Annotated in this window: 94 protein-coding genes, 2 pseudogenes and 1 riboswitch (1 of these 97 cut by a window edge); of the genes and pseudogenes, 44 read left to right on the top strand and 52 right to left on the bottom strand. The window is 73.4% G+C overall.

Going from position 1 to position 113311, the window contains the following annotated elements; translation table 11 throughout:
• The 5 genes in view from KB893_RS13605 to pelA are tightly spaced (at most 55 nt apart) and all read left to right on the top strand, a layout consistent with a single transcriptional unit that may run on beyond the window.
• Positions 1-185, top strand: partial view of a 2-keto-4-pentenoate hydratase gene (locus tag KB893_RS13605; protein ID WP_211925194.1) — the end only. 616 nt of this gene lie to the left of the window's left edge; the window shows 185 of its 801 coding nt (coding positions 617-801); its start codon lies beyond the left edge, outside the window; its stop codon occupies positions 183-185.
• The gene (locus KB893_RS13600) at positions 182-1165 is read left to right on the top strand and encodes a TRAP transporter substrate-binding protein (RefSeq protein WP_211925193.1); all 984 of its coding nucleotides are present in this window, start codon (positions 182-184) and stop codon (positions 1163-1165) included. Before KB893_RS13605 ends, KB893_RS13600 begins: the two co-directional genes overlap by 4 nt.
• A gap of 1 nt (position 1166) precedes the next feature.
• Complete coding sequence (locus KB893_RS13595) at positions 1167-1661, top strand: TRAP transporter small permease (RefSeq protein WP_211925192.1); 495 nt, start codon at positions 1167-1169, stop codon at positions 1659-1661.
• Positions 1661-2941: a TRAP transporter large permease gene (locus KB893_RS13590; protein ID WP_211925191.1), complete on the top strand. Its 1281-nt coding sequence runs from the start codon at positions 1661-1663 to the stop codon at positions 2939-2941. The genes KB893_RS13595 and KB893_RS13590 overlap by 1 nt, the downstream gene beginning before the upstream one ends.
• A 55-nt stretch (positions 2942-2996) precedes the next feature.
• Positions 2997-4124 carry a pectate lyase gene (gene pelA, locus KB893_RS13585; protein ID WP_211925190.1) on the top strand — a complete coding sequence of 376 codons (1128 nt, stop codon included), beginning with the start codon at positions 2997-2999 and terminating at the stop codon, positions 4122-4124.
• A gap of 10 nt (positions 4125-4134) precedes the next feature.
• Here pelA and KB893_RS13580 read toward each other — a convergent pair whose 3' ends face one another.
• Positions 4135-5628 (bottom strand): mannitol dehydrogenase family protein, encoded by a 1494-nt coding sequence (locus tag KB893_RS13580; protein WP_338026958.1) that lies wholly within the window; start codon positions 5626-5628, stop codon positions 4135-4137.
• Positions 5625-7169, bottom strand: coding sequence for a UxaA family hydrolase (locus KB893_RS13575; RefSeq protein WP_211925189.1), 1545 nt, complete (start codon positions 7167-7169; stop codon positions 5625-5627). The genes KB893_RS13580 and KB893_RS13575 overlap by 4 nt, the downstream gene beginning before the upstream one ends.
• A gap of 197 nt (positions 7170-7366) precedes the next feature.
• Here KB893_RS13575 and KB893_RS13570 point away from each other — a divergent pair, with 197 nt between their 5' ends.
• The 4 genes from KB893_RS13570 to kduD all read left to right on the top strand — a co-directional run bounded on the left by KB893_RS13570 (position 7367) and on the right by kduD (position 11715).
• On the top strand, positions 7367-8443 hold the full coding sequence (locus KB893_RS13570) for a LacI family DNA-binding transcriptional regulator (protein WP_213173795.1): 1077 nt from the start codon (positions 7367-7369) through the stop codon (positions 8441-8443).
• Positions 8444-8630: 187 nt separating this feature from the next.
• Positions 8631-10043 carry a glucuronate isomerase gene (gene uxaC / locus KB893_RS13565; RefSeq protein ID WP_211925187.1) on the top strand — a complete coding sequence of 471 codons (1413 nt, stop codon included), beginning with the start codon at positions 8631-8633 and terminating at the stop codon, positions 10041-10043.
• A gap of 50 nt (positions 10044-10093) precedes the next feature.
• Positions 10094-10942, top strand: a complete 849-nt coding sequence (kduI, locus tag KB893_RS13560; protein WP_211925186.1) for a 5-dehydro-4-deoxy-D-glucuronate isomerase — start codon at positions 10094-10096, stop codon at positions 10940-10942.
• 5 nt (positions 10943-10947) lie between these two features.
• Entirely contained in the window at positions 10948-11715 is a 768-nt protein-coding gene (gene kduD, locus KB893_RS13555; protein WP_211925185.1) for a 2-dehydro-3-deoxy-D-gluconate 5-dehydrogenase KduD, read from the top strand.
• Positions 11716-11762: 47 nt separating this feature from the next.
• Here kduD and KB893_RS13550 read toward each other — a convergent pair whose 3' ends face one another.
• Positions 11763-12737 (bottom strand): TerC family protein, encoded by a 975-nt coding sequence (locus KB893_RS13550; protein ID WP_211925184.1) that lies wholly within the window; start codon positions 12735-12737, stop codon positions 11763-11765.
• A gap of 410 nt (positions 12738-13147) precedes the next feature.
• Between KB893_RS13550 and KB893_RS13545 the strand changes: the two genes are divergently transcribed.
• Positions 13148-14326: a class I SAM-dependent rRNA methyltransferase gene (locus KB893_RS13545; protein WP_211925183.1), complete on the top strand. Its 1179-nt coding sequence runs from the start codon at positions 13148-13150 to the stop codon at positions 14324-14326.
• Between the two features lie 4 nt (positions 14327-14330).
• Here the strand turns inward: KB893_RS13545 and KB893_RS13540 are convergent, their stop codons facing one another.
• From KB893_RS13540 to KB893_RS13490, 11 genes are all read right to left on the bottom strand, one after another.
• Positions 14331-15659: a diguanylate cyclase gene (locus KB893_RS13540; protein ID WP_211925182.1), complete on the bottom strand. Its 1329-nt coding sequence runs from the start codon at positions 15657-15659 to the stop codon at positions 14331-14333.
• Between the two features lie 149 nt (positions 15660-15808).
• Positions 15809-16783, bottom strand: coding sequence for an MlaA family lipoprotein (locus tag KB893_RS13535; RefSeq protein WP_211925181.1), 975 nt, complete (start codon positions 16781-16783; stop codon positions 15809-15811).
• A gap of 22 nt (positions 16784-16805) precedes the next feature.
• Complete coding sequence (locus KB893_RS13530; protein WP_211925180.1) at positions 16806-17096, bottom strand: STAS domain-containing protein; 291 nt, start codon at positions 17094-17096, stop codon at positions 16806-16808.
• Positions 17080-17754: an MlaC/ttg2D family ABC transporter substrate-binding protein gene (locus KB893_RS13525; protein ID WP_211925179.1), complete on the bottom strand. Its 675-nt coding sequence runs from the start codon at positions 17752-17754 to the stop codon at positions 17080-17082. Before KB893_RS13525 ends, KB893_RS13530 begins: the two co-directional genes overlap by 17 nt.
• Positions 17751-18284: an outer membrane lipid asymmetry maintenance protein MlaD gene (gene mlaD, locus KB893_RS13520; protein ID WP_211925178.1), complete on the bottom strand. Its 534-nt coding sequence runs from the start codon at positions 18282-18284 to the stop codon at positions 17751-17753. Before mlaD ends, KB893_RS13525 begins: the two co-directional genes overlap by 4 nt.
• A 22-nt stretch (positions 18285-18306) precedes the next feature.
• A complete protein-coding gene (locus tag KB893_RS13515; RefSeq protein WP_211925177.1) occupies positions 18307-19050 on the bottom strand; it encodes an MlaE family lipid ABC transporter permease subunit in 744 nt (247 codons plus the stop codon).
• Positions 19047-19853 carry an ABC transporter ATP-binding protein gene (locus KB893_RS13510; protein WP_211925176.1) on the bottom strand — a complete coding sequence of 269 codons (807 nt, stop codon included), beginning with the start codon at positions 19851-19853 and terminating at the stop codon, positions 19047-19049. Before KB893_RS13510 ends, KB893_RS13515 begins: the two co-directional genes overlap by 4 nt.
• A 113-nt stretch (positions 19854-19966) precedes the next feature.
• Positions 19967-20365 carry a hypothetical protein gene (locus KB893_RS13505; RefSeq protein ID WP_211925175.1) on the bottom strand — a complete coding sequence of 133 codons (399 nt, stop codon included), beginning with the start codon at positions 20363-20365 and terminating at the stop codon, positions 19967-19969.
• A 98-nt stretch (positions 20366-20463) separates the two neighbouring features.
• Positions 20464-21603: a hybrid sensor histidine kinase/response regulator gene (locus KB893_RS13500; protein WP_213173794.1), complete on the bottom strand. Its 1140-nt coding sequence runs from the start codon at positions 21601-21603 to the stop codon at positions 20464-20466.
• Positions 21604-21730: 127 nt separating this feature from the next.
• A complete protein-coding gene (locus tag KB893_RS13495; RefSeq protein ID WP_211925173.1) occupies positions 21731-22198 on the bottom strand; it encodes a hypothetical protein in 468 nt (155 codons plus the stop codon).
• Between the two features lie 58 nt (positions 22199-22256).
• Positions 22257-22415, bottom strand: a complete 159-nt coding sequence (locus KB893_RS13490) for a DUF1328 domain-containing protein (RefSeq protein ID WP_211925172.1) — start codon at positions 22413-22415, stop codon at positions 22257-22259.
• A 235-nt stretch (positions 22416-22650) separates the two neighbouring features.
• Between KB893_RS13490 and KB893_RS13485 the strand changes: the two genes are divergently transcribed.
• The gene (locus tag KB893_RS13485; protein WP_211925171.1) at positions 22651-23748 is read left to right on the top strand and encodes a DNA topoisomerase IB; all 1098 of its coding nucleotides are present in this window, start codon (positions 22651-22653) and stop codon (positions 23746-23748) included.
• 10 nt (positions 23749-23758) lie between these two features.
• On the opposite strand, the gene KB893_RS13480 is transcribed toward KB893_RS13485, so the two are convergent.
• Both KB893_RS13480 and KB893_RS13475 read right to left on the bottom strand, forming a co-directional pair.
• Complete coding sequence (locus tag KB893_RS13480; RefSeq protein ID WP_211925170.1) at positions 23759-24664, bottom strand: class I SAM-dependent methyltransferase; 906 nt, start codon at positions 24662-24664, stop codon at positions 23759-23761.
• A gap of 28 nt (positions 24665-24692) precedes the next feature.
• Positions 24693-25559: a class I SAM-dependent methyltransferase gene (locus tag KB893_RS13475; protein WP_211925169.1), complete on the bottom strand. Its 867-nt coding sequence runs from the start codon at positions 25557-25559 to the stop codon at positions 24693-24695.
• A 121-nt stretch (positions 25560-25680) separates the two neighbouring features.
• On the opposite strand from KB893_RS13475, the gene KB893_RS13470 reads away from it, so the two are divergent.
• A complete protein-coding gene (locus KB893_RS13470) occupies positions 25681-26400 on the top strand; it encodes a GntR family transcriptional regulator (protein ID WP_211925168.1) in 720 nt (239 codons plus the stop codon).
• A 6-nt stretch (positions 26401-26406) separates the two neighbouring features.
• Here the strand turns inward: KB893_RS13470 and aceK are convergent, their stop codons facing one another.
• Together aceK and KB893_RS13460 are read right to left on the bottom strand one after the other, a co-directional pair.
• Positions 26407-28146 (bottom strand): bifunctional isocitrate dehydrogenase kinase/phosphatase, encoded by a 1740-nt coding sequence (gene aceK, locus KB893_RS13465; RefSeq protein WP_211925167.1) that lies wholly within the window; start codon positions 28144-28146, stop codon positions 26407-26409.
• 417 nt (positions 28147-28563) lie between these two features.
• Positions 28564-29439: pseudogene (locus KB893_RS13460) on the bottom strand (LysR substrate-binding domain-containing protein); the annotation flags it as partial.
• Between the two features lie 99 nt (positions 29440-29538).
• Between KB893_RS13460 and KB893_RS13455 the strand changes: the two are divergent.
• Positions 29539-29745, top strand: a complete 207-nt coding sequence (locus KB893_RS13455) for a hypothetical protein (protein WP_211925165.1) — start codon at positions 29539-29541, stop codon at positions 29743-29745.
• 64 nt (positions 29746-29809) lie between these two features.
• Here the strand turns inward: KB893_RS13455 and icd are convergent, their stop codons facing one another.
• The gene (icd, locus tag KB893_RS13450) at positions 29810-31069 is read right to left on the bottom strand and encodes an NADP-dependent isocitrate dehydrogenase (protein ID WP_211925164.1); all 1260 of its coding nucleotides are present in this window, start codon (positions 31067-31069) and stop codon (positions 29810-29812) included.
• Positions 31070-31273: 204 nt separating this feature from the next.
• Between icd and KB893_RS13445 the strand changes: the two genes are divergently transcribed.
• The 5 genes from KB893_RS13445 (at position 31274) to KB893_RS13425 (ending at position 37967) form a co-directional block, all read left to right on the top strand.
• A complete protein-coding gene (locus KB893_RS13445; RefSeq protein WP_246505661.1) occupies positions 31274-34585 on the top strand; it encodes a DEAD/DEAH box helicase in 3312 nt (1103 codons plus the stop codon).
• A gap of 156 nt (positions 34586-34741) precedes the next feature.
• Positions 34742-35017, top strand: coding sequence for a hypothetical protein (locus KB893_RS13440; protein ID WP_211925110.1), 276 nt, complete (start codon positions 34742-34744; stop codon positions 35015-35017).
• A gap of 139 nt (positions 35018-35156) precedes the next feature.
• The gene (locus KB893_RS13435; RefSeq protein WP_211925109.1) at positions 35157-35564 is read left to right on the top strand and encodes a hypothetical protein; all 408 of its coding nucleotides are present in this window, start codon (positions 35157-35159) and stop codon (positions 35562-35564) included.
• 193 nt (positions 35565-35757) lie between these two features.
• Entirely contained in the window at positions 35758-36429 is a 672-nt protein-coding gene (locus KB893_RS13430) for a carbonic anhydrase (protein ID WP_211925108.1), read from the top strand.
• Between the two features lie 11 nt (positions 36430-36440).
• A complete protein-coding gene (locus tag KB893_RS13425; RefSeq protein ID WP_211925107.1) occupies positions 36441-37967 on the top strand; it encodes a SulP family inorganic anion transporter in 1527 nt (508 codons plus the stop codon).
• A 93-nt stretch (positions 37968-38060) separates the two neighbouring features.
• Here KB893_RS13425 and KB893_RS18590 read toward each other — a convergent pair whose 3' ends face one another.
• From KB893_RS18590 to KB893_RS13415, 3 genes are all read right to left on the bottom strand, one after another.
• Positions 38061-38186, bottom strand: a complete 126-nt coding sequence (locus KB893_RS18590; protein WP_263858596.1) for a hypothetical protein — start codon at positions 38184-38186, stop codon at positions 38061-38063.
• A 99-nt stretch (positions 38187-38285) separates the two neighbouring features.
• A complete protein-coding gene (locus tag KB893_RS13420; RefSeq protein WP_211925106.1) occupies positions 38286-39602 on the bottom strand; it encodes an amidohydrolase in 1317 nt (438 codons plus the stop codon).
• Between the two features lie 58 nt (positions 39603-39660).
• On the bottom strand, positions 39661-40551 hold the full coding sequence (locus KB893_RS13415) for an AraC family transcriptional regulator (RefSeq protein WP_211925105.1): 891 nt from the start codon (positions 40549-40551) through the stop codon (positions 39661-39663).
• A gap of 167 nt (positions 40552-40718) precedes the next feature.
• Here KB893_RS13415 and KB893_RS13410 point away from each other — a divergent pair, with 167 nt between their 5' ends.
• The 5 genes from KB893_RS13410 to KB893_RS13390 all read left to right on the top strand — a co-directional run bounded on the left by KB893_RS13410 (position 40719) and on the right by KB893_RS13390 (position 45722).
• Complete coding sequence (locus KB893_RS13410; protein WP_246505660.1) at positions 40719-41267, top strand: type 1 glutamine amidotransferase domain-containing protein; 549 nt, start codon at positions 40719-40721, stop codon at positions 41265-41267.
• 28 nt (positions 41268-41295) lie between these two features.
• Complete coding sequence (locus tag KB893_RS13405) at positions 41296-42723, top strand: NAD-dependent succinate-semialdehyde dehydrogenase (RefSeq protein WP_211925104.1); 1428 nt, start codon at positions 41296-41298, stop codon at positions 42721-42723.
• A 31-nt stretch (positions 42724-42754) separates the two neighbouring features.
• On the top strand, positions 42755-43258 hold the full coding sequence (locus tag KB893_RS13400) for a hypothetical protein (protein WP_211925103.1): 504 nt from the start codon (positions 42755-42757) through the stop codon (positions 43256-43258).
• Positions 43255-44598, top strand: coding sequence for a class-II fumarase/aspartase family protein (locus KB893_RS13395; RefSeq protein WP_211925102.1), 1344 nt, complete (start codon positions 43255-43257; stop codon positions 44596-44598). The genes KB893_RS13400 and KB893_RS13395 overlap by 4 nt, the downstream gene beginning before the upstream one ends.
• A 368-nt stretch (positions 44599-44966) precedes the next feature.
• Positions 44967-45722 carry an SDR family NAD(P)-dependent oxidoreductase gene (locus KB893_RS13390; protein WP_246505659.1) on the top strand — a complete coding sequence of 252 codons (756 nt, stop codon included), beginning with the start codon at positions 44967-44969 and terminating at the stop codon, positions 45720-45722.
• Between the two features lie 36 nt (positions 45723-45758).
• Here the strand turns inward: KB893_RS13390 and hglS are convergent, their stop codons facing one another.
• The 4 genes from hglS to KB893_RS13370 all read right to left on the bottom strand — a co-directional run bounded on the left by hglS (position 45759) and on the right by KB893_RS13370 (position 49907).
• A complete protein-coding gene (gene hglS, locus KB893_RS13385) occupies positions 45759-47129 on the bottom strand; it encodes a 2-oxoadipate dioxygenase/decarboxylase HglS (RefSeq protein WP_211925100.1) in 1371 nt (456 codons plus the stop codon).
• Positions 47130-47222: 93 nt separating this feature from the next.
• Entirely contained in the window at positions 47223-48047 is an 825-nt protein-coding gene (queF, locus tag KB893_RS13380; protein WP_211925099.1) for an NADPH-dependent 7-cyano-7-deazaguanine reductase QueF, read from the bottom strand.
• Positions 48048-48072: 25 nt separating this feature from the next.
• Positions 48073-49452 (bottom strand): FAD-containing oxidoreductase, encoded by a 1380-nt coding sequence (locus tag KB893_RS13375; RefSeq protein ID WP_211925098.1) that lies wholly within the window; start codon positions 49450-49452, stop codon positions 48073-48075.
• Positions 49449-49907: a DUF4126 family protein gene (locus KB893_RS13370; protein WP_211925097.1), complete on the bottom strand. Its 459-nt coding sequence runs from the start codon at positions 49905-49907 to the stop codon at positions 49449-49451. Before KB893_RS13370 ends, KB893_RS13375 begins: the two co-directional genes overlap by 4 nt.
• A gap of 232 nt (positions 49908-50139) precedes the next feature.
• Between KB893_RS13370 and KB893_RS13365 the strand changes: the two genes are divergently transcribed.
• Positions 50140-50835 (top strand): dienelactone hydrolase family protein, encoded by a 696-nt coding sequence (locus tag KB893_RS13365; RefSeq protein ID WP_211925096.1) that lies wholly within the window; start codon positions 50140-50142, stop codon positions 50833-50835.
• 64 nt (positions 50836-50899) lie between these two features.
• Here KB893_RS13365 and KB893_RS13360 read toward each other — a convergent pair whose 3' ends face one another.
• Entirely contained in the window at positions 50900-51301 is a 402-nt protein-coding gene (locus KB893_RS13360; protein WP_211925095.1) for a DoxX family protein, read from the bottom strand.
• A gap of 28 nt (positions 51302-51329) precedes the next feature.
• The gene (locus tag KB893_RS13355) at positions 51330-52040 is read right to left on the bottom strand and encodes a pirin family protein (RefSeq protein ID WP_211925094.1); all 711 of its coding nucleotides are present in this window, start codon (positions 52038-52040) and stop codon (positions 51330-51332) included.
• A gap of 148 nt (positions 52041-52188) precedes the next feature.
• On the opposite strand from KB893_RS13355, the gene KB893_RS13350 reads away from it, so the two are divergent.
• The gene (locus tag KB893_RS13350) at positions 52189-53097 is read left to right on the top strand and encodes a LysR substrate-binding domain-containing protein (protein ID WP_211925115.1); all 909 of its coding nucleotides are present in this window, start codon (positions 52189-52191) and stop codon (positions 53095-53097) included.
• Here KB893_RS13350 and KB893_RS13345 read toward each other — a convergent pair.
• The 3 genes from KB893_RS13345 to KB893_RS13335 are packed head-to-tail and all read right to left on the bottom strand — an operon-like array spanning position 53081 to position 55613.
• Positions 53081-54025, bottom strand: a complete 945-nt coding sequence (locus tag KB893_RS13345; protein ID WP_211925093.1) for a rhodanese-like domain-containing protein — start codon at positions 54023-54025, stop codon at positions 53081-53083. The two genes, KB893_RS13350 and KB893_RS13345, sit on opposite strands and share 17 nt — an antisense overlap.
• 44 nt (positions 54026-54069) lie before the next feature.
• Positions 54070-54693, bottom strand: coding sequence for a response regulator (locus KB893_RS13340; protein WP_211925092.1), 624 nt, complete (start codon positions 54691-54693; stop codon positions 54070-54072).
• Positions 54690-55613, bottom strand: a complete 924-nt coding sequence (locus tag KB893_RS13335) for a sensor histidine kinase (protein ID WP_211925091.1) — start codon at positions 55611-55613, stop codon at positions 54690-54692. The genes KB893_RS13340 and KB893_RS13335 overlap by 4 nt, the downstream gene beginning before the upstream one ends.
• A 459-nt stretch (positions 55614-56072) precedes the next feature.
• On the opposite strand from KB893_RS13335, the gene KB893_RS13330 reads away from it, so the two are divergent.
• Positions 56073-56390, top strand: coding sequence for a helix-turn-helix transcriptional regulator (locus KB893_RS13330; protein ID WP_211925090.1), 318 nt, complete (start codon positions 56073-56075; stop codon positions 56388-56390).
• 84 nt (positions 56391-56474) lie between these two features.
• On the opposite strand, the gene KB893_RS13325 is transcribed toward KB893_RS13330, so the two are convergent.
• A complete protein-coding gene (locus tag KB893_RS13325) occupies positions 56475-57371 on the bottom strand; it encodes a LysR family transcriptional regulator (protein ID WP_211925089.1) in 897 nt (298 codons plus the stop codon).
• Positions 57372-57526: 155 nt separating this feature from the next.
• Between KB893_RS13325 and KB893_RS13320 the strand changes: the two genes are divergently transcribed.
• The 5 genes from KB893_RS13320 (at position 57527) to KB893_RS13300 (ending at position 63030) form a co-directional block, all read left to right on the top strand.
• Positions 57527-58180: a hydrolase gene (locus KB893_RS13320; RefSeq protein ID WP_211925088.1), complete on the top strand. Its 654-nt coding sequence runs from the start codon at positions 57527-57529 to the stop codon at positions 58178-58180.
• 196 nt (positions 58181-58376) lie between these two features.
• Complete coding sequence (locus KB893_RS13315) at positions 58377-58934, top strand: helix-turn-helix transcriptional regulator (protein ID WP_211925087.1); 558 nt, start codon at positions 58377-58379, stop codon at positions 58932-58934.
• Positions 58935-58948: 14 nt separating this feature from the next.
• A complete protein-coding gene (locus KB893_RS13310; protein ID WP_211925086.1) occupies positions 58949-59452 on the top strand; it encodes a DoxX family protein in 504 nt (167 codons plus the stop codon).
• 91 nt (positions 59453-59543) lie between these two features.
• Positions 59544-61391 carry an amidohydrolase gene (locus KB893_RS13305; RefSeq protein WP_211925114.1) on the top strand — a complete coding sequence of 616 codons (1848 nt, stop codon included), beginning with the start codon at positions 59544-59546 and terminating at the stop codon, positions 61389-61391.
• A 10-nt stretch (positions 61392-61401) separates the two neighbouring features.
• On the top strand, positions 61402-63030 hold the full coding sequence (locus KB893_RS13300; RefSeq protein WP_211925085.1) for an MFS transporter: 1629 nt from the start codon (positions 61402-61404) through the stop codon (positions 63028-63030).
• A gap of 10 nt (positions 63031-63040) precedes the next feature.
• Here KB893_RS13300 and KB893_RS13295 read toward each other — a convergent pair whose 3' ends face one another.
• From KB893_RS13295 to metE, 9 genes are all read right to left on the bottom strand, one after another.
• A complete protein-coding gene (locus KB893_RS13295; protein ID WP_211925084.1) occupies positions 63041-65941 on the bottom strand; it encodes a diguanylate cyclase in 2901 nt (966 codons plus the stop codon).
• Between the two features lie 170 nt (positions 65942-66111).
• Positions 66112-67110, bottom strand: coding sequence for a ribonucleotide-diphosphate reductase subunit beta (locus KB893_RS13290; protein ID WP_211925113.1), 999 nt, complete (start codon positions 67108-67110; stop codon positions 66112-66114).
• 213 nt (positions 67111-67323) lie between these two features.
• Positions 67324-69669, bottom strand: coding sequence for a ribonucleoside-diphosphate reductase subunit alpha (locus KB893_RS13285; protein ID WP_211925112.1), 2346 nt, complete (start codon positions 69667-69669; stop codon positions 67324-67326).
• Positions 69670-70236: 567 nt separating this feature from the next.
• Entirely contained in the window at positions 70237-71271 is a 1035-nt protein-coding gene (locus KB893_RS13280) for a hypothetical protein (protein WP_211925083.1), read from the bottom strand.
• 538 nt (positions 71272-71809) lie between these two features.
• Positions 71810-72751, bottom strand: coding sequence for an alpha/beta hydrolase (locus KB893_RS13275; RefSeq protein ID WP_211925082.1), 942 nt, complete (start codon positions 72749-72751; stop codon positions 71810-71812).
• 62 nt (positions 72752-72813) lie between these two features.
• Positions 72814-74973, bottom strand: coding sequence for a TonB-dependent receptor (locus tag KB893_RS13270; RefSeq protein ID WP_211925081.1), 2160 nt, complete (start codon positions 74971-74973; stop codon positions 72814-72816).
• A 76-nt stretch (positions 74974-75049) separates the two neighbouring features.
• The gene (locus KB893_RS13265) at positions 75050-76279 is read right to left on the bottom strand and encodes a sialidase family protein (protein ID WP_211925080.1); all 1230 of its coding nucleotides are present in this window, start codon (positions 76277-76279) and stop codon (positions 75050-75052) included.
• Positions 76280-76283: 4 nt separating this feature from the next.
• A complete protein-coding gene (locus KB893_RS13260; protein ID WP_211925079.1) occupies positions 76284-78395 on the bottom strand; it encodes a TonB-dependent copper receptor in 2112 nt (703 codons plus the stop codon).
• A 111-nt stretch (positions 78396-78506) separates the two neighbouring features.
• On the bottom strand, positions 78507-80789 hold the full coding sequence (gene metE / locus KB893_RS13255; RefSeq protein ID WP_211925078.1) for a 5-methyltetrahydropteroyltriglutamate--homocysteine S-methyltransferase: 2283 nt from the start codon (positions 80787-80789) through the stop codon (positions 78507-78509).
• 135 nt (positions 80790-80924) lie between these two features.
• Positions 80925-81169, bottom strand: a riboswitch (cobalamin riboswitch).
• 62 nt (positions 81170-81231) lie between these two features.
• Here metE and KB893_RS13250 point away from each other — a divergent pair.
• Complete coding sequence (locus KB893_RS13250; RefSeq protein WP_211925077.1) at positions 81232-82038, top strand: fructosamine kinase family protein; 807 nt, start codon at positions 81232-81234, stop codon at positions 82036-82038.
• Positions 82039-82171: 133 nt separating this feature from the next.
• Here KB893_RS13250 and zapE read toward each other — a convergent pair whose 3' ends face one another.
• From zapE to KB893_RS13215, 7 genes are all read right to left on the bottom strand, one after another.
• Positions 82172-83257: a cell division protein ZapE gene (gene zapE, locus KB893_RS13245; protein ID WP_211925076.1), complete on the bottom strand. Its 1086-nt coding sequence runs from the start codon at positions 83255-83257 to the stop codon at positions 82172-82174.
• A 31-nt stretch (positions 83258-83288) separates the two neighbouring features.
• Positions 83289-83966: an alpha/beta hydrolase gene (locus KB893_RS13240; RefSeq protein ID WP_211925075.1), complete on the bottom strand. Its 678-nt coding sequence runs from the start codon at positions 83964-83966 to the stop codon at positions 83289-83291.
• A 49-nt stretch (positions 83967-84015) separates the two neighbouring features.
• Positions 84016-85797 (bottom strand): ExeM/NucH family extracellular endonuclease, encoded by a 1782-nt coding sequence (locus KB893_RS13235; protein WP_211925074.1) that lies wholly within the window; start codon positions 85795-85797, stop codon positions 84016-84018.
• 98 nt (positions 85798-85895) lie between these two features.
• Positions 85896-86372 (bottom strand): c-type cytochrome, encoded by a 477-nt coding sequence (locus KB893_RS13230; protein ID WP_246505666.1) that lies wholly within the window; start codon positions 86370-86372, stop codon positions 85896-85898.
• 173 nt (positions 86373-86545) lie between these two features.
• Positions 86546-88015, bottom strand: coding sequence for an OprO/OprP family phosphate-selective porin (locus tag KB893_RS13225; RefSeq protein ID WP_211925072.1), 1470 nt, complete (start codon positions 88013-88015; stop codon positions 86546-86548).
• A 42-nt stretch (positions 88016-88057) separates the two neighbouring features.
• The gene (locus tag KB893_RS13220; RefSeq protein ID WP_211925071.1) at positions 88058-89038 is read right to left on the bottom strand and encodes an alpha/beta hydrolase; all 981 of its coding nucleotides are present in this window, start codon (positions 89036-89038) and stop codon (positions 88058-88060) included.
• A gap of 55 nt (positions 89039-89093) precedes the next feature.
• Positions 89094-90449, bottom strand: coding sequence for a dicarboxylate/amino acid:cation symporter (locus KB893_RS13215; RefSeq protein ID WP_211925070.1), 1356 nt, complete (start codon positions 90447-90449; stop codon positions 89094-89096).
• 195 nt (positions 90450-90644) lie between these two features.
• Between KB893_RS13215 and KB893_RS13210 the strand changes: the two genes are divergently transcribed.
• From KB893_RS13210 to KB893_RS13170, 9 genes and pseudogenes are all read left to right on the top strand, one after another.
• On the top strand, positions 90645-93281 hold the full coding sequence (locus tag KB893_RS13210) for a PAS-domain containing protein (RefSeq protein WP_211925069.1): 2637 nt from the start codon (positions 90645-90647) through the stop codon (positions 93279-93281).
• Positions 93282-93385: 104 nt separating this feature from the next.
• Positions 93386-95530, top strand: a complete 2145-nt coding sequence (dinG, locus tag KB893_RS13205; protein ID WP_338026956.1) for an ATP-dependent DNA helicase DinG — start codon at positions 93386-93388, stop codon at positions 95528-95530.
• Between the two features lie 127 nt (positions 95531-95657).
• A complete protein-coding gene (locus KB893_RS13200; protein WP_211925067.1) occupies positions 95658-96530 on the top strand; it encodes an NAD-dependent protein deacetylase in 873 nt (290 codons plus the stop codon).
• A 97-nt stretch (positions 96531-96627) separates the two neighbouring features.
• A complete protein-coding gene (locus KB893_RS13195; RefSeq protein WP_211925066.1) occupies positions 96628-97560 on the top strand; it encodes an NADP-dependent oxidoreductase in 933 nt (310 codons plus the stop codon).
• An 823-nt stretch (positions 97561-98383) separates the two neighbouring features.
• Complete coding sequence (locus KB893_RS13190; RefSeq protein ID WP_211925065.1) at positions 98384-99853, top strand: DUF3375 domain-containing protein; 1470 nt, start codon at positions 98384-98386, stop codon at positions 99851-99853.
• Positions 99840-100541 carry a DUF4194 domain-containing protein gene (locus KB893_RS13185; protein WP_211925064.1) on the top strand — a complete coding sequence of 234 codons (702 nt, stop codon included), beginning with the start codon at positions 99840-99842 and terminating at the stop codon, positions 100539-100541. Before KB893_RS13190 ends, KB893_RS13185 begins: the two co-directional genes overlap by 14 nt.
• Positions 100538-103938: pseudogene (locus KB893_RS13180) on the top strand (ATP-binding protein); the annotation flags it as partial. The gene KB893_RS13185 and the pseudogene KB893_RS13180, both read left to right, overlap by 4 nt.
• Positions 103939-104084: 146 nt before the next feature.
• On the top strand, positions 104085-104804 hold the full coding sequence (locus KB893_RS13175) for a polysaccharide biosynthesis/export family protein (protein ID WP_211925062.1): 720 nt from the start codon (positions 104085-104087) through the stop codon (positions 104802-104804).
• Between the two features lie 138 nt (positions 104805-104942).
• Positions 104943-105383 carry an HhH-GDP family DNA glycosylase gene (locus KB893_RS13170; RefSeq protein ID WP_211925061.1) on the top strand — a complete coding sequence of 147 codons (441 nt, stop codon included), beginning with the start codon at positions 104943-104945 and terminating at the stop codon, positions 105381-105383.
• 24 nt (positions 105384-105407) lie between these two features.
• Here the strand turns inward: KB893_RS13170 and KB893_RS13165 are convergent, their stop codons facing one another.
• The 3 genes from KB893_RS13165 to KB893_RS13155 all read right to left on the bottom strand — a co-directional run bounded on the left by KB893_RS13165 (position 105408) and on the right by KB893_RS13155 (position 108595).
• Positions 105408-106580, bottom strand: coding sequence for a vWA domain-containing protein (locus KB893_RS13165; RefSeq protein ID WP_211925060.1), 1173 nt, complete (start codon positions 106578-106580; stop codon positions 105408-105410).
• 149 nt (positions 106581-106729) lie between these two features.
• Positions 106730-107572 (bottom strand): AAA family ATPase, encoded by an 843-nt coding sequence (locus tag KB893_RS13160; protein WP_211925059.1) that lies wholly within the window; start codon positions 107570-107572, stop codon positions 106730-106732.
• A gap of 30 nt (positions 107573-107602) precedes the next feature.
• Positions 107603-108595, bottom strand: coding sequence for an NAD(P)/FAD-dependent oxidoreductase (locus KB893_RS13155; RefSeq protein WP_211925058.1), 993 nt, complete (start codon positions 108593-108595; stop codon positions 107603-107605).
• A gap of 102 nt (positions 108596-108697) precedes the next feature.
• Here KB893_RS13155 and KB893_RS13150 point away from each other — a divergent pair, with 102 nt between their 5' ends.
• The gene (locus KB893_RS13150; protein WP_211925057.1) at positions 108698-109948 is read left to right on the top strand and encodes a lytic murein transglycosylase; all 1251 of its coding nucleotides are present in this window, start codon (positions 108698-108700) and stop codon (positions 109946-109948) included.
• Positions 109949-110850: 902 nt separating this feature from the next.
• Positions 110851-111141 carry a hypothetical protein gene (locus KB893_RS13145; RefSeq protein ID WP_211927910.1) on the top strand — a complete coding sequence of 97 codons (291 nt, stop codon included), beginning with the start codon at positions 110851-110853 and terminating at the stop codon, positions 111139-111141.
• Positions 111142-111158: 17 nt separating this feature from the next.
• On the opposite strand, the gene KB893_RS13140 is transcribed toward KB893_RS13145, so the two are convergent.
• Positions 111159-111647, bottom strand: a complete 489-nt coding sequence (locus KB893_RS13140; protein ID WP_211927911.1) for a hypothetical protein — start codon at positions 111645-111647, stop codon at positions 111159-111161.
• A gap of 23 nt (positions 111648-111670) precedes the next feature.
• On the opposite strand from KB893_RS13140, the gene KB893_RS13135 reads away from it, so the two are divergent.
• On the top strand, positions 111671-112771 hold the full coding sequence (locus KB893_RS13135; RefSeq protein ID WP_213173791.1) for a PQQ-dependent sugar dehydrogenase: 1101 nt from the start codon (positions 111671-111673) through the stop codon (positions 112769-112771).
• Positions 112772-113311 lie beyond the last annotated feature (540 nt).

Genomic DNA, 113311 nt, shown 5'->3' with positions numbered 1-113311 from the left:
CCTTCGCGCTCAACCGCTGCGCGCGCCGCGGCCGGCCGCTGCGCGCCGGCGACCTGGTCACCACCGGCGCGGCCACCGGCATCCATCCGATCGCGGTCGGCCAGCACGCCGAGGTGCGCTGCGGCGAGCTCGCGCCTATCCGCTGCCATGCGGTGGCGGCGGCGGCCGAGGACGCGGCGCGGTGATCTCGCGCCGCGGAGTCCTCGCCGCGGGCGCGGCGCTGGCCGCGCTGGGCTGGCGCGGCGCGACCGCGGCGCCGGCCCCGCTGACCCTGACCGCCGCCGACGTGCACGTCGCCGACTATCCGACGGTGCGCGCGGTCGAATGGATGGGCGGGGAGCTGGCGCGCGCGACCGACGGGCGCATCGGCCTGCGCATGTACCACGCCGGGCAGATCGGGCGCGAGGGCGACACCGTCAACCTCGCCCGCTTCGGCGCGCTCGACCTGGTCCGCGTGAACGTCGCCGCCCTCAACAACGCCTTCCCGCTCACCCGCGTGCTGGCCCTGCCCTACGTGTTCGAGTCAGCCGACCACCTGCACCGCGGGCTCGACGGGCCGATCGGGCGCGAGATCCTGGATGCCTTCGCCGCGCGCGGGCTGGTCGGCCTGGCCTACTACGACTCCGGCGCGCGCTGCTTCTACAACACCCAGCGCCCGATCGTGGTGCCGGAGGACCTCGACGGGCTGAAGATCCGTACGCCGCCCTCGGACATCTTCATGGACGTGGTCGGCGGCCTCGGCGCCAACGCCACGCCCCTGCCCTACGGCGACGTGTTCTCGGCGCTCGGCACCCGGCTCATCGACGGCGCCGAGAACAACTGGCAGACCTTCCACACCAGTCGCCAGTTCGAGGTCGCGCGCTACTGGTCGCAGTCGGAGCATTCGTACGCGCCGGAGGTGCTGTTGATGTCGAAGCAGCGCTTCGACGCGCTGCCGCCCGCCGACCGCGACCTCGTGCTCGACGCCGCCGCGCGCTCGGTGCCCTACATGCGCGGCCTGTGGGACGCGAGCGAAGCCGCGTCGCGGCAGGCGGTGCTGGACGCCGGCATCGCCTTCAACGAGGTCGACCGCGACGCGTTCCGGCGTGCCGCCGAACCGATCGTGGCGCCCTACCTCCGGGATGCCGCGCTGCGGCGCCTGTACCACGCACTGCGGGAGGCCTGAGATGACGGGCGGACTTCATCGGGCGCTCGCGCGCCTGGCGCAGGCGGCCACGGCCGTCGCCGGCATCGGCCTGGTGGGCATGGCGCTGGTGCAGGCCTGGCAGGTGTTCGCGCGCTACGTGCTCAACGACTCGCCGGGCTGGACCGAGCCGGTGACCCTGCTGCTGATGTCGACCACGATGATGTTCGGCGCGGCGGTGTGCGTGCGCGCCAACTCGCACTTCGGCTTCTTCCTGCTGGTGCAGCTCGCGCCGCCGCCGCTGGCGCGCGCCCTGCGCGCGCTGGCGAGCGTGGTGGTGATCGCGATCGGCGCCGCGCTCGCGGCATGGGGACTGCAGCTGCTGCTGGCCGACTGGGACGCGCCGATGGCGGGCGCACCGCTGCCGCAGGGACTGATGTTCCTGCCGATCTGCATCGGCGGCGCGCTGGTCGCGCTGTTCGGGCTCGAGCGCCTTGTGCAGCCGGTGCCGCCCGCATACGAAACGGAGGCGGAGTGATGGACGTGGTGGTGCTGTTCGGCGTGTTCGCGGTGCTGCTGCTGCTCGGCGTGCCGGTCGGCTTCTCCCTGGCGAGCGCAGCGCTCGCCACGCTCGCCTGGATCGGCCTGCCGCCGATCGTGTTCGTGCAGCAGACCGCCTCCGGCGCGGCGACGATCTCGCTGATCGCGATCCCGCTGTTCATCTTCACCGGCGAGATCATGCTGCGCGGCGGCATCTCCGACCGCATCATCGCCCTGGCCAGCTCCCTGGTCGGGCACCTGCGCGGGGGCCTGGGCCAGGTCAACGTGGTCGCCTCGCTGCTGTTCGGCGGCGTGTCCGGCTCGGCCATTGCCGACGTCTCGGCCATCGGCGGCACCATGATCCCGCAGATGACCAAGCGCGGCTTCGCGCCGGACTACGCGGTCAACGTCTCGATCTCGGCGGCGCTGGCGGCGCTGCTGGTGCCGCCCTCGCACAACCTGATCCTGTACTCGGCCGCGGCCGGCGGCGGCATCTCGATCGCCTCGCTGTTCACCGCCGGCATCATCCCCGCGCTGATGGTGACGCTGGCGATGGGCATCACCGGCTGGGTCATCGCCCGACGCCGCGGCTTCGCGGTGGAGGCCTTCCCCGGCTTGCACGCGGTGTTGCGGCGGCTGGTGGCGGCCCTGCCCGGCCTGCTGCTGGTCGCGCTGATCCTGGGCGGCATCCGCGCAGGCATCTTCACCGCGGTGGAGAGCGCGGCGGTCGCGGTGGTCTACGCGCTGCTGGTCACCGCCCTGGCCTATCGCCAGCTCCAGCTCCGCGCCTTCCTGGCGACCTGCGCCGGCGCGGTACGCTCCACCGGCGCGATCCTGTTCGTGATCGCCGCGGCGGCGTCATTCGGCTGGCTGATGGCCTACCTGCAGCTGCCGGCGGCCGCGGTCGAGGCGCTGCAGTCGGTGGCCGACAGCCGCATCGCGATCCTGCTCCTGATCGTGCTGGTGCTGCTGGTGCTCGGCACCTTCATGGACATGGCGCCGCTGATCATCATCACCACGCCGATCTTCCTGCCGGTCGCCAAGGCCTTCGGCATCGATCCGATCCACTTCGGCATCGTGCTGATCCTCACCGCCGGCATCGGCCTGATCACGCCGCCGGTGGGCTCGGTGCTGTTCGTCGGCGCGGCGATCGGCCGCATCAGCGTGACCCAGGCGCTGCGCGGGATCTGGCCGTTCTACCTAGCGGCGATCGCGGTGCTGGCGCTGGTGATCTTCGTGCCCGGGCTGTCGCTGTGGCTGCCGGCGCTGTTCAAATGACATCGCCGTAGGCCGCGCGCGGCCGCGGCCCGTTCCGCGCCGGGAGTCTCCAGCAGTGCCGCGTCCGCGTCCGTCCGTCCACGCCCTTGCCCTCGTCCTCGCCGTGGCGGCGGCGCAGGCGGCGCCGCCGATCCCGCTCGACGGCTTCGCCGACGGCATCCACCACTGGCAGAACCTGCACGGCCGGGACTACCCGCGGCATCCGCCCGACGCGGTGCGCGCCATCGCCGACAACATCCTGCTGTACCAGCGGCGCGACGGCGGCTGGATCGAGAACCGCGACCCGCTGCGCGTCCTCGGTACCGACGAGATGGCGGCGCTCGAGGCGGAGAACGAGGCCAGCGGCGGCAGCTTCGACAATCGCAACGTCTACACCCAGGTCGAGTACCTCGCCGCAGCCTGGGCCCGCAGCGGCGATGCGCGCCATCGCGACGGCGCGCGGCGCGGCCTCGACTTCATCCTCGCCCACCAGCTCGACGGCTGCGGCGGCTGGCCGCACACGGTGCCGGCGCGCGCGAGCTACCACCCGCACCTCACCATCGCCGATGCGGTGACGCCCGGCGTGCTGGGCACGCTGCGACGGCTCGTCGCTGCCGATGCGGACGCCGGACTCCTCGATGCCGCCACCCGCAGCCGGGTGCAGCGCGCGATCGCCCGCGGCGACGCCTGCCTGCTGCGCCTACAGGTGATGCAGGACGGCGTCCGCACCGGCTGGGCCGGCCAGTACGACGCCTCCACGCTCGTGCCGGCGCAGGGCCGCGCCTTCGAGCTGCCGGCGCTGGTGTCGGACGAGAGCGTGGCCGTGCTGCGCTACCTGATGTCGATCCGGGATCCCTCGCCCGAGGTCGTCGCCGCGGTCGAGGCCGGCATCGCCTGGCTCGAACGCTCGGCGCTGCATGGCCTGCGGCTGGAGACGGTGCCCGCGCCCGAGGTGCGCTACGCCTTCCACATCTCGCGGACCGACCGGCGCCTGGTCGCGGACGCCACCGCGCCGCCGCTGTGGGCGCGCTTCTACGATCTCGCCGACAACACCCCGCTGCTGGCCACGCGCGAGGGCCGGCGCGTCGCCCGCTACGCGGACATCCCGCGCGAGCGCCGCACCGGCTACGACTGGTACGGCAGCTGGCCGCAGGCCTTCCTCGACGAGGAGGTGCCGGCATGGCGCCGGCGCCTCGCGCGCTGAGCCCGGCGCTTCAGACCGGCTGGAACTGACGCAGTACCTGGCCGACGCAGCCGGGCACGCGCAGGCAGTCGTAGGCCTGCGCCAGCGCCTCGCGGAACGCTGGCGACTCGCGCAGCGCGGGCGGGAACACGTCGTGCAGCGCGAGGAAGCGCGGCACGTCCGCGGCTGCGCTGCCGTCGCAGGCGCGGCCGAGTTCGAACAGCCGCTCGGCCAGCGGATCGGTCACGCGCTCGCCGGCCCCGGCGCGCTGGCGCACGAAGTGCATCCACGCCGCGACCGGCAGGCACAGGCGGTCGATCCCGCGTCCGGCGGCCAGCGCGTCGGCGATGGTGCCGAACAGGCGGAACGGCAGCTTCTGCGAGCCGTCCCAGGCGATCTGCGCCAGTGCGTGGCGGATGCTGGGATTGCGGAAGCGTGCGAGCACGGCATCGACGTAGGCGTCCAGGTCCAGCCCCTGCGGCGCGCGCAGCGACGGCAGGATGTCCTCGCGCATCAGCACGCGCACGAAGCCCGCGAGCGCGGCGTCGTCCATGGCCTCGCCCACGCTCGCATGCCCGGCGAGCAGGCCGAGGTAGGCGAGCGTCGAGTGCGCGCCGTTGAGCAGGCGCAGCTTGGCCTGCACGTAGGCCGGCACGTCGTCGGTGAGGGTCGCGCCGACCGCCGCCAGATCCGGCATCGGCCCGCAGGCGCGATCTTCGATCACCCATTGGGTGAAGGCCTCGCGCTGCACCGGCCAGGCATCGCGCAGGCCGGTGGCCGCGGCCACGCGCGCGCGCAGCGCGTCGTCGGTGGCGGGCACGATGCTGTCGACCATCGTGCGCGGGAACGCGCCCTCGCTCTCGATCCAGGCGGCGAGGCCGCGGTCGTTGGCCGCGGCCAGGGCGCGCACCGCGGCGCCGAGGCGATGGCCGTTGTCGACGAGGTTGTCGCAGCTCAGCACCGTGAACGGCGCGAGTCCGGCGGCGCGGCGCCGGCGCAGGCCCTCGACCAGGTAGCCGATCGCGCTGCGCGGGATGTGCGGATGCGCGCGATCGTGGGCGACGTCCGGGTGCGTCGCGTCGAGCGCGCCGTCCGCGTCCAGGCAGTAGCCCTTCTCGGTGATGGTCAGGGTGACCAGGTGGGTCCCCGCCGCGGCCAGCCGCGCGAGCACGCGCTCGGGATCCTCGGGCGCCACCAGCACCTCGCGGATCGAGCCGATCACGCGGAAGCCGATCTCGGCATCGAGCGTGGCGGCGGTGTACAGGCCGTCCTGCGGCATCAGCGCATCGCGCACGCCGGTGCTGTGCAGCGACACCGCACAGATGCCCCAGCGCGGATCGGACGCCAGCACGCTGTCGGCGAACTCGGCCTGGTGCGCGCGATGGAAAGCGCCGGGGCCGAGATGGACGATGCCGATCGCGACCGCGTCGGGGTCGTAGCCCGGCCGCCGGGTGGCCGCGCTGGCCTGGGCGAGGCTCGCGCGGGCCAGCGCGGGGCGGTCGGTCGCATCCGGGACTGCGTTCACAGCGTCACTCCATTCTTCCAGAGGGCGATCTCGCGCTCGCCGTTGCGCTCGTTGTTGGCCTGGCGGCCGGAGGCGGTGGCCAGCACCAGGTCCATGAGGTCGTCGGCGACGGCCTCCATCGGCCTGCCGCCGAGCACCGCGCCGGCGTCGAAGTCGATCCAGGTCGGCTTGGCCGCGGCCAGCTTGGAATTGGAGGCCAGCTTCAGCGTCGGCACCGGGAAGCCCAGCGGCGTGCCGCGCCCGGTGGTGAACAGGATGAGCGTGGCGCCGGCGGCAGTGAGCGCGGTGCAGGAAACGGCGTCGTTGCCCGGCGCCTCGAGCAGGGCCAGTCCCTTCGCGCCGGTCCGCTCGCCGTAGCGCAGCACCTGGGTCACCGTCGCGTGGCCGCCCTTCTGCACTGCGCCCAGCGACTTCTCCTCCAGCGTGGTGATGCCGCCGGCGATGTTGCCGGGCGAGGGGTTCTCGCTGACCGGCTGGCCATAGTCGAGGAAGTAGCGCTTGAAGTCGTTGACCACCGCGACCATGCCGTCGAACACCTCGCGGCTGGCGGCACGCTCCATCAGCAGGTGCTCGGCGCCGAAGATCTCCGGGATCTCTGTCAGCACCGGGGTACCGCCGGCGTCGGCGACGCGATCGGCCATGCGCCCGACCAGCGGGTTGGCGGTGATGCCGCTGAAGGCGTCGGAGCCGCCGCACTTGAGCCCGAGGACGAGGTCCGACAGCGGGCAGCGTTCGCGGCGGTCGTGCTGCAGGGTCTCGACCAGCTCGGCCACCGCCTGCAGGCCGTCGGCGATCTCGTCGGCGCTCTGCTGCGCATTGAAGGAGCGGATCCGCGCCGGGTCCATCGGCCCGAGCGACTCGATCAGGCGCTTGAGCTGCAGCGATTCGCAGCCGAGCCCGATCAGCAGCACGCCGCCGGCGTTGGGATGGCGCGCGAGCGCGGCGAGCATGCGCCCGGTGCGGTCGAGGTCATCGCCGAGCTGCGAGCAGCCGAAGGGATGCACGATCGGCACCACGCCGTCGATGCGCCCGGCGAACTCGCGCGACGCGGCCTCGGCGACGCGCTGCGCGATGCGGCTGACGCAGCCGACCGTGCACAGCACCCAGACCTCGTTGCGGGTGCCGACGCGGCCATCGGCACGGCGGTAGCCGTCGAAGCCGGGCTCCGCCGCCGCCTGCGCCGCTGCCGCGGCGGACACGGACGCGGGCGCGGGCGCCCATGTGTAGTCGAGTTCGCCCGACAGCGCCGTGGCCAGGTTGTGGCTGTGCACGTGGCGGCCGGGTTCGATCGCCGCGGTCGCGGTGCCGATCGGGAAGCCGTACTTGTGCACCGGTGCGCCGGCGGCGATGGCGCGCAGGGCGAACTTGTGCCCGCGCGGGATGCCGTCCGCGAGCGTCACCGCGCCGCCGCCGACCTCGATGCGTTCGCCGGCCTGCAGGTCCACGACCGCCACCGCGACCTCGTCGCGCGACGCGACCTGCAGCGCGCGTGGCGCTGTGCCGGAGGCGGAAGCCGTGGCGGAGTCGGCAGTGCTGGACATTGGGCAGGCGGCGCCCCGGCGCGCTAGTCTGGTAACCGGTGTCATTAGAACGAGGGACCGCCGCCGTGTCGAGCCGCAGCGCAGCGAAAACATCGTCCCGGCGGCGCGGTGCGGCGGGAGACGGCGCGGATGTCCCGACGCGGGACAACGCATGCTTAAATGCCGCTCCCGGCGCGTCGCGCCACGCGAGCGCGCCGATGACCGCATCCCGCAGCAAGAGCGCCGCCAGGACCGCGCCGGCGGACGGCGTCGAGGCCGGCCTGCCGCTGCCGGGCAGCGTCGTGACCATCAACGACATCGCGCGCCTCGCGGGCGTGTCGAAGAAGACCGTGTCGCGGGTGATCAACGCCTCGCCGCTGGTGCGCCCCGACACCCGCGACCGCGTCACCGCGCTGATGCGCCAGGTCGGCTACGTGCCCGATCCGCAGGCCCGCGGCCTCGCGTTCCGGCGCTCGTTCCTGATCGGCATGGTCTACGACAACCCCAACGCGCAGTACATCGTGCACGTGCAGAACGGCGCGCTCGACACCCTGCGCGACTCCGGCTTCGAGCTCGTCGTGCATCCCTGCGACAGCCGCAGCGGCGAGTTCATCGAGGGCGTGCGCCAGTTCGTGCAGCGGCAGAAGCTGCACGGGGTGATCCTGCTGCCGCCGGTGTCGGAGAACCCCGACCTCGCCGAGGCCCTGCGCGCGCTCGGCGTGCGCTACGTGCGGGTGGCGTCGGTGCCGCTCGACGACGCGCCGCACATGGTCGTGTCCAACGACCGCGAGGCCGCCGGGGAGGTGGCGCAATACCTGGACTCGCTCGGCCACCGCAACGTCGCGCTGATCGCCGGCCCGTCGACCTACCGCTCCGCGCACGAGCGCGGCGGCGGCTTCACCGAGGCGCTCGAGAAGCGCGGGATCGTGCTGCCGCCGACGCACGTGGCCGAGGGCGGCTACACCTTCGAATCCGGCGTCGCCTGCGCCGAACGCCTGCTGGCGCTGCGGCCGCGCCCGACCGCGATCTTCGCCTGCAACGACGAGATGGCCGCCGGCGCCTACAAGGCCGCCTACCGGCTCGGCCTCAAGGTGCCCGAGGACGTGTCCATCGTCGGTTTCGACGACAGCCCGCTGGCATCGCGGCTGTGGCCGCCGCTGACCACGGTGCGCCTGCCGATCCGCGACATGGGCCGGCAGGCGGCCGCTCAGCTGATGGCCACGGCGCCGGCCCCGGCGGGGACGCTCACGCCCTACCTCGCCGTGCGCGATTCCTGCCAGCCGCCGGCACGCTGAGCCCGCCGGCGCAGCCGCACCGCAGGCGCGGAGCGCGGTGCGAAACTTGCGCGCTGCAGCAGTCGGAGCGGCCCGCCGCGCTTCCCCAGCGCCTCGCGGGCGCGCTGCAGTGCAGCGATGACACCGGTTACCAAAGCGGGTGTCCACCGCTATCATTGGGTGCGTCCATCCTCTCGATGCCGCGCCCATGTCCAAGCCGCTGGTCCTCCACGACGACCGCCTGTTTCCCGCCGATCCGACCACCCGCGCGATCGCGAAGCGGCTGTATGCGCATGTGCGTGCGCTGCCGATCATCAGCCCGCACGGGCACACCGATCCCTCGTGGTTCGCACGCAACGAGGCGTTCTCCAATCCGACCGAGCTGCTGCTCGCACCCGACCACTACCTCTACCGCATGCTCTACAGCCAGGGCATCGCGCTGGAAGACCTGGGCGTGCCCTCGCTGGCGGGGCCGTCGCAGGCCGACCCGCGTGCGGCCTGGCGCCTGTTCGCGGCGAACCAGCACCTGTTCCGCGGCACCCCGTCCTCGGGCTGGCTGGCCTGGGTGTTCTCGAAGGTGTTCGGGCTCGAGGTGCAGCTCGACGCCGACACCGCCGACCACTACTACGACACCATCGACGCCGCGCTGCGCACCCCGGAGTTCCGCCCGCGCGCGCTGTTCGAGCGCTACAACATCGAGCTGATCGCGACCACCGAGTCGCCGATCGACTCGCTCGCGCACCACGAGGCGATCCGCGACAGCGACTGGTCCGGCCGCGTGATCAGCGCCTATCGCCCGGACGCGGTGATCGATCCCGAGCACGAGCAGTTCCAGAGCGCCCTGGCACGCTTCGCCGAGATCACCGGCGAGGACACCCACTCCTGGAGCGGCTATCTCGCCGCGCACCGCAAACGCCGCGCCGACTTCGCCGCGGTCGGCACCACCTCCAGCGACCACGGCCATCCGACCGCGCGCACCGCCGACCTGGCGCCGGCCGAGGCCGAGACGCTGTTCGCGCGCGTGGTCGCCGGCAAGGCCGGTGCGGAGGACGCGGAGCTGTTCCGCGCGCAGATGCTGACCGAGATGGCGCGCATGAGCCTGGACGACGGCTTCGTGCTGCAGATCCACCCGGGCGCCTTCCGCAACCACAACACCACCCTGTTCTCGAGCTACGGCCGCGACAAGGGCGCCGACATCCCGAGCGGCACCGAGTACGTGCGCGCGCTGCAGCCGCTGCTCGGCCGCTACGGCAACGACCCGCGCCTCTCGATCATCGTGTTCACCCTCGACGAGACCAGCTATAGCCGTGAGCTTGCGCCGCTGGCCGGGCACTACCCGGCGCTCAAGCTCGGCCCGGCCTGGTGGTTCCACGATTCGCCGGAAGGCCTGATGCGCTTCCGCGAGCAGACCACCGAGACCGCGGGCTTCTACAACACCGTCGGCTTCAACGACGACACCCGCGCCTTCCTGTCGATCCCGGCCCGTCACGACACCGCGCGCCGGATCGACTGCGCCTGGCTCGCGCGCCTGGTCGCCGAGCACCGCCTGGACGAGGACGCCGCCGCCGAGGTGGCGGTGGATCTCGCCTACAACCTGCCCAAGCGCGCCTACAAGCTCTGATCGCGCCGGCCGGTCCCACACGCCCCCTGAAGCTTTCGCAAGGAGTCGCCATGTACTGCAAGACCTACCACGCCACCCACCCGGACATGATGGCGGGCGTCAGCAACGAGCAGCTGCGCGACCGTTACCTGATCGGCGACCTGTTCCAGGCCGACGCCATCCGCCTCAACTACACCCACTACGAGCGCTTCGTGATCGGCGGTGCCGCGCCGGTGTCGAAGCCGGTGGCGCTGCCGGTGCAGAGCGAGCCGGACTCGGCCAAGGGCCATCCGTTCCTGGAGCGCCGTGAGCTCGGCGCGGTGAACGTCGGCGGCGGCGCGGGCCGCATCGTCGTCGACGGCACCGCCTACGACCTCGCGCCGAAGGACGGCCTCTACATCCCGATGGGCTGCAAGGAGGTGAGCTTCGAGTCGGTCGACGGCGCCGACCCGGCGCGCTTCTACCTCGCCTCGACGCCGGCACACGCGCGCTTCGAGGTCAAGAAGATCTCGATCGCCGACGCGGTGCCGCTGGAGCGTGGCGCGCTGGAGACCTCCAACGAGCGCACGATCTACCAGTACATCGTGCCGCAGACCTGCAAGTCCTCGCAGCTGCTGCTGGGCCTGACCATCCTCAAGCCGGGCAGCGTCTGGAACACCATGCCGCCGCACCTGCACGACCGTCGCAGCGAGGTCTATTTCTACTTCGACCTCGGCGCCGACCAGCGCGTGATGCACTTCATGGGCCAGCCCGAGGACATGCGCCACATCGTGATGCAGGACCGCGAAGCGGTGGTGTCGCCGCCGTGGTCGATCCACATGGGCGCCGGCACCTCCAACTACACCTTCATCTGGGCGATGGGCGGCGAGAACCTCGACTACACCGACATGCACGTCCTCGACATCTGCCAACTGAAGTGAGCGCCATGACGACGTCGAATCCGTTCTCGCTGGACGGCCGCGTGGCGATGGTCACCGGCGCCAACACCGGCCTCGGCCAGGGCATCGCGGTGGCGCTGGCGCAGGCCGGCGCCGACGTCATCGCGGTCGGCCGCAGCGCGCCGAGCGAGACGCAGGCCGCGGTCGCCGCTGCCGGGCGGCGCTGCCACTGGGTCGAGGCCGCGCTCGACGAGGCGACCCACGTCGCCGACATCGTCGAGCGCGGCAATGCCGCCCTCGACGCGCCGGTCGACATCCTGGTCAACAACGCCGGCACCATCCGCCGTGCCGACGCGCTGGACTTCACCGAAGCCGACTGGGACGCGGTGATGGGCGTCAACCTCAAGACCGTGTTCTTCCTCTCGCAGGCGGTGGCGCGGACCTGGGTCGCGGCCGGGCGTGGCGGCAAGATCGTCAACATCGCCTCGCTGCTGTCGTTCCAGGGTGGCATCCGCGTGCCCTCCTACACCGCGAGCAAGTCCGGCCTGCTCGGCATCACCCGCCTGCTGGCCAACGAGTGGGCGGGCAAGGGCATCAACGTCAACGCGATCGCCCCGGGCTACTACGCCACCAACAACACCCAGGCGCTGCGCGACGATCCCGAGCGCAGCCGCGACATCCTCGCCCGCATCCCCGCCGGGCGCTGGGGCGAACCCTCCGACCTGGGCGGCGCGGCGGTGTTCCTGGCGTCGCGGGCCGCCGACTACGTCAACGGTGCGGTGCTGCCGGTGGACGGGGGCTGGCTGGCGCGCTGAGGGCGAGCCTGGAACGCAGAACCGGGTTCGTTCCGTCCCGGTTCCGCTCAGCCGACCCCGGGCGGCTGCGCCGGCGGTTCCTTCTTCGGCATCAGCACGCTGGCCAGCATCGCGCCGCCGACCAGCAGCGCGACCACGCCCAGCGCGATGCCGATCGGGATCTTGTAGACGTCGACGATCAGCATCTTGGTGCCGATGAACACCAGCACCAGGGCCAGGCCGTAGCCGAGCAGGTGGAACTTCTCGGCCATGCCGGCGAGCAGGAAATACAGCGCGCGCAGGCCGAGCACGGCGAAGACGTTCGAGGTCAGCACGATGAAGGGATCGGTGGTGATCGCGAAGATCGCCGGGATCGAATCCACGGCGAAGATCACGTCGGTCACCGCGATCAGGATCATCACCACGAACAGCGGCGTGTAGCGGCGGATGCCACCCTCGCGCACCACCAGCGCATTGCCGTGGAAGCGGTCGGTGAGCTTGAGGTGCCTGCGCATCAACTTCAGCGCCGGGTTGTCGTCCAGCGAGGGCGGGTCGCCCGCCGAGAACAGCATCTTCGCGCCGGTCAGGACCAGGAACACGCCGAAGACGTAGAGGATCCAGTGGAACTGCGCGATCAGGGCGGCGCCGATGAAGATCAGGATCGCGCGCAGCACGATCGCGCCGATGATGCCGATGATGAGCGCGCGCTGCTGCTGCTCGGCCGGGACCGCGAAGTAGCCGAACACCATCAGGAACACGAAGATGTTGTCGACCGCCAGCGCCTTCTCCACCAGGTAGCCGGTGAGGAACTCCATCGAGATCCGCTGCGCGTCGGCCGGCGGCAGTGTCGTGCCGAGGTACCACCACAGTCCGAGGTTGAACAGCATCGCCAGCGCGATCCAGGCGATGCTCCACAGCAGCGCCTCGCGCGTGGACACCTTGTGGGCGCCGTTGCGCTGCAGGACGAGGAGGTCGACGGCGAGGGCGACGAGGATGAGGACGACGAAGACCGTCCACATCAGGGGAGTTCCGATCGTAGTCATGCGGGTCAGGGGTCCTGGATAAGCGAAACGCCCCGGCGTGGGCCGAGGCGTTTCCGTATTCCGGACGCACCTTCGCCGTCACCGGCGAAGGTCTTGCCCGCGATGCCCACGGCGACCGCCATGGATCCCGCCTGCCGGACCGGGGCCGTTCGCGACGACCCGTACTGACGACCGCGGCAGCGTTGGAGCTACTCCCCTTCAGGGACGGCCACTGTGGCGGGGCGGGTCGGAGGGTGTCAATGGGGGCTGTGGTGAAGCGGGAGCCGGGAACCGGGAATCGGGACCTCGAGGATCGCGCTCTCTCCAAAGAGTGCGTTCCGGGGCATCGCGCAAGCTCAGGTCCCAATTCCCCAGTCCCGATTCCCGGCATTTTCCATCCCCCTCCCCCCGCCACCCCGTAAAATGCCCCGATGACTGCCCCCGTCCCGCCGCTGCCCACCGTCCGCCTCAAGATCGAGCGCCGTTCCAACCATCCGTGGATCTTCCAGAAGATGGTGGAGAAGCCCGCCGAGAAGCCGCGGCCGGGGAGCGTGGTCGACATCGTCGACCGCGCGGGCGCCTGGGTCGGACGCGGGTTCTACAACGGCCATTCCCGGATCGCCCTGCGGGTGCTGACCGAGCGCCGCGACGAGGCGATCGACGCCGACTGGTTCGCGCGCAGGATCGCCGACGCGGTGCGCCTGCGCCGCGAGCTGCTGCGTCTGGACGAGGTCGCCGACGGCTGGCGCGTGGTGCACTCCGAAGGCGACGGCATCTCGGGGCTGGTGGTCGACCGCTACGGCGACCTGCTGGTGGTCGAGTTCTTCTCCGCCGGCGCCTTCCGCCACCGCGAGTGGATCTACGCCGCGCTGCGCGCCGAGTTCCCGGGCTGCCGCTTCTACAGCTTCGCCGAGGACCACGTGCAGAAGCAGGAGAGCTTCGACTTCCGCGCCCCGGAGGCGCCGGAGCCGGCGCTGATCACCGAGCACGGCGTCCGCTTCCGCGCCAGCCCGGGCAGCGGGCACAAGACCGGGTTCTTCGCCGACCAGCGCGACAACCGCGAGTTCCTGACCCGCTTCACCCGCGACGCGCGCGTGCTCGACCTGTGCTGCAACTCCGGAGGCTTCGCGATCTACGCGAAGGCGCGCGGCGGCGCGGCCGAGGTCACCGGCATCGATCTCGACGAGGAGATCCTCGCCATCGCCAGGAAGAACGCGCAGCTCAACGACGCGAAGGTGCGCTTCGTCCAGTCCGACATCTTTCCGTGGCTGCGCGAGGCGGCCACGCGCGGCGAGGCCTGGGACGTGGTCGTGCTCGACCCGGCGAAGATGACCCGCGACCGCGAGCAGGTGATCCCGGCGCTTAAGAAGTACCTCGACATGAACAAGCTCGCCCTGTCGGTGGTGAAACCGGGTGGCGTGTTCGCGACCTTCTCCTGCACCGGGCTGGTGAGCGAGGAGCAGTTCCTTGACATGCTGCGCCGCGCCGCGTTCTACGCCGGCCGCACGGTGCAGGTCCTGCGGGTGGCCGGGGCCGGCGGCGACCATCCGTTCATGGCCCACGTGCAGGAGTCGCGCTACCTCAAGGCGGTGTTCTGCCGGGTCGACTGAGGCCTCAGGCCGCGGCCTCGTCGCTCGCGCCCGCCGCGACTACGCGGTTGCGTCCGGCCGCCTTCGCCAGGTAGAGGCGGCGGTCGGCCTCCAGCAACATCTCGTTGAGCGTGCCGCGCGTGGCGGTGACCACGCCGACGCTGATGGTGACCGCGACCTCGTGCTCCTCGAAGCGCAGCGCCAGCGCCTCGATGCGCGCGCGCAGGGCGTCGAAGAAGATCTCCGCCAGTTCGCCCTCGAGGCCCGGCGCGAGCACGCAGAATTCCTCGCCGCCGAAGCGCGCCGCGACATCGCCGGCGCGCGCGTGCCCGTCCACCGCCTCGGCCACCGCGCGGATCACCATGTCGCCGCAGTCGTGGCCGTAGCCGTCGTTGACGCGCTTGAAGAAGTCGATGTCGAGCATCGCCAGCGCCACCGGCTCGCCGCGCTGGCGCGCCTCCTGGATCAGCGCGCCGCCCCGCTCGAACAGGTGGCGGCGGTTGGCCAGGCCGGTGAGGAAGTCGCGCGTGGCCAGGTCCTGCAGGGAGCCGATCAGCTCGAGGCTGTCGACGTTCTGCGAGATGCGGCAGAAGAACTCCTCGCGCGAGAACGGCTTGTGCAGGAAGTCGTTGGCGCCGCTCTTGAGGAACTCGGCGACCAGCGAGCTGTGGTTGCTGCCGGAGACGCCGATGACCGCGACGCTGTCGCGCGCGCGCCGCGTGCGCAGCCGGCGCAGGAACTCGATGCCGCTCATGCCGGGCATCTCGTAGTCGGCGATGACCAGCCGGATCGACGGGTCGCGGGCGAGCGCGGCGAGCGCCTCGGCGCCGCTGGCGGCCGCGCGCACGTGGAAGCCGTAGAGCCCGAGCAGCGCGCCGGCGAGCTGCCGCGCCGAAGGCGAATCGTCGACCACCAGTGCGGTGATCCGGCGATTGCGCTCCAGGCGCTGCACCAGCCAGACGAGGTAGTCGACCGCGCCGGGCGTGTCCTTGAGCACGTAGTCGACGATCGAGCGGCCCAGCAGGCGCTGGCGCACGGCCTCGTCGAACACGCCGGTGACGATCACCGTCGGCAGCCCCTGGCCGACGAAGGTCTCCACCACCGCGCTCTGGTCGCCGTCGGCCAGCACCAGGCCGGTCAGCACCAGGAAGAACGGACCCTGCTCGGCCAAGGCCCGGCGCGCCTGGGCCAGCGAACCCGCGGTCACCACCTCGACGCCGAGCCGTTCGCGCAGGGCAGTCGCCAGCACCTCGCTGAACATGCGCGAGTTCTCGACCAGCAGGACGCGGGCATCCGCCGGCCGTGCCGACGGTGCCCCGGGCCGCAGCGGAATCGGCGGGAAGCCCGGCGTCATGCCGCTCTCCGGGACGGCACCCGGAGCCGGAGGACGATGCGGTGGCGAGGCGTCGAACGCACGCGGCGTCCTGCAGGAAGGTCGTTCCCCGGACTATCGGCCGCGGCGGCCGTTTCTTGAGCACATTCCCAAGGGCCGGCGGCGCCGGCTCAGGGGAAGGGCTGGTCCCCGCCCGGTGCCGGCTCCTCGGCCGGCAGCGGCGCACCGTCGTAGCCTTCCTCGCCGGGCAGCGGCTCGTCGAGGTAGTCGGGCAGCGAGGGCTCGGCCTGCTGGCGCGGGTGCACGTGGTCGCGCAGGCCGGGGATGTGCTGGATCACGCGGCCCGGCACCGAGCTCGAGCGGTCGCGGATCATGTAGTTGCGCCGCTGCAGCCAGCCGTCGCGGACGATGATGTAGTCGTCCTCGACGCCCTGGGTGAGTTCGTCGACCGCGAACAGCTGGGTGCGCAGGTCGACCAGGGACAGACCGATGAGCGCGTAGCGGGCCTGGTCGTCGTCGACGAAGCGGTAGGGCGACAGGGTGCCGTCGCCGGCGCTGCCGAAGGCGTCGCGGACCGTGCGGGGCCCCAGGAAGGGGAGCTCCAGGTAGCGCGAGCGATCCCAGCCCCAGACCGCCAGCGTCTGCCCCAGGTCCTCGTCGTAGAGCGGCAGGTCCATTGCGCTGGCGGGGTCGAACAGGCCGCCGATGCCCAGCGTCGCGTTGATCAGGAAGCGCCCGGCGGCGATGCCGGCGTCGGCGGGATGTCCCTGCAGCAGCAGGTGCAGCGCGGTCAGCGGCTGGAACAGGTTGGTGAAGAAGTTGCGCACCCCGGTCCGCACCGGCTGCGGGACGACCGCGACGTAGGCGTGCGCGAGCGGCTCGGCGACGGTGCGGTCGACCACCTTGTTGAAGCGGTGCATGCGCCGGTTGAACGGTTCCCAGGGGTCGACCCGGAAGCGGTCGTCGATGACCGCCTGCTCCGCATCCAGCAGGGCGGCCTCCGTGGGCGCGGTCGGCGGTTCGGCGGACGCCGCGGCGGTGCCCAGGGCCGTCGCCGGGTCGGGCGGCGACTGCGCGGCAGCCGTTCCGGCGCAGGCGGCAAGCATCAGGCCGAGGAGGAAGGCCGTCGGACGGGAAGTGGACATGGTGGAGGTCCGGGGGAGGGCGTCAGCGCAGGTCCGGCGCCAGACGGTAGGCGGAACGCAGCTCGTCGAAGCCGGCGGGGGCGTGCAGGATAGCCGCCGGGGCGCCGGCGGTCTTGGCGGCACGTGCGCAGGCCTCGGCCACCAGCGCGAGGCCGACGGTATCGAGCGCGACGACGCCGGCCAGGTCGATGCTGGCGAAGCCCCCCGCCGGCAGCGCGGGCCACAGCGAGGGCACGGTACGGCGGTCGATGCGGCCGCTCAGGTGCAGCGAACCGCCTTCCAGCCGCGCCGCCGCGTCACTCGACGGCGGCATCGGCATCGGCCTGCAGGGCGCCCGCGCGCAGCTCCTGGGTGAGCTGGTCGAGGGACTTGGTCCTGAGCGCGGCGTCGAACTGGGAACGGAAGGTCTGCACGAAGCTGACGCCCTCGACGATCACGTCGAACACCTTCCAGCTCCCGTCGGACCGGCGCATCAGGTAGTCGACCGGGATCGGCGAGCCCGCCCTGCGGGTGATCTGGCTGGTGACCCGCACCACCGCGCCGTCGCGCAGCGGCTGCTCGCCGGTGACGGCAACGTCGGTGCCGCCCTCGACCTCCAGCAGCGAGTTGCCGTAGCGGCGCATGAGGTTGCCCGCCAGCGCGTCGGCGAAGGCGGCGACCTCGGCATCGGACGCACTGCGGCCGTTGCGGCCCAGCACCAGCCGCGCGGCGTAGACCTTGTCGAAGATCTGGTCGAACTCGCCCTTGATGAAGGCCTGCAGGGCGGCCGGATCGGCGCGGAACGCGTCGCGTCGCGAGGTCAGGGTCTGCAGCACGCGGCGGCTGTTGGCCTCGACCAGCTGCGACGGGCTCGACGCCGTCTGGCCGGCGGCGGCCGGCGCCTGCGCCACGGCGTCGAAGGCCGGGACGGCACATGCCACGGCGAGCAGGGCGCCCAGCAGCGCGCGGCGGGGAAGGGTGGTGTGGATCATGGTGCGTCTCCTTGGATCCCGTCGGTCGCGGACGGGCTGCCGGCTGCGCCGGACGGTTCTTCCTGATCGCCGCCGCTGCCGAAGATGTACTTGGCGATCAGTTCCTCGAGCACGACGGCGCTCTGGGTGTAGATGATCTCGCCGCCATCGCCCAGCGGCTCGGGGTCGCCGCCCGGCCCGAGGCCGACGTAGCGCTCGCCGAGCAGGCCGGCGGTGAGGATCTTGGCGTCGGTATCGGCGGGCAATTCTGCGCCGAAGGCCGGGTCCAGCGAGAGGGTGACCAGCGCATCGAAGCGTTCCGGGTCGAGGTCGATGCGCTCGACCTGGCCGATCGCCACGCCGCCGATCTTCACCGGCGCCCGCACCCGCAGCTCACCGACGTTGGAGAAGCGGGCGGTGACGCGGAAGCCGCCGCCACCGCCGCCGACCTTGCCGTTGGTGGAGGCGAAGGCCAGCACCAGCAGCGTGGCCAGGGCCAGGAGCAGGAAGGCGCCGACGGCGAGTTCGAGGCGGTTGTTGGATGGAGTCATGTCCGGATCGCGAGGATGCGCGTCAGCTGTTGAACAGCAGCGCGCTGAGGATGAAGTTGAAGACCAGCACCAGCAGCGAGGCGTTCACCACCGCCCGCGTGGTCGCCACCGAGGTGCCCTCGATGGTCGGTTCGGCGTGGTAGCCGACGTGCGCCGCCACCAGCGCCGCCGTGCCGCCGAACACCGCGGCCTTGAGGAAGGCGACCACGAAGTCGGTGCGGAAGTCGACGCTGCCCGACAGCGCCGACCAGAAGTAGCCGGCGTCGACGCCCAGGACCTGCACCGCCTCCAGGTAGCCGGCGGCGATCGCGAAGGCGCAGAAGAAGCCGGTCAGCAGCGGCACGGTGAGCACCGCCGCCCAGAAGCGCGGCGCGACCACCCGCGAGACGGGGTCAATCGCCATCAGGTCCAGCGCCTGGATCTGGTCGGTCGCGCGCATCAGCCCCAGCTCGGCGGCGATGGAGGAACCCGCGCGCCCGACGAAAAGCAGCGCCGTCAGCACCGGCCCGAGCTCCCGGTAGAGCGACAGCCCGAGCAGGGTGCCGAGCGAGTTGCTCGCGCCGAAGGTCGACAGCGTCCGGAATCCCTGCAGGGTCATGACCAGGCCGACGAAGGCGCCGCCGACGGCGATGATCGGCAACGAGCGCGCGCCGATCGCGTAGATCTGCCGCGCCAGCTCGCGCAGGAAGTCGCGTCCCGGCACGCTGGCGCGCAGCACCGAGAACGCGAACAGCCCGGTCGCCCCGATCGAGCGCAGCGTGCTCATGCCGCGGCCTCCGCATGCCGGCCGGCGCCGATCTCGAAGGGAATCGGACCGTCCGGATGACCGCCCAGGAACTGGCGTACCAGCGGATCCGCGCTGCGCTCGAGCTCGGCCGGGGTGCCGCTGAACACGACGCCGGCGTTGGCCACCACCAGCACCCGGTCGGCGATCGGCAGGGTCTCGTGCACGTGGTGGGTCACGATGACGCTGCTCAGGCCCAGGGTGTCGGTGAGGCGCCGGATCAGGCTGACGATGACGCCCGCCGCGATCGGGTCGAGGCCGGTCAGCGGCTCGTCGTAGAGCATCAGCGGCGGATCGAGCGCGAGCGCCCGGGCCAGCGCGACGCGCCGCGCCATGCCGCCGGACAGCTCGCGCGGGTACAGGTCGGCAGCGGCGCGCAGGCCGACCGCGTTGAGCTTGAAATCGACCACCCGCGCCAGCAGCGGCGGCGGCAGGTCGGCATGGGTACGCAGGGGCAGGGCGACGTTCTCGGCGACGGTGAGGTCGGTCAGCAGACCGTTGCCCTGCAGCAGTACACCGATTCCGCGCCGCAACTCGAGCAGTTCCCGGCGGCGCCCGTACGGCACCGCCCGGCCCAGCACCTCGACCGACCCGGCGGTCGGACGCAGCTCGCCGGTGACCGCCGAGAGCAGGGTCGACTTGCCGACGCCGCTGGGCCCGAGGATCGCGGTGACGGTGCCCGGGTCGACCCGCATGTCCACCCCGCGCAGGATGGTGCGCGCGCCCCGCGCGAGCGAGACGCCGTCGAGTCGCACGATAGGCTGGGAGTCAGCGGATTGGGCCATGCCGGTGCCGGATACGAACGCGCCCCGCGGACTGCGGGGGCGCCATTGTCGCATGCGCCGTATGACTTACAAACGCGCGTGTATGTTTAGCGGAGCGTGCCGCCGCGAAGCGCTCAGCGCGCGAGCAGCTTGCGACCCTTCTTCTCGACCCGCGTGGCGACCTTGCCCGCCTGGTCGGCGAGATCGCTGCTCTTGTCGACCAGCGACTTCACCGCTTCGGCGGTCAGCCGCTTGACGTCCTTGTTGAGGCTGGCGATCGAGCTGCTGCTCTTGCCGAGGTAGCCGGCGCGCCTGAGCGCATACACCGCGCCGGCGGCGGCCGCGGCACCGATCGCGATCATGGCGGCGGTCTGGGCCGTCTTGCGCGCGGGCGTCTTCTTGCTGGTGGCGCGCTTGGCCGGCGCCGTGGTCACCGCGCTGACCTCGCTGCGCGCCGTGGCCCGTCCGGGCCGTGCGGCGCGGCGCGCGGCGGTCTTGCGGGCGGTGGTGTTGCCGGTGTCGTTCTCGGCCATGCCGGCGTCTCCTGTCGAAGGGTGGGGAGGGGGCGCGACAGTGATACCGACGCGTCGATGAAACGCGCGTGTTGGCGGTGCAACGACGGGAACGGCGCTCAGGTGCCGGGTGCGGCGAGCGGCAGTTCGAAGGCGAACATCGAGCCGCCCCCGGCGCGCGACTCGTACCAGAGCTCGCCACCCATGTGCGCGATGTCCTGCTTGGCCAGCGCCAGGCCCAGGCCGCTCGAGGGTTCGTTGCCGGTCGGCTGGGTCGCCAGGCGGACGTAGCGGCGGAACAGGTTCTTCTGTTCATCCGCACTCACGCCGGGGCCGCGGTCCAGCACCGCGACCCGGACCGTGCCGGGGGAACCGCGGCCGACGACGATGCGGATCTCGCCGTCGGGCGGCGAGAACTTGATCGCGTTGGAGATCAGGTTGTCGAGCACCTGCAGGAGGGCGTCGGCATCGCCGAGCGCGCGCGCCTCGGTCTGGATCTCGACCTCGAGCCGCAGCAGCTTGGCCTGCACCTGGACGTCGGCGCGTCCGGCGCAGCGCTCGATGACCGCGCGCAGGTCGACCGGCTCGCTCTGGAAGCTGCGCAGCAGCTCGCCCTCGGCACGGCGTTCCAGATAGCGCCGGATGAAGGCGAGCGCGTCCTCGGTCGAGGTCATGATGATGCGCACCAGCTTCTCGGGGCTGGGCGGGCCCTCGCCGCCGCGCTGCAGGAGCTGTGCGCTGAAGTGGATCGACGACAGCGGGTTCTTGAGGTCGTGGGCGACGATCGCGGCGAGTTCCTCGCGCTCGTGCGCGACGCGGCGGAGGTGGTCGCGCACCAGCTTGAGCTCGAGGTGGTTGCGCACCCGCGCAAGCAGTTCCTCGGCCACGAAGGGCTTGGTGAGGTAGTCGACGGCGCCGGCTTCGAAGGCGCGGATCAGATGCTCGCGTTCGCTGGCGGCGGTCAGAAAGATGGCCGGCACATGGGCGGTCGCCGGCGCTTCCTTCAGCGCACGCAGCACCGCGAAACCGTCCATCCCCGGCATCATCATGTCCAGCAGCACCAGGTCCGGCGGCGTCTGTGCGGCCAGCTCGAGCGCACGCTCGCCACTGCCAGCCAGGAGCGTCGCGTGGCCGGCCTGGCGCAGCACCGTGGAGATCAGGCGGAGGTTGGGCTCCTGGTCGTCGACGACCAGCACGCTGGGTGCGCGGCCGGCGAGCATGGCAAGGGAACGCGTATCGCGGGCTGCTGGATCCTGCATCGCATCATTCTGGCGGCGCGGCGACGCCAGGGGAAGCCGAGGATGCCGACACGAGAAGGCCGCGGACGGACCGCGGCCTTCTCGGCTGCGCGGGGCCGCGGGAAGCGGCCCCGTGCGGCGGGAACGATCACATCCGCTCGGCGTCGGCGTTCTCGTCCATCTGCTCGGCGTTGGCCTCGGCCTCGGCGCGGGCGGCCTCGGCATCGGCCTTGGCCTTCTCCAGGGCGGCGTCGGCCTCGGCGATGGCGGCCTCGCGCTCCGGGCCCTCCGGCATGGTCTGCGCCTTCTCCACGGCGACCTTGTGCTGGGCCTCGGCCTCGGCGACGGCGACCTCGTACTGGGCCTGCGCCTGCGCATCGGCGACGTCGGCGCGTTCGCCGTCGAGGCCGTTCATGTCGCGGTCGCCCATGTCGTCGCGCAGGTCCTCGCGCTCCTCGGCCACGTTCTCGGCCGCGTCCTGGCGCGCCTCTGCGACGTTCTCCTGCGCTTCCTGCTGGGCCTCGGCGACGTCGGCCTGAGTGCTCTGCTGGTCGCACGCCGAAAGCGCGAAGGTGGCGGCGACGGCGAGGCTCAGCAGCAGTTTGTTATTGGTCATGTGTTTGCTCCTGGTGTGACGTGTATGACTTCGGGTGGTTTGTCGGAGTGATCGGGATCTAGACCCTGCGGCCGCGGATCAGCGAGATCACGAACAGCACGAGGAAGATCACGAACAGCACCTTCGCGATCGTGCCGGCGATGCCGGCCACGCCGAAGAAGCCGAAGGCGCCGGCGATGAGCGCGATGATCAGGAAGATGATGGCGTAGCTCAGCATGTTGAACTCCTGTCTCGATTCGGGTGGAAATCGATGGCGACCGACGGGGGGCCGGCAGTCGACGGGGACGGAGCCTGCCAATGGGCTGGTGCAAGGCGCATGATGAACTTGCTGAACGAACGCGGCATGTTCGCTGGCGGAAAGCGTCCGTTCAGCGGGCGGCGCGGGCGGTGACCGCGCAGACCGGCGTCGAACACACGTCGCCTTCGCGAGCCGCTCGCCAGCGTTGCGCCGCATGAGCAGCCCGGCATCCGCGCCATCCGGCGACAGTCACGACCTCCAGGCGGCGCAGATCGCCGAGCAGCTCACCGAGGCGGGACTGGTACACGTGAGCGATGAGCAGCCCGGCTTCCGCAGGCGCAGGGCCGGCAAGGGCTTCAGCTACATCGACACCCGGGGACAGCCGATCCGGGACGATCGGATCCTCACCCGCATCCGCGCCCTGGCGATCCCGCCGGCCTACACCGACGTCTGGATCTGCGCGCGCCCCAACGGCCACCTGCAGGCCACCGGCCGCGATGCCCGCGGACGCAAGCAGTACCGCTACCACGCGCGCTGGCACGAGGTGCGCGAGGAGGACAAGTACGGACGCATGATCGCCTTCGGCGAGGCGCTGCCGCGCCTGCGCAGACGGCTCAAGCGCGATCTCGCCCTGCCGGGCCTGCCGCGCGACAAGGTCCTCGCCGTCGTCGTCACCCTGCTCGGCGAGACGCTGGCCCGGATCGGCAACATCGAGTACGCCCGCGACAATCGCTCCTACGGCCTGACCACCCTGCGCGACCGCCATCTCCAGTTCGTGCGCGCCGGCCGCGCCTGGTTGCGCTTCCGCGGCAAGAGCGGGCTGGAGCACGAGATCGCGATCGACGACACGCGGCTCGCGCGGATCGTGCAGCGCTGCCAGCAGCTGCCCGGGCAGCACCTGTTCCAGTACCTGGACGAGGACGGGGCGCGGCAGCCGGTCGACTCCGGCATGGTCAACGACTACCTGCGCGATGCCATGGGCGGCGATTTCAGCGCCAAGGACTTCCGCACCTGGGGCGGCACCCTGCGCGCGCTGGCGGTGCTGGCGCAGACGCCGCTGCCCGAGGCCGGCGGCGAGCGCGCGGTGACATCGACGCTCGCCGCGGCGATCAAGCAGGTCGCCTGCGAACTGCGCAACACGCCGGCAGTCTGCCGCAAGAGCTACATCCACCCCGCGGTCCTGGATGGCTGGCGCGAGGCGGTCATCGGCGACTTCCCCCGCGGCAGCCGCCAGCAGGAGCGTTTCCTGCTGGGTTACCTGCGTCGGCGCCAGCGGGCGCAGGCGCGCCGCCTGCGGCAGCGCGCCCGCTGACGGGCGCTGCTCAGGCCTGCGGCTTGACGAAGCGCAGGGTCATGCGGTCGCTTTCGCCGATCGCCTGGAACGGGGCCGGATCGGCACCCTCGGGCAGGTTCGAGGTTGGCGGCAGGGTCCACACCCCGTTCGGGTGGTCGCGGGTATCGGCCGGATTCGCGTTGATCTCGCTCTTCCCGTCGAGCCGGAACCCCGCCTGTTCGGCCAGCGCGACGACCTGCGCCTCGCCGACATAGCCGGTCCCGTCGTCGTCCGGCACGTCCTGCGCGGCGCGATGCTCGACCACGCCGAGGACGCCGCCGGGCTTCAGCACCTCGAAGAAGCCGCGGAACATCGCCTCGGCGTTGCCGCCGCCGCGCCAGTTGTGCACGTTGCGGAAGGTCAGCACCACGTCGGCGCTGCCGGGTGCGCCGAATGCCGGTGCTGCGGGGTCGAAGGCGACGATCTCGGTCTCGCCGTACACCGAGGTGTCGGCCAGCAGCCCCTGCAGCTGGTCGCGGGCGCGGGCCTGGTAGTCGCGGGCGCGCTCGCCGGCGCGTTCGGGATCGACCACCGCGGCGACATAGTGGCCGTTGGCGCGCAGGTAGGGGGCCAGGACGCGGGCGTACCAGCCGCCGCCGGGCGTGATCTCGACCACGGTGTCGTCCGGCTCCACGCCGAAGAAGCGCAGCGTCTCGGCCGGGTGCCGGTACTGGTCGCGCGCGCGGGTGTCGCCGCGCCAGTCGCCGGCCAGGGCGGCGTCGAGCGGGTCCTGCGTGGCGATGGCGTCGGCGGTGCCGCCGGGTGCGGGCGCGGCGGTTGCAGGAGCGGGCTGGTCGACCGCGGTCTCGACGCGGTCGGCGTCGTCCGGCGGACCGATCCGGCCGCAGGCGCAGAGCGCCAGGGCGATGGTCAGGCTCAGGGTGGCGTTGCGCATGTCGCTCTCCGGTCGGGTGGGCGGTGGATCAGGGGGCCTGCGGCTTCACGAACTTCAGGGTCATGCGGTCGCTCTCGCCGATCGCGCGGTAGCGCCCGGCGTCGGCGCCGTCGGGCACGCGCAGCGTCGGCGGCAGCGTCCACACCCCGTTGGGATGCTCTGTGGTGTCGCGGGGGTTGGCATTGATGTCGCTCTCCTCGACCAGACGGAAACCCGCCGCCTCGGCGAGCGCCACGACCTGGGCGACGGTGACGTAGCCGCTGCCGGCGGACGCCGCTTCCGTGCCCGGGCGCGCGCGGTGGTCGACCACGCCGAAGGTGCCGCCCTCGCGGAGCACCGCGTGGGCGGCATCGAAGATGGCCGCGGCGCTGCCGTTGTCGATCCAGTTGTGCACGTTGCGGAAGGTCAGCAGCACGTCGGCGCTGGCGTCGGCACCGAAGCGTGGCGCCGCAGGGTCGAAGGTGCGCACCTGCGGCTGGCCGAAGATCGCGGGCTCCGCGGCGAAGCGCGTGCGCAGACGCTCGCCGCGGTCGCCGCCGTCGGGCACCAGCGCGACGTACTGGCCGTCGCCGCGCATCAGCGGCGCGAGGATCTCGGCGTACCAGCCGCCGCCCGGACTCAGCTCCAGCACCGTCTGTCCCGCCTGCAGCCCGAAGAACCCCAGCGTCTGCTTCGGGTGCCTGGCCGGGTCGCGCGCGCGGTTGGCGGCGCTGCGCCAGGTGCCGTCGAGCACGCCGTCGAGGCGCGCGTCGAAGGTGTCGGCGGGACTGGCCAGGTCCGGCGGCGGCGCCGGCTCCGACAGCGCCTCGGCGCTGGGCACGGCAGGTTCCGGTGCCGGCGTGGCGCAGGCGGCGAGCAGCGCGAGCGCGGCGCAGGCGACGAGCGGACGATGCATGCGGGAATCCCGGAGGCGGTGGCGCCGGAGCCTAGCATGTGCATCCGCACATGCCGGCGCGTGCCGGGCCGACGCATAATCGGGATCGCCAGGCCTGCCTCCGCCGCGAATCCTCCGCGCCATGAGCGACGCATCCCAGCTTCTCCCGCAGCGGCGCAACGCCCTCTACCAGGACGTCGCCGAGCGCCTGCGCGAGAAGATCTACGACTACGAGCTTCTGCCCGACAGCTGGATCGACGAGCCCGCGCTCGCCGCGGAGCTCGGCATCAGCCGCACGCCGCTGCGCGAGAGCCTGAAGCTGCTCGCCGCCGAGGGCCTGGTGCAGATGGAACCGGGCCGCGGCTGCCGCGTGGTCAAGATCTCGCTGGAGGACCTGGCCGAGCTGTTCCCGGTGATGGCGCTGCTGGAGGGCCGCTGCGCCTTCGAGGCCGCGCGCAAGCTCGGCGCGGGCGACCTGGAGACGCTCGAGGCGATCCACGCCGAGCTCGAGGCGGCGGCGGCCGCGGGCGACATCGCCGCCTACTACGCGGGCAACTACCGCTTCCACGAATGCGTGCAGACCCTGTCCGGCAACCGCTGGCTGATCCGCGCCACCAGCGACCTGCGCCGCATCCTGAAGATGCACCGCGGGCGCCAGCTGCTGGCGCCGGGCCGCATGGAAGCCTCGCTCGCCGAGCACCGCATCCTGATGGACTGCTTCCGGCGACGCGATCCCGACGCCGCGCAGCGGGTCATGGCCGCGCACCTGGAGGACCAGGGGCTCGCGCTGCAGCGCTACGTGGCCGAGGGCGGGCGCCTGCACGCGCCGGCGCCCCTGCCGGGCGCGCGCGCGGCGCGCTGAGGCGGGTCAGGCCGACGTCTGCGCGCGCACGGCGGTGCGCGCCGAGTCGGGATAGGGCGGCACGTCCGGCGCCTCGCCGCGCAGGCGCGCCGCCTGCAGGCCGCGCCACCAGTCCGGGTCGAACAGCTCCGGGTGCGCGGCGACGAAGGCCTCGCGCAGCGCGGGCGCAAGGCCCAGGAAGCGCGCGAACTCCTCGGGGAACACGTCGCCCTCCGCCGCGTAGACCACGTCCTCCAGCGGCTGCAGCGCCTCGTCCCCCGACAGCGCCGGCAGCCGGCGGAAGCTGCAGGCCTCGAGCGGACAGAGTTCGTCGTAGTCGTAGAAGATCGCGCGGCCGTTGCGGCTGACGCCGAAGTTCTTCAGCAGCATGTCGCCGGGGAAGATGCCGCTGCGGGCGAGGTCCTTGATCGCCTGGCCGTAGTCGAGCGCCGCGGCCAGCGCGGCGGCTTCGTCCACCTCGCGGAGGTAGAGGTTGAGCGGGCGCAGGCGGCGCTCGATGTAGCAGTGCCGGAGCACGATCTCCCCGCCGTCGCGGTAGACGGTCTCGCTGCACTCGGCCAGCAGCGCGTCCAGCAGCGCCGGTTCGAAGCGCGCGGCCGCGAAGCGCAGCTCGCGGAACTCCTGCGCGTCGACCAGCCGCCCGACGCGGTCGTGCCGCGCCACCAGCCGGTAGCGGGCGATCACCCCGGCGCGCGAAATCGACTTGCCGTAGCCGAAGCGGTCGCGGATCAGCTTGAACACGATCGGGTAGGTGGGCAGGGTGAACACCTGCATCACCAGCCCGCGCTCGCCCTCGGCGACGACGAAGCGTTCGTCCGGGTTGAGCTGCAGATGCCGCAGCAGGCGCCGGTAGCGCTCGGTCTTGGCCTGCTTGGCCCGACCCAGCACCGCGTAGATCTCGTCGACCGGCTTGTGCGGCATCAGCGTGCGCAAGAACACCACCGCGTCGCCCACCGTCGGCAGGTCGGCGTGGAAGTAGCTCCGCGCGAAGCCGAACAGCATCGACACCTGCCGGCGTTCGGTCAGCACCGCGTCGACCGCGACACCCCCATCACCGTTGGTGAGCGCCACCACCAGCGGCGCCCAGGTCTCGTCGTCGAAGATGCGCCCGACCAGGTAGGCGCGGCGCTCGCGGTAGAACACCGTGCGCAGCAGCTCGATCGCGCGCCCGCGGGTGTCCGAACGCGCCCGCAGCGCCGCGGCCAGCGCACGTGCGCTGGCCTCGAGGTCGGCGAAGCGGCCGACGAAGGCGTGGTCGCGCAGCAGGCGCCCGCAGCTCGTGGCGAGGTCGTCGCCGATCACGTAGACGTGGCGCGCCACCGGATGGGTGATGCGGTCGGTCGGCTCGATGTCGACCGCCAGGAACTCCAGCCGCGCATCCGCGCCGCGGGTGCCGAACAGGCGTCGCGACAGCGAATTGAAGAAGGTCTTGTCGAGCTCGCAGTCGAGCCGCTCGGCGATGGCGCCGGCGTAGGCGTCGCGGACCTGGTTCCACAGCATGCGCGCACGCAGGCGGTCGCCGAAGCGCGCGTCCAGCCGCGCCAGGGTCTCGCCCACGCACTGCTCGTAGAGGTCGATGCGCGCCACCGCGTCGGCCTGCGCGCCGGTCCAGTCGCACTGCGCGAACCGGCGCTGCGCACGCCGGGTGATGTCGCCGAAGCGGGCGTCGTAGTCGGCGAAGGCGTCCGCGATCAGGCTGGCGATCGCACGCGCGTCGCGGCGCGAGGGAGCGGGGCGGGAGGGCATGCGCGCCAGCCTAGCCCGGGAGCGATCGCGGCGGTCGCGGCCGGCGCCGGCTCACCTGCTCTCGGGCAGGCTCAGGACCACCCCGGGCGTGAGCGTCTCGCGGTCGCCGATGACCTCGCGGTTGGCCTCGAGGATGAGGTCCGCGGCGGCCTCGTCGCCATAGCGCGCGCGCGCGATCGAGGCGAGGGTGTCGCCTTCGAGCACGGTGTAGCCGGCGCCGGCGAGATAGGCCGACGGCATGCGGTCGTCGACCTGGTCGTTGGAGACGGCGCCGGAACCGTCCTCGGGCTGTGGCGGATCGACGCGGTTGGCCATGGCTGCGCTCCTGGGGACCGAGAGCCCCAATCTAGATGCACCGCGCCAAGCCGACGTGAGCGCATCGGCACTCGACGGCGGCGGCGGCGCTTCGCGCCCGAGCTGCGCATGCAGCCATGCGCGGAAGGCGAGGAAGCCGGCGTGCCCGAGGCTGCGCGGGGGATACACCAGCCAGTGCGCGTAGTTCATGCGCAGCCGTTTGCGGCTCAGGCGCACCAGCAGGCCGGCATCGACCAGCGGCTGCGCCAGGGTCAGGCGGCCCAGCGCCACGCCCAGGCCCTGCACCGCCGCCTGGTGCAGCGTCTCGGAGTTGTCGAAGCTGGCGACGTAGTGCGCCGGCGCTTCGCCGCCGAAGCGCGCGAACCACGGACGCCAGTGCTCGGCATGGTCGTCGGGGCGGGTGTCGGGATCGCCCAGCAGCGGTGCCGTGCCGAGGTTGTCCTCGCTCAGCGGCCCGGTGCGCGCGAGCAGTGCCGGGCTCGCTACCGGCGTGGCCCACTCGTCGAAAAGATGTTCGGCGTGCAGGCCGGGCCAGTTGCCGCGGCCCAGGCGCAGCGCCGCGTCGACGTCTTCGCGGTCGAAATCGACCAGGGCGGTGGTCGACTGCAGGTTGATGCCGATGTCGGGGTGTCTGGCGACGAAGCCCGGCAGCCGCGGGACCAGCCAGCCGCTGGCGACCAGGGGCACCAGGCTCAGGGTCAGTCGATCGCCGCTGCGCACGCGGAAGTCGCGCCACGCGCGCTCGATCTCGCCCAGGGGCGCAGCCATCGCCTCGAACAGGCGGCGCCCGTCCGCGGTCAGCGTCACCCCGCGTGGGCCGCGCACGAACAGGCGGCAGCCGACCCGCTCCTCGAGCTGGCGCATGCGGTGGCTGAGCGCGCTGACGGTGACGTGCATCGCCGCGGCGGCGCGGGTCAGGTTGCCGCAGCGGGCCACTGCGACGAAGGCTTCGACGAGGGCGAGCGGAAGCCGGTGCACCTTGACTGGAGCTCAAGCCTGGGTTGCGCAAGTTTCGCTTTTTGCGCGCGGATAGCACCAGTAGCTTCAGCCCTACTCAAGTCGCCGGAGCCTCCCGCCATGACCTTCCTGCATTCCCTGTCGGAGCTGAGCCGGGGCCTGCTGTTCCTGCACGGTCACGTCGTCACGCCGCGCGCGCTGGACACGCTCGCGCCCACCGATGGCGCGGCCGCAGCGCCGCTGCATGCGCCGGACGCGCGCCCGCCGCGGTCGCGGCCCGGACCCGCGCCCTGCGATGGCGGCACGTCGGTCGCCGGCTGCGCATGAGGCGTTTCGAAACGCAACGGGGCGCCCGAAGGCGCCCCGTCGACACACGTGCGGATCGGGCCGGCTACATCGCCGCGATGATGCGGTCGGCGAAGGCCGAGCACTTCACTTCGGTCGCACCCTCCATCAGGCGGGCGAAGTCGTAGGTGACCTCCTTCTTCGAGATCGCCACGTCCATCGCCTTGATGATGGCGTCGGCGGCCTCGGTCCAGCCGAGGTGGCGCAGCATCATCTCGCCCGACAGGATCACCGAGCCCGGGTTGACCTTGTCCTGGCCGGCGTACTTCGGCGCGGTGCCGTGGGTCGCCTCGAACACCGCATGGCCGGTGACGTAGTTGATGTTGCCGCCCGGCGCGATGCCGATGCCGCCCACTTCGGCGGCGAGCGCGTCGGAGACGTAGTCGCCGTTGAGGTTGAGCGTGGCGACCACGTCGTACTCCGCCGGACGCAGCAGGATCTGCTGCAGGAAGGCGTCGGCGATGACGTCCTTGACGGTGATGGTCTTGCCGGTCTTCGGGTTCTTGAAGGTGAGCCACGGGCCGCCGTCGAGCTCGGTCGCGCCGAACTCGCTCTTGGCCAGCGCATAGCCCCAGTCACGGAAGGCGCCCTCCGTGAACTTCATGATGTTGCCCTTGTGCACCAGGGTGACCGAATCGCGGTCGTACTCGACGGCGTAGTTCAGCGCCGCGCGCACCAGGCGCTCGGTGCCTTCCCTCGACACCGGCTTGAGGCCGAAGCCCGAGGTCGCCGGGAAGCGGATCTTGCGGAACCTGTCCGGGAAGTGCTCCTCGAGCAGCGCCTTCAGGCGCGCGGCGTCGTCGGTGCCTTCCTGGAACTCGATGCCGGCATAGATGTCCTCGGTGTTCTCGCGGAAGATCACCATGTCGACCTCCTGCGGCTTCTTCACCGGCGACGGCACGCCGTCGAACCAGCGCACCGGGCGCAGGCAGGTGTAGAGGTCGAGCATCTGCCGCAGCGCGACGTTGAGCGAGCGGATGCCGCCGCCGACCGGCGTGGTCAGCGGGCCCTTGATCGAGACCAGGTACTCGCGGCAGGCCTCGACGGTGGCGTCGGGCAGCCAGGTGCCGAACTGGTTGTTGGCCTTCTCGCCGGCGTAGACCTCCATCCACTTCAGCGAGCGCTCGCCGCCGTAGGCCTTGGCCACCGCCGCGTCGAGCACGCGCACCGCCGCGGCCCAGATGTCGGGGCCGGTGCCGTCGCCTTCGATGAAGGGGATGATCGGGTGGTTCGGCACGTTCAGCGTGCCGTCGCTGATCGTGATCTTTTCGCCGCCAGCGGGCGGGGTCGGCGTTGCGTCGGCCATGAAACCTCCTGCAGTACGTCCAGGGACGCCGCCCGGGGAGCGGCGGAGAGACGGCCATTGTGGCGCGTTTGCGCCGCGACGGAAAACGCGGGCGTATCGATGCGCCGCTCCGCGGGGAGGGAGCCGACGCCGCGTCGTCGCCGCAGGGCTGACCTGCGGCGCGCGCCGGGCTACGCTCACCGGTCGCGCGTGCGAAACGGACCGATGACGCCAGACGACCTGCACCGACGCCTCGCCGAGGGCCACTGGCGCGGCGACCTTCCCGAATCCCTCCTGCAGGAGGGACGGCTGCTCGCCGCCGCCGGCGCGATCCATGCGCTGACGGCCGCGCGCGACGACCACGGCCCGCGCCTGCTCGCCCGCTTTGAGCGGGCGGTCCACGCGGTGGGCCTGGACGACGCCGCCGGGCTCCGCGCCCGCGACCGCGGCGAGGCCGACGTGCGCGACGTCGCCGCGCTGCTGCTGGCATCGGCGCTGCCGCCGGACGCCTGGTCGGGCGAGGCGGGTCCCCTGCTTCCGCCGGACGAGGAGGCCGCGACCGGCGAGCGCACGCTCGGCCTGCTGCTGCGCATGCAGGACACCGCGCCGCTCGCGCGCTACGGCTACGACGACGACCCGCTGCCGCCGCGCCTGCGCGTGCGCCGCGACGTGCCGCGCCTGTGCGTGGCCGCGGTCTGGGCGCGGCCGGCGCGGCGCGACGGCGGCCTGGTCGATCCGCAGCCGGCCTCGCTGCGTCCCGGCGCGCTGGCTCCGGCCGAAGGTTGGCCCGACGAGGTCGCCGCCGCCCTGGAGGCGCTCGCCGCGGCGACGCCGGTGCACCAGGGCGCGCTGACCCTGCGCGCGGTGACCACGCGCGCGCTGGAGGAGGCGATGGAGACGCTCGCCGCGCGCTACCCGGTCTGGTACGAGCGGCCCGGCAACGGCCCGCTGGCGCGCGGCCCGCAGACGACGCTCGCGCTGTCGTGGCAGCCGCTGGCGGACGGCAGCCAGCTGCTGGTCAGCGGACTCGACGACTACGCCGACGCGCAGCTGCTGCGTGGCGCCGGGCTGTGGTACGTGCGCAGCGGCGAGCCCGTGTTCGGCAGCGTCGGCGGCGATCTCGCCCTGCTCGACATCCCGCCGCAGACCGCGCCGCTGCAGCCGGAGGACATCCCCGGCCTGCTGCAGCAGCAGAAGCGTCCCGGACCGGCCGCGCAGCTGCCGGTGCCCGAGCCGCGCGGGCCGGTGCGCCGGCTGGGCAGCGACCCGGTGCCGGTGCTGGTCATGCGCGGGGTGCCGATGCCGGCGACGCATCCGCGCCGGCTGGAGGGCGATCCCGACGTCCTCGGCTGCGCGCGCCTGGCCTTCGACTACGGCCCGCTGCGCGCCAACGTCAGCAGCGCCACGCCGGTGCTGCGCCGCTTCCTCGACGGCAAGGTGGTCGAGGCGCGGCGCGATCTCCCGCGCGAGCGCAAGATGCTGCAGGCCCTGCTCAAGGCCGGCCTGGTCGAGGCGCGCGAGTGCGCGCGCGGCATGGGCCTGCCGCTCGAGGTCGCCGAGGGCGAGCTGTTCGCGCGGCCGGACCCGCGCCGCGCGCCGCTGCCGCCGGAAGGCTGGCGACCGCTGCTGCGCCAGCTGGCGGCGAGCGGCGCGCGGATCGAGTACGAGCTCGACTTCCCGCACGACGAGATGGTCGAGGTCGGCGACTGGCACCTCGACATCGCCGAGCAGCAGGGCGCGTGGTTCGACGTGCGCCTGGGCATCGACGTGCAGGGCACGCGCGTGGACATGCTGCCGCTGCTGCGGCGCATGCTCGAGGATCCCGACTTCCCGCTGCAGGCGCCGCCCGACGAGAAGAAGAACGCGCTGTGGCGCGTGCAGGTCGACGACTACCGAAGCGTGCAGCTGCCGCTGGCGCGCCTGCGCGCGCTGATCGCGCCGCTGCTGGAGTGGCTGGAATCCGACCGCGGCCGCGGCCTGCGCATGCACCGCACGCAGGCGGCGGTGATTGCCGGCATCAGCGAACAGGCGCGGCTGCGCTGGGCGGATGCCACCGGCCTGCGCCAGCGCCTGCTGCGCCTGCGCGAGGGCGCCCACGCCGAGGCCGACGCGCCGCCCGGCTTCAACGCCACCCTGCGCCCCTACCAGCGCGAGGGCCTGGCCTGGCTCGACTACCTCGCCGACACCGGCCTCGGCGGCGTGCTCGCCGACGACATGGGCCTGGGCAAGACCGTGCAGGTGATCGCGCATCTGCTCGCCGAGAAGCAGCGCGGGCGCATGGACGTGCCGGCGCTGGTGGTGTGCCCGACCAGCCTGGTCGGCAACTGGCGCGAGGAGGCGGCGCGCTTCGCGCCGGGCCTGCGCACCCTCGTGCTGCACGGTTCCGGGCGCGCCGACGCCTTCGACCAGATCGACAGCCACGACCTGGTGATCACCACCTATCCGCTGCTGCCGCGCGATCGCGAGCGCCTGGTCGAGCGCCGCTTCTCGGTGCTGGTGATGGACGAGGCGCAGGCGATCAAGAACGCGCGCAGCCTGGCCGCGCAGGTGGTGCGCGAGATCCCGGCGCGCCGGCGCCTGGCGATGACCGGCACGCCGCTGGAGAACCACCTGGGCGAGCTGTGGGCGCAGTTCGATGCGGTCGAACCGGGCCTGCTCGGCAGCGAGCGCCAGTTCGCGCGGCTCTACCGCACGCCGATCGAGAAGCACGGCGATGCGGCCAAGCAGCAGCGCCTCAACCGTCGCATCGGTCCGCTGCTGCTGCGCCGGCGCAAGGACGACGTGCTCGCCGACCTGCCGGCCAAGAGCGAGATGGTGCGCAGCATCGACCTCGAGGGCGACCAGCGCGCGCTGTACGAGACGCTGCGCCTGGCCCAGCACGCGCGGGTGCTGGATGCGGTCAGCACCCGCGGGCTCGGGCAGTCGGGGATCGTGGTCATCGATGCGCTGCTCAAGCTGCGCCAGGTGTGCTGCGATCCGCGCCTGGTCAAGCTCGACAGCGCCCGCCACGTGCAGGGCTCGGCCAAGCTCGACGCGCTGCTGGAGCTGGTCGACAGCCTGCTGGGCGAGGGCCGCAGCGTGCTGGTGTTCTCGCAGTTCACCGAGATGCTGGCGCTGATCGGGCAGGCGCTCGACGCCCGCGGCATCGCCCACCTCAAGCTCACCGGGCAGACTCCGGGCAGCGAGCGTGCCGACATGGTCGCGCGCTTCCAGGCCGGCGCGGTGCCGCTGTTCCTGATCAGCCTCAAGGCCGGCGGCGTCGGCCTCAACCTCACCGCCGCCGACACCGTCATCCACTACGACCCGTGGTGGAACCCCGCCGCCGAGGCGCAGGCCACCGACCGCGCGCACCGAATCGGCCAGGACAAGCCGGTGTTCGTCTACCGCCTGATCTGCGCGGGCACGGTGGAGGAGAAGATCCAGGCGATGCAGCACCGCAAGGCCGACCTGGCACGTGCGGTGCTGGAGGAGGGCGGCAGCACCGAGCGCCTGCGCTTCGACGAGGCGGACCTGGCCGAGCTGTTCGAGCCGCTCTAGGCGCGGATAGGAATTTTCCTACCCCTCGCGACGGCGACGGACGCACGCGCCGCGGCGACGCCGGCGCGAGTCTTGCCGGTTCCCGGCGGCGCCCGTCATCGCATGGAGGCGAGGCTCGCGCGGAGCGCCGCCGGGAGTTCCTCATCCGGAGCGTCCATGAGCCTCGTCTTCCAGGTCTGCCACGACGCGGGCAGCCGTCGCTGGCAGGTCCGCCGCAACGACATCCCGGTCGAGCGCGGCCTGCCGTGCCGCGACGCCGCGCTGGCCGCCGCCCTGGTCCTTGCCCAGGACGAACAGCGGCGCCGGCAGCCGCACGCGGCCCTGCGCATCGACCGTGGGCGGGGCCTGGTATGGCTGGAGACCGCTGCGGCGCCAGCTGCCGACGCGGCTGCGCGGGAGCGTTGGGAGGGGGTCGGTCTACCCTGCGGCTGATGCGGCGCAGCAGCGGGCGGAAGGCCGCCGTTGCCGGCGTTTCCTTGCTGTTCAGGCTGGTTCTGAGGCAGATCCGCGAGGAATCTGCTGCGCAGCAACACTTGACGTCCTCGACACCGACTGCGTAGTTTCCGTGACGATGGCCACGTCACGTCGACATCTGCCCGCAGCACGCGAGCGCCTGGGACTGCCCGGCGTTGGCGCGCTGCTGTTGCTGCTGGCGATCGTGGTGCAGTGGTCGGCCAGCGGTGGCGGACTCGCGCTGACGCGGGTCGGCCTGCCTGCCGGCGGCTCGGTCTCGCCGGTCGAGGAACTCTCCGAGGCAGCGCCCCTGGGCAAGCGCGGGGCCGCAGGCATCGACGGCGATCCGCCGGATCCCGACGAGGCCCAGGTCGAGATCGTGGAGACCGGCAGCGACGACGGCTTCCTCGGCCTCGCCGCGCTCGCCGCCCCGGTGCCGGACGCCGGCAGCCACCTCACTCCGCACCCCGTGCCGGAACCCCGCCATCCGCCGGGTTCCCTGCTGCGGCCGCCGATCGCGGCCTGACCGCGCGCGCGTGCCGCTCGGCACGCGCCATCCCTGAACCTTCGCCCCGGGCCCAGGCCCGAGGCGAAGCGCGCGCGTCGTCCGCAGCCACTCCAACCCTTCCGTTTCCGATGACACCGGTCCGTTCGCGCGGCCGGCGCCGGGACGGCGCGCGCCTGCTCTTCCCCCCTGCAATTCCAACAAGGAGAAAGCCATGGAGCGCCTCATCGAGGGCTACCACCAGTTCCGCACGTCGGTGTTCCCGAACGAGCGCGAGACCTTCGCCCGCCTGGCCAGCGGGCAGCAGCCGCACACCATGTTCCTGACCTGCGCCGATTCGCGGGTCATGCCGGAGCTGATGCTCTCGGCCAAGCCCGGCGAGATCTTCGTCTACCGCAACGTCGGCAACATCGTCCCGCCCTACGGCCAGCAGGTCAGCGGCGTCGTCGCGGCGATCGAGTACGCGGTGAAGGTGCTCAAGGTCGGCCACATCGTCATCTGCGGGCACAGCGACTGCGGCGCGATGAAGGCCCTGCAGCGCCCCGAGGCGCTGACCGAGCTGCCGTCGGTCCGCGCATGGCTCAAGCACGCCGAACTCGCGCACTACGTGTACGCCGAGCACCGCGAGCGTTCGGTCGAGGACAAGCTGCGCGCGCTGACCGAGGAGAACGTCATCGCCCAGCTCGAGCACCTGCGCACGCTGCCCGCGGTGGCCGCCGCGCTGGCCAACGGCGCGCTGCGCATCCACGGCTGGATCTACGACATCGAGCACGGCGAGATCACCGCCTACGACGGCAAGAAGCGCAGCTTCCGTCCGCTCGAGCAGGACGGCGTGCAGCCGGAGGCGACGCCCGATGCGCGCTTCCCGGCCTCCGCCGCCGCCTGAGGAGGCCCGCGATGAAGGACTATTTCGCGAAGGGCCTGTTCGGGCGCGACCTGCTCGGCTCGGTGGTGGTGTTCCTGGTGGCACTGCCGCTGTGCATGGGCGTGGCCATCGCCTCGGGCATGCCGCCGGCCGCCGGCCTCATCACCGGCATCGTCGGCGGCATCCTGGTCGGTGCGATCGCCGGTTCGCCGCTGCAGGTCAGCGGCCCCGCCGCCGGCCTGGCGGTGCTGGTGTTCGAGCTGGTCCGCCAGCACGGTGCCGAGGCGCTGGGGCCGGTGATCGTGATCGCGGGCGTGATCCAGTTCATCGCCGGGCTGTGCCGGGCGGGCGTCTGGTTCCGGATGGTCGCGCCGGCGGTCGTGGCCGGCATGCTCTCGGGCATCGGCATCCTGATCGTCGCCTCGCAGCTGCACGTGCTGATGGATGCCGAACCGCTGGCCCGCGGCCTGGAGAACTTCGCCGCGCTGCCGGGTGCGCTGTGGGAGGCGGTGACCGGCGAGGGCACGGGCGTGGCGGCCCTGGCCGTGGGCCTGGCCACCATCGGCATCATGCTGGCGTGGGACAAGCTGCGTCCGGCGAAGCTGAAGTTCCTGCCCGGCGCCCTGCTGGCCGTGGTCGGAGTGACCGCGGCGGTGCAGTTCGGCGGCATCGCCGTAAACCTGGTCGACGTGCCCTCCAACCTGCTCTCGGCGATCCACCTGCCCGATGCGGAATGGCTGGGCATGCTGATCGATCCGACCCTGGTGCTGGCGGGCGTCACCTTCGCCTTCATCGCCAGCGCGGAGACCCTGCTGTCGGCGGCGGCGGTGGACCGCATGCACGACGGCGTGCGCACCAACTTCAACCGCGAGCTGGGTGCGCAGGGCGTCGGCAACTTCGTGTGCGGCCTGCTCGGTGCGCTGCCGATGACCGGCGTGATCGTGCGCAGCGCGGCCAACGTGCAGGCGGGCTCGGCCACGCGGCTGGCGACGATGCTGCACGGCAGCTGGCTGCTGGTGTTCGCCATGCTGCTGCCGTGGCTGATGCGGATGACCCCGGTCGCCTGCCTCGCCGGCATCCTGGTCTACACCGGCGTGAAGATGGTCAACCTCGGGCAGATCAGGACGCTGGCGCAGTACGGCCGCGGCACCGCGGTGGTGTACGTGGTGACGATGCTGGCGATCGTGGCCACCGACCTGCTGACCGGCGTGGTGATCGGCTTCGCCGCTTCGCTGTTCCGGCTCGCCCTGCTGTCCTCGCGCCTGGACATCGGCGTGAAGCAGTCGGCCGAGAACGAGGTGGCGCTCGACCTGCAGGGCTCGGCGACCTTCCTCAAGGTCCCGGCGATGGCGCGGACGCTGGAGCAGATTCCGCCGGGAACCCAGCTCACGCTCAACATCGACCGCCTGCAGCACGTCGACCAGGCCTACCTCGAGCTGCTCAAGGAGTGGGCGCGCGGGGCGAAGGCCAAGGGCAGCGAGCTGGTGGTGGACTGGCATCTCCTGCAGCAGCGCTGCGAGGGTGCGCGTCCACAGCCGCGGGAAGCGGCGCTGGCGTGAGTGCAGGCCGTCGTGCGGCGGCCGGATGGGAATGAAGAGGCGCGGCTCCGGCCGCGCCTCTTTCGTTGCCTGCGTTGCATGCCGCCGAGGGCCTCAGGTGCCGGGTGCGGGGGCGGGTTCGGGCGTCGGCTCGGGCGGCTCCGGTTGGCAGGCGCCGAGGGCGAGCGCCATGCCGAGCGCGGCGGCGAGGGAAAGCAGGCGGCGGAGGGGCGGGGTCATCGGAAGGTCCTCACAGGGCGGGAGTCGTGGTGACGCACCGCCAGCCGGCGCGCCAGCGACAGGCTCGCGCCGGCAGGGTGAGCGGCGCGCGAGGCGTGCTCAGGCCCCGTCCGGCGGCGCCGCACCCGCCTCCAGGTAGTCCAGCGCGACCTGCAGCATGCTGCGGGTGCCCACCTCCAGCGCGGACTCGTCGAGGAAGAACTCCGGCGAATGGTTGCTCGGCGCGGTCTCCGGATCCCGGTCCGGCGGCGTGGCGCCGACGAAGAAGAACACGCCCGGCACCCGCTGCGCGTACATCGAGAAGTCCTCGGCGCCCATGATCAGCGGCATCTCGACCACGTTCTCCGCGCCCACCGCCTTCTCCAGGCTCGGCCGGACCCGCGCGGTCAGCGCCCCGTTGTTGAAGGTGACCGGATTGCCCTCGTCGGCCGGGATCCGCGCCTCCACGGTGGCGCCGTTGGCGGCGGCGACGTGCTCGGCGACGTGGGCGAGCTTCTCGAACACCTCCGCGCGCATGTCCTCGTCGAAGGTGCGGATGGTGCCGACCAGCTCCACCGAGTCGGGAATGATGTTGTAGCGAATGCCGCCCTGGATCGCGCCGTAGCTCACCACCACCGGCTGCCTGCTGATGTCCATCTGCCGGCTGACCACGACCTGCGAGTCGGCGACGATCTGCGCCGCGGCGACGATCGGGTCGACCCCGCCCCACGGCCGCGAGCCGTGGGTCTGGCGGCCGTTGACGGTCATCGTGAAGCGGTCGGAGGCGGCCATCGTCGGGCCGCTGCGCACGCCGACCTTGCCGGCCGCGAGCGTGCTGAAGACATGCAGGCCGAACACGGCATCGGGCTCGAAGCCGTCGAACACGCCCTCGGCAAGCATCAGCCCGGCGCCGCCCTGCTCGCCCTCCGGTGCGCCCTCCTCCGCCGGCTGGAACACGAACAGCACCTCGCCCGGCAGGTCCTCGCGCATCCCGACCAGCGCCTCGGCCACGCCCATCAGGATCGCGGTGTGCGCGTCGTGGCCGCAGGCATGCATGACCCCCGTCTCCTGGCCGCGATAGGTGGTCGTGACCTTGGAGGCGAACGGCAGGTCGACCCGCTCGGTCACCGGCAGCGCGTCCATGTCCGCCCGCAGCGCGATGCGCGGACCCGGCCGCCCGCCCTTGAGCACCGCGGTGACGCCGTGGTGGGCGATGCCGGTGGTCGGCTCCAGCCCCAGCTCGCGCAGGTGCGCGGCCACCAGTGCGGCGGTGCGCGTCTCGCGGTTGCTGAGTTCCGGGTGCTCATGGATGTCGCGGCGCCAGGCGACGACCTTCCCGCGCACCGCGTCGGCCGCGGCGGCCACCGCAGGCGGTTCCGCGGCGGTGGCGGGCAGGGCGGACAGGCAGGCGAGGGCGAGCAGGGCGAGGCGCGGCATGGTGGGGCGATCCCGGAATGACGTGCCCGGATGCTAGCAGCCGTTCCGGCGGCGCCCGTCAGGCCGGTGCGGGCCGCGTCCTGGCGGTGCGGATGTCGCGCACCGGCGACGCACCGAACATGCGGCCGTACTCGCGGGTGAACTGCGGCACGCTCTCGTAGCCGACCGCGTGCGCCGCCACGCTCGACGAGACGCCGTCGGCCAGCATCATCCGCCGCGCCTCGATCAGACGCAGCTGCTTCTGGAACTGCAGGGGCGAGAGCGTCGTCACCGCGCGGAAGTGCTGGTGGAACGTCGACGGGCTCATTCCGGCCGCCCCGGCGAGGCGCTCGACCCGCAGCGGCCGCGCGTAGTCGGCACGGATGATGGCGACCGCGCGTGCGATGCGCTGGATGTTGCCTTCGGCGACGCCGAGGTTGCGGATCGCGGGCCCATGGCGCCCGGCGAGCAGCCAGAAGTGCATCTCGCGGACCAGCTGCGTCTTCAGCACGGGGACGGCGGCGGGGCGGTCGAGCAGACGCATCAGGCGCAGCGCGGCGTCGGCGACCTCGGCCTCGGTCGGCTCCACCCGCACCGGTGCGCCGACCTCCCCGCGCGCGATCTCCATCTCCAGCGCGAGTGCCTCGATCACCGCCGGGTCGAGGTCGAACACCAGCGAGTAGTACGGGACGCTGGCGTTGGCCCGGGTGACCTGGCTGACCGTGGGCACGTCCGCGGTGATCAGCAGCGAGTCGCCCGCGCCGAAGTCGAACGTGCGGCTGCCCATGGTCACCCGCTTGCTGCCCTGCACGACCAGGGCCACGAGCGGGCGCGAGATCGCGTACTGCAGCTCGCTGGGCGTGGTGGCGCGGATCGTCGTCAGCCCCGGGATCGGCGTGGAGGCGACGCCGTGCGCATCGGCGCGGAAGTCGGCGTGGCCGCGGACGGCGGCGAGCAGGGTGTCGGGCATGGCCTGGACGGTAGGGGCGCGGACCCGGCCCCGCAAGCCGCCTCCGGAGGATCGGGCAAGAAGAGCCGAGCTTCCGGCAACGCGCCGGGCGCGGGCGGCACGACAGTGGCCCCGAATCCCGAACCCCGGGCAGTCCGCCCGGGCCGATCCTCCCAAGGAGATACGCCATGACCCGCACGACCCGCGTCCTGATGCTGGCCACCAACGGTTTCGAGGAGGCCGAGCTGGTCCAGCCGCGCCAGGCCCTGCTCGACGCCGGCCACACCGTCACCCTGGCCGCGCCGGACGCGCGGCCCATCCGCGGCGTGAACTACGACCCCGCCACCGGGACCTCGCCGCCCGCGGCCGAGGCGCTCACCCCGGACACCACCTTCGACGCGGTCGATCCCGCCGCCTTCGACGCGCTCGTCCTGCCGGGCGGCGTCACCAATCCGGACACGCTGCGCATGGTGCCGCGGGCGATCGAGATCATTCGCGCCGTCGCCGCAGCGGGGAAGCCGGTCGCCTCGATCTGCCACGGCCCCTGGCTGCTGATCGAGGCCGATCTCGTGCGCGGTCGCCGCACCACCGGCTGGTACACGATCCGCACCGACCTCAGGAACGCCGGTTCCGAGGTGGTCGACGCCGAGGTCGTGGTCGACGGCAACCTCATCACCAGCCGCATGCCGAGCGACATCCCCGCGTTCAACCGGGCCATCCTCGGCGCCCTGCGCTGAGCGGCCCGGCGCGAGCGGAGACGACGCCATGTCGAGCATGTTCCGGCTGTTGATCGGGGGCAGGCACCGTGAGGGGAGCCGGCTGGACGCGGCCGCCGTGCACAACCCTGCCACCGGCGAGTGCATCGGCGACGTCGCCTGTGCGACCGTCGACGACGTCGACGAGGCCGTGGCACTCGCCGCCCACGGACTGGCGGTGTGGCGGGCGGTGCCGCCGTGGGAGCGCGGCCGCATCCTCGGGCACGCGGCCGACCTGCTGCGCCGCGACGCTGACAGGATTGCGCGCACCCTCACCCTCGAGCAGGGCAAGCCCCTGGCCGAGGCGCACGAGGAGGTCGAGCGTGCGGCCGACTTCATCGAGTGGGGCGGCGAGCAGGCGCGCCGGATCAGCGGGCGCGTCGTGCCGGGTCGGCACGCGTCGCAGCGGGTGGAGATCCAGCCGCATCCCATCGGCGTGGTCGCGGCGTTCACGCCCTGGAACGTCCCGCTGGCGCTCGCGGCGAAGAAGTTCGCCGGTGCCCTCGGCGCCGGCTGCGCGATCGTGTGCAAGCCGTCGCAGGAGACGCCAGGCTGCGTGCTGGCGCTCGCGCAGGCGCTGCTGGAGGCCGGCGTACCCGCTCAGGCCATCGCGATCCTGTTCGGCGATGCCGGCATGATCTCGCAGCGTCTCATCGACGCCCGCGCGGTGGGCAAGATCACCTTCACCGGCTCCATCGCGGTCGGCAAGCAGCTTGCGGCGGCCGCCGGTGCGGCGATGAAGCCAGTCACGATGGAGCTGGGCGGACATGCCCCGGTCATCGTCTGCGGCGACGTCGATCCCGAGCGCGCCGCCGATGTCCTGGTCGCGGCCAAGTACAAGAACGCGGGCCAGATCTGCCTGTGCCCGTCGCGCTTCTTCGTCGAGGCGCGCATCGCCGAACGCTTCACCGCGCGTTTCGTCGCGCACGCCGCGGCGCTCCGCGTCGGCGACGGCCTCGCGCCCGCCACGCAGATGGGGCCGCTGGCCAACGCCCGCCGGCTGGAGGCCGTGGCCCAGCTGGTCGACGACGCCCGGTCGCGGGGCGCCGAGGTCGCCACGGGCGGGCGGCGTCTCGGCACGCGCGGCAATTTCTACGCGCCGACGGTGCTGACCAGGGTCCCGGCGCAGGCGGCCGTGCTCGACGAGGAGCCGTTCGGCCCCCTCGCGCCGATCCTTCCCTTCAGCGACGAGGCCGAGATGCTGTCCTGCGCCAACCGCATCGAGTTCGGCCTGTCGGCCTATGTGTTCACACACGATGCGCAGCGCCAGCGGCGGCTGGTCGATGCACTCGAGTACGGCGCGGTGGCCATCAACGGCGCGCTCGTGCACCAGGCAGAGGCGCCACTCGGCGGCTGGAAGGAGAGCGGCATCGGCACCGAGGGCGGGATCGAGATTCTCGAGCCGTACCAGACCACCAAGCACCTCGCGCTGGACTGAGCCTGCGTCCGTCGCGTCCACCGGAGTCCCCATGAGCGCCCTGCTCCAGAACGCGAGCCTGCCCCTGTCCTTCATCGCCGGTCCGGCCATCCTCGCCAATGCCTGCGCGATCCTGCAGAACGGCGTCGCCCTGCGGCACAGCCTGGCCGTCGCCCAGTGGCGCGAGCTCAGCGCGTGGCGGTCCACGACCGATCCGAGGCTTCCTGCACTCTATGCCGATCCGGTGCAGGTGCTCGTCATCGCGCGGCGGCGCCTCCGCCTGCAGTTGCGCCAGACCGAGATGCTGCTGGTCGCCGCCTGTCTGTTCGGCCTGACCAGCCTCATCGCTGTCGTCGGCTCGTCCGGGGCCCTCTCGGGCGACGGCCCGGTCATCGCGGCCTTCGTCGTCGCGCTGCTCACGACCGGCGGGCTGGGGCTGGCGCTGATGGTCGCGGTCAGCGCCTGCTTCGTCGTCGAGAGCCTGTGCGCCCGGCGGATGATCCGGCTGCACGCGATGCTCGACGCACCGCTGGACGGCGCGGCGCCGCTGCCATGAGCGCGGTATCGCTGGTGGACTCGCCGCTGTTCGGCGACAGCCTGGTGGATGCAGGGATGCGCGCGGTCTTCGGATCCGATGCCTTCGTCCGGCGCTGCGTCGAGGTGGAGGTCGCGCTGGCCGCGGCGCAGGCGCGGCTCGGCATCGTTCCCGAGGCGGCGGCCGAGGGCATCGCGCGGGCGGCGGCGCACCACGTCTTCGACATGGAGCGGCTGCGCCACGAGACGGCGCTGGTCGGTTATCCCGTCCTGCCCATCGTCGAGCAGCTCGCCGATGCCGCGGAGGACGCCGGGCGCCACCTGCACTGGGGCGCCACCACGCAGGACGTGATGGACACCGCGCGCGTGCTGCAGGTGCGCGAGGCGCTGGGCCTGGTCGAGAACCGACTGGACGACACCATCGACGCACTGCGGGCACTGGCGGCTGCGCACCGGCAGACGCCCATGGCAGGGCGCACGCACCTCCAGCACGCGCTGCCGATCACCTTCGGCTACAAGGCCGCGGTGTGGCTGAGCGGGCTGGTGCGCCACCGTGAGCGCCTGACGCAGGCCAGGCCGCGGGTGCTGGTCGTGCAGCTGTCCGGCGCATCCGGCACCCTGGCCTCGTTGGGCGACGCTGGCCTGGCGGTGCAGGCGGAACTGGCGCGTGACCTCGGGCTCGGGGTAGCGGACATCACCTGGCACGCCGCGCGCGACGGCATGGCCGAGGTGGTCCAGCTGCTGGCCATGATCTGCGGAAGCCTGGGCAAGATCGCATTCGACGTGTCGGTGATGATGACCACCGAACTCGGCGAGGTGGCCGAGCCGTATGTGCGGCACCGTGGCGCGTCCAGCACCATGCCGCAGAAGCGCAACCCGATCTCCTGCGAGCTGATCCTGGCGTGCGCACGGATGGTGCGGCAGCACGCAGGCCTCATGCTCGACGCGCTGGTGCACGACTTCGAACGCGCCACCGGTGCCTGGCACCTGGAGTGGAGCGCGCTGCCGGAGAGCTTTGCGCTGGCGTCGGGTGCGCTGGCGCAGGCGGCCTTCCTGCTGTCGGGACTCGAGGTCGACGCGGCGCGGATGCGCGCGAATCTGGACGCCTCGCGCGGCCTCATCGTCGCCGAAGCGGTGATGATGGCCCTGGCGCCACTGACCGGGCGCCAGGCGGCGCACGACCTGGTGTATGCCGGCTGCCGCCGTGCCGTGGAGTCGGGGCAGTCGCTGTTCGAGGCGCTCTCGAAGATGCAGGAGGTCGCCGTGCCGCTGGGCCTGGAGCGGCTGCGCGCGCTCACCGACCCCGCGCACTACCTCGGCAGCGCCCCGGCCATGGTCGACCGCATGCTCGCGCGCTGCTGACCGCCGGCAGCGGCCGGGCGATCGACAGACGCATCCCCACCGCCACCGCGCATGCCGCGGTGGCGTCCGTGGGTCGGTAACACCCGCACTCCGGATCGGCGGCCCGCGGCCAGGTCCCGCACCCGACGCAGGACCCATGGAACCGCTCCTGCTGCCGCCCGCGCAGTGGCCGCGCGGAACTTCGCATCCCGCGCTCCGGGCCGCCACTGCCGTGCCGGCCAGCATGCATGGGCGGCGGATCGCGGCGGTGCCGGATCGCCACCGGAGGAATGAGCAAGAACACCCGAGGAAGCAGCAACCCCGGGCCAAGGCACCGGCCGATGCTGGTCCTGTCGCAACGACACCACCTCATCCCGAAGGAGCCCAGCATGACCACCATCTCTCTCGTCACCGGCGCCAGCCGCGGCCTCGGCCGCAACACCGCCCTGAGCATCGCCCGCAACGGGGGCGACGTGATCCTGACCTACCGCAGCGGCGAAGCCGAGGCGCGCGAGGTCGTCCGCCAGATCGAGGCCCTCGGCCGGCGGGCCGTCGCCCTGCCGCTGGACGCCGGCGACGTGCCGACGTTCGCGGCGTTCGCCGGGCAGGTCGGCGCGACGCTGCGGGAGGCGTGGGGGCGCGACACCTTCGACCACCTGGTCAACAACGCGGGCCACGGCGAGATGGCCGCCTTCGCGGAGACGACGGTGGCGCAGTTCGACGCGCTGTTCGACGTCCACGTCAGGGGCGTGTTCTTCCTCACCCAGGCGCTGCTGCCCCTGCTCGCCGACGGCGGACGCATCGTCAACCTGTCGTCGGGGCTGACCCGCGTCACCCATCCCGGCTTCTCGGCCTACTGCGCGGCCAAGGGCGCGGTCGAGATCCTCAGCGTGTGCCTGGCCCGCGAACTCGGCAGTCGCGGCATCACCGTCAACACCGTGGCGCCCGGCGCGATCGAGACCGACTTCCTCGGCGGCGCCGTGCGCGACATCCCGGACCTCAACGCGCAGTTCGCCGGCATGATCGCGCTCGGACGGGTCGGCGTGCCCGACGATATCGGTCCGATGATCGCCGGCCTGCTCGGACCGGCCAACCGCTGGATCACCGGTCAGCGCATCGAGGTCTCGGGAGGCCAGGTCATCTGAGCGGCCGCCCGCGGCCGCTGGCGCGGCGCAGCGGCGTCAGCCGAGCGCCGCGCGGACCGCGGCGATGGAGTCGTCCTGCAGGGCCTGGTACAGCGCGAACTCGTCGGCCACCGCGGCGCCGAGCGCGGCCTCGAACGCGGCGCGGTTGGCGTTGGCGGCGTAGGCCTTCTGCTCGCCGCCGCCGAGGTTGGACTGGAAGATCCCGGCCGCGCTGACCGGCAGGAAGTCCTCGTAGACGATGGGATCGGCGACCACCAGGCCGCGCGCCACCAACTCGTCGAGCGTCGTGTCGCGAGCGACCGTGCCCGCCGCCGCGCGCCCGGCCGCGGTGAGCTCGTAGCGGAAGTAGCCCAGACCCTCGCGGCGCAGCGCGTCCGCGTCGTCGGGGAGGGCGGCGAAGACCTCCTCCAGCCGCGCGGCGTAGCCGGCGTCGGTGCTGCCGCTGTCGGCGCGCGCTTCGGCCAGCAAAGCGTCGTAGCGGGCGCGGCCGGCGGGAGTGAGCGCGAGCCCGCGCTGTTCGATCTCGCCGAAGCGCGCGGTGTGCGTGCCGGGCGTGCGGCCGTCGCCGTCGAGGAACAGGATCGGCTCCTCCAGCGCCTTGAAGCTGGTCTGCCGCAGCAGGATCGGCACCCGGCGCCGCGGCGGGCCCTCGATCACCGCCTTGGCGGCGATCCCGCGCGCCGGCATCGCCGCCTGCGCGGCGTCGATGTCGAGCGTGCGCGGGGTCAGGTGGTTGATGTGCGGGCCCCTGAAGCAAACCACGTCGGCGATCAGGCGGTGCGCTGCGGCCAGCGCGCGGTAGGTCTCGGCGTCGACGGTCGCCTCGCCGTGCCAGCGGAACGTCTCCAGCGCCTCGGCGACGAAGGCGTCCGCCTCGTCCGCGGTCAGCCCGCCGGCATCCGCGTGCCGCTGGATCAGGCGCCGCACCCGGTCGGTGAAGATGTCGCGGCGGGCGAGGATGGCCTCGGCGCGCGCGCGCAGCGCGGCGTCCTCGATCAGCTCCAGGCGCAGCAGCGAGGTGAACACACGGAACGGATTGGCCGCCAGCGCCGCCGCCTCGACCGGCCGGAACGCGGTCGAATGCACCGGCACGCCGGCGACGGAGAGGTCGTAGTAGCCGACCGGGACCATGCCCATCACCGCGAACAGCCGGCGCAGGGTGGCGAGCTCGGCGGCGGTGCCGACGCGGATCGCGCCGTGGCGCTCGAGGTCGATCCGCGCGAGTTCGTCGTTGCGCGCCAGCCGCGCCGCGAGCGCCGGGTCCGCCGCGCGCGTGGCCGCGTTGACCTCGGCCACCAGCTCCACCAGCGTGCCGTACTGCGGCACCTCGCTGCGGTACATCTCCGACATCGCGCGCGCGAAGCGGGCGCGGATTTCGTCGGGGCTGACGAAGGCGGTGGCGGTCATCGGTCCTCTCTCGCGAAACATCCGGCGCGGCCGGATCGGATGGAGCATTGTCGCGCCGCGGCCGCTCCGCGACGAGGCGCGCCGCAGCCTCCGCTACTGGCGCGCGCCGCGCGGGTTCGGCGGCCTGGCGTCCCCGCTGCTCCGCCAGGGATTGATGTCGAGCCCGCCGCGGCGCGTGTAGCGCGCGAAGACGCTCAGCCGCGTCGGCGCGCAGCGTGCGTGGAGGTCGGCGTACATCCGTTCCACGCACTGCTCGTGGAAGTCGCAGTGCTCGCGGAACGAGACCACGTAGCGCAGCAGGCCGGCGCGGTCGATGCGGGGGCCGGCGTAGCGGACCTGCACGCTGGCCCAGTCCGGCTGCCCGGTGACCGGGCAGTTGGACTTCAGCAGGTGCGACACCAGGGTCTCCTCGACCACGTCGTCCGCATCGGCGGCCAGGAACTCCGGCCGCGGCGGCGCGTAGTGGTCGATGTCGATGTCCTGGTCGTCGATCGATTCGCCCTCCGGCTCGGCCAGCGCCAGCGCGCCGAAGCGCGAGGCCGGCACCAGGGTCACCTCGACCGCGCCGCCGGCGGCGGCGGAGAGGTCGCGCGCCAGGGTCTCGCGCACCGCCTCCTCGCCGTCGAAGGCGTGCGCGTTGAGCGAATTCAGGTACAGCTTGAAGCTCTTGGACTCGATCAGGTGGCTGCTGTCGGCGGGCACGCGGAACTCGGCCATGGCGACCACCGGCCTGCCGCGCGGCGTGCGCCAGGACAGCTCGTAGGCGTTCCAGATGTCGACCCCGCGCATGCCGGCGAGCACGCCGCGGTCGAGCGCCGCGCGGCCCTCCGCGCGCGGGATCGGAAACAGCAGCGAGGGGTCGTAGCGGGTGGGGTAGGCCGTGGCGCGGCCGAGCCCGGAGTCGTGGGGCGAGGACATCCGCGGATTCTAGCGGCCGCGCCGCTCACTCCGCGGGCTGCAGGTCGCCGAGCAGGGTGGGGATCAGCTCCGACACGGTCGGGTGGATCGGCATCGCGCGCTGCAGCGCGGTGTAGGGCAGGCCCGCGTTCATCACGTCGAGCAGGCCGTGGATCGCCTCGTCGCCGCCGGTGCCGAGGATGGCCGCGCCGAGGATGCGGCCGCTTCCGGCGTCGACGGTGACCTTCATCAGCCCCTGCGTCTCGCCCTTCTCGACCGCACGACCGACCCGCGACATCGGCCGCGTGGCGATGCGCAGCGGACGCCCGGTCGCGCGCGCCTCGGCCTCGGTCAGGCCGGCGCGGCCCAGCGGCGGGTCGATGAACAGCGCGTAGGCCGGCACCCGAGCGGCGAGGCTGCGGTCGCCGCCGTCGAGCAGGTTCGCGGCGACGATCTCGAAGTCGTCGTAGGCGGTGTGGGTGAACGCGCCGTGGCCGTTGCACTCGCCCAGCGCCCAGATGCCGGGCGCGCTGGTGGCGAGGCGGTCGTCGACGGTGATGTAGCCGCGCGCATCGATGGCCACGCCGGCGGCGTCGAGGCCGAGGTCGTCGGTGTTGGGGCGGCGGCCCATCGCCAGCAGCACGTGGCTGCCCACGACCTCCGGCGCGCCCGTCTCGCAGTCGACGCCGACCGCCACGCCATCGGCATGCGGCGCGAAGCGGATGCATTCGGCGCCGGTGCGGACCGCGACGCCCTCGGCCTCGAGGATCGCGCGCACCTCCGCGGAGATGTCCGGGTCCTCGCGCCCGATCAGGCGCGGCCCCTTCTCGATCACCGTGACCTCGGCGCCGAAGCGCCGGTACATCTGCGCGAACTCCAGCCCGATGTAGCTGCCGCCGACCACCACCAGGTGCCGCGGCAGCGTATCGAGCGCGAGGATCCCGCTGTTGGTCAGGGTCGGCACCTGGTCGATGCCGGGCAGCGCCGGCACCGCTGCGCGGCCGCCGACGTCGATGAAGATCCGCGGCGCGGTGAGGCGCTGGTCGCCCACGCGCACGGTGCGTGCGTCCTCGAAGCGCGCATGACCCTGCACGACGGTGCAGCCGGGCAGCCCGCGCAGCCAGCGCTCGAGACCTTCGCGCGCGGTGCCGGCGACGCTGTCGGCGCGCGCCTTGACCCGGCGCATGTCGACGCGGACTCCACCCTCCACCTCGACGCCCCAGTCCGCCGCGCGGCGGGCGACCCAGGCGGCGCGCGCGCTGGCGACCAGGGTCTTGGTCGGCATGCAGCCGGTGTTGACGCAGGTGCCGCCGAACAGCTTGCGTTCGATCACCGCCACCGTCATGCCCGCCGCGCCGAGGCGCCCGGCCAGCGCTGGGCCGGCCTGGCCCGCGCCGATCACGATGGCGTCGAAGGCCCGGCTCATGCTGCGGCCACGACCAGCAGGGCCAGCACCAGCGCGACCGCGTCCTCGACCAGTGCCGCCGGCAGGTCGCGGCGGAAGCCCGCGGCCAGCCGCGCGCGCAGTGCGCGCCCGCCGAAGGTGCCGGCCACCGCACCGAGCGCGCCGGCGCCCAGGCCGGCGACCCAGATGCCCGCGTCCGCGCCCAGTGCCGCGCCGGCCAGTGCGCCGGCGAGCACGCGCGTGCCGAACTGCAGCGGCACCGTGCGGCTGGGCGTCGACGGCAGGGTGTCGCTGACCAGCTCGCCCAGCGCCAGCGCGGTGAGGATCCACGCGCTCGCCGGGTGCGCGAGCCACGCCAGCCAGCTGCCGGCGAGGTCGAGTGCGCCCGCCTGCGCGGCCCAGGCCACCACCGCCAGTGGCAGCAGCGCCCGCAGCCCAGCGGCGAGACCGATGAGTAGCGCGAGGACAAGACCCATGGCGACGGCTCCGGTGGCGGGTTCGCACAAGCATGCGCTCAGGCGTGCCGGCGCGCGCGGAGCCCGTCGAGGACGGTGCGCCGGCGGATCGGCCCGTGCGGAGGCTGCACCGGCGGGCGGGGCCGGGCTTGCACGGCCGTGCCTTGCGCAAGGCGATGCAAGCGTGGCTTTCCGGGGCTGGCGCATGGTCGCCGCTCCGCGTCGCCCGCGACGCCCGCCGAGGCTGGACCGCATGGGCTCGATGATCCGCATCGCCGGCGCCGACGGCGCCTTCGGCGCCTGGCTGGCGCAGCCCGGGGGGCGGCCGCGCGCCGCCATCGTGGTGGTCCAGGAGATCTTCGGCATCAACGACGATCTGCGTGAAACCTGCGCGCGCCTGGCCGACGAGGGCTTCCTCGCGCTGTGCCCGGACCTGTTCTGGCGCCTCGCGCCGGGCATCGAACTCTCGCACCTCGACGAGGCGGACTGGCAGCGTGCGCTGGGCTACTACCGCGCGTTCGACTTCGATGCGGGCGTGGCCGACATCGCGGCCACCGTCGCGCATGCGCGGACGCTGCTGGGCGCGGGCGGCAGGGTCGGCGTCATGGGCTTCTGCCTGGGCGGACTGATGACCTTCCTCGCCGCCGCGCGCATCCCGGTCGACGCCGCGGTCGCCTACTACGGCGGCGGGACCGAAGCCCGCCTCGACGAGGCCGACGGCATCCGCGCGCCGCTGCTGATGCACCTGGCGGAGGCCGACGAGTTCATCCCGCCGCCGGCGCGCGCGGCGATCGTGGCGGCGCTGGCCGGCCGCGCCGACGTGGAGGTCCACACCTACCCCGGCTGCCGCCATGCCTTCGCCCGCAACGGCGGCGCGCACTACGACGCGGCGGCGGCGACGCTGGCCAATGCGCGCACCGACGCCTTCCTGCGCGCGCACCTGGGCTGAGCGGGGGCCACTGCCGGAACGACTCCGCGGCACGCCGCCGCGTGCCGCGGGCGACGGCGCTGCCTCAGCCGGCCTTCGCCGGGGCCGTCCGCGTCGCCTCCTGGCGCAGCACCAGCAGCATGCCGCCGAGGATCGCCGCGTTCTTGAGGAAGCTGGTCAGCTCGGTCTGGTAGCTCTCGGCCCCGGCGTTCCAGAAGGCGTGGAACAGCAGCGTGGTCGGCACCAGGAACACGGCCAGCGCCGCGGCCGCCCAGCGCGGGCGCACGCCCAGCACCAGCATCGCGCCGGCGACCGTCTCCAGCGCGATGGTCGCCACCAGCAGCGCCGGCGCGACCGGCAGGCCGGCCGCGGCCATCCAGCCGGCGACCGCGTCGAAGCCGGCGATCTTGCCGAGCCCGGACACGAGGAACAGCAGCCCGAGCAGCGCACGGCCGACGGGATAGGTGGCGGTATGGACATGTCTCATGATCGTGACTCCTCGAAGTTGGACGGACTCAGGCGCCGTCGGCGGGCAGGTCGAACAGCAGCACTTCGCTGTCGCGGGCCTCGGCGAGCGCAACGGTCTCGGTGCCGGTGACGGTGATGGCGTCGCCCTCCGCCAGCGGCTGGCCGTCGACCGTCACCCGTCCGCGGATCACGTGGACGTAGGCGGTGCGGCCGCTGCCCAGGGCGTGCTCGACGCGGTCGTCGCCGTCGAGGATCGCCGCGTACAGGCGTGCGTCCTGGTGGATCGTCACCGAACCGTCGGCGCCGTCCGGCGAGGCGATCAGGCGCAGCCGCCCGCGCTTGGAGGCGGCGTCGAAATGCGCCTCCTCGTAGCCCGGGGCGATGCCGCGCGCGGCCGGCTCGATCCAGATCTGCAGGAAGTGCACCGGTTCGCTCGCCGAGTGGTTGAACTCGCTGTGCTCGACGCCGCTGCCGGCACTCATGCGCTGCACGTCGCCGTAGCGGATCACCGAGCCGTTGCCGAGGCTGTCGCGGTGCTCCAGCGCGCCGTCGAGCACGTAGGAGACGATCTCCATGTCGCGGTGGCCGTGGGTGCCGAAGCCCTGGCCCGGCTGCACGCGGTCCTCGTTGATCACCCGCAGCGGGCCCACGCCCATGTGCCGCGGATCGAAGTAGCCGCCGAAGGAGAAGGTGTGGCGCGAGCTCAGCCAGCCGTGCTCGGCGCGGCCCCGGCTCTGGCTCCTGCGGATGGTGTTCATGGCGATCTCCTGGTTGGATATGCGATGGTTTCGATGATCGGACCCGACCGCCGCCGTGGCGCCGAATCCCGATGGAGCGCACTATCCGCCTTGCCCCGCCGCTCCGGAAGCGAAGGTTCTTGCCTCCAATGATCGAGAATTTCGAATGATGCGGATCAGCCTGGATGCCCTGCAGGTGGTCGACGCCATCGACCGCCGCGGCTCCTTCGCCGCCGCCGGGCGCGAGCTGCACAAGGTGCCCTCGACCATCTCCTACCTCGTCGGTCGGCTGGAGGAGGACCTGGGCGTGCAGGTGTTCGAGCGCCAGGGGCCGCGGGTGGCGCTGACCGCGGCCGGGCAGGAACTGCTGCGCGAGGGCCGCTACGTGCTCAAGGCCGCGCAGGACCTCGAGCACCGCGTGCGTCGCGTCGCCTCCGGCTGGGAGACGGAATTCGCCATCGGCATGGACTCCATGCTCGACGTCGCCGCCCTGCGCGCCGACATCGCCGCGTTCTATGCAATCGCCGACCGCACCCGCCTGCGCATCGCCCAGGAGGCGGTGTCGGGGACCTGGGAGGCGCTGCTCGACCGCCGCGTCGACCTGCTGGTCGGCGCGGTCGGCGAAGGGCCTTCGGGCGGCGGCTACGTCGCCGAGGCGATGGGACGCATCGATTGGGTGTTCGCGGTGGCGCCGACGCATCCGCTGGCGGTCGCACCGATGCCGCTGGAGCGCGGCGTGCTGGCGCGCTTCCGTGCGGTGGCGGTGGCCGATTCGGCGCGCCGGCTGCTGCCGCGCACCGTCGGTCTCGCCTTCGGCCAGGACGTGCTGACCGTGCCGGGCATGCGCAGCAAGCTGCGCCTGCAGGTCGAGGGCCTGGGCTTCGGCTTCCTGCCCGAGCACCTGGCGCGGCCGGAGATCGAGGCCGGGCGGCTGGTCGAGCGCGAGGTCGCCGAACCCAAGCCCGCCGAGACCGCCTGGCTCGCCTGGCGCAGCGGCGAGGAGGGCCAGGCGCTGGCCTGGTGGCGCGCGCGCATGCGCGCGGCGGGGACGCTGGCGCGGCTCATCGCTCCGGAGTGAGCGGGCCGGCGGCCTCGCGCGCCACCCGGTAGCCCGCCGCGGCCCAGCCGGCGAAGCCGCCGTTGAGCGGCCGCACGCGGCGGAAACCCGCCCGCCGCAGCGCCTGCGCGAGCAGCGCGGCCGAGGCCTCGTCTGGGCAGTCGCAATAGACCACCACCTCCTCGGCCACGTGGGTGCGGGCGTCCTCGACGGTGGCCGCGAACACCGCGCCCGGGATCCAGCCGCTGGCCGCGCGCGCGGCGGCCGGACGCACGTCCAGGACCACCGGCGGCGGATCGGCGGCGAGCAGGCGGTTGAGCTCCTCGCTGCTGATCCGCGCCATCCTGAGCTGGCGCAGGAACCAGCGCCGCCGGATCCACTTCACCGCGAGGAAGCCGGCCACCGTGGCGGCGAGCACGACGACGCCCCAGCGGCCGAGCTCCTCGATCCGCAGCAGCACCTCGCGCACCGCCTCGTGGAACAGCGCGCCCAGCGCCACCGCGAGGCCGGCCCACAGCAGCGCGCCGAGCGCGTCGAACAGCAGGAAGCGCGGCAGCCGCGTGCCGCTGTCGCCGGCCAGGGTGGTGCCCACCGCGGCCAGGCCCGGCACGAACTTGGCGATCACCAGCGCCGGCGCGCCGTAGCGCGCGTACACGCCGCGCGTGGTCAGCACGCAGGATTCCGGCGACAGCGAGACCCGGCACATCAGCCGCAGCAGGCGTGCGCCGAAGCGGCGGCCGCCGAAGTACCAGGCGCCATCGGCCAGCAGCGCGGCGAGCACGGCGGCGAGGACGATCGGCCACAGCGGCTGGCCGGCATCGGTCGCGAGCGCGGCGGCGACCACGATCATCGGGTAGGACGGCAGCGGCAGTCCGCCCTGGTCGGCCAGCACCCACAGGAACACCACGGTCAGGCCGTAGCTGGCGAGGAGGGCCTGCAGGGCGTCCATGGCGGGGCGGAACGGGAGCGACCGGGAGCAGCGGCGCGCCGCGCTCAGACCTCGAAGATCCCGCGCTTGAGCGCGATGGTGACCGCGTGGGTGCGGTCGCGTGCGGCGAGCTTGGAGAGGATGTGCTTCATGTGCGCCTTGACCGTCTCCTCGGAGATCGCCAGCTGCACGGCGATGGCCTTGTTGGCGTTGCCGGTCGCGACCCGGCGCAGGACCTCGACCTCGCGCGCGGTCAGCGCGTCGTCGCCGGCGTGCTCGGCGATCTCGGTGGCGATCTCCGGCGGGATCCGGCGACGCCCGGCGTGGACCTGGCGGATGGTCTCGACCAGCTCCCGGCGCAGCATGCTCTTGAGCAGGTAGCCGGAGGCGCCGGCCTTGACCGCACGCAGGGCCTGCACGTCGCCGCGGTAGGTGGTCAGCACCACGATGCGCGCGGCGGCGTCGAGCGCGCGGATCGCGGCGATGGCCTCGATGCCGCCCATCTGCGGCATCTGCAGGTCCATCAGGGTCACGTCGGGCCGATGCGCGGCGTACTGCACCAGCGCCTCGCGGCCGTCGCCGGCCTCGGCCACCAGCCGCATGTCGGGCTGGCCGTCGATGACTGCCGCCAGGCCCTCGCGCAGCATCGGGTGGTCGTCGACCGCCAGGATCCGGATCGGGGAATTCATGGTCCTTCGCCTCCTCGTCGCCGCCACGGCCAGCGCCAGCGCGCGCGCCGTGGCGCGTAGGCGCGCGCTGCCGCGACGCGCAGCACGACCTCCGCGCCGCCGTCCGGCTGCGGCTCGACCGCGACCTCGGCGCCGATACGATCCGCGTCCGCGCGCAACCCGGCAAGTGCGTCGGCGGCCACCGCGCCGGCACGCACGCGCACCCGCAGCGCCTCGGGCGCGTGCTCGACGCGCAGCCGCACCGTGCGGCCGTCGCTGCGCTGGAAGGCGGCGATCAGGGCGTCGCGGCCGATGCGCAGGCAGGCGTCGCGGACCGCCGGCTCCAGCGCCCGCGCCCGGCCGCGGGCCGCATGCCGGAAGCGCACCGCGCCGTCCTGGGCCAGCTCCTCGCCCACGGCCACCAGCCCGGCGACCAGGCCCGACGCCGCCGCCTGCGTGCGGAGCAGCTGGCGGGCGCGGTCGCGGCTGGCCACCAGGACCTCCTCGGCGCGGTCCAGGGCCTGCTCCAGGCGCCGGCGCAGCGGGTCGTCGGCCGGGATGCGGTCGGCCGCGGCCTGGATGCCGAGCAGCACGCCCTGGATGTCCTGCAGCAGCGCGTCGTGGAGCGCCCGCGCCGCGCGCTCGCGCTCGGCCTCCTGGCCATGTCGATGGCGCCGGCGGCGGGTGCGCAGGTGTTCGCGCAGCGCCAGCGCGAGCCAGGGCAGGGCCAGCGCCAGCAGGGCGAGCAGGCCCAGCCAGCGCGCGCCGGCGTCGCCCGCCGCGGCCGAGGCGCGCGGCATCCAGTTGCCGGCGGCGGCGAGCGCCAGCACCGGGAGCGGCCAGCGCTCCGGCGCTGCGGTGTGCGCGCCCGCGACGGCCGCCCGCGCGCGGCGGCCGCACGGACGTCCGCCTTCGTCGATGCCTCGTGCTGGCGCAGTCATGGGATCGCGGGTCCTCGCTGCGCGATGCAGCGGGTCTAGATAGGCCACCGGGCCTGCCCGCGAATCACCCGGAAGGGTGAAGACAGCGCGCGCGGCCGCCCGCGCTGCGGCGTGAACGTCCTGTGATCCCCCGAACGGGGGATCTGCGACCTGCGCGAATCGGGGTGTCGTGGCCGCAGGCCTTCGCCCGAGCATGGAACCCGTCCCGAGTGCGTCGTCCGGCCGCCCCCGCGGTCGCCGAGGCCGACCTGTTCCGGCCTCAGCGCAGCTCGCCCAGCCGGGGAACCTGCCATGTACAGCGCCACCGTCCCGTCCGCGCGACCCGTCCTCCCGCCTGCGTGGCTCCCGTCGTCCGGCACCCGGGCCGCGGCGTCCATCGCGCCGGCCGCCGCGCCGGTTCCGGGCCCGGCCCCGGGGCTCGGTCGCGCCGCGCTCGAGCGCGTGCTGCGGCATGTCGACATGCATCTGGGCGGCCCGGTCACGCTGGCCGAGCTCGCCGCGGCGGCCTGCATGAGCCGCTTCCACTTCGCCCGCCGGTTTCGCCAGAGCACCGGCGAGAGCCCGATGCAGTACGTGATGCGGCGGCGCATCGAATGCGCCATGCCGATGCTCGCCGACTCCGCGCGCAGCGTGGCGGCGATCGCGCTGGAACTGGGGTTCTTCGACCAGAGCCACTTCACCCGCAGCTTCCGGCGCCTGGTCGGCATGGCGCCGCGCGACTACCGTCGCCGGTATCCGGCGCCGGGCGCGCGGTCGGCAGAGGGGGCCGGGGGCTGAGGGTCGCGGCGTCGCGACTGCGGGCGGCACCGGCACGCGCTGCAGGTCGCAGCATCCAGCCACGGGTCTCGGCGCGCGGGGTCTTCAGCGTCCGGAGGCGGCTGCCAGCTCCGGCACCTCCGCGAAGCATTCGAGCAGCAGGTCGGTCAGGACGCTGACCTTCCGCACCGGGTGCGGGCTGGGTGGACGCACCACGTAGATGCCCGCCGAGGGCGGCGGATGGCACGTCATGACCGGAACGAGCGCGCCCGAAGCCAGGTGCTCACGGACCAGGCTGTCGGGGAGCCAGGCGATACCGAGTCCCGCCACCGCCGCGGCGACCAGGGCGAGGCCGTTGTCGGCCTTGAAGCGGCCCTGCGGGTGCACCGTGACGACCCGCTCGCCGTCCACGAAGCGCCACGCCTCGGTGCCCTGCATGAGGGCCTGGTGGCCGGCGAGGTCCTCCGGCGTCCCCGGCGCCCCGTGCGCCTCGATGTAGGCCGGGCTGGCGACCAGGACGCCGCGGATCGGCCCGACGCAGCGCGCCAGCAGATTCGAATCCTCGAGATAGCCGACCCGGATCGCGCAGTCGAAGCCTTCCGCGACCAGATCGACGTGGCGGTCGCTGTAGTGGGTGTGGATGTGGAGCTGCGGGTGGCGCCGTGCCATCTCGGCGAACACGGGCGCGAAGTGGCTGGGTCCGAACGAGTGCGGCGCGGCGATCCGCAGACGACCGCACAGCTCGCCCCCGGGCAGGATCGTCTCCCTGGCCTGGTCGATCTCGGCGCAGGCGCGGGCGGCGTGGTCGCGGAACACCGTCCCGGCTTCGGTCACCCCGGAGCCGCGGGTCGTGCGCGCGAGGAGCTGGACGCCGAGTTCCGTCTCGAGCCGGGCCAGCCGCCGGCTGACGATGGACTTGGAGACGCCGAGACGGCGCGCCGCGGGCGAGACCCCTCCGGCATCGGCCACTTCCACGAACGTCCGCAGTTCCTCGATGTCCACGTCGTGCGTTCCCCGTTCTGCGACACAGCTCGGCCCCGGACGGCGCTACCGGACCGCGCACCCGGCTGTCACCGTCTGTGCTCGGTCCGGCGCCGGCTCCGCTGCGAGCCGGCCGGCGATCGATCCTCCCGCAAACGCCAGCATAGGACGCATCCATGACCTTCCGTAACGGCCTCGATTCCCTGCTCCGTCCCGAGGATTCCGTCCTCGTCCTGATCGACCACCAGCCCTACCAGCTCGCCAACCTCAACAGCCACGAGCCGCAGATGGTGGTGAACAACGCGACGGCGCTGGCTAAGGCCGCCAAGGCGTTCGGCGTCCCCACCATCCTGACCAGCGTGATCGCGGAGCGCGGTGGCCTGATCTTTCCGCAGATCACCGACGTGTTTCCGGACCAGGAGGTGATCGACCGCACGTTCATCAACACCTGGGAAGACCCGGCCGTCGTCGATGTCGTCAAGGCGACCGGCCGCAAGCAGCTGGTCATCGCCGGGCTGTGGACCGAGATCTGCGTTGCGATGCCGGTGATCCAGGCGCTGGGAGAGGGCTGGGATGTCACCGCCGTCACCGATGCCTCGGGTGCCGTTTCGGTCGAGGCGCACGAGGTCGCGATCCAGCGCATGGTCCGCGCCGGCGCCAACATGATGACGTGGCTGGCGGTCGCGGCCGAATGGCAGCGCGACTGGGCACGACAGGAGACGGCGATCGCGCTGACCGAGATGATCAAGCAGCACGCCGCCGGCAGCGGCATCGCCTATCTGTGGGAGCAGCAGCTGCTGAATACGCCGGTGCCGGCCGCCGCAGGCTGAGTGGCGTGCGGGCGTCGGAGCCGGGGTGCCTGCGCACCGCCGATCGCCGCTCGGCTACGCCACCGCCCGCCGGTCGCGGGGGAAGGCGCATGCCGCGCAACACCCGGCGCAGCGCGGTGTTCGTCCTGGACCGAGCCGCCACGCGTGCGCGCGGTCGGGCGACCTCGGCAGCCGGCCTGCCGCCCGCAGTGCCGTGATGGAGGTCGCGATGGAGCAGTCGCCGGTTGCGCTGGACGTGGACGTCCGTTCCGACGCTGCGCCGGAAGCGGACGGCGGCGGCGCGCCGGCGCGACGTCCCGGGCTGGCGGGTGCGGCGCTGGCGCGGGTGCTCGCCTACATCGACGGCCATCTCGGCGACGCGATGGGCCTGCCCGAACTCGCCGCGGTGGCACGCATGAGCCGCTTCCATTTCGCGCGCCGGTTTCGCCAGAGCACCGGCGAGAGCCCGATGCGCTACGTGCTGCGCCGGCGCATCGAATGGGCCATGCCGATGCTCGCCGACCCCGCACGCAGCGTGGCGGCGATCGCGCTGGAGCTGGGGTTCTTCGACCAGAGCCACTTCACCCGCAGCTTCCGGCGCCTGGCCGGCATGACGCCGCGCGACTACCGACGCATGTGCCTGAAACGCCGCCGGCCGGCGCGGCGGTCGGCAAGCGCATACAAGCCTGGGGGCGGGGCGAACGCCGACAGTGCGTCCTCGCGTCCCCCGGATGCCCCACCACTGGTTCCCGCACCGCCGCGCGCGGCGTCGTAACGGAAGACATCGACATGGCCGCACATCCGCACCACGACCTCCCGCGGGACGCGTCCGCCGGCGCCAGGCCGCGACCCGCGCTGGCGCAGCCGGCCGGCCTGCTGGTGCTGCGCGGCCTGGCCGGGGCGCTGCTGCTGCCGCACGGACTGGGCAAGCTGCTCGGCTGGTTCGGCGGTCCCGGGCTCGCCGGCTTCGCGCAGGAGCTGCAGGGCTTCGGCCTGCTGCATACCGCGCCGATGCCACTGCTGCTGGCCCTGGTCCAGACCGGCGCCGGCGCCTGCGTCGCCCTCGGACTGTGGACGCGGCGCGCGGCGCTGCTCGGCGCCGCCTTCCTCGCCGTGACCGTGCTCCTCAACCTGCATGGCGGCTGGTTCTGGATGCACGGCGGCATCGAGTACCCGCTGCTGTGGACCGGCGCCCTGCTCGCCGTCGCCCTGCTCGGGCCGGGTGCCTGGTCGCTGGATGCCTGGCGCCGCGCGCGCCACTGCCACGAGATCGGCTATGGCCTCTTCGATTGACCATCCCGGGCGCCGGCGCGTGCTGGCCGGCGCCGCGGCGGGCCTCACCGCGGGCTTCGCCCACCGCGGCTTCGCAAGCGAGCGTCCGAGCATGAGCGACCTGATCATCCACAACGCCCGCGTCACCACGCTCGACCCGGCGCGTCCGGCGGCGACCGCCGTGGCCATCGCCGATGGCCGGGTCGCCGCGGTCGGCGGCGACGCCGAGGTGCTGGCCCTCGCCGGGCCGCGCACGCGGGTGATCGACGCCGGCGGGCGGCGCCTGGTACCGGGTCTCAACGACAGCCACACCCACCTCATCCGCGGCGGGCTGAACTACAACCTCGAGCTGCGCTGGGACGGCGTGCGCAGCCTCGCCGATGCCATGGCCATGCTGCGCGCCCAGGTCGCGCGCACGCCGGCGCCGCAGTGGGTGCGCGTGGTCGGCGGCTTCAGCGAGCACCAGTTCGCCGAGAGGCGGCTGCCGACGCTCGAGGAGATCAACGCCGCGGCGCCGGATACGCCGGTGTTCATCCTGCACCTCTACGACCGCGCCCTGCTCAACCGCGCCGCGCTGCGCGCCACCGGCTACGACAGGAACACTCCGGACCCGCTAGGCGGGCGCATCGAGCGCGACAGGGCAGGCAATCCAACGGGCCTGCTGCTGGCCAGGCCGAACGCGCTGATCCTCTATGCGACGCTGGCAATGGGCCCGAAGCTGCCCGCCGAATACCAGCGCAACTCGACGCGACACTTCATGCGCGAGCTCAACCGGCTCGGCGTGACCTCGGTCATCGACGCCGGCGGCGGCTTCCAAAACTATCCCGACGACTACGCGATCATCCGCCAGCTGCACGCCGACGGCGAACTGACCGTGCGCATCGCCTACAACCTGTTCACCCAGAACGCAGGCGGCGAGCGCGACGACTTCGAGCGCTGGACCGGCATGCTGGCGCCGCGCACCGGCGACGACATGCTCCGCCACAACGGCGCCGGCGAGATGCTGGTGTTCTCGGCGGCGGACTTCGAGGACTTCCGCCAGCCGCGGCCCGAGCTGCCGGCGCCGATGGAGGACGAGCTCGAGGACGTGGTGCGGCTGCTCGCGCAGAAGCGCTGGCCGTTCCGCATCCACGCCACCTACGACGAGAGCATCGAGCGCGTCCTCGACGTCTACGAGAAGGTCGACCGCGACATCCCCTTCGACGGCCTGCACTGGATCCTCGACCACGCCGAGACGATCTCGCCGCGCAACATCGACCGCGTCGCCGCGCTCGGTGGCGGCATCGCGATCCAGCACCGCATGGCGTTCCAGGGCGAGTACTTCGTCGCGCGCTACGGTGCCGAGGCCGCGGCGCACACCCCGCCGGTGCGGCGCATGCTCGACGCCGGCGTCGCGGTCGGCGCCGGCACCGACGCCACCCGCGTGGCGAGCTACAACCCGTGGGTCGCGCTGCACTGGCTGGTCAGCGGGCGCACCGTCGGCGGGCTGGCGCTGTACGGCGACGACAACCGCCTCGAGCGCGAGCAGGCACTGCGGCTGTGGACGCAGGGCAGCGCCTGGTTCTCGACCGAGGACGCGCACAAGGGTCGCATCGCGCCCGGCCAGCTCGGCGACGTGGCGCTGCTGTCGGCGGATTACTTCACGGTGCCGGAGGGCGACATCGCCGACATCACCAGCGTGCTGACCGTGGTCGGCGGGCGCGTGGTGCACGGCACCGGCGGCTTCGCCGCGCACGCGCCGCCGCTGCCGGCGGCGATGCCGGACTGGTCGCCGGTCAACGCCTTCGGCGGCTACCGCGGCGGCACCCTGGCCCAGGCCGGCGCCGCCGTCGCCGGCGCGCATGCGCACGGCGCCGGCTGCCGCGTGCATGGCCATGGCCACGCCGCGCACGCGAACGTGCCCACAGGCGACCTGCGGGGGTTCTGGGGCGCGCTCGGCTGCGCCTGTTTCGCGTTCTGAGGGGGCCGCCATGAGCGCAGCTCCGCAGCCGACGGCGGACACCCCCGACGTGCCGCCCGCCAACTCCGACGGCGGGCCCTGGGCGCCGCTGGCGGTGCCGACCTTCCGCGCGCTGTGGCTGGCGATCCTGGTCGGCAACATCGGCACCTGGGTCAACGACGTCGCCGCCGCCTGGGTCATGGCCGAACGCACCGCCTCGCCGCTGATGGTGGCCGCGGTGCAGTCGGCGACCACCCTGCCGGTGGTGCTGTTCGCCCTGCTCGCCGGCACCCTGGCCGACATCGTCGACCGCCGCCGCTACCTGATCGCGACCCAGCTGTGGATGCTGATGGTGGCCTCGGCGCTGGCCCTGCTGGCGCACCTCGACGCATTGGGCCCGTGGGCGCTGCTGGCGCTGACCTTCGCGCTCGGCACCGGCGCCGCACTGGCGATGCCGGCGCAGGCGGCGACCACGCCGGAACTGGTGCCGCGTCCGCTCCTGGCGCCGGCGGTCGCGCTGGGCTCGGTGAGCATGAACATCGCGCGCTCGATCGGGCCCGCGCTCGGCGGCCTGGTGGTGGCGCAGGCCGGCGCGGCCTGGGCCTTCGCGCTGAACGCGGCGTCCTTCCTCGGCGTGGTGCTGGTGCTGTGGCGCTGGAAGCGCGAGGCGCGGGTGTCGACGCTGCCGCCGGAGCGCTTCGCCGGGGCGCTGCGCGCCGGCCTGCGCTACGCCGGCCAGGCCAGCGCCTTCCGCGCGGTGCTGTGGAAGGCGGCGAGCTTCTTCGTCTTCGCCAGCGCGATGCCGGCGCTGCTGCCGGTGGTGGTGCGCGGCAGCCTCGGCGCCGGCGCGGGCACCTTCGGCGTCCTGCTCGGCTGCATCGGCGTCGGCGCGATCGGCGGCGCCCTGGTGCTGCCGCGGCTGCGCGCGCGCGTCGACCGCGACCGCCTGGTGCTCGCCGCGACCCTGCTGTGCGCGGCGAGCCTGGTCGGCCTCGCCCTGCTGCGCAACGTGCCGGCGCTGGGCCTGGTGCTGCTGGCCAACGGCATGGGCTGGATCAGCGTGCTGTCCTCGCTGCAGATCGCCGTCCAGGGCGCAGTGCCGGCGTGGGTGCGGGCGCGCGCGCTGTCGCTCTACATCGTGGTGTTCTCGCTGGGCATGGCGAGCGGCAGCCTGCTGTGGGGCGCGCTGGCCCAGCGCGCGGGCGTGCCGTGGGCGCTGCTCGCCGCCGCGGCCGGTGCGGTCGTGGCCGCGCTGTGGGCGACGCGCTTCCGCCTGGCCGCGGCCGAGGGCCTGGACGTGGCGCCCTCGGCGCACTGGCCGCAGCCGGCGGTGGCCGCCGGGCATGCCGACGACCACGGCCCGGTGCTGGTGACGGTGGAGTACCGCATCGACGCCGCCGACCGCGCCGAATTCCTCGACCTGGTGCGCACCCTGGGCCGCAGCCGGCGCCGCGACGGCGCGCTCGAATGGCGGCTGTTCGAGGACATGGCCGAGCCCGGCCTGTACCAGGAATCCTTCGTGCTGGGCTCGTGGCTGGAGCACCTGCGCCAGCACGAGCGCGTCACCGGCGAGGAGCGCCGCCTGCAGGCGCGCCTGCACGCCCTGCACCGCGACCCGGCGCCGCCGCGGGTGCGCCACCTCGGCGCCGGCCGCGGCTGAGCCGGCGCGTTCAGTCGGCCGCGGTCTCGGCGACGACGCGGTCGCGGCCGGCGTGCTTGGCGCGGTACAGCGCCGCGTCGGCGCGCCGCAGCAGCGCGGTCGGCGCGTCGCCGGCGCGCAGCCAGGCCACGCCGATCGAGCAGGTGACGCGCAGGCTCTCGCCCTCGATCTCCATCGGGCTGCCGCACACCGCCTCGTGCAGCGCCTGCAGGCGGCCCCCGGCGGGCGCGACCAGGCCCGGCAGGACCACCAGCAGCTCCTCGCCGCCGTAACGGCCGACCGTGTCCGAGCCGCGCATGCGCGCGCTCAGGCGCGCCGCGATCTGCACCAGGACCGCGTCGCCGGCGAGGTGGCCGTGGGTGTCGTTGATGCGCTTGAAGTGATCGAGGTCGATCAGCGCGACCGCCAGCGGCTGCCCGCCCGCCCGCGCCCGCGCGCACTCCTGCTCCAGCGCGGCGAGGATGCCGGCGCGGTTGCGCAGCCCGGTCAGACTGTCGTGCGTGGCCTGCACCTGCAGCGCGGCGCGGGCCTGCTCGAGCGCGCGCTTGTCGTCCTCGAGCTCGCGCGTGCGCGCCGCGACCAGCGCCTCGAGTTCGCGTTCGCGGGTCCTGATCCGGCGCACGCGCCAGCGCCACAGGCCGCCCAGCAGGAGCAGGCCCAGCGCACTCCACGCGGCGAGCGCCGGCGGACTGCGCCACCACGGCGGCGCGATCCGGAACGCGAAGTGCGTCACCCCGGAGCGCAGGCGGCGGCCGAGGTCGATCGCCTGCACCTCGATCACCTGCTGCCCCGACTCGAGCACCGGGAAGTCCAGCGTGCGCGCGCCGGTCTCGATCCAGTCGTCCTGGCGCCCGCGCAGGCGGTAGCGGAAGCGCAGCAGGTCGCTGCCGACGACGCCCGGGGTCGACAGGGTCAGGCGCACCGCCTGCCGGCCCCAGGGCAGCACCGCGCCGTCGTCCAGCGGCTGCCCGCCGCGTTCGGCGCGGGCGATGCGCACCTCGAGCGGGGCGCCGGCGAACAGCGCCTCGGGTTCCAGCACGTGGGTGACGCCGAGCGAGGTCCCTATCCACACCGAGCCGTCGGCATCGGCGAAGAACGCGCCCTCGGAGACGTCGTCGCTGACCAGGCCGCCGGCCTGGCCGAGGTGGGCCCAGCGGCCATCGGCGTGGACGTCGACGCCCATGCTCCCGCCGACCCAGAGCCGGCCGCGCACGTCGTGGCGGATGAAGTACGGCAGGCTCTGCGCCAGCAGCGGATCGTCGACCGCCTCGAGCCGCAGCGCATCGCCGTCGACGCGGCCGCGGAACAGGCCGGCGTTGTCGACGCTGACCCAGAGCACGTCGTCGCTGCCGACCGACAGCTTGTCGAAGCGCTGGCTGGGGACGTCGCCGCTGACGCGGATGCGCGTCCAGCGCCCGTCGGCGTAGCGGAACAGGCCGGGCTTGCCGGCCAGCCACACCCGGCCCGCGGCGTCCTGCATCCCATCGCCGAACCCGACCTCGGGCACGTCCTCGACCCGGCGCGGCGTGCCGTCGCGCAGCGGGTCGTCGATGCGGTACACGCCGCGCAGCGTGCACAGCCACAGGCGCCCGTCGCGGTCGAAGAAGGCGCGCTTGATCCGGTGCGGCAGGGTCGCCACGAGCGCGGTACCGCGGGCGTCGCGGCGCAGCAGCTGGCCGCGGAACAGGGTCACCCACAGCGCCTGGCGCGGTCCGGTGGTGAGCCCGACCACGGTGCGTGCGGGCGTGTCGCCGCCGAGCTGCCAGTCGACCACGCGGCCGGCCGCAGGGTCGATGCGGCCACCGCCGGTGTTGTTGCCGATCAGCATGCGGCCGTCGGCGTCGCGCAGGATCGACCAGGTCGGCGTGCCGGTGAGACCGACCGTGGCGTCCCAGTTCTCGATCCGGCCGTAGCCGAGCCAGCGCAGGACGCCGTGGCCCGGGTAGGCCATCCACAGCTGGCCGTTGCGCCCGCTCGCGAGCGCGGTGGCGGCGCCGTCGGGCAGGCCGTTGCGGGCGTCGAAGACCTGCCAGCGGCCATCCGCCCAGCGCGCCAGGCCGCTGTCGGTGCGGGTGAGGATGCGCCCGGCCGCGTCCTCGACGATGTCGAGGTTGCTGGTGGTGGTGGTGAGCGCGACCGGCAGCGGCCGCTCGGCGAAGGCCGCGGCGCCGGGCTCCAGCACCGCCACGTGCAGGGGGCTGCGCGCCCACAGGCGGCCGCCGCGGTCGCGCAGGAAGTCGGTCCAGGTGTCCGCCGCCACGCCCTGGGCGGGGCCGAAGGTCGCGATCGCACCGTCCTCCGCGCGGCGGCAGATGCCCTCGCCGCAGCCGAACCAGAGCGCGCCGCCGTCGGCATACACCGCGCCCAGGCTGCGCAGCGCGGGCGTCGCGGCCTCGGTGGCGGCGTCGAACAGCGGCCCCGTGCGCCAGCCGCCGGCGCCGTCGGCCACGACCCGCAGCGCGCGCTCGCCGCTGAGCACCACCGCGCCGTCGGCCAGCGCCGCGATGCTGGCGCCGGCATCCGCCGCGAGCCCGCGCCCGTCGACGCCGGCCACGCGCTCGGCGCGCTCGCCGGTCCAGCGATAGAGGTCGGCGGCGCCGCCGATCCACAGCCCGCCGGCGGGGTCCGGCGCGACGTCCAGGATCACCGCATCGCGCAGGCCGCTGGCGGCGTCGATGCGCTCGAAGCGATCGCCGTCGTGCCGGTACAGGCCGCTGTAGGTGCAGACCCAGAGCACCCCGTCGGCATCCTCGGCGAGGCACGAGGCGCTGAGGCTGCGCAGGCCGTCGGCGGTGCCGTAGCCGCGCAGCGGGAACGACTGCGCGGCGACGCCGCCGGCCGCGACCGCGCAGGCCAGCGCCGCCACCGCCAGGCACGCGCGCAGCCGCCGCCGACCAGCCAGGGTCGGCACGGGAAGACGGGCGGGGCCGGGGGATGTACCGGAGCGGGCGGTGGCCATGGACGGCGACCTCGGAGGATCGCCCCGTCATCGGCCGCGCTGGCCGCGACTTGAGTCCGATGCGCGGCGCCGCGGGTGCGGCGCCGGATCGGCGGGCGCGCCAAGGCGCCCGCCGCGTGCGTTCAGAACGCGTGGTCGAAGCCGACCTCGCCCTGCACGCCGACCTGGTAGGCCGACACGCGGCGCTCGAAGAAGTTGGTCAGCTCCTGCATGTCCTGCAGCTCCATGAACGGCAGCGGGTTGCGGACGTTGTAGACCTTCTCCATCCCCAGGCGCTGGAAATGGTTGTCGGCGCAGTGCTGCAGGTACTGGCGCATGTCGCGGGTGGAGATGCCGGCCACGCCGCCGGAGAGCACGTCCTCGGCGAACTGCACCTCGCACTCGATCGCCTCGGCCAGCATGTCGTAGACCTGCTGCTTCATCTCCGCGTCGAACAGGTCCGGCTCCTCGTTGCGCACGGTCTGCACCGCCTCGAAGGCGAAGTCCATGTGCGCGCTCTCGTCGCGGAACACCCAGTTGGTGCCCGAGGCCAGGCCCGGCAGCAGCCCGCGCGAGCGGAAGTAGTAGACGTAGGCGAAGGCGGCGAAGAAGAACAGGCCCTCGATGCAGGCCGCGAAGCAGATCTGGTTGAGCAGGAACTGGCGACGCTGGTCGCGGGTCTCGATGCGGTCGAGGTTCTGGATGGTGTCCATCCACTTGAAGCAGAACTCGGCCTTCTTCTTGATCGACGGGATGTTGTCGACCGCGGCGAAGGCCTTGGTGCGCTCGGCCGGATCCGGCAGGTAGTTGTCGAGCAGGGTCAGGTAGAACTGCACGTGCAGCGCCTCTTCGTAGAGCTGGCGCGACAGGTACATGCGCGCCTCCGGCGCGTTGAGGTGCTGGTACAGGTTCAGCACCAGGTTGTTGGACACGATCGAGTCGCCGGTGGCGAAGAACGCGACCAGCCGATGGATGAGGTGGCGGTCGGCCGGCGTCATCTTCGAGTGCAGGTCGGTGATGTCGATCTGGAAGTTGATCTCCTCCACCGTCCAGGTGTTCTTGATGGCGTTCCGGTACATCTCGTAGAACTGCGGGTAGCGCATCGGGCGCAGGGTCAGCTCGAAGCCCGGATCGAGCAGCATCTGGCGGGCCCGGGGCGCGGGCGAGGAGGCGTGGGACGCGGCGGCGGCCGCGGTCTCGGTGAGGTTGGCGTTCATGGGCGTTACCGGAATGCAGTGGTGTGGCGGAGGCGCAGCCGGGCGGGGCCGACGGCGCTGCGCGGGAGGCGGCGGAAGGTCGTGCGGTGCCGAGGGCCGCAGCCCTCGTTCCCCACTCCTGCCCGCCCGCTCCTCGTCTTACTGGCAGGCCTCGCAGCTCTCGGGGTTCTCCAGCGAGCAGACCACCGCCGCGTTGGCCTGGGTCTGGTCGATGGCGGCCTTGGCCGGCGAGGACACCGTGGTCTTGGCGATGCGGGTGGCCGGGCGCGAGCGCAGGTAGTAGCTGGTCTTCAGGCCCTTCTTCCAGGCGTACATGTACATCGACGACAGCTGGCCGATGTTCGGGCTCTCGATGAACAGGTTCAGCGACTGCGACTGGTCGATGAAGGCGCCGCGGTCGGCGGCCATGTCGATCAGCGAGCGCATCGGCAGCTCCCACGCGGTGCGGTAGACCAGGCGCAGCGACTCGGGGATCTCGGCGATGCCCTGGATGGAGCCGTCGGCGAGCTTGATGCGGTCGCGCAGCTCGGCGGTCCACAGGCCCAGCTTCTTGAGCTCGGCGACCAGGTACTTGTTGATCTGGATGAAGTCGCCCGAGAGCGTCTCGCGCTTGAACAGGTTCGACACCTGCGGCTCGATGCACTCGTAGCAGCCGGAGATCGAGGCGATGGTCGCGGTCGGCGCGATCGCGATCATCAGCGAGTTGCGCAGGCCGGTGGCCTTGATGCGCTCGCGCAGCGCGTCCCAGCGCGCGGCGTCGGCGGGCACCACGCCCCAGGCGTCGAACTGCAGCTCGCCCTGGGCGGCGCGGGTGTCCTTGAACGACGGGTGCGGCGCGTGCTCCTGCGCCAGTTCGCTGGAGGCCGACAGCGCGTGGAAGTAGATCTCCTCGGCGACCTTGGCCGACAGCGCCCGCGCGGCGTCCGAGTCGAACGGCAGGCGCAGCTTGAAGAACACGTCCTGCAGGCCCATCGCGCCCAGGCCGACCGGGCGCCAGCGCAGGTTGGCCTGGCGCGCGGTGTCGATCGGGTAGAAGTTGAGGTCGATGACGCGGTCGAGCTGGCGCACGGCGATGCGCACGGTCTCGGCGAGCTTGTCGTAGTCGAAGTAGTACGCGCCCGACTCGGCGCGCTCGACGTGCTGGCCGAGGTTGATCGAGCCGAGGTTGCACACCGCGGTCTCCGACTGGGAGGTGACCTCGAGGATCTCGGTGCACAGGTTGGACAGGTGCACCACGTTGCCCGGCTTCGCGGTCTGGTTGCAGGCGCGGTTGGACTTGTCCTTGAAGTTCATCCAGCCGTTGCCGGTCTCGGCGAGCGTGCGCATCATCCGCGCGTACAGCTCGCGCGCCTTGACCTGGCGCACCGCCAGGCCCTTGGCCTCGGCCTGCTCGTAGACGCGCTCGAAGGCCTCGCCCCACAGGTCGGTCAGCTCCGGCACCGCCTTCGGGTCGAACAGCGACCACATGCCGTCGGCCTCGACCCGCTTCATGAACAGGTCGGGGATCCAGTTGGCGAGGTTGAGGTTGTGGGTGCGGCGCGACTCGTCGCCGGTGTTGTCGCGCAGCTCCAGGAACTCCTCGACGTCGCCGTGCCACGGCTCCAGGTAGACGCAGGCCGCGCCCTTGCGCTTGCCGCCCTGGTTCACCGCCGCGACCGAGGAATCCAGCGTCTTCAGCCACGGCACGATGCCGTTGGAGTGGCCGTTGGTGGACTTGATCAGCGAGCCGCGCGAACGCACGCGGGTGTAGGACAGGCCGATGCCGCCGGAGAACTTCGACAGCATCGCCACGTCGGCGTAGCGCGAGTAGATCGACTCCAGCGTGTCGGTCGGCGAATCCAGCAGGAAGCACGACGACAGCTGCTCGTGGCTGGTGCCGGCGTTGAACAGGGTCGGCGACGAGGGCATGTAGTCGAGCGAGGCCATGCGCTGGTACAGCGCCAGCGCGTCCTGCACGTCCTCCGACAGGGCGCAGGCCACGCGCATGAAGAACTGCTGCGGGGTCTCGATGACGTGGCGCGCGGTCGGGTGGCGCACGAGGTAGCGGTCGTAGAGCGTGCGCAGGCCGAAGTAGTCGAAGCGCTTGTCGTACTCCCTGTCGATCGCGTCGTTGAGCTTGCGCGCATTGGTCTGCACGAAGTTCAGCAGGCGGTCGGAGATCAGGCCCAGCTCGTGGCCGCGCGCGACCGACTGCGAGAACGCGTGGATCTCCTGGCCGGCCACTTCCTTGTCGATGTAGGCGGCGAGCAGGCGCGCGGCGAGGCGGCCGTACTCCGGCTCCTCGCCGATCAGCAGCGCCGAGGTGCGGATCGACAGCTCGTCGAGCTCGCGCGTGGAGGCGCCGTCGTAGAGGCCGGAAATGGTGCGCGTGGCCACGCGCATCGGGTCGATCTCGTACAGGCCCTCGGCGCTGCGGCCGATCGCGCGCACGATCTTGTTGAGATCGACCGGCTCGCGCGAGCCGTTGCGCTTGGTGACGGTCATCGCCGTCGCCGAATGCGGCGCGGTCAGGTTGAACGCGGGGGCTTCGCCACGGGCCGGGGCGGCCGGCGGGGCGGAAGCGGTCTCGGGCGCGGACGACGGGGCGGCGACGGCGTCGGGATTCATGGTCTCGGTCCTTGTGGAGGCGACAGGATGAGGAGCGGGCGCGGCAGGCCGCGCGGTCGCGCCCGACATGGACGGATCGCGCGGCCGTCCCCCGGCGGCCGGTGCGATCGCGTGCTGCGAGCGCCATCGGTAACGCCAGCGGTCGAGGCCTGCCGGCGTGCTGGGCACCCAAGATAGTGGGGTCCCCCCGGGGGGTCAACACAAGATTTGGTGCTCGTCCGGCCTCGGCGGCCAACTGCCTGTTTCGCCCGGGAAGGCGCGTGGCAGGCGGCTTTGCGGCATTCTTGGATGCGCCGGGGCGCGCCCGGCGATGACGGTTCGGCCGCATCCGCGGAGCCAGTCGCGGCGCGCAGGACGGGCAGTTTCACCGCCGAGGGTCTCGCCGGCTGCGACCGCGCGACCGTCCGTCGTCTTGTGGCGGCGTGCGACGCCGGCCGGCGGTGCTCAGCCGGCGGCGGCGACGGGATGCAGGGCGGCGGCGGGGACGGTGATCGGCGCACGCGGGGTGCGCGCCTCGTAGACCGGTTCCAGCGGATGGCCGCCGTCGGGATGCGCCTGGGCGGCGTCGACCCGCCACACCCGCGGCGGCGCACCGTCGCCGGCCAGGGCCAGCGGCGAATTGGGACAGGCGCCGGCGGCGGGGCCGTCCAGGCGCTGGTAGAGCTCGTTGAGCGGCTGCGGGCCCGGCGCCGGCAGCAGCCCGCTGTCGACGTCGAAGGGCGGCGCGAAGGCGCCGCTGGCCTCCGGCTCGACGAGCTCGACGAACTTGCACAGGTACAGGTCACATGCCTCCAGCGCCCGCAGCAGCGCGCGGCGCTCGTGGTCGGGGAGGCCGGCGGCGTGGCCGACGCCGGCCGCGGCCTCGCGCAGCGCGGCGAGCTGGCGGAAGGCGCCGCCGAGGTAGTTGGCCTGCAGCTCGTCGAGGCGCGCCTTGCGGATCAGCTCCTCGACCGGCAGCAGCGCGCGGCTGGCGCCGGTCTCGCTGCGCGTGGTGCCGGTCGCGCCTTCGCGCACCGTCGGCAGGGTCGGATAGGGATAGGGACCGGCCACGCCGAACGCGAAGCGCACGTCGCCGTGCCCGTTCCAGCCGTGCAGGCCGCGCAGGTCGTCGCCGGCCGAGGCCTGCACCAGCATGCGCGCCGCATCGCCGAGGCGGTCGATCACCATGCGCCAGGGCGTGGCGTCCGGCGCGCTGACCTCCACCACGATGCGCTTGTCCGGGCGCTGTCCCTCCGCGGCGGGCTGCGCCCGCGGCAGGCGGCGCGGCGGCGGTGCCGACGGCGCCACCACGACCGGGCGGCGCGCCTCGAGCAGCGCCTGCTGCATGGTCTGCTGCACCTGGCGGCATTTCGCCTCGGCTGCCTCCAGGTCGCCTTCGAGTTCCGTGGCCCGGGCCTTGTGCCGCGACACCGCCGCCAGCAGCCAGGCCACGGTCAGCGCCAGCGCGAGCACGCCTGCGCAGAGGATGGCTTCGAGCATGTCGGGCTCCGGGCAGGACGGAAGGGAGGGGCCGGCTCCGCCCTGGGCGGACCGCCGGAGAACGCCCCGCTATCGGCCGCCGCCGCGGAAGATTGAGTCGATCCGGTCACGCTTCGGAGCGCCGTGCGCATCCACGGCACGCTTCTGCCGCGACCCGGCACGCGCTGTGGGAGGGGCTTCAGCCGCGACGGAGGTTTGCATCAGCGCGGGGCGCAGTCGGGGCTGAAGCCCCTCCCCCAGGAGGCCGGGTGGGTGGGGCGCCACAGCACCGGAAGACGCCTCGGGTCCCGGTTCCCCCTTCCCGCCCCACCACCACCGCCCTTCGCGCAACGGCCTCGCGCGGCGGTTCTCGCCTCGACCCGATGTGGGAGGGCTTCAGCCCCCGACGCGGCGGCGTGGGGCGTGGCGCCGGTCGCGGCTGAAGCCGCTCCTACAGGAGGTCGGTCGCGTGGGGAGCCACGGGCACCGCACGACGCCTCAGGTCCCGATTCCCCATTCCCGCCCCACCACCACCGCCTCACCCCCGTCCCACCGCCTCTCAGAACCCCAGCGCGACCGGCACGCTGGCGTCGAGGGTCTGGCCGTGGGTGAGGCCGGGAAGGGTGCGGTAGGTCGCGTCGACCCGGGCCAGGGCGTCGAGGCGTTCGACCAGCGCCGGCCCGGCGTCGGCCGGCGCGGCGGCGAGACGGCGTGCGCGTTCGGCGGCACGCGGATCGGCGGCAGCCCGGATTCCGGCGCGACGCTGCGCATCGGCGTGCTCGTCGCCGCCGTGCAGGACCAGCACGTGCTCGGCCGCGGGCGATGCCGGTCCCGCCCAGCGCGCGGCGGCGGCCAGGATGCGGCCGTCCTGCCACCACAGCGAGGGGCTCGCCGCGACCCAGTGCGAGAACGCGTGCGGATGCGCCATCAGCGTGTGCAGCACGAACAGGCCGCCGTAGGAATGGCCCCACAGCGTGCGGCGCCCGGGATCCAGCGCCGCCAGCGCCTCGACCCGGGGACGGATGGCGTCCTCGAGCAGGGCGAAGAAGACCTCCGCGCCGCCGACGGTGCGGCCGGGCCGGTCCGGGTCCGGTTCCGGGCCGCCGCCGGGCGCCGCCGGGGTGTAGTCGAAGGCGCGGGCCTCGACGTCCAGGCGCAGCCCCGTCGCCGGGCCGATCGCCACGATCACCGGCGCGTCGCCGCTCGCCAGCAGCCGTTGGACATCGGCATCGGCGATCGCCGGGAACGCGGCGTTGCCGTCGAGCAGCCACACCGAACGGAATCCGGCGGCCGGCGCGGGCCGGTCCGGGATCGCCACCTGCACCCGGTAGTGGCGCGCACCGTCGAGCGACGCCAGCTCGAAGCGCTCGTAGCGGTAGCCGGCGACGGCGCGGTCGGCGATGGAGGGCGCCGCCGGCTGGTCGAGGCGCGGCTGCGCGGTCGCGGTGGAGGCGGCGAGGGCGAGCGCGATGGGCAGGAAGCGGGCGGCGCGACGGAGCATGGACGGCGTCTCGGAACGGAGCAGCCGCCCAGTCTAGGCGAGAACGGTTCTCGTCTTCAGGCTCAGAACGCGGTGCGCAGGCTCAGCTCGAGCGTGCGTGGCTCGCCGAGGTAGAGCATCGGCGTGCCGGTCACGTACTGCGCATAGGTGCGGTCGCCGAGGTTGCGTCCGCGCAGCGTCAGCGAGGTCGCGGCGCTCGCCTGCCAGCGCAGGTCGGCGCCGAGCACCGTGTAGCCGCCGACCTCGAGCGTGTTGGCCTGGTCGGCGAAGCGCGCCGACACCGCGCGCGCATCCATGCCCAGCGACCAGTCTGGCGCCAGCGTCCAGCGCAGCCACAGGTTGCCGACCCGCGCCGGCGTGTTCGACGGCCGGTTGCCGGCAAGCGACACCGACACGCCGTCGATCGTCTGCACGAACTCGTCGAGGCTGGCGTCGACCCAGGCCAGGTTGCCGTCGATGCGCAGCCGCGGATGCGCCTGCAGCGAGAAGGCCGCCTCCACGCCGCGCGCGGACTGCTGGCCGACCGGCAGGGTCTGCCCGGGATTGTCGGGGTCGGCGATGGCCAGGTCCTCGCGCACGATGCGGTAGCCGGCGAGCGTGGCCCAGCCGCGCGCGCCGAGGTCGACCTTGGCGCCGGCCTCGACCTGGCGCCCGGTGGTGAGGTCGAAGTCCTGCAGCGTGCCGAGGTTGGCGGTCGACAGGATCCCGGCCGGCGGGTCCGCCGCGGTGGCGACCTGTGCGTAGAGGTTCGCCGCCGGGGTCAGCGCGAAGCTCAGGCCGGCGCGCCCGGTGGTGGGGCTGTAGCGGCGGTCGAAGCGCGCCGGGTTGGTCGCGCTGGGCGCACGGTGGTTGACCACGTCGAGGTCGATGCGGTCGTGGCGCAGGCCGGTCAGCAGCGACAGCCGCGGGGAGAGTTCGGTCAGGTTCTCCACGAACAGGGCCTGGCTGTGCAGGCGGTTGGTGCGGTCGGGCTCGAAGCCCGGGGCCATTCCCGGCACGTCGTAGAAGTTGCCGGGGGTCACCGCGTCCACCGGCACCGTGTCGAGCGTGCCGGAGACCGAGCGCGGGAAGCGCGTCTGCCGGTTGAAGGCGACATCGAGCCCGAGGCTCCACTGCGTCGGCAGCGCGCCGATGCGGCCGGCCTGCAGCCATTCGAGGCGGTCGCCGAAGACCTCCTGGTCGTGGCGCTGCAGCAGCGCGCCGGAGCGCTCGACGCCGCCGTCGGCGCCGGGGCGGTAGGTCTCGACGTTGCGGTAGTCGCGCAGCGCATCGTAGTGGTAGAGCGTATTGCCCAGGCGCGCGTCGGCGCCTGCCTGCCATTCGGTCAGCGAGCGCACCCAGGTCACGTCCTGGCCGTAATGGCCGTCGGCGACGTTGTAGTTGCGGAACGCGCTGCCCGGCAGGACCTGCAGGCGGCCGTCGGCATCGGCCACCGCCGGCGTGCCCCAGTACGGCCGCTGCGCGTCCTCGATCTGGTGCTCGACGGCGAGCGTATGCGCCAGCGCGGCGGTGAGCTGGGTGCGCAGCGAGGCGGCGGCGGTCCAGCTCTCGCGCTCGCTGCGGTCGACGTAGCCGTCGGTGGCGCTGTGCGCGACATCGACGCGCAGTGCGTGGCCGCTGTCGGCGCCGCCGAGCGTGCGGTTGCCGCCGACGGCGACCGTCTGGCTGTCGAAGCTGCCGACGCTGGCCATGGCCTCGCCGCCGTCGACGCCGGCCTGCGCGAGCCGGGTCACGTAGTTGATGGCGCCGCCGATCGCGCCGACGCCGTGCAGGAAGCTCGACGGCCCGCCGATGGCCTCGACCCGGTCGTAGATCCAGCCGTCCACCGGGCGTGCGGCGATGGAGGCGTACTGCACGTCGATGCCGTTGAACAGCTGGCTGATCTGGCTGCCGGAGAAGCCACGATAGGTCACCGCGTTGCCGTTGCCGGGCGGCGCGGCCACGGTGAGCCCGGGGATGCCGTACAGCGCCTCCTGCGTGCTGCGCACGCCGCGTTCGTCCATCAGCGCGCGGTCGATCACGCTGACGCTGGCCGGCAGCGGCTTCAGGTCGATGTCGAGGCGGGTGCCGCCGCCCGCGGGCGCGGCCAGTCCCGCGCGCCTGCCGACGACGTCGATGCGGTCGAGCCGGCGCGCGTCCGTGTCGACCTGCTGGGCGAGCACCGGGGCGGCGACGGCGAGGAGGGCCGCGGAGGCGAGCGGAGAACGGCGGATGACGGGCATGGGGGAGGCGCTGGCTGCGGGGCGCGCAGCTTCGGGCAGCCGCCGCGGCCGGCCAATGCGACCGGATGTCGCAGGCTCAGCGCACGCGTGCGCCGCGCAGCACCGGCCGGCCGTCGACCACGTCCGTCCAGACCAGATGGGCGATGCCGTCGCGGAGCGCCAGGCGCGGCAGTCCGCTGGCGCGACCGGCGGCGGCGAGGCGGGCGACGTCGACGCTGTCCGCGTGCGCCAGCGCCGCGTCGTAGCGGGCCAGGCGCAGGCGCTGGCCCTGGCCATCCGACTCCAGCCAGGCCAGGCGCACGCCGTCGGCGTCGCCGGCCAGCGCCACCCGTCCCAGCACCTGCGGCCCGCGCGCCACGGTCACCGGCGCGGCGAAGCGGTCGCCGGCGTCGTCCGAACGCGCCAGGCGCAGCTCCGGCTCGCCGTCGGCCTCGGTGTACCAGGCCACCCACACGCGCAGGCCCTCGGCGTGCACCGCCGGCCCGTTGACCGGGCAGCCGGCGATCTTCCAGCCGTCCTCGTGCACGGCGACCGGCGCCGTCCAGGCGCCGTCGGCGAAGCGCACCAGGCGGATGTCGCGGATCTCGTCGGCGCTGCGCCCGCGGTAGACCACGACCTGGCCGCGTGAGGTCGCCGCCGAGGCCGTGGTGCAGCAGTCGCAGGTCGAGGCGTCCAGCGGCCACTCGCCGCGACGCTGGACGTCGCCGTCGAACAGCGCCGCGCGCAGCATCATCGGCGCGCCGCCGCCATGCTCGTGCCCGGCGTGCGCGTGCTCGCCGCCGGCGCGCGCCGCGGCCTTCTGCCGGCTGTCGAGCCAGGCCACGCCGAGGGTCGAGGCGTCCTGCGCCCACAAGGTCACGAAGCCGCGATCGCCCGGCGCGCGCTCGGTGTCGACGGCGACCGGCGCCGACCAGCTCGCGCCGCCGTCGCCGGAGCGGACCATGTCGATGCCGTAGTCCATGCGCCCCGGTCCCGTGCTGCGCAGCCAGTGCGCCCACAGCGAGCCGTCGGCCAGCGCCCACACGTGCGGCGTGTCGGCCCAGTTCACGAACCAGTCCCCGCCGCGCGCGACCTCGACCGGGGCCGCCCACGTGGTGCCGTCGCCGCGGGCCAGTCGCAGGCGGTGGCCGTCGCCGTCCTGCTCCAGCCAGCTCAACAGCAGCGCACCGCCCGGCGCGGCGACCAGGTCCGGCTGCGCGGCGCGGCCGGTGGCCGGCAGCGGCCAGGGCTCGACCTCGGCCGCGCCCGCGATGCCGCTGGCGAAGACCGCGGCGAGGAACAGGTCACGCACGGTGGAGAACGTCATGCCGTCAGTAGCCGAAGTCGACCCGGGCCCACAGCGTACGGCCGGGCTCGCCGATCCGGACCGGTTCGGCCGGATAGCCGAAGCCGGCGTCGCCGGCGAGGTTGAGGTGCTCGGCATAGCGGCGGTCGAAGAGGTTGTCGATGCCGGCTGCCAGCGTCCAGCGCGCGTCGACGCGCCAGGCCGCGTTCGCCGAGGTCACCGCGAACCCCTTCGAGGGCCCGAGGTCGCGCCCGACCACGTTGCCGCGACCGGTGGCGACCCGGTCCTGCGCGCGCACCCCGCGCACCTGCGCGCCGGCCGACCACGGCCCGCGCGCCCAGGCCACGCCGAGCCGCGCCTCCAGCGGCGGGATCTGCGGCAGGGCCTCGCCGTCGTCGCGGTTCCCGGCCCAGGCGTAGGCGAGCGACCCGTCGACGGTCCAGGCCGCGCCGAGCCGCATGCTGCCGCCGAGTTCGCCGCCGCGGATGTCGGCATCGACGTTGCGCGCGCGGGTGGTGTCGCCCATCGCGCCGCCGGCCAGGTAGTCGAACAGGATGAAGTCGTCCTGGCGTCCGGCGTAGGCCGACACCCACGCCTCGGCGCGGGCGCTGCGGTAGGTGAGGCCGAGGTCGAGCTGGGTGGTGGTCTCCGGCCGCACCGCGGCGAAGGCGTTCACCGCGCCCTCCGGGCCGAGGGTGGGCGAGAACAGCTCCCAGTAGTCGGGCATGCGTTCGCTGCGGCCGACGCCGGCATGGACCTGCACCGGCGTCCCGGCGAGCGCATGCTCGATGCGCAGGAAGCCCGCCGTGAGCGTGTCCTCGCGGCGTCGGCCGGCGGTCGGATTGGGCATGGCCATCGCCATGCCGTCGTCCATGCCCATGTCCATGCCGCCGCCCATGCCGTCGTCGCCGCCCATGTCCATGCCGCCGACGGTGGCGCGGCGGTCGGCGACCGCGGCGCGATCGATGCGCGCACCGGCGACCAGGCGGTCCTGCGCCGAGAGCGCCACGCGCGCTTCCCCGAACACCCCGACGCGGCTGAAGCGCGCGTCCGGATCCCACCCGTTGGCCATGCCCGGCAGCATCGCGGTGCCGTTGCGGTGGTCGCTGCGCTCCGCATCGACCCCGGTCGCCAGCTCGGTCGCATCCCAGCGGAAGGTGGCGGCGACGCGCGCGCCGACGGTGCGGCGGTCGACCGCGGCGAGCATCGCCGTCGGCATCGGCCCGGTCGGGTCCGGCTCGCGCAGCCCGTAGTTGTCCATGATGTGGTCGGCGTGGTTGTAGTAGGCCCGCGCATCGACGGCGTCGAGCACGCCGCCGACGTTCTGCTTCTCGATGCGCAGGCCGAGGCTCTCGCGGCGGAACCGGGTGCCGTCCATGCCGCGCCCGGCGTAGCGCGCCTTGCCGTCGCCGGCGCCGGCGCTGAGCTCGATGCGGGTGTCGGCATCGGGCGTGACGCCGAAGGCGGCGTCCGCGTTCCACTTGCGCCACAGCGAGGGCACCGTCTCCCCGTCGCCGTCCTCGTAGTCGTCCTGCTCGGAGCGGTTGGCGTTGAGGCGGGCATAGGCGGCGGGGCCGCCGGCGGCGACGTCCAGCGTCTGCTCGTTGCGGCCGAAGCTGCCGACCAGGGCACTGCCCTGGGCGCGCACCCCGGGCGTGTCGAAGCGCTCGGTCTCGCGCTCGAACAGCACGGTGCCGGCGGAGGCGACCGGCCCCCACAGCACCGTCTGCGGGCCCTTGATCACGGTCAGCGCGTCGAAGTTCTGCGGCGCGATGTAGGAACTCGGCGCGTCCATGCGCGCCGGGCAGGCGCCGAGCATGGCGCCGCCGTTCACCAGCAGCGACAGTCGCGAGCCGGACTGGCCGCGCAGCACCGGATCGCCGTTGCTGCCGCCGCTGCGGATCGCCGCGAACCCGGGAATGGTCTTGAGGTAGTCGGCGGCGTCGCTGGCCGGCACCGGCTGGCGCGGCTGCTTCGGGTCGGTGACGAAGGTCAGCGGCGAGGAGGGCGCCACGCCCGTCACCACCACCGTGTCCATGCGCTCGATCCTGGCCTCTTCGGCGGCAGGTTGGTCGGCGAGCGCGGCGGCGGGCAGGGCGGTGGCGACGGCGAGGCAGAGGAGACGGACGGGTGGCATCGCGGTGAGGCGGATCGGTGGCGCCCGCCATTGCAGCAGCGGCCTGCGCCGTCGCCCATGCGACCCGATGTCGCAGGCCGGGCCGGCCGCGTCGTGGCCGGCCCGGCCGGCTCAGGCGGTCGCCGCGAGGCGCGCGCGCACCGCATGCGCGGCGGCGACCATCCGCCGCAGCGCGCCCTCGACCTCCGCCCAGCCGCGGGTCTTGAGCCCGCAGTCCGGGTTCACCCACAGCTGGTCGGGGGCCAGCACCTCCAGCGCGCGCGCGAGCAGGGCCTCGATCTCCGCCTGCTCCGGCACCCGCGGCGAGTGGATGTCGTAGACGCCGGGGCCGATCGCGTTCGGATAGCGGAAGTCGGCGAAGGCGCCGAGCAGCTCCATCCGCGAGCGGCTGGTCTCGATCGAGATCACGTCGGCGTCCAGCGCCGCCACCGCCTCGATGATGTCGTTGAACTCGGCGTAGCACATGTGGGTGTGGATCTGGGTCTCGTCGGCGACGCCGCCGGCGCTGATGCGGAAGGCTTCCACCGCCCAGGCGAGGTAGGCCGGCCAGTCGGCGCGGCGCAGCGGCAGGCCCTCGCGCAGCGCCGGCTCGTCGATCTGCACGATGCCGATGCCGGCGGCCTCCAGGTCGAGCACCTCGTCGCGCAGTGCCAGCGCGATCTGCCGGCAGACCTCGGCGCGCGGCAGGTCGTCGCGCACGAACGACCACTGCAGCATGGTCACCGGCCCGGTGAGCATGCCCTTCATCGGCTTCGGGGTCAGCGACTGCGCGAGCGTCGACCAGGCCACGGTCATCGGCGCCGGCCGCGCGACGTCGCCGACGATCACCGGCGGCTTCACGCAGCGCGAGCCATAGCTCTGCACCCAGCCCTGCTTCGTGAACAGGTAGCCGTCGAGCTGTTCGCCGAAGTACTCGACCATGTCGTTGCGCTCGGGCTCGCCGTGCACCAGCACGTCGAGGCCGAGCGCTTCCTGTGCCCGCACCACGCGCTCGACCTCGGCCTCGAGCACGCGCCGGTACCCGGCGTCGGGCAGGCGCCCGGCGCGGTTGTCGGCGCGCGCGCGGCGCAGGGCGTCGGTCTGCGGGAACGAGCCGATGGTGGTGGTCGGCAGCGGCGGCAGGGCGAGGCGCGCGTCCTGCACGCGGCGGCGCTGTGCGTGGCCGCTGGCGCGGCTGGACGCCTCCGGCGTCAGCGCGGCGACCCGTGCGCGCACGTCCGCGCGGCGCACCTGCGGCGCCACGCGGCGGCGGGCCAGGGCGCGGCGGCGGGCGTCGAGCGCCGGCACCGCGGCGCCGGCCAGCGCATCGGCATAGTCGCGGCACTCGGCGATCTTCTGCCTGGCGAAGGCGAGCCAGGCGCGGACTTCCGGGTCGAGCCGGGTCTCCTCGTCGAGGTCGATCGGCACGTGCAGCAGCGAGCACGACGGCGCGATCCACAGGCGTCCGGCGCCGATGCGCTCGCGTGCGCGTTCGAGCCGCGGCAGCACCGCATCCGGGTCGCTGGCCCAGACGTTGCGGCCGTCGACCACCCCGGCGGAGAGCACGCGGCCGGCGGGCAGGGTGTCGAGCACCGCGTCGAGCTGGTCCGGCGCGCGCACGAGATCCACGTGCAGGCCGTCCACCGGCAGCTCGGCGGCGAGGCCGAGGTTGTCGCCGAGCGCGCCGAAGTAGCTGGCGAGCAGCCGCTTCGGCCCCGCATCGGCGAGCGCGGCATAGGCGCGCAGGCAGGCCGCGCGCGCCGCGGGCGACAGGTCCAGCACCAGGCAGGGCTCGTCGAGCTGCACCCACTCGGCGCCCTCGCGGTGCAGGGCGGCGAGCAGGTCGCGGTAGGCCGGCAGCAGCCCGTCGAGCAGGTCGAGCGCCTCGCTGCCGTCGGTGGTCTTGGCCAGCAGCAGGAAGCTGACCGGCCCGAGCAGCACCGGCCGCGCCGCGAGCCCGGCGGCGCGCGCCTCGCGCAGCTCGGCCAGCGGCTTGTCTCCGGCCAGGCGGAAGCGGGTGTGCGCGTCGAGCTCGGGGACGATGTAGTGGTAGTTGGTGTCGAACCACTTGGTCATCTCCAGCGCGCGCAGGTCGAGGCCGTCGCGCTTGTGCCCGCGCGCCATCGCGAAATAGGCGGCGAGCGGGTCCTGCGCCTGCAGCGCGCGGAAGCGCTCCGGCACCGCGTCGAACAGCACCGCGGTGTCGAGGACGTGGTCGTACAGCGAGAAGTCGTTGACCGGCACGACGTCGGCGCCGGCCGCGCGGGCGAGGCGCCAGTGCCGCAGGCGCAGTGCGGCGGCGGTGGCGGCGAGGGCGGCGGCGTCGGTCTCGCCGCGCCAGAAGGCCTCCAGCGCCTTCTTCAGTTCGCGGCGGCGGCCGATGCGGGGGAAACCGGACAGGGTGACGAGGGACATGGATGCACTCCGACGATGCGATCGATGGACCGGGCCGCGAAGGCATGCAGGCGCGCGGCACCGCACCGGCGCAGGCCGCGGTGTCCACACGCCGGCGCCTCCCCCGCGGGATGCCCGGCATGACGCGACGTGCTGCCGCACGCCGCGGCCGGGGCAGGTCTTCGGGCTCGTGGACACGGGCGCTGGCAGCGCCCACCTAGGCCGTCGCTTCCCGGGCGCGGGGCGCCCAGTGCCTTTGCGACGCGCGCGGGAGGCGCGCGACGTGACGGCGTTCGTTTCCACATACCGCTGCGGGGCAGCTCCGGAGTCGCACCGGATTCCCTCTTAGTCCATCGCTCCATTTGCATGAAGCGATGGAAACCTCGGCGGACGGACGTTACGCCGCCGCGGGCGCGGCGGTCAATCGCCTGCAGCGGGCGCTCCGATGGCCGAGACTGCGCGCATGGACGGCGCACTCCGCACCCGCATCGACGCGCTCGGCGACGGTCTGCACCGGATCGCGCTGGGCGACGGCCGCCGCGCCGTGGTCAAGCACCGGCGCGCGGCGCCGCGAGGCTTCTTCGCGATGGAGGCGCACGGGCTCGGCCTGCTCGCCGCCGCCGCCGCACTGCGCGTGCCGGCGGTGCTGGCGGTGGCCGACGACGCCCTGGCGCTCGAGGACCTCGGCCGCGGCCGCCCCGGCCACGAGGCGTGGGCGCGCGCCGGCGCCGGTCTCGCCCGTCTGCATGCCCGTCATGGCGCCCGTTTCGGGCTCGACCGCGACGGCTGGTGCGGCGCCGGCGCCCAGGCCAACACGCCGATGGACGACGGCTGGCGCTTCTTCGCCGAGTGCCGCCTGCTGCCGCAGGCCCGGCGCGCGCGCGATGCTGGCCTGCTGGACGCACGCGACGCGGGCGCGGTCGAACGGCTCTGCGCCGCACTGCCCGCGCGCGTGCCGGCGCAGCCGCCGTCGCTCGTGCACGGCGACCTGTGGACCGCCAACCTGCACGGCTGCGCCGACGGCGACCTCGCCCTCATCGACGCCGCCGCCGCGCACCACGGCTGGGCCGAGACCGACCTCGCCATGCTGACCCTGTTCGGCAGCCCGCCGCAGCGGTTCTTCGACGCCTACCAGGCCGCCGCCGGCATCGACGCGCGCTGGCGCGGGCGCGCCGGCCTCTACAACCTCTACCACCTGCTCAACCACCTCAACCTGTTCGGCGCCGGCTACCGCGACGCCGTCCGCGCCACCCTGGCGGCGTGGGCCTGAGCCCGCCCGGCAGTCGCCACCCCGTAGGAGCGGCTTTCAGCCGGGACCGGCGGGCCGGCGGGCCATCGGGGCCGAAACCCCTCCCACAGGGCGCCGGTCGCGGCTGGCGCCGCCCCCGCGGAGGTGCCCGTCCTCAGCCGCGATGCTCGCGCGCGAGGTACTCGGCGCTGCGCATCTCGATCAGGCGCGAGGCGGTGCGTTCGAACTCGCCGGCGAGGCGGTCGCCGGCGTAGAGCTCGACGGGGCTGGCGGCGGCGGAGGCGAGCAGGTTGACCTGGCGGTCGTAGAGCTCGTCGATCAGGTGCACGAAGCGCCGCGCCGGATCGTCGTTGCCGCCGTCGAAGCGCGGGACGCCGCTGACGATGACGGTGTGGAAGTGGTGCGCAATCTCGATGTAGTCCGCGACCGCGCGCGGGCCCTCGCAGAGCGCCTCGAAGCGGAACCAGGCCACGCCGTCGCAGTGGTCGACGGTCGCGATCTCGCGGCCGTTGATGGTCAGCGGCGTGCCGTCGTGGCTGCAGTTGCGGGTCAGGCGGTCGAAGCGCTCGCGCAGCGCGGCGTCGGCCTCTTCGCCGGGCGGCACCCGGTAGACCTCGGCCTGGGTCAGCTCGCGCAGGCGGTAGTCCTGGTCGCTGACCAGCTCCAGCACGCAGCAGTGGCGCTCGAGCAGCGCGATCGCCGGCAGGAACCGCGCCCGCTGCAGGCCGCCCCTGTAGAGATTGGCCGGCGGCGTATTGGAGGTGGTGACCAGGGTGACGCCGAGCGCGAACAGGCGGTCGAACAGGCGGCCGAGGATCATCGCGTCGCCGATGTCGGAGACGAAGAACTCGTCCAGTGCCAGCAGCCGGATTTCGGCGGCGATCTCGTCGGCGACCTTGGCCAGGCGGTCGGACTCGCCCTCCAGTTCGCGCAGGCGCGCGTGCACGTCCTGCATGAAGCCGTGGAAGTGGGCGCGGCGCTTCCTCTCGATCGGAACCTGCGCGTAGAACAGGTCCATCATGAAGGTCTTGCCGCGGCCGACCCCGCCCCAGAGGTAGAGGCCGCGCACCGCCTCCGGCCGGCCGCGCAGGCCGAGCCGCGCGAGCAGGCCGCGCGGCGCCGCATCCCCGGCGAGCATGGCGGCGATGCGGTCGAATTCGGCCAGCGCCGGGCGCTGCGCGGGGTCGTCCTGCCAGCGGCCGGCGGCGACGCCGGCATCGTAGGCGGCGGACGGCGTCATCGTGCGGCGGGACGCGGAACCGTGCGCATCCTCAGGCGGCGCCGTCGGCCGCCGGCGGCAGGTTCTTGCGCACGCCGTTCTTGATCGCGCCGCGCAGGTCGAGCAGGCGCCGATGGAAGAAGTGGTCGGCCTCCGGCATCTTCACCAGGGTCGGCTTCTCCGGCAGGTCGTCGATCCACTCGTAGACGTCCTGCGGCGAGACCACGTCGTCGCTCTCGCCCTGGATCACCAGCCATGGCGCATCCGGCGGCAGCGCCGCGGAGAAGTCCCAGCGTCCGGCCGGCGGCGCGATCGAGATCATCTGCCGCACCGGCAGCTTGCGCGCGCCGAGCAGCGACACGTAGGCGCCGAACGAGAAGCCGCCCAGCCACAGCGCGCGCTCCGGGGCGACCTGCTGCACCCACTCGGCCACGGCAATGAGGTCCAGGGTCTCGCCGCGGCCGTTGTCGAACGCGCCCTCGGACTCGCCGACGCCGCGGAAGTTGAAGCGCACCGTGGCCACGCCCAGCTCGCGCAGCGCGCGGCAGGCCATGGTGACCACCTTGTTGTGCATGCTGCCGCCCTCGGTCGAGAGCGGGTGGCAGAACACCGCCACGGCGGGACGGGCCTCGCAGTCGGCGTCCGGCAGGTCCACGGCGACCTCCAGCGCGCCGGCCGGGCCGGGCAGGTGGAAGCTGGTGGAAGCGGTCGGGAAGGTATCCGGCGTCATGGCGCGATGATAGCCGATTGCCCGCAGATCGACGCCGGGAGCGCCGTTTTCAGCGCCCGATCCGCGCAGGTGCGGGACCGGCGGGATCCAGCCCGATGAGCAGCGGGTCGTGGTCGGAGGCCGCCCAGGGGCCGGCGCAGGAGGTGGCCGCGCAGCCTTCGTAGGCGAAGGCGCCGGCCTCGTCGGCGTTGACGTGCCAGTGCGCCGCGCCGCGCAGCCGCGGCGCCAGCGCCGGCGATGCCAGCGCGTGGTCGAGGCGCCCGGCCTGGCCGTCGTAGACGAAGCTGTAGTCGAACTCCGCCGCGCCCGCGTCGTCGGCGAAGGCGTCGCGCCAGCCGGCCTCGCGCAGCACCCGCAGCGGATCCTCCTGCGCGTAGGCGTTGAGGTCGCCGACCAGCAGGGTGCGCGCGCCGCCGCTGCCGGTCGGGTCGCTGCGCAGCCAGGCATCGACCCGGCGCGCGCTGTCGACGCGGGTCGGGTTCCAGCAGCCCTGGCCGTCGCCCTGGTCGGCCTCGGCACCGGCGGCGCGGCCGCAGCCCTTGGACTTGAAGTGGTTGACCGCGAGCACGAAGGCCTCGCCCTGCGCGCGGCCGTCCGCGTCCAGCGCACGCCAGGCCTGGGCCAGCGGCATGCGGCTGCGGTCGGCGAAGGGGCCGCCGCCGAGGGTGGCCGGCGCGCCCTGCGGGCGCACGCGGTCGGCGCGGTAGATCTGGGCGACGCGGATGGCATCGGTGCCGGGACCGGCGCCGGCATCGAGCGCGCGCCAGTCGTGGCCGGTCGCCGCCGCCACCGCCGCGGCGAAGCGCGCGAGCGCGGTGTCCGCGCCGCTGCCGTCGTTCTCGATCTCCATCAGCGCGACCAGGTCGGCGTCCATGGCGGCGAGCACCGCGACCAGCTTGGCCTGCTGGCGCGCGTAGGCCTCCGCGTCGGCGGCGCCGCGCGGGGTCGGGAAGCCGCCGCCGTGGCCGTCGCCGTTGAACAGGTTGAGCACGTTGAGCGCGGCGATGCGCAGCGGGCCGGCGACCGCCGGCACGCCCGGGCGCGGCGCCTGCTCGACCGCGGCCGGGGCCTGCAGCAGGCGCAGGCGGCCGCCCGCGCGCGGGTCGTAGACGGCCTCGATGCCGCGCAGGACGCTGCCCGTGCGCAGCGGCGCGCCGACGGCGGGCAGGGGCAGCAGCGCCGGATTGGGCGTGGCCTCGCCGCGGTCGTCGTCGAGCAGCACGCGACGGCGGGCGTTGTCGGCGGCCACGCGCGCCGCCGCGGCGCCGGGTGCGGCGACCTCGGTCGGCACCGGCAGGCGTCCGCCGAAGGCGGCGACGATCCCGCCGTCGCGCGCCAGTCCATAGGTGCCGCCGACGGTCAGCGGCGCGTCGACGCGCACGCGCATGCCGGCCAGCGCCGCCCAGTCCGCCGGCGGTGCGGTCAGCACCACCGGTGCCGGCGGCGAGCCGGTGCCGAGCAGGTCGACATGGGTGGCCGCCAGTTCGGCGACGCCGTCGGCCGCGCGCCGCAGCTCGCCGTGCACGCGTACGCGGCTGCCGTGCGGCAGCGCCGGGCCGGTGTCGCTCCAGCGGACCCACAGGCCCTCGGCGGTGGCCGGGTCGGCATCGGCGGCGCCCGCCGCGCTCTCCACGAAGAAGCCGCCCAGCCCGTCGCGCAGGTCGGCGCCGACCACCGCCTCGATGGTGACCGCGCCGGCCGGCGCATCCTGCAGCCCGCCCAGCGCGGTGACGACAGCGGCGCCGGGTGCGCCGGGCGTGCCGCAGGCGGCGAGCGTGGCGGCGAACAGGGCGGGGACGAGGCGGCGGAGGTACGGATGCGGACGGGTCATGGCGGCGGCGATTGCGGACGGCCGCGATGCGTGGCCGTGGGGCGGATACGACGACGCCGCCCGGAGGCGGCGTCGGATGCGGAAAAGCCCGGCGGCGGTCAGCGCGCCTGCTCGACCATCCAGTCGACCGTGGCGATCACCTGCTCGTCGGTCAGCGACGGCATGCCGCCCTTGGCCGGCATCAGGCCGGCTTCGCCCTGGAAGCCCTCGATCGCGTGGGTGTGCAGGGTGTCCATGCCCTTGGCGATGCGCGCGGTCCAGTGCGACGGATCCAGGGTCGGCGCGCCGCCGGCGCCGGTGCCGTGGCAGGCCGCGCAGACGCCGTCGTAGATGGTCTGGCCGTCGGTGCTGCCGCCGAAGGCGACCTGCGAGGCGGCGGCCTGGCGCGCGGCTTCCTCGGCGGCGGCCTTGGCCGCGGCACCGGTGGCGCCGGCGTAGACCGCGCCGACCGGCTTGAGGCGCTGCTCGATGCGGGTGGCCGCGTTGGGATCGGCTTCCGGCGGGACCGCACGCTGCACGACCATGGCCATGACGATGAGGATCACCGCCACGCCGACGAGCATGCCGATGACCATGGAGAAGCGCTTGAGGAAGTTGAGATCTTCGCGGATCACGTGCGCACCTGGCGGGCGGGAGGGGCCCGTTGGGGATCAAAGACGGCGGAGTATAGCGGGCGCGGCGGGCCGCACAAAGGCTGTACGGGGGAAGCGGGCTCCGGCCGGCGCGCGCCTTGCCGGAGCCCGCCGGCTCAGAACACGACCTGCGCGCGCAGCCCGAGCGAGTTCCCGGAGTCCTCGCCCTGGTAGGCGCCGACCTGGTTGTCGGTCTTCCAGTGCACCAGGTTGAGCATCAGCCGCGACCAGTTGTTGAGGTACCAGTTCATGCCGACGGTCACGCTGTTGCCGGTGCCGCCGCGCTCGGCGTCGCTGAAGTCGTAGTGGTCGTAGCGGCTGACCAGCTCGAACGCGCCCCAGCCGCCCTCGGTCACCGGATCCAGCACGCGGGTGGTGCCCCACACGCCCGAGCGCGTGCTGAAGCCCGGCTTCTCGCCGGTGATCAGCCAGCCGCCGTAGACCGACTGCGCCTTCTGCACGACCGAGTCCTCGGTGCTGGAGTCGATGGTGCGCTCGGTGGCCTCGGCGAAGCCCCACAGGTTGCGCCAGACGCCGCCGAGCTCCGCGCCCCAGGCGTGGTCGCGGGTGGTATCGGAGATCGAGCTGGCCGAGACCCGGGTCTCGTCGTTGAAGTGCAGGCCGATGCGCGGGACCTTGTTGATGCGGTCGATATCGGCGCCGAGTTCCTCGTCGAAGTACCAGCCGCCCAGGTGCACGAAGCCGCTGCCGGTCTTGACCGGATTCCAGTGCGCGCGGGTGCTGTAGACCAGGGTATCGGTGGCGTCGCCCTCGCTGCCGAGATCGTCGCCGGTGACGCCGACGCTGACGTGCCAGCTCGGGCCGATCAGCTTGGCCTGGCCGCCGAGGCCGAAGTAGCCGCTGTCGGGCGAGCCGACCGAGGCCACCGCGTTGCGCTCCATGAACGGCACCCGCGGCAGCGCGGTCGCGCCTTCGATGCTGCGGTCCTTGAGCCGATTGCCGGCGTAGAACTCCAGCGGCATGCCGTGGGCGTCGGTGTCCCAGGACAGGTAGGCCTCCTTCACCGTGACCGCATTGTCGGCGAAGTCGGCGTCGAGCTTGTAGCCCAGCGCGCCCATCTCGCCCTCGATGCCGAGCCGCGCCTGGCGCATCTCGGTGCCGTTGATGTTGCGCGCGTCGTAGGCGGAGCCGTCGGTGCTGGAGAAATCCATCAGCAGGCGCCCGCGCGGATGCAGGCGGAAGCGGCCGTCGGCGCTGCGGAATTCCGGCCCGCCCTTGCGCCAGCTGGTGTCGTCGCCGCCGCCGCCGCCGGCGGAGGCCTGCTGGATGCGCAGCAGGGCGGCGTCGTCGCGGGTGCTGGCGATGGCGGCGGCGACCTGCGCCTGTTCCGGGCTGGCCGGCGCCGCCGGTGCGGTCGCGGTGGCGGCGCCGGCGGCCTCCATTCCGGCCAGGCGTGCGTCCATCGCCGCGAGCTGCTGCTGCAGGGCGCGGATCTGCGCGGACTGGGCCTCGATGAGCTGGCGCATTTCGGCGGTGCCGGCGTCCTGGGCGGAGGCCAGCGGCGCGGCGGTGCCCAGGGCGAGGCCGACGAGGACGGCGAGGCGGGCGGTGCGGTGGGAAGTCATGGGTTCGGTCCTGGATGCGGGAGACGAAGACGGAGGCGCCGCTCAGGCGTCCTCGTCGTCCTCGGGAAGGGCGTCGCGCGGGTCGGCGCGGGCGGGGTCGAAGACGCCGAGGCCGCGCGCCCAGTTCGCGAACAGGCGCGGCCAGTCGGCCGGCTCGCTGCCGGGCGTGCCCAGGCCCCAGCTGTGGCCGCCGTGGGCGAACACGTGCAGCGCCGCCGGCACGCCGTGCCCGCGCAGGGCGTCGAACATCGTCAGGCTGTGGCCGACGTCGGCGATGGGGTCGTCGGCGGCGTGGGCGAGGAAGGTCGGCGGGGTGGCGTCGTCGACGTGCAGCTCCACCGAATAGGCCTCGACCGCGTCGGCCTGGGTGTCGAGCTCCCGGCGCGTGCGGGTGCCGTCGAGCGGCGCGCGCAGTGACACCACCGGATAGATCATGCCGACCAAGGCCGGTCGCGCCGGCAGGCGGTCGGTCGCATCGAGCGGTGCGTAGAAGTCCTCGTCGGCGCGGGTGCCGAGGATGCCGGCGAGGTTGGCGCCGGCGGAGAAGCCGACTGCGCCGATGCGTTCGGGATCGATGCCCCATTCCCCGGCGTGCGCGCGCAGGATCCGCATCGCCCGCTGCGCATCGGCGAACGGCGCCGAGGCCGGCCAGCCGTCGGCGGGCAGGCGGTAGTACAGCACCGCCGAGGTCACCCCGATCGCCGCCAGCCACTGCGCGGTCGGCCGCGCGGCGCTTCCGATCTGGATGCGGAAGTAGCCGCCGCCGCCGAGTACCAGCATGGCGCTGCCGTTGGGCTGCGCGGCGCGATGGATCTCCAGCCGCGGATGCATCACGTTGCGCACCGCGCCGCGCGCGCTGCCGTCGCTGCCGACCTGTTCCGGCGCGTCGTTGGGCGCGTTGGCGAGGTGGCCTTCGGGCCAGAGGTCGACGACCAGCGGCGCGGGCGCCGCCTGCTGTGCCTGGGCGATGGGTGCCGCCGCGCAGACGAGCGCGCACGCCAACGCACGGAGTGCCTTGTTCATGGTCCCTCCCGGGGATCGTGTGGAACTGCGGACGCGGCGTGCCTGCGCCGCGGGACTACGCCGGCTGGCGTGTCGTCTCGTTCTCGACGGCGGCGATGTCGTCGCCGTCGCGGGTCTCCAGCGGCAGCGCCTCGCCGTGCATGGCGGCGTCGAGCCGCGCCGGGTCGAGCGCGTTCTCCCAGCGCGACACCACCACGCAGGCCACGGCATTGCCGATGAAGTTGGTCAGCGAGCGGCACTCGCTCATGAAGCGGTCGACGCCGAGGATCAGCGCCATGCCCGCGACCGGGACGTCGGGCACCACCGACAGCGTCGCGGCCAGGGTGATGAAGCCGGCGCCGGTCACCCCGGCCGCGCCCTTGGAGCTCAGCATCGCCACCAGCAGCAGGGTGATCTGCTGGCCCAGCGAGAGCTCGATGTTGGTCGCCTGCGCGATGAACAGCGCGGCCAGGGTCATGTAGATGTTGGTGCCGTCGAGGTTGAACGAGTAGCCGGTCGGCACCACCAGGCCCACCACCGATTTCCTGCAGCCGGCCTGTTCCATCTTCTCCATCAGCGCCGGCAGCGCCGATTCCGAGGAGGAGGTGCCCAGCACCAGCAGCAGCTCGGCCTTGAGGTAGCGGATCAGGCGCAGCACCGAGAAGCCGCACAGCCGCGCGACCAGGCCGAGGATCACCAGCACGAACAGCAGCGAGGTCAGGTAGAACGAGCCCACCAGCCAGGCCAGGTTGCTCAGCACCTCCAGGCCGTAGCGGCCGATGGTGAAGGCGATCGCGCCGAACGCGCCGATCGGCGCCGCCTTCATCAGGATGTGCACCAGCCGGAACACCGGCGCGGTCAGCGCCTCGAGGAAGGCGAGCACCGGCCGTCCGCGCTCGCCGACCATCGCCAGCGCGATGCCGAACAGCACCGCCACGAACAGCACCTGCAGGATGTTGTGGCCGACGAAGGCGCCGATCAGGGTCGAGGGGATGATGTCGAGCAGGAAGCCGGTCAGGGTCAGCTCGTGGGACTGGGTGACGTAGCCCTGCACCGCCGCGGAATCGAGGTCGGCCGGGTTCACGTTCATGCCCGCGCCCGGCTGCACCACGTGCGCGACCACCAGCCCGACGACGAGCGCCAGGGTGGAGAAGAACAGGAAGTAGGCCATCGCCTTGCCGAACACGCGGCCGACCGTGCCCAGGTGGGTCATGCCGGCGATGCCGGTGACGATGGTGAGGAAGATCACCGGGCCGATGATCATCTTCACCAGCTTGACGAAGGCGTCGCCCAGCGGCTTGAACTGCTCGGCCAGCGCCGGCGCGAAATGGCCGAGCGTCGCGCCCAGCACGATCGCCACCAGCACCTGGAAATAGAGCTGGCGGTAGAAGGGCAGGCGCCGGACGGGCGCGGCGGCGGGCTGGATCTGCATGCGGATCTCGTGCGGCGGACGGGGCGCGGCGGCGAAGAGGCCTGCGCCGGGGCGACGTTGTACTGCGCGCAGGCGCCGGCGACCGATAACACATTGGTAGTAGATGCCGCGGGTCGCGCCCGTGCGACGCCGCGCCTGTGTCAGCATGCGCCGCCGGCGCACCGGCGCCGGCCCCGTTCGCGCCTTCCGCTCCCCATGCCCGTTCCCCACCGCCTCCGTCGGACGCTGCGCGTCGCGCTGCTCGGTGCCGCCATCGTCGCCAGCACCTGGGCAGCGGGTGCGTACAACGCGCGCCGGGTCGAGCGCGAGCAGGCCGCGCAGCTGGCCGCGGCGCTGCGCCTGCACGCCGATGCCCTGCAGCGCCTGGTCGACCGCTACCGCGTGCTGCCGGCGGTGCTCGCGCTCGATCCGCAGTTGCGCGACGCGCTGCGGCGGCCGCTCTCGGGCGACGAGGTCGCCGCGCTGAACCGCCGGCTGGAACGCGCCAACGGCGCCACCCAGGCCTCGACCCTGACCCTGATCGGCGCCGACGGCATCGCCGTCGCCGCCAACAACTGGCGCGAGGCCTCGAGCAACGTCGGCCTGGACTACAACTTCCGGCCCTACTTCCAGCGCGCGATGCGCGCCGGCCGCGGCACCTTCTATGCGGTCGGCGTGTCGACCAACGTGCCGGGCTACTTCATCGCCGAGGCGGTACGCGACGACGCCGGCGCGCCGCTCGGCGTGATCGTGGTCAAGATCACCCTCGACGCGCTCGAGGCCGACTGGGCGCGCAGCGAGGACGCGGTGCTGGTGAGCGACATCCACGACGTGGTGTTCCTCGCCAACCGCGACGCCTGGCGCTACCGCACCCTGCACGCACTGCCGCGGGCCGACCTCGCCGACCTCGCCGCCACCCGCCAGTATGCCGACCGCGCGCTGCGCGGCGCCGGCATCCGCGAGCTGCAGCACTTCGACGACGGTGCCGTGCACCTGCGCGCCGAGGTCCCCGGGACGCCGCGCAGCATGCTCGCGCACACCCTGGCGCTGCCCGAGCACGGCTGGACCATGCACCTGCTGCGCGACGCCGCGCCGTTGCGCGCGGCCTGGCGCAACGGTGCCCTCGTCGCGCTGGCGACCTGGTTGCCCCTGGTCCTGCTCGGCCTGTTCCTGCAGCAGCGCGCGCGCCTGGCCCGGCACCGCCAGCGCAGCCGCGAGGAGCTCGAGCGCATGGTCGCCCACCACACCCAGGCGCTGCGCTCGGCGCAGGACAGCCTGGTGCAGGCGGCCAACCAGGCCGCGCTCGGGCGCAGCGCCAGCCTGGAGCACCTGCCGCAGGGCGTGAGCGTGGTCGACGCCGAGCTGCGCCTGGTCGCCTGGAACACCCGCTACCAGGAGATCTTCCGCTTCCCCGGCGAGCTGCTCGCGGTCGGGCGGCCGGTCGAGGACCTGTTCCGCTACAACGCCCAGCGCGGCTGGTTCGGCGCCGGCGACGTCGAGGCCTCGATCCAGCGCCGGCTCGACCACCTGCGCCGCGGCGGGCCCTACATCACCGAGCGCGAGCAGCCCAACGGCGCGGTGCTGGAGATCCGCGGCAACCCGCTGCCCGGCGGCGGCTTCGTCACCAGCTACGCCGACATCACCAGCTACCGCAAGGCCGCGCGCGACCTGCGCAGCCTCACCGCGACGCTGGAGCGACGCATCGCCGAACGCACCCGCGACCTCGCCGCGGCCAAGGCCGAGGCCGAGGGCGCCAACCGCTACAAGGCGCGCTTCGTCGCCGCCGCCGTGCACGACCTGCTGCAGCCGCTCAACGCCGCGCGCATGTACCTCGGCGCCATCCGCGAGCGTCTCCCCGGGGCCGACGCCGATCTCGTCGAGCGCGTGGCGCGCGCGCTGGAGGCGCAGGACGCGCTGCTGGGCGGCATGCTCGAGATCTCGCGGCTGGAGTCGGGCACCCTGCGCCCGCAGCCGCGCGACGTGGCCCTGCGCCCGCTGCTTCAGGACCTGCGCGCGCAGTTCGGCATCGTCGCCCAGGCGCGCGGCCTCGACCTGCGCCTGCATGCATCCGAGGTGCGCGTGCACAGCGATCCGGTGCTGCTGCGCCGGGTGCTGCAGAACTTCCTGTCCAACGCGCTGCACTACACCGTGCGCGGCGGCGTCCTGGTCGGCTGCCGCCGCGACGGGGACGGCGTGCGCATCGAGGTCTGGGACACCGGCATCGGCATCCCCGAGAGCAAGCGCGAGGCGGTGTTCCAGGAGTTCCGGCGCCTGGACGGCGCGGTCGAGCGCGACGGCCGTTCCGCCGGGCTCGGCCTGTCCATCGTCGAGCGCATCGCGCGCCTGCTCGGGCATCCGATCGGGCTGCGCTCGCGCCCGCGCCGCGGCAGCGTGTTCTGGATCCGGCTGCCGCGCGCGGCGGCGGCGACGTCGGGCGAACCCGCGGCCTCGGGCCCGGCCGCCGGCGATCCCATCCTGTCCGGGCGCAGCGTAGCGGTGCTCGATGCCGATCCCGCCCGCGCCGCCGCCGGCGCCGCGCTGCTGCGGGGCTGGGGCTGCATCGCCGGGGCGGTCGCCGACGGCGACGGCCTGCGCCCGCTCGCCGCCGCGCCGCCGCCCGCCCTGCTGCTGCTGGGCGCGGAATTCGTCGACGAGCCGCTGGCCCTGCTCGACAGCCTGCGCGCCGGCTGGGGCCGCCTGCCGCCGGTGATCGTGCTGGCCGCCGCCATCGACCCCGCCCTGCGCGCGCGCGTCGAGGCCGCCGGGCATCGCCTGCTGCCGGCCTCGCCGTCGCCGGCGGCCCTGCGCGCGCTGGTGACCCACCTCCTGGTCGCCCACCCGCGCACGGACTGACGCGCGGTGCCGGCATGGACGCGGCGGCGGGTCGTGGGACACTAGGCGGCCGCTCCGCCCGCGCCCGGCTTCGCGCCGGCGGCGCCCCTTCGTCCCGATCCGCCGTGTCCGACACCGCCACGCCCGCGCCCGCCGCGCCGCCGCGCGTCCTCAGTGACGCCCACAAGGAGACCATCCGCACGCTCTACGCGCGGCTGCGCGAGGCCCTGCCCGGCTACCGGGTGCGCGCGGCGCAGGGACAGATGATCGCGGCGGTGGCGCGCGCCCTCGGCCAGGACCACGGCGTGGCGGTGATCGAGGCGCCGACCGGCACCGGCAAGTCGATGGCCTACCTGCTCGCCGGGCTGCCGCTGGCGAAGGCGGCGAAGAAGAAGCTGATCGTCGCCACCGCCACCGTGGCCCTGCAGGAGCAGCTGGTCCAGCGCGACATCCCGCAGTTCCTCGCGCTCACCGGCAACACCGACGCCAAGGTGGTGCTGGCCAAGGGCCGGCAGCGCTACGCCTGCGTGCGCAACCTGCAGGAACTCGCCGCCGGCGCCGACGCGCCGCAGGGCGGGCTCGACCTCGGCGCGCACGGCGAGGTCGCCGCCTGGAGCCGGCCGCCGAAGCCGGGCGAGCCCGAGCGCGTGCGCGCGCTGTTCGACGCGCTCTCGCGCGGCAGCTGGGACGGCGACATCGACCGCCCGCCCGAGCCGCTCGAGGACGAGACCCGACCGCTGATCACCACCTCGGCCGGCGGCTGCGCCGGGCGGCGCTGCGCCTGGGTCAGCGCGTGCCCGTTCTTCCTCGCCCGCAACGCGCTGCGCGAGGCCGACGTGGTCGTCGCCAACCACGACCTGGTGCTCGCCGACCTGATGATCGCCGGCGACGACGAGGAGTCCGGCGGCGTGCTGCTGCCGGCGCCGCAGGATTCGTTCTACGTGTTCGACGAGGCCCACCACCTCGCCGCCAAGGCCATCGACCGCGGCGCCGCCGAGGTGCACCTTGCCGATGCGCGCCGGCGCCTGGCGCGGCTGCGCGCGCAGCTCTCGCCGGCCTACGCGCTCATCGACAAGGAGCGCATCGGCAGGCTCGCCCTCGACGAGATCGACCGCACGCTCGCCGAGCTCGACGTGGCCCTGGACGATCTCGACATCACCATCGACACCAGCTGGAACCCGTCGATGGACGAGGACCCGCCGACCTGGCGCGCGCCGCTGGGCGCGCTGCCGGAGGACTGGACGCGGGCGGCGCTGGCCCTGCGCGAGTCGACCGCAAGGGTGCTGCGCTGGGTGAGCGCCGCGAACAAGGCGCTGGCCGACAGCAGGAACGAGTCGTCCGGGCGCGAATCCATCTCCCGCGAACTCGGCATGGCGCGCGAGCGCGTCGAGCGCCAGCACGCGGCGTGGTGGCTGTGGTCGCTGGAGGACAACCCGGACTTCCCGCCGACCGCACGCTGGGTCACCCGCGGCCGCGACGGCGGCCTGGTCTGCCATGCCTCGGCGGTGTCGGCGGCGCCGGTGCTCAGGCGCGCGCTGTGGCCGCAGGCCGCCGGCGTGGTGCTGACCTCGGCGACGCTCTCGGCCGGCGGCGACTTCCGCGCGCTCGCCGCCCAGGTCGGCCTGCCCGACCATGCCGAGACGGTGAGCCTGCGTTCGCCCTTCGATCTCGAACGCCAGGCACGGCTGGAGATCCCGAAGCTCAAGGCCCTGCCCGACGACCGCGACGCACATGCGCGCGAGATCGCCGACTGGCTCGCCGGTGGGCTCGACTGGCGCGCCGGCAACCTGGTGCTGTTCACCTCGCGGCGGAAGATGGGCGCGGTGCTCGACCTGCTGCCGGCCTCGCGTCGCGGCCACGTGCGCGCGCAGGGCGAGGCCTCCAAGCAGGCCCTGCTCGACGCGCATGCCGCGGCGATCGCGGCCGGCGAGGGCAGCACCCTGTTCGGGCTGGCGAGCTTCGGCGAGGGCGTCGACCTGCCCGGGAAACTCTGCGAGACGGTGGTGGTGACCCAGCTGCCGTTCTCGGTGCCCACCGATCCGGTCGACGCGACCTACGCCGAATGGCTGGAGGAGAACGGACGCAACGCCTTCGTCGAGGTCAGCGTGCCCAACGCGATCCGCACCCTGGTGCAGTACTGCGGGCGCCTGATCCGCAACGAGGACGACACCGGCCGCATCGTCATCCTCGACCGCCGCATCGTGGTCAAGCGCTACGGCGCGCAGATGCTGCGCGCGCTGCCGCCGTTCTCGCGCGACATCGCGCGCTGACGACGCAGCGCGTGGACGCTTCCGTGTGGGAGAGGCTTCAGCCCCGACCGCCGCAGCGCGGCGTCTCGCCTCGTCGGGGCTGAAGCCCCTCCCACAGAAGGTGCACCACGTCCGGATCGCGCACGCCATGCCCCACGCCGCCCTCGAAGCCTTCGTCGCCCGCCACCGCCGCCTGTTCGTGCTGACCGGCGCCGGCTGCAGCACCGGGTCGGGCATTCCCGATTACCGCGACCCGGACGGCGTGTGGAAGCGCGGCAATCCCGTCACCTTCCAGGCGTTCATGGGCGATGCGGCGGTGCGGCGCCGCTACTGGGCGCGCAGCCTGGTCGGCTGGCCGCGCTTCGCCGCGGCGCGGCCCAACGCGGTGCACCATGCCCTCTCGCGGCTGGAGGCGGCGGGCCAGGTCGAGCTGCTGGTCACCCAGAACGTCGACCGCCTGCACCAGGCCGCGGGCAGCGTGCGCGTCACCGACCTGCACGGCCGTCTCGACGTGGTGCGTTGCATGGGCTGCGAGGCGCGGATGCCGCGCGTCGCCTTCCAGGACGAGCTCGCGCACCGCAACCCGCACTGGGTCCTGCTCGACGCGGGCCAGGCGCCGGACGGCGATGCGCTGTTGGAAGGCATGGACTTCGACGCCTTCGAGGTGCCCGCCTGCGCGCACTGCGGCGGCGTGCTCAAGCCGGACGTGGTGTTCTTCGGCGAGAGCGTGCCGAAGTCGCGCGTGGCGGACGCCTTCGCCCACCTCGGCCGCGCCGACGCGGTGCTGGTGGTGGGCAGCTCGCTGATGGTGTTCTCGGGCTTCCGCTTCGTGCGTGCGGCGGCGCAGGCCGGGCTGCCGGTGGCGGCGGTCAACCTCGGCCGCACCCGCGCCGACGAGCTGCTCGCGCTCAAGGTCGACGCGCCCGGCGCCGAGGCGCTCGGCTTCCTCGTCGGCGCGGCGCCGGCGGCGGCGCCCGTGCCCGCCGCGCAGGCACCGGCCAGCGGCCTCGGCGCCGCCTGAGCCCGGCTTCGCGGGCCGTCGACGCCGGCGCTGCACCGGCTTCATGGCGCGCGGCGTAGAACCCGGAGCTCCCCGCGCGTCACTCCGAGGAGCTTCCATGAGCACGACCAAGGCCATCCGCATCCATCGCTTCGGCGGACCCGAGGTGCTGCAGTTCGAGGACGTGACCCTGCCGGAGCTGGCCGCGGACGAACTCCTGGTGCGCGTGCACGCCGCCAGCGTCAACCCGGTCGACTACAAGATCCGCGGCGGCGGCTACCTGCCCGAGGACAGGCTGCCGGTCACCCTGGGTCGCGACCTGTCGGGCGTGGTCGAGGCGCGCGGCGATGGCCTGCACTCGCTGGCGCAGGGCGACGCGGTCTACGCCATGGTCGGCATGGACCGCGGCGCGTATGCGCAGCACGTGGTGGTCAAGACCAGCGAGTGCGCGCGCAAGCCCGCCTCGCTCGACCACGATGCCGCCGCGGCGGTGCCGCTGGCCGCGCTCACCGCCTGGCGGGGCCTGTTCGACCACGGCGGGCTGAAGAAGGGCGAGCGCGTGCTGATCCACGGCGGCTCCGGCGGCGTCGGCCACCTCGCCATCCAGTTCGCCACCGCCTGCGGCGCGCACGTGATCACCACCGTGTCGGCCGACGACATCGACTTCGTCCGCGACCTCGGCGCCCACGAGCCGATCGACTACCGGGCCCATCGGTTCGAGGACGAGGTGGGCGACGTCGACCTGGTGTTCGACCTGGTCGCCGGCGAGACGCAGGACCGCTCCTGGCAGGTGCTCCGGCGCGAGGGTGGCCGCCTCGTCTCCACGCTGTCCGAGCCGGACGCCGGGCAGGCGCGCCGGCACAACGCCCGCACCGCCCACTACATGGCGCACCCCGACGCCGACCAGCTCGCCGGGATCGCCCGCATGATCGACGACGGCCGCGTGCGCGTGGTGGTGGAGCGCACCTACGTCCTCGACGAGGCCGCCGACGCCCAGCGCCACCTGGAGAACGACCACGTGCGCGGCAAGCTGGTGCTGCGCGCGGCGTGAGGTCCCGGCGCCGGCGATCCGCCGTGGCCTCGATGCGACGGACCTGACGAAGCACGTTCCGCTCCTCCCCCCGCGGGAAGCGCCAGGGAGAGGGGGCGCGGCGCAGCCGCGTGCTTGTGCCTCCCGGGCGGGCAAGCGCGCTTCGCGCTCCCCCCATCCCGGCCTTTCCCCGCAAGGGGGAAAGGGGCAGAAGCGCACGGGCGTGTGCGGCGACATGGATGCCACGACGCATGCTCTGCTCCCTCCCCCCTCGCGGGGGCGGGCCGGGGAGAGGGGCGCGGCGCAGCCGCGTGCTTGTGCCTCCCGGGCGGGCAAGCGCGCTTCGCGCTCCCCCCATCCCGGCCTTCCCCCGCAAGGGGGGAAGGGGCAGAAGCGCAAGAGCGTGTGGCGCCGACATGGATGCCACGAAGCATGCTCCGCTCCCTCCCCCCTCGCGGGGGAGGGCCGGGGAGAGGGGGCGCGGCGCAGTCCCGTGCTTTCGCCTCCCGGGGCGGGCAAGCGCGCTTCGCGCTCCCCCCATCCCAGCCTTCCCCCGCAAGGGGGGAAGGGGCAGAAGCGCACGGGCGTGTGCGCCGACATGGATGCCACGACGCATGCTTTGCTCCCTCCCCCCTCGCGGGGGAGGGCTGGGGAGAGGGGGCGCGGCGCAGCCGCAGCGGTTGCTGTCCCGGCTTCGCGAGCAGCGTTCCCAGTCCGAACCTTCCGGTGAGGGGAAAGGCCCGACGCAAAATCCGGCCGCTGCCGGGCCGCGGCGTCACCCGTACACTGTGCGGCCGTTCGCCGGCGCCGCCCGGCGTCCTCCCGTCGCGAAGCCCCGTCCCGCTTGAAGTCCCACGCCCGCATCGCGACCTACCGCCGCCTGCGCGAACAGCCGCTGTGGCGCCTGCTCGCCGCCGACCACGCGCCGGAGATCCTCGGCCTGCTGCAGACCCTGCTGTTCGAGCACGAACGCCGGCTGCCGGCCTCGGTGCTGCACGAGCGCCTGCAGCACGAGCTCGACTCCCTGGCCGCCTCCAACCTGCCGCGCGAGCTCGCGCGCACCGCGCAGGCCTACACCGCCGACTGGCTGGCGCAGGGCCTGCTCGAGCGACGCCTGCCCGAGGGTGCGGCCGAGGAGGAGTACGAGCTTTCGACCCAGGCCGCGCAGGCACTGCGCTTCGTCGCCGGCCTGGACGCGCCGCGTGCGGCGGCGACCGAAAGCCGCCTGTCGCTGGTGATCGACGAGCTGGTGCAGCTCGCCGCGCAGACCGAGACCGACCCGGCGGCGCGGCTGGCCGCGCTGTACGCCGAGCGCGACCGCATCGAGGCGGCGATCGCGCAGGCGGACGAGGGCCGCTCGGCGGCGCTCGACGGCAAGCGCGCGATCGAGCGCGCGCGCCAGGTGATCGCCCTGGCCGAGGAGCTGACCGAGGACTTCCGCCGCGTGCGCGACGACTTCGAGCGCCTCAACCGCGAGTTCCGCGAACGCATCATCGACGACGAGGGCGAGCGCGGCGACGTGCTGGAGCGGCTGTTCGCCGGCGTCGACGTCATCGCCGAGAGCGACGCCGGACGCAGCTTCAACGCGTTCTGGACCCTGCTCAACGACCCCGAGCGCAGCGCCCGGCTCGATGCCGCCCTCGACGCGGTGCTCGCGCGCGGCTTCGCGCGGCGGCTGAGCCGCGAGGAGCGCGGCTTCCTGCGCGGCTTCACCCGGCTGATGCTGGAGCGCGGCGGCCACGTGCACGACGTGCTGCAGCAGTTCGCGCGCAGCCTGCGCGGCTTCGTGCAGCACCGCGGCTGGCTCGAGCAGCGCCGCCTCAACCAGCTGCTGCGCCAGGCCCAGGCCGAGGCCCTGCAGCTGCGCGACGCCATCGCGCCGACGCGGCAGACCGGGTACACGCTCGGGCTCACGACCAGCCGCCTGCGCTCGCTTGCGCAGTGGCGGCTGCACGATCCGCGCAGCGGCGAGGTCGACGGCAGCGTCGTCGCCGCCGCGGCCGCGTCGATCTCGCTCGACAGCGTCGGCGACCTCGTCGCCGCCTCCGAGATCGACTTCCGCACGCTCAGGGCCGACGTGCACGCGCTGCTGGGCGAGCGCCCGCGGCTGTCGATCGGCGAGGTGCTCGCCGCACGGCCGGCGACGCAGGGCCTGGGCAGCGTGATCGGCTTCCTCTCGCTCGGCGTGCGCCACGGCGAGGTCGCCGGCGAGGGCAGCGAGACGGTGGCCTGGTCCGGCGCCGACGGCACGCGGCGGCAGGCGCGCATTCCCCTGCTGTGGTTCACCCGGGAGAAACGACATGAACTGGTCTGAGCTCGAGGACCCGGCGCTGCATGCGCCCGCGGCGCAGGCGCCGGCCGCGGCCGGCGCGCACGCGCTGTTTCCCGGCGACCGCGGCGACCTCGCCCTCGACGCCCGCCGCGCCCTGTGCCAGCTGCTGGCGGGCCCCAGCATCGACGCGCAGCGCCATGCGCAGCTGTGGCCGGCCCTGCTGGGCCACGAGGACGCACTGCGTGCGCGTCTGTCGGAGCTGTTCCTGGAGCTGGTGATCGACCGCGACATGGGCGTGGCCTTCACCCGCCAGGCCGACACCGGCGAACTCGACACCCCGACCCTGCTGCGCACCGCGCCGCTGACCTTCCTCGACTCGGTGCTGCTGCTGCACCTGCGCCAGCAGCTCGCCGAGGCCGACGCGCAGGGCCTGCGCGCGGTGGTCGCCGAGGCCGGGCTGGTCGAGGCGATGGGCGTGTACGAGAAGAACCTCTCCACCGACCGCGCCGGCTTCGAGCGCCGCATCGGCGCGGCCATCGTCAAGATGAGGGAGAGCCACGTGCTCACCCGGCTGCGCGGCAGCGAGGACCGCTACGAGGTCTCGCCCGCGCTGAAGCTGCTGTTCCCCGCCGAGGACGTGCAGGCGCTGGCCGGCGTCTACCGTGCGCTGCGCGAGGCCGGCACCGCCGCCGCCGAATCCTCCGACTCCGACGCCGATCCCTCCGCATGAAGCGAACCCGCACGCCCGCTGCGCCGGTGGAGGCGCTGTTCCTCGACGACCTGCCCGACCCGCGCGCCGAGCAGTTCCGCATGCGCCGGCTGCAGGTGCACAACTGGGGCACCTTCGGCGGCCTGCACACGGTGCCGGTCGCCGAGCGCGGCTTCCTGTTCGTGGGCCGCTCCGGCTCCGGCAAGTCGACCCTGCTGGATGCGATGTCGGCGCTGCTGGTGCCGCCGGCGCTGGTCGACTTCAACGCCGCCGCGCGCGAGGCCGAGCGCAGCGGGCGCGACCGCAACCTCGTCTCCTACGTCCGCGGCGCCTGGGCCGACCGGACCGACGCCGAGTCCGGCGAGATCGCCACCCAGTACCTGCGCCGCGGCGCGACCTGGACCGCGCTGGTGCTCGAGTACGCCAACGCGCTCGGACGCACGGTCAGCCTGGTGCGGCTGTTCTGGATCGCCGGCGCCGGTACCGCGACCGCCGACGTGCGCCGCCACTACATGGTGGTCGAGCGCCGCTTCGACATCGCCGCGGAACTGGCCGGCTTCGACCTCGACCTGCGCCGGCTGAAGGCCCGGCTCGGCGAGGACGTGCACCACTTCGAGAACTTCGCCGGCTACGCCGAGCGCTTCCGCCGCATGCTCGGCATCGGCAGCGAGATGGCGCTGAAGCTGCTGCACAAGACGCAGTCGGCCAAGAACCTCGGCGACCTCAACCACTTCCTGCGCAGCTTCATGCTGGAGGAGCCGGAGTCCTTCGCCGCGGCCGGGCGCCTGGTCGCCGACTTCGCCGAGCTCGACGCCGCGCACCGCGCGGTGGTCACCGCGCGCGAGCAGGTCGAGGTGCTCGCGCCCGCGCGCGAGGCGCACCAGGCCCTGCTGGCGCTGCGGCGCGCGAGCGGCGAGCTGGTCGAGCTGCGCACCGGCATCGATGCGGTCCGCGAGCGGCGGCGGCTGGCCCTGCTCGACGCGCGCCTCGGCGAACTCGGCACCCGCGAGGCCGGCCTCGCCGGCGAGGAAGCGCAGCGCGCGGCCACGCTCGGCAACCACGAGGCGCTGCTGGCCGACCTCGAACGCCAGCACCTCGAACAGGGCGGCGGCCAGGTCGTGCGCCTGGAGCAGGAGCTGGCGCGGGTCGAGGGCGAGCGCGACGCGCGCCTGGCGCGGCGGCGCAGGGCCGAGGACGCCTGCGCCGAACTCGACTGGACGCTGCCCGGCAGCGCGCAGTCCTTCGCCGACACCGCCGCGCAGGCGCGCACGCTGCTGGAGACGGCGCGCGCACGCACCGAGACCCTCGACGAGCGCATCGCCGATCGCCGCATCGCCAGGCGCGACGACGAGCGCCGCTTCGCCGAGCTGCGCGCGGAGATCGCGGCGCTGGAGCAGTCGCCGTCCAACATCCCGTCGAGGCTGCAGGCCCTGCGCGCGCGCCTGTGCGAGGCGCTCGGCCTGCAGCCGCAGGCCCTGCCGTTCGCCGGCGAACTGATGCAGCTGCGCGAGGAGGACGCGAAGTGGCGCGGCGCCGCCGAGCGCGTGCTGCACGGCTTCGCGCTGGCGCTGCTGGTCGACGAGCGCCACCACGCCGCGGTCGCGCGCTGGGTCGACGAGACCCATCTCGGCATGCGCCTGGTCTACCACCGGGTCGGTCGCGACGACGCGCTGATGGCGCGCCGGGTCGGCGCCGACTCGCTGGTGCACAAGCTCGAGCTGGCCGCGCATCCGCATCGCGACTGGCTGGCCGCGGAACTCGCGCGGCGCTTCGACTACGCCTGCGTGGCCTCGGCGCGGGCGCTCGCGCAGGTCGACCGCGGCCTCACCCGCGAGGGCCAGGTCAGGCACGGCGGCAGCCGCTACGAGAAGGACGACCGCCACGCCATCGGCGACCGTAGCCGCTGGGTGCTGGGCTTCGACAATCGCGACAAGCGCGCGCTGTTCGAGAAGGAGGCGCGTGAGCTGGGGCGGCGCATCGCCGCCTGCGAGGAGGAGGTCGCGGCGATCGGCGCCGAGCGCCAGCGCGACCTGCTGCGCCTGCGCGCCGCGCAGACGCTCGCCGACCTGGCCTGGGACGACATCGACGTCGCCCCGCGCCTGCAGCGCATCGCCGACATCGGCGCCCAGCTGCAGGCGCTGAAGGACGGCGACGCGACCCTGCAGGCGCTGGGCGCGCGCATCGAGGCCGAGCGCACCGCGCGCGACCGGGCGCGCCAGGCGCTGGTCGAGGCCAAGGGCGAGCGTGCGGCGCTGGCCCGCGAGCGGGCCGACGCGGAGGCGCAGCACGCGAAGTGCGCGGCCGCGGCGACGGTGGCCCCGACGCCGCTGCAGGACGAAGGTCTCGCCGCGCGGCTGGGCGACCTCACCGCGCTGCCGCTGACGCTGGCCAACATCGAGGGCCGCTTCCGCGAGATCGACCGCACCCTGATGGCGGAGATCGGCGCGCGCGCGCAGGAGGACAACCGCCTGGCGCAGCGGATCCAGGCCGCGTTCGCCGAGTTCCGCCGGCGCTGGCCGGAGGACGCCGGCGACTTCACCGCCGACCTCGCCGCCGCCGACGACTACCTCGCGCGCCTGCGCCGGCTCGAGGTCGACGGCCTGCCGCGCCACGAGACGCGCTTCTTCGAGCTGCTGCAGACCCAGAGCCGGCAGAACCTGACCGTGCTGCAGCGCCATCTCGGCGAGGCGCGCAAGGCGATCGGCCAGCGCCTGGACGAGGTCAACGCCAGCCTGGAGCAGGTCGCCTTCAACCGCGGCACCGTGCTCAGCATCGAGCTGTCGGACCGGCGCCTGCCCGAGGTGCTGGAGTTCCAGCAGCAGCTGCGCGAGGTGCTGGCCCACCACCTGACCGAGGACCGCACGCTCGCCGAGGCGCAGTTCGCGGTGCTGCGCGCGCTGGTCGCGCGGCTCGGCGACGACGCGCCCGAGGCGCGGCGCTGGCGCGAGCAGGTGCTCGACGTGCGCCTGCACGTGGAGTTCCACGGCGTCGAGATCGACGCGCAGACGCATGCCCAGGTCGAGGTCTACCGCAGCGGTGCCGGCAAGTCCGGCGGCCAGCGGCAGAAGCTCGCGACCACCTGCCTGGCCGCGGCGCTGCGTTACCAGCTCGGCGGCGAGGACGGCGGGCTGCCGCGCTACGCCGCGGTGGTCCTCGACGAGGCCTTCGACAAGGCCGACAACGAGTTCACCGCGCTGGCGATGACCATCTTCGAGAACTTCGGCTTCCAGATGATCGTGGCCACGCCGCTGAAGTCGGTGATGACGCTCGAGCCCTTCATCGGCGGCGCCTGCTTCGTCGAGATCAGCGGCCGCCACGACTCCGGCACCCTGCTGATCGAGTACGACGACGACGGCCGCCGGCTGAAGCTGCCCGAGCGGGCGCGGCCGGAGGACGCCCTCGCCTGAGCGACGCCACGGCGGGCGACGCGCGCCACGTGAACGCGCGGCGACACCATCGGACGTAGCATCGGCGGGCCATCGTACGCAGGAGCCGCCGGCGATGCCGAAGGCATGGCCGGCGGGCGCCCTCGCCCCGACCCGTCTCCCTCCCCCGAGCACAGCCATGTACCGACGCATCCTCTTCGCCCTCCTCGCCCTGCTGGCGCTGGCCACCCTGGGTGGCTGCGCCTCGTCCGCGGGCGGGGGAGGGATGCGGCCGGTGGCGTCCGGCGGGGAGTCGAGCTTCCGCCCGCCCGACAGCATCGCCGACAGCGGTGCCTACACCGGCGTCTCCGACTACCGGATCGGGCCGCTGGACCTGATCAGGATCAGCGTGTTCCAGGTCCCCGACATGCAGCGCTCGGTGCGGGTCAATTCCAGCGGCATGGTGACCCTGCCGCTGATCGGAACGGTGCAGGCCGGCGGCCGCACGGTGCTGGAGCTGGAGGCCGAGATCGGCCGCAAGCTCGAGGAGGCCTACCTGCAGAACCCGCAGGTGACCGTCTTCGTCGAGGAGTTCACCAGCCAGCGGGTGACCGTGGAAGGCGCCGTCAACAAGCCCGGGATCTACCCGCTGACCGGGCAGACCACGCTGCTGCAGGCGATCGCCATGTCCGAGGGCCTGGACGAGCTCGCCGACCCCGGCGCCGTAGTGGTGTTCCGCACCATCGGCGGCGAGAAGAAGGCGGCGCTGTTCGACCTGGAGGGCATCCGCAGCGGCGCGGTCGCCGACCCGCTGATCTACGGCGACGACATCGTGGTGGTCGACCGCTCCGGCTCGCGCTCCTTCATCAAGGAAATCACCGACACCCTGCGCGGCTTCATCGGCTTCGAGCGCTACTGACGCGCGTGCCGCCGCCCGGACGCTGTCCGCGGCTGACCCGCGGCGCGTCCGTGAATTCACCTCCGGTTGGCGTCGGCGTGGCGCGCTGTCGACGGGCTGCGGCGCAGGCTGGCCGTCCTATCGTTCGGGAAGGTCGCCATGGCCGGCAAGATCTCCGCGGCGGACCTCGGCATCCATGTCCGCAAGGGGGACGAGGCCAGCCTGTTCCGCTGGTTCGTCGCCAGCTTCCTGTTCGGCAAGCGCATCGGGCAGAAGATCGCCGCCGAGACCTGGCACGTGCTGGTCGAGAAGCACGGCCGCGATACCCCGCAGAAGCTGTGCAACTGCAGCCACGCCGAGCTGGTGAGGATCCTCGGCGAGGGTGGCTACGTGCGCTACGACGAATCCACCGCCAACCGCCTGTCCGAACTGTGCCGGCTGCTCATCGACGAGTACGGCGGCAGCATCCACGGCCTCTACGAGGCCTCCGACGGGCGTGCGGATTTCGAGCGCCGCCTGCGCCGCTTCAAGGGCGTGGGTCCGGTGACGGTGCGCATCTTCATGCGCGAGGCCAAGCCGGTGCTGTTCCCGGCGAGCTGAGCGGCGCTGGCGCGCCGCGCGTCCCTATCTCGCCAGGAACCGCATCGCCCCGGCGAGGCCATCGGGCGTCAGCGGGTACATGTGATCGTCCACCAGCTGCCGCACCATGTCGGTCGACTTGGTGTAGTGCCAGTGCCCGCGCGGGACGGGGTTGATCCAGGCGACCTTGCGGAAGTGCCCGCGGATGCGCCCGAACCAGGTCGCGCCGGCCTCCTCGTTCCAGTATTCGCCGCTGCCGCCGGCGTGGCTGATCTCGTAGGGGCTCATCGCTGCGTCGCCGACGAAGATCACCTTGTGCTCCGGGTGGTAGCGGCGCAGCAGTTCGAAGGTGTCGATGCGGTTGGCGTCGACGCGGCGGTCGTCGCGCCACACGAAGCCGTAGACGAAGTTGTGGAAGTAGAAGTGCTCCAGGCGCTTGAATTCCGACCGCGCCGCGCCGAACAGCGCCTCGGCGGCGTGCACGTGGTCGTCCATCGAGCCGCCGATGTCCAGCAACAGCAGCACGCTGACCGCGTTGTGGCGCTCGGGGCGCATGCGGATGTCGAGCATGCCGCCCTCGCGCGCGGTGGCCTCGACGGTGCCGTCGAGGTCGAATTCCTCGGCCGCGCCCTCGCGCGCGAAGCGGCGCAGCCGGCGCAGGGCCATCTTGAGGTTGCGCGGCGAGAGTTCTGCATCGCCGTCGAGGCCGGCGAACTGGCGCTGGTCCCAGACCTTCACCGCGCTGCGGCCGCCCCCCTGCGGGCCGACGCGGATGCCCTCCGGATGCCAGCCGCCGGCGCCGAACGGGCTGCTGCCGCCGGTGCCGATCCATTTGCTGCCGCCGGCATGCCGTTCGTGCTGCTCGGCGAGGCGCTCGCGGAAGGCCTTCATCAGTTCGTCCAGCCCGCCGAGCGCCTGGACCTTCGCCTTCTCCTCGTCGCTGAGCTCGCGGCGCAGGGTCTGCCGCAGCCAGTCCTCCGGGATCGTCCCGATCTCGTCGGCATGCTCGGCCACGCGCTTCATGTAGCGGCCGAAGGCGCGGTCGAAGCGGTCGTAGTGCCGCTCGTCCTTGACCAGCACCGTCCGCGCCAGCGCATACAGCGCCTCCGGCTCGGCGAAGGCGACACCGGCGTCGAGCGCGGCGAGCAGGTCCAGCCACTCGCGCGGCGTGACCGGTACGCGTTCGGCGCGGAGGGCGTGGAAGAGGGAGAGGAACATGGGGGTTGGAGAGGCGGGAATGGGGAATGGGGAATGGGGAATGGAGAGGCGGCCAGGCAGCTGGCTTCAGTGCTTCCGTGTACGGGCGGAGTGCGGACACGGGCGCACGCGGGCCTGCAGGTCCCCGTTCCCCATTCCCGCTTCCCGCCTCACCTCTTGCCCCGATGCAGGAACGCCAGCCGCTCCAGCAGATGCTGGTCCTGCTCGTTCTTGATCAGCGCGCCGGCCAGCGGCGGCAGGGCGCGGGCGGGGTCCTTGTCGGCCAGGGCCTCGGCGGAGAGGCGGTCGGCCATCAGCAGGCGCAGCCAGTCGATCAGTTCGGAGGTGCTGGGCTTCTTCTTCAGGCCCGGCACCTCGCGCAGCTCGAAGAAGGCCTCCAGCGCGCGCCGCACCAGGGCCTGGTCGATGTCGGGGAAATGCACGTCGACGATCGCCTTCAGCGTGTCGGCGTCGGGGAAGGCGATGTAGTGGAAGAAGCAGCGGCGCAGGAAGGCGTCGGGCAGCTCCTTCTCGTTGTTGCTGGTGATGAGGATGATCGGCCGCTGCGCCGCGCGGACGGTCTGCCCGGTCTCGTAGACGTCGAAGGCCATGCGGTCGAGCTCGTGCAGCAGGTCGTTCGGGAACTCGAGGTCGGCCTTGTCGATCTCGTCGATCAGCAGCACCGCGCGGCGCTCGCTGACGAAGGCTTCCCACAGCTTGCCGGGGCGGATGTAGTTGGCGACGTCCTGCACCCGCGGATCGCCGAGCTGGGAGTCGCGCAGGCGGCTCACCGCGTCGTACTCGTACAGGCCCTGCTGCGCGCGCGTGGTCGACTTCACGTGCCAGGTGATCAGCGGCGCATCGAGCGCGGCGGCGACCTCCTCGGCGAGCAGGGTCTTGCCGGTGCCCGGCTCGCCCTTGATCAGCAGCGGGCGCTGCAGGGCGATGGCGGCGTCGACGGCGAGCCGCAGCTCGGGCGTGGCGACGTAGCGGGCGGTGCCTTCGAACGACATGCGGCGCTCCTGGGGGATCGACCGCGCATGCTACCGGAGCGCCGTCGCGCCGCCGTCCGCGCCCGGGGCACCGGGCAGCGCATTGCCCGGCAGGCGGTTGTGGATGGCGGTCGCGGCGATCGCCGCGTGGCCGACGGCGACGCTGATCTGGTTCAGCGCGCTGACCACGTCGCCCGCGGCGTAGAGGTTCGGCAGCGAGGTCTGCAGGTGCGCATCGACCACCAGTTCGCCGGCGGCGTCGACCTCGGCGCCGAGCGCCTGCGCGAGCCCGGCCTTCGCATCCGCGCCGAGGACCGGATACAGCGCGTCGAACTCGTGCGCACCGGCCTCGCCGTCGACGCGGCAGGCGACGACCGCGCCGGCGGCGTCGCGCACCAGGGTCAGCGCCTCCGGCGGCGGCAGCACGCGCACGCCCAGCGCCGCGGCGCGGGCGATGGCCTCGGCGGTCAGGCGGCCGGCCTCGGACAGCACCACCGTCACCTGGCGCGAGAAGGTGCGCAGGAAGCAGGCATGGCCGATCACCGTCGCCGGCGGCCCGTACACGCCGATGCGGTGGTCGCGCGCCTCGTAGGCGTCGCACACCGCGCAGATGCGGATCGCGCCGGCGGCGATGCCCTCGTCCAGGCCCTCGATGTCGGGCATGCGGTCGACCACGCCGGTGGCGACCAGCACGCTGCGCGCGCGCCAGCGCCGTTCGCCGCTGCAGGCGAGGAAGCCGTCGCCGTCGCGTGCGAGCGCATCGATGCGCGCCTCGACGGGCGCCACGCCGTACTCCGCGGCCTGGCGGGCGAGCTTGGCGAGCAGGTCGGTGCCGGAGACGCCGAACGGGAACCCGGGGCAGTTGTGGCTGACCGGGATCCAGTGCGCGCGACTCTCGCCGGCGCTGACCAGGGCGATGCGGCGTCGGAAGCGGGCGAGGTAGGTCGCGGCGGTGAGCCCGGCCGGGCCGGCGCCGATGATCAGGCAGTCGAGGAGGTCGTCGTCGGACACGGCAGGGTCGCCACGCAGGAAGCGGAGCGCCATGCTGCGGGCCGCCGCGCCTGCGCCGGGTCAAGGCCGCGCTCAGTCGCAGCTCACGCGGCCTGCGCGAAGGTGCGCGGCTCCGCTCCCCGACCCGCCGACGCCATGCCGCTGCCCCGCACGCCGTTCCTGATCCCGTTCCTTGTCGCCGGCACCGCCGCCGCGCAGGCGCCCGATCCCGCGCCGACGCCGGACCCCGCCTTCCAACAGTGCCTGTCGACCCTGCGCGGCGAAGCGGCGGCCAAGGGCATCGGCCGCGCCGGGTTCGACCGCTTCATGGCCGGCGTCACCCCCGACCGCAGCGTGCTCGAGCTCCTCGACGCGCAGCCGGAGTTCACCACGCCGATCTGGGACTACCTCGCCGGCCTGGTCGACGAGGAGCGCGTCGCCGACGGCCGCGCCATGCTCGCCGAGCACCGCGAGGTGCTCGACCGCGTCGCCGCGCGCTACGGCGTCGATCCCGCGACCGTGGTCGCGGTGTGGGGCGTGGAGAGCAACTACGGGCGCGTGTTCGGCAGCCGTCCGCTGCTGCAGTCGCTGTCGACGCTGGCCTGCGAGGGCCGGCGGCAGTCGTTCTTCCGCGGCGAGCTGTTCGCCACCCTCGGCCTGCTGCAGGCCGGCGACCTGCGCGATCCGGGCATCACCGGCTCCTGGGCCGGCGCGTTCGGCCACACCCAGTTCATGCCCTCGACCTACACCCGGATCGCGGTCGACTTCGACGGCGACGGCCGCCGCGACCTGGTCGGCAGCGTCGCCGACGCGCTCGCCTCGACCGCGAACTACCTCGAGACCTCGGGCTGGCGCAGCGGCGAACCGTGGGGCTTCGAGGTGCGCCTGCCGGACGGCTTCTCGACCACCGGCTACGGCCGCAAGCCGAAGTCGTCGCTGGCGACCTGGGCGCAGCGCGGGCTGACCCGCGTCGACGGTTCGGCGCTGGCGCAGGGCGCGCTCGGCGCCGACGCGCAGGCCGGCCTGGTCGCCCCGGCCGGTCCCGACGGCCCGGCCTTCCTCGTGTTCCGCAACTACGACGCGATCTACTCCTACAACGCCGCCGAGAGCTACGCACTCGCGATCGCCCTGCTGTCCGACCGCCTGCGCGGCGCGCCCGGCATCGCCACCCCCTGGCCCACCGACGACCCCGGCATCTCCCGCGCCGAACGCCGCGAACTGCAACACCTCCTCCTCGCCCGCGGCCACGACATCGGTGAGGTCGACGGCATGATCGGCACGAAGACCCGCCGCGCCATCGCCGAGGAACAGAAGCGCCTCGGCTTCGAGGAAAACGGCCGCGCCGGGCGGAAGATCCTGGAGGGGTTGAGGCGTGGTGGCGGAGCGGGAACGGGGGATGGGGAGTAGGGCCCGGCGCTGGCTCGGGGCGCGGGGCGCGGGGCGTCGGAACAGGGAACGGGGAACAGGGAACAGGGAGCGGGGAACGTGGAACAGGGAGCGGGAACAGGGAGCGGGGAATAGGGAATAGGGAACCGGGGGGCGGCAAGCGCCGGATAGGGAGCGGCGCACGGCCGCCACGCAGCCCACCCCTGTAGGAGCGGCTTCAGCCGCGACCGGCGAACCACCGCCCGGCAGCGCCCGGTGAGGACGAGGATCTGCGGGACGGTCGGCGAACTGTGGGAGGGGCTTCAGCCCCGACCCAACGTCCGGTCGGGGCTGAAGCCCCTCCCACACAAGAGCATCGCGGCTGAAGCCGCTCCTACGACGCCGCACGCGACCGCAACGTAGGCCACCGCCCCCACGACACCGCGCACGACCGCACGCGGGCCACCGCCCCTGTAGGAGCGGCTTCAGCCGCGACCGGCGAGCAACTGCCCGCCAGCGCCCGGTGAGGACAGGATCTGCGCGACGGTCGGCGACCTGTGGGAGGGGCTTCAGCCCCGACCCAACGCCCGGTCGGGGCTGAAGCCCCTCCCACACAAGAGCATCGCGGCTGAAGCCGCTCCTACGGCACCGCGCACGACCGCAACCCAGGCCACCGCCGCCCGGCGCATCCACACCCCACTGATGCACCACCCCGCAGTCTCCCAACCTCATCCGCTCCCCGCTCCCCGCTCCCCGTTCCCCGTTCCCCGTTCCCCGTTCCCCGTTCCCCGTTCCCCGTTCCCCGTTCCCCTTTCCCCGAGTCCCGAGTCCCGAGTCCCGAGTCCCGAGTCCCAAGCCCAAGCCCAAGCCCAAGCCCAAGCCCAAGCCCAAGCCCCTATTCCCGATTCCCCATTCCCGCTTCCCGCCTTACCACCACCACCACCATGTCCCCCGACCCCATCGGCTGGCTCGCCACCGCCATCCTCCTCGCCACGCTCGGCCGCCAGGTCTGGGTGCAGTACCGCGACCGCACCGGGGCGGGGCTGTCGTCGTGGCTGTTCGTGGGGCAGGTCGCGGCGAGCTGCGGCTTCATCGTCTACAGCTGGCTGCTGGACAACTGGGTCTTCCTCTTCAGCAACATCGCCATCCTGTGCGTCGCCATCACCGGGCAGCTGGTCTACCGGCGCAACGTGCGCGCGGGGCGCGGGCGCGTGCCGGCCGCGGAGCATCCATAGAAACCGCGCACACGGCCTCAGCGCGGGCGGCGCAGGCGCGCGAAGACGAGGCCGCCGATCCCGGCGCTCGCGGCCAGGAGCAGCAGGCCGGGCCAGTGCCGGGTCGCGGCGATGAGGGTCGGCATCGGCGCGAGGGCGTCGACCAGCTTCACCGCGACCACCGCGCCCGTCGCCGCGGCGATGGCCAGCAGCGGCATGCGGGCCCGCGGCACGTCGCGCGACAGGCGCAGCGCCGGCGGGAAGGCGACGGCGAACGCCACCAGCAGCATCGGCGCCCATGCGCGCGGGAACGCGACCAGGTCCCAGGCCGTCGTCGCCAACCGCACGCGCCACGGCACCGCCACGCCGAGCCGTTCGATGTCCTGCAGGTTGACCTGGGTCTGCACGACGCTGCCGAGCAGGGCGGCGGCGGCGGTGGCGAGCAGCCATGCACCCAGCGTGCGCCGCCGCGGCACCACCGCGCGCAGGCGCTGGCGCGATGCCCCGTTCCGCGGCAGGCTCGGCATGGCGGACGTTCCGGATGACGACGATGTCGCTGCGGATCCTCGTGCTGGCGCTGTGCATGGCGTGTCTGGCGGCGCCGGCCGCGGCGCAGCCGAGCGCCGAGTACCGCCTGCGCACCGTGCTGCGCGGACTCGCGCATCCCTGGGCGCTGGTCTTCCTGCCGGACGGCCGCGCCCTGCTCACCGAGCGTAGCGGCCGGCTGCGCCTGGTCGTGCACGGCAGGCTGCTTGCGGAGCCGGTCGCCGGCCTGCCGCGGGACATCTACGTCGAGGGCGAGGCCGGCCTGCTCGACGTGGCGATCGATCCCGGCTTCGCCCGCAACGGCGTCGTCTATCTCACGCTCACCCGCGGCGACCGCGATGCGAACGCGACCTGCGTGCTGCGCGGCCGCCTGGTCGGCACCCGCCTGGAGGACGTGCGCACCCTGTTCGAGTCGCGGCCGCGCAAGCGCGGGGCCGTGCACAACGGCGGGCGCATGGTCGTGCTCGCCGACGGCAGCCTGGTGGTCGCCACCGGCGAAGGCTCGGACCGGCGCGAGGCGGCGCAGGATCCGCGCTCGCACCTGGGCAAGCTGCTGCGGATCGCTGGCGACGGCACGGTCCCGCCCGGCAATCCCTTCGTTGCCCGCGCCGATGCCGCGCCCGAGGTGTACACGCTCGGGCATCGCAACGTGCAGGGGCTGGCGCTGGTCGAGGGCGTGCTCTACGCCAGCGAGCACGGCCCGCGCGGCGGTGACGAGCTCAACCGCATCGAGCCGGGCGCCAACTACGGCTGGCCGCTCGCCACCCGCGGGCTCGACTACGCCTGGGTGCGCGTCTCCCCGTTCACCTCGCTGCCGGGCCTGGTCGATCCGCGCTACGTGTGGACGCCGGCGATCGCACCGGCCGGCCTGCTGCACTACGACGGCGAGATGTTCCCGGAATGGCGCGGTGACCTGTTCGTGCCCGCCCTGGTCGGCCGCAGCGTGCGCCGCATCCGCCTCGACGTGCACGGCGAGGTGCTCGAGGAGGAGGTCCTCTTCGCCGAGCTCGACGCCCGCATCCGCACCATCGCTCAGGCCCCCGACGGCGCCCTATGGCTGGTGACCGACGGCGCGGCGGGACGGGTGGTGAGGGTGGGGCGGTGAGGGGGCGGGAAGGGAGCAGCGAGCAGCGAGCAGGGAACGGGGAACGGGGAACGGGGAACGGGGAACGGGGAACGGGGAACGGCGAGCGCCGGATAAGGAGAGGCGCGCGAAGGCACAGCTCACCACCCTGTAGGAGCGGCTTCAGCCGCGATCCGCGAGGCACACAGCCCGGAGCGGCGGATGAGGAATGACGCAACGATCGACGAGCTGTGGGAGGGGCTTCAGCCCCGACTGCCGCCGCGTCGGGGCTGAAGCCCCTCCCACACGAACGCGGTCGTCGATCCGCCTCGAGACACGCAGCGGCCAGCCCCCTGTAGGAGCGGCTTCAGCCGCGACCCGCAATGCGGCAGCTTCGAATCGCACGCGGGCGAGACGAAAGGCGACGTGGAAGCGTCGCGTGCCGATCCGCATCGGCGCAGCGGACCGGCCTCCGTACCGCACGTTCTGCTCCGGACTGTGGGAGGGGCTTCAGCCCCGACTGCCACGCCGGATCGGGGCTCAGACCCCTTCCACACAGGGAAAGCGGTCGCGGCTGAAGCC

This window comes from Coralloluteibacterium stylophorae (assembly GCF_018122625.2).
Lineage (GTDB): Bacteria > Pseudomonadota > Gammaproteobacteria > Xanthomonadales > Xanthomonadaceae > Coralloluteibacterium > Coralloluteibacterium stylophorae.
Note: the sequence above shows the minus strand (reverse complement) of the source record. Positions and strands in the feature narration are given on the sequence as shown.

Excerpts from the sequence above, each read along its gene's own strand:
- KB893_RS13335 (WP_211925091.1), bottom strand. The coding sequence starts at position 55,613 with ATGACTGCGCCAGCACGAGGCATCGACGAAGGCGGACGTCCGTGCGGC.
- KB893_RS13230 (WP_246505666.1), bottom strand. The coding sequence starts at position 86,372 with ATGGTCATCGGCATGCTCGTCGGCGTGGCGGTGATCCTCATCGTCATG.
- KB893_RS13410 (WP_246505660.1), top strand. The coding sequence starts at position 40,719 with ATGACCCGCACGACCCGCGTCCTGATGCTGGCCACCAACGGTTTCGAG.
- KB893_RS13405 (WP_211925104.1), top strand. The coding sequence starts at position 41,296 with ATGTCGAGCATGTTCCGGCTGTTGATCGGGGGCAGGCACCGTGAGGGG.
- zapE (WP_211925076.1), bottom strand. The coding sequence starts at position 83,257 with ATGACGCCGTCCGCCGCCTACGATGCCGGCGTCGCCGCCGGCCGCTGG.
- KB893_RS13375 (WP_211925098.1), bottom strand. The coding sequence starts at position 49,452 with ATGAGCCGGGCCTTCGACGCCATCGTGATCGGCGCGGGCCAGGCCGGC.
- KB893_RS13315 (WP_211925087.1), top strand. The coding sequence starts at position 58,377 with ATGGAGGTCGCGATGGAGCAGTCGCCGGTTGCGCTGGACGTGGACGTC.
- KB893_RS13435 (WP_211925109.1), top strand. The coding sequence starts at position 35,157 with ATGGCCACGTCACGTCGACATCTGCCCGCAGCACGCGAGCGCCTGGGA.
- KB893_RS13370 (WP_211925097.1), bottom strand. The coding sequence starts at position 49,907 with ATGGGTCTTGTCCTCGCGCTACTCATCGGTCTCGCCGCTGGGCTGCGG.
- KB893_RS13270 (WP_211925081.1), bottom strand. The coding sequence starts at position 74,973 with ATGCCCGTCATCCGCCGTTCTCCGCTCGCCTCCGCGGCCCTCCTCGCC.
- KB893_RS13455 (WP_211925165.1), top strand. The coding sequence starts at position 29,539 with ATGACCTTCCTGCATTCCCTGTCGGAGCTGAGCCGGGGCCTGCTGTTC.
- KB893_RS13240 (WP_211925075.1), bottom strand. The coding sequence starts at position 83,966 with ATGACGCCGGATACCTTCCCGACCGCTTCCACCAGCTTCCACCTGCCC.
- KB893_RS13525 (WP_211925179.1), bottom strand. The coding sequence starts at position 17,754 with ATGATCCACACCACCCTTCCCCGCCGCGCGCTGCTGGGCGCCCTGCTC.
- KB893_RS13350 (WP_211925115.1), top strand. The coding sequence starts at position 52,189 with ATGCGGATCAGCCTGGATGCCCTGCAGGTGGTCGACGCCATCGACCGC.
- KB893_RS13145 (WP_211927910.1), top strand. The coding sequence starts at position 110,851 with ATGTCCCCCGACCCCATCGGCTGGCTCGCCACCGCCATCCTCCTCGCC.
- KB893_RS13165 (WP_211925060.1), bottom strand. The coding sequence starts at position 106,580 with ATGTTCCTCTCCCTCTTCCACGCCCTCCGCGCCGAACGCGTACCGGTC.
- KB893_RS13185 (WP_211925064.1), top strand. The coding sequence starts at position 99,840 with ATGAACTGGTCTGAGCTCGAGGACCCGGCGCTGCATGCGCCCGCGGCG.
- KB893_RS13170 (WP_211925061.1), top strand. The coding sequence starts at position 104,943 with ATGGCCGGCAAGATCTCCGCGGCGGACCTCGGCATCCATGTCCGCAAG.
- icd (WP_211925164.1), bottom strand. The coding sequence starts at position 31,069 with ATGGCCGACGCAACGCCGACCCCGCCCGCTGGCGGCGAAAAGATCACG.
- KB893_RS13275 (WP_211925082.1), bottom strand. The coding sequence starts at position 72,751 with ATGCTCCGTCGCGCCGCCCGCTTCCTGCCCATCGCGCTCGCCCTCGCC.
- KB893_RS13280 (WP_211925083.1), bottom strand. The coding sequence starts at position 71,271 with ATGCTCGAAGCCATCCTCTGCGCAGGCGTGCTCGCGCTGGCGCTGACC.
- KB893_RS13260 (WP_211925079.1), bottom strand. The coding sequence starts at position 78,395 with ATGCCACCCGTCCGTCTCCTCTGCCTCGCCGTCGCCACCGCCCTGCCC.
- KB893_RS13220 (WP_211925071.1), bottom strand. The coding sequence starts at position 89,038 with ATGAACAAGGCACTCCGTGCGTTGGCGTGCGCGCTCGTCTGCGCGGCG.
- KB893_RS13340 (WP_211925092.1), bottom strand. The coding sequence starts at position 54,693 with ATGAATTCCCCGATCCGGATCCTGGCGGTCGACGACCACCCGATGCTG.
- KB893_RS13225 (WP_211925072.1), bottom strand. The coding sequence starts at position 88,015 with ATGACTTCCCACCGCACCGCCCGCCTCGCCGTCCTCGTCGGCCTCGCC.
- KB893_RS13310 (WP_211925086.1), top strand. The coding sequence starts at position 58,949 with ATGGCCGCACATCCGCACCACGACCTCCCGCGGGACGCGTCCGCCGGC.
- metE (WP_211925078.1), bottom strand. The coding sequence starts at position 80,789 with ATGTCCCTCGTCACCCTGTCCGGTTTCCCCCGCATCGGCCGCCGCCGC.
- KB893_RS13505 (WP_211925175.1), bottom strand. The coding sequence starts at position 20,365 with ATGGCCGAGAACGACACCGGCAACACCACCGCCCGCAAGACCGCCGCG.
- KB893_RS13540 (WP_211925182.1), bottom strand. The coding sequence starts at position 15,659 with ATGACGCCGGGCTTCCCGCCGATTCCGCTGCGGCCCGGGGCACCGTCG.
- KB893_RS13365 (WP_211925096.1), top strand. The coding sequence starts at position 50,140 with ATGGGCTCGATGATCCGCATCGCCGGCGCCGACGGCGCCTTCGGCGCC.
- KB893_RS13345 (WP_211925093.1), bottom strand. The coding sequence starts at position 54,025 with ATGGACGCCCTGCAGGCCCTCCTCGCCAGCTACGGCCTGACCGTGGTG.
- KB893_RS13500 (WP_213173794.1), bottom strand. The coding sequence starts at position 21,603 with ATGCAGGATCCAGCAGCCCGCGATACGCGTTCCCTTGCCATGCTCGCC.
- KB893_RS13400 (WP_211925103.1), top strand. The coding sequence starts at position 42,755 with ATGAGCGCCCTGCTCCAGAACGCGAGCCTGCCCCTGTCCTTCATCGCC.
- KB893_RS13160 (WP_211925059.1), bottom strand. The coding sequence starts at position 107,572 with ATGTCGTTCGAAGGCACCGCCCGCTACGTCGCCACGCCCGAGCTGCGG.
- KB893_RS13545 (WP_211925183.1), top strand. The coding sequence starts at position 13,148 with ATGACTGCCCCCGTCCCGCCGCTGCCCACCGTCCGCCTCAAGATCGAG.
- KB893_RS13320 (WP_211925088.1), top strand. The coding sequence starts at position 57,527 with ATGACCTTCCGTAACGGCCTCGATTCCCTGCTCCGTCCCGAGGATTCC.
- hglS (WP_211925100.1), bottom strand. The coding sequence starts at position 47,129 with ATGACCGCCACCGCCTTCGTCAGCCCCGACGAAATCCGCGCCCGCTTC.
- KB893_RS13420 (WP_211925106.1), bottom strand. The coding sequence starts at position 39,602 with ATGCCGCGCCTCGCCCTGCTCGCCCTCGCCTGCCTGTCCGCCCTGCCC.
- KB893_RS13330 (WP_211925090.1), top strand. The coding sequence starts at position 56,073 with ATGCATCTGGGCGGCCCGGTCACGCTGGCCGAGCTCGCCGCGGCGGCC.
- KB893_RS13440 (WP_211925110.1), top strand. The coding sequence starts at position 34,742 with ATGAGCCTCGTCTTCCAGGTCTGCCACGACGCGGGCAGCCGTCGCTGG.
- KB893_RS13590 (WP_211925191.1), top strand. The coding sequence starts at position 1,661 with ATGGACGTGGTGGTGCTGTTCGGCGTGTTCGCGGTGCTGCTGCTGCTC.
- KB893_RS13235 (WP_211925074.1), bottom strand. The coding sequence starts at position 85,797 with ATGACCCGTCCGCATCCGTACCTCCGCCGCCTCGTCCCCGCCCTGTTC.
- KB893_RS13570 (WP_213173795.1), top strand. The coding sequence starts at position 7,367 with ATGACCGCATCCCGCAGCAAGAGCGCCGCCAGGACCGCGCCGGCGGAC.
- KB893_RS13535 (WP_211925181.1), bottom strand. The coding sequence starts at position 16,783 with ATGTCCACTTCCCGTCCGACGGCCTTCCTCCTCGGCCTGATGCTTGCC.
- KB893_RS13390 (WP_246505659.1), top strand. The coding sequence starts at position 44,967 with ATGACCACCATCTCTCTCGTCACCGGCGCCAGCCGCGGCCTCGGCCGC.
- KB893_RS13135 (WP_213173791.1), top strand. The coding sequence starts at position 111,671 with ATGTCGCTGCGGATCCTCGTGCTGGCGCTGTGCATGGCGTGTCTGGCG.
- KB893_RS13430 (WP_211925108.1), top strand. The coding sequence starts at position 35,758 with ATGGAGCGCCTCATCGAGGGCTACCACCAGTTCCGCACGTCGGTGTTC.
- KB893_RS13175 (WP_211925062.1), top strand. The coding sequence starts at position 104,085 with ATGTACCGACGCATCCTCTTCGCCCTCCTCGCCCTGCTGGCGCTGGCC.
- KB893_RS13200 (WP_211925067.1), top strand. The coding sequence starts at position 95,658 with ATGCCCCACGCCGCCCTCGAAGCCTTCGTCGCCCGCCACCGCCGCCTG.
- KB893_RS13155 (WP_211925058.1), bottom strand. The coding sequence starts at position 108,595 with ATGGCGCTCCGCTTCCTGCGTGGCGACCCTGCCGTGTCCGACGACGAC.
- KB893_RS13355 (WP_211925094.1), bottom strand. The coding sequence starts at position 52,040 with ATGAACACCATCCGCAGGAGCCAGAGCCGGGGCCGCGCCGAGCACGGC.
- KB893_RS13480 (WP_211925170.1), bottom strand. The coding sequence starts at position 24,664 with ATGCGCAACGCCACCCTGAGCCTGACCATCGCCCTGGCGCTCTGCGCC.
- KB893_RS13195 (WP_211925066.1), top strand. The coding sequence starts at position 96,628 with ATGAGCACGACCAAGGCCATCCGCATCCATCGCTTCGGCGGACCCGAG.
- KB893_RS13550 (WP_211925184.1), bottom strand. The coding sequence starts at position 12,737 with ATGACTACGATCGGAACTCCCCTGATGTGGACGGTCTTCGTCGTCCTC.
- mlaD (WP_211925178.1), bottom strand. The coding sequence starts at position 18,284 with ATGACTCCATCCAACAACCGCCTCGAACTCGCCGTCGGCGCCTTCCTG.
- KB893_RS13485 (WP_211925171.1), top strand. The coding sequence starts at position 22,651 with ATGAGCAGCCCGGCATCCGCGCCATCCGGCGACAGTCACGACCTCCAG.
- KB893_RS13510 (WP_211925176.1), bottom strand. The coding sequence starts at position 19,853 with ATGGCCCAATCCGCTGACTCCCAGCCTATCGTGCGACTCGACGGCGTC.
- KB893_RS13415 (WP_211925105.1), bottom strand. The coding sequence starts at position 40,551 with ATGCCCGACACCCTGCTCGCCGCCGTCCGCGGCCACGCCGACTTCCGC.
- KB893_RS13150 (WP_211925057.1), top strand. The coding sequence starts at position 108,698 with ATGCCGCTGCCCCGCACGCCGTTCCTGATCCCGTTCCTTGTCGCCGGC.
- queF (WP_211925099.1), bottom strand. The coding sequence starts at position 48,047 with ATGTCCTCGCCCCACGACTCCGGGCTCGGCCGCGCCACGGCCTACCCC.
- KB893_RS13445 (WP_246505661.1), top strand. The coding sequence starts at position 31,274 with ATGACGCCAGACGACCTGCACCGACGCCTCGCCGAGGGCCACTGGCGC.
- KB893_RS13470 (WP_211925168.1), top strand. The coding sequence starts at position 25,681 with ATGAGCGACGCATCCCAGCTTCTCCCGCAGCGGCGCAACGCCCTCTAC.
- KB893_RS13530 (WP_211925180.1), bottom strand. The coding sequence starts at position 17,096 with ATGCCGCCGTCGAGTGACGCGGCGGCGCGGCTGGAAGGCGGTTCGCTG.
- kduI (WP_211925186.1), top strand. The coding sequence starts at position 10,094 with ATGTACTGCAAGACCTACCACGCCACCCACCCGGACATGATGGCGGGC.
- KB893_RS13210 (WP_211925069.1), top strand. The coding sequence starts at position 90,645 with ATGCCCGTTCCCCACCGCCTCCGTCGGACGCTGCGCGTCGCGCTGCTC.
- uxaC (WP_211925187.1), top strand. The coding sequence starts at position 8,631 with ATGTCCAAGCCGCTGGTCCTCCACGACGACCGCCTGTTTCCCGCCGAT.
- KB893_RS13475 (WP_211925169.1), bottom strand. The coding sequence starts at position 25,559 with ATGCATCGTCCGCTCGTCGCCTGCGCCGCGCTCGCGCTGCTCGCCGCC.
- KB893_RS13250 (WP_211925077.1), top strand. The coding sequence starts at position 81,232 with ATGGACGGCGCACTCCGCACCCGCATCGACGCGCTCGGCGACGGTCTG.
- KB893_RS13595 (WP_211925192.1), top strand. The coding sequence starts at position 1,167 with ATGACGGGCGGACTTCATCGGGCGCTCGCGCGCCTGGCGCAGGCGGCC.
- KB893_RS13140 (WP_211927911.1), bottom strand. The coding sequence starts at position 111,647 with ATGCCGAGCCTGCCGCGGAACGGGGCATCGCGCCAGCGCCTGCGCGCG.
- kduD (WP_211925185.1), top strand. The coding sequence starts at position 10,948 with ATGACGACGTCGAATCCGTTCTCGCTGGACGGCCGCGTGGCGATGGTC.
- KB893_RS13575 (WP_211925189.1), bottom strand. The coding sequence starts at position 7,169 with ATGTCCAGCACTGCCGACTCCGCCACGGCTTCCGCCTCCGGCACAGCG.
- KB893_RS13215 (WP_211925070.1), bottom strand. The coding sequence starts at position 90,449 with ATGCAGATCCAGCCCGCCGCCGCGCCCGTCCGGCGCCTGCCCTTCTAC.
- KB893_RS13395 (WP_211925102.1), top strand. The coding sequence starts at position 43,255 with ATGAGCGCGGTATCGCTGGTGGACTCGCCGCTGTTCGGCGACAGCCTG.
- KB893_RS18590 (WP_263858596.1), bottom strand. The coding sequence starts at position 38,186 with ATGACCCCGCCCCTCCGCCGCCTGCTTTCCCTCGCCGCCGCGCTCGGC.
- KB893_RS13305 (WP_211925114.1), top strand. The coding sequence starts at position 59,544 with ATGAGCGACCTGATCATCCACAACGCCCGCGTCACCACGCTCGACCCG.
- KB893_RS13515 (WP_211925177.1), bottom strand. The coding sequence starts at position 19,050 with ATGAGCACGCTGCGCTCGATCGGGGCGACCGGGCTGTTCGCGTTCTCG.
- aceK (WP_211925167.1), bottom strand. The coding sequence starts at position 28,146 with ATGCCCTCCCGCCCCGCTCCCTCGCGCCGCGACGCGCGTGCGATCGCC.
- KB893_RS13300 (WP_211925085.1), top strand. The coding sequence starts at position 61,402 with ATGAGCGCAGCTCCGCAGCCGACGGCGGACACCCCCGACGTGCCGCCC.
- KB893_RS13490 (WP_211925172.1), bottom strand. The coding sequence starts at position 22,415 with ATGCTGAGCTACGCCATCATCTTCCTGATCATCGCGCTCATCGCCGGC.
- KB893_RS13495 (WP_211925173.1), bottom strand. The coding sequence starts at position 22,198 with ATGACCAATAACAAACTGCTGCTGAGCCTCGCCGTCGCCGCCACCTTC.
- KB893_RS13425 (WP_211925107.1), top strand. The coding sequence starts at position 36,441 with ATGAAGGACTATTTCGCGAAGGGCCTGTTCGGGCGCGACCTGCTCGGC.
- KB893_RS13360 (WP_211925095.1), bottom strand. The coding sequence starts at position 51,301 with ATGAGACATGTCCATACCGCCACCTATCCCGTCGGCCGTGCGCTGCTC.
- KB893_RS13290 (WP_211925113.1), bottom strand. The coding sequence starts at position 67,110 with ATGCTGCTCGATCCGGGCTTCGAGCTGACCCTGCGCCCGATGCGCTAC.
- KB893_RS13265 (WP_211925080.1), bottom strand. The coding sequence starts at position 76,279 with ATGACGTTCTCCACCGTGCGTGACCTGTTCCTCGCCGCGGTCTTCGCC.
- KB893_RS13285 (WP_211925112.1), bottom strand. The coding sequence starts at position 69,669 with ATGACCGTCACCAAGCGCAACGGCTCGCGCGAGCCGGTCGATCTCAAC.